The organism is Bacteroides hominis (assembly GCF_033042785.2).
Lineage (GTDB): Bacteria > Bacteroidota > Bacteroidia > Bacteroidales > Bacteroidaceae > Bacteroides > Bacteroides hominis.
This window is the reverse complement of record NZ_CP178829.1, coordinates 3,974,752-4,090,094: the sequence shown is the minus strand read 5'-3', so window position 1 is coordinate 4,090,094 and position 115,343 is coordinate 3,974,752. Positions and strand designations below refer to the sequence as shown.

The following is a 115,343-nucleotide window of genomic DNA, read 5'->3' as shown; positions in this document are numbered from 1 at the left end:
GAAGTGATACGCTCCGGTTCATAGGGTATACCCATTGTATAAAGCTGTCCGGTGATTTTTTCCGTGGCCAGTTCTTCGGCGAAGTTCTCCACACGTGCCACTTCATCCTCGCTGTATGGGCGGGTCAGTAAGCTATCCAGTCCCAGTTCACGGTGAATGCCCAGTTTTACGGTGAGTGCTTTCACGGCAAGCGACTGCTTCTCTTTCGATCCGGTGGTATTATTGTAAATCTTGATTTTCTCCATCAGGTCACGGTAGATACCCCGTACGCTACTTTCGAGGAAAGGAGGCGTGAGGTAAGATTGCAGGGTGGCATACGAACGGCGTTTGGCTATCATGCCTTCTCCCACGTTGCCGATGGAATAAATGTAAAGGTGCGGAAGAGTTCCCACAAGGCGGTCGGGCCAGTCGTTGCTGCACAGCGCCACCTGTTTCCGTGGAGTGAATTCAAGGCTTCCGTGCGTACCGAAGTGAATCATCGCATCTGCCTTGAACCCGTGTTGCATCCAGAGGTACGAAGCGATGTAAGTGTGGGGAGGTGCGGCATTGGTGCCATGCACCACCTGGAAGGCATTGTCTCCGCTGCCGGCTGCCACCTGCGGCATCAGTACTACATTGCCGAACTGCAACCGTGCGATGCCCAGACGTCCGTCGGACGTAGTCATGTATTGGCCGGGGAACTCACCGTTGGCAGCTACCACTTCAGCGTATTTCTCGGGACGGAGCGATGCTTTCACCCAGCTTTCGTATTGCTCTTTGGTCACCAGTTCGGGGTTACCGGTTTTCATAAATTCATCAAAAGCTCCCTCTGCATACATGCCGAATACGGCTCCCTGTGCCTGGATCATTTTCTCCAGGTCCTTGGCATTGGCAGGGAGGTTTTCCACCCGGTAACCTTCTTTCTTCATCCTCAACAGCAGGTTGTAGAGCGAGGGGCCTACTTCCATTCCGCTTGCTGTCAGCGCATTCTGTCCGGGACCTTTATAGTAGACGATGGCTATGTGCTTCTCGCTGTTGGGTTTTGTTTTCAGGGAGAGGTAGTTGTTCACTGTGCTTACGAACGTTTCCAACCGTTCGGGAACAGCAAATGAATGTTGCAATCCTTCGTCATCTTTGTATTGGGCAAAGAGGGCGAACGGGCGGATGGCACCGTCAATTTCCGGTGTCACTACGCTTTGCGAAAGAAACCCGCCGGACATACCCATCGGGTCGTTTTCCCAGTCTTCCACCAGACTGTTGATGGTGAGTGGGGCGAAGAGAGGAATGTTGTGCTCTTTCAGATATTCCACCATGGCGTCGCCCATGCGTCCATGTGCCATGTTGATAACGGCATCCGGTCCGATTTCACGGACGAACTCCATGAACCGGGTGAAAGAAGAAACCGGATACACGTTGTGTCCCGCCTCTTCGAGTGCTTTAATCAGTTCCGTGGCATCCGCCATCTGTCCGGTGATCACAATCTTGCGTGCCCCCTCTTTATAGAGTCCGTTTTCGCGGAGAAACTTTTCATAATCGGACACGTTTAGGAATTCCATTTCGTCATCCGGATTTTTCACTCCGGCGTGGTAGAGAAGATCGGTCGGTTTCTCTACCGGTGCTTCCGGTGCAGGTGCCGAGATCAGCTTGCCGTCAATCTCTTTGCGGACATACGAAAGCAGATTCCGGTAGTTTACCTTTCCGGCATGGGTAAGATATTGGCGTATCTGTTTCATCTGTACCGAATCGAGGTTGCAGATATTGTTTGCGGGGTTTGTTGCCATGGAGGTGTACACCGGTACGCCTTTGTCGGCTGCCCGTTGTATCAGTTGGCGCTGCTCTTCGACGATGCGCAATCCCATACCGTTGACGAACACCATATCGTAGTTCGTCAGTTCGTCCAGGTGATCCGTAGAGACTTCTCTTAGTTTGACAAACGAGTTGTCGTTCGCCTTTGAAATATTTCCCAGATTGATGGTCTGGAAATTGACAAAGGCAATCTTCGTGGCACTGAAACAGGTCCGCCAGACAAATACTCCGACGAGTATTGCCGCGGCCACGCAACAGGCTGTGATGATTTGTTTCTTTTTCATATTGCTTCTTGTTCTTTGGTTTATTTCGTTCTTACTAAATGCCGATCGTACGATTGGAAATACCGGCTGACTTAGCCTCTTCCGCTATTTTCTGAACATCTGATCGATGTCCAGCGATAACCCTACGGAAAAGTTGGTTCCCGTTGTATAGGGCGAATTGGCGTAATAATAATCGGGGCGATAGTTGAACAGGTTGTTGACAGCCATATTCACATTGATTCCCTTCCATACTCTTTGTGTGAGGATCAGGTTCCACATGGTATATCCCGGATAAGTTACTTTTTCCGTTCCTGCATTCGGATCGTTGGAGGTATACTGGTTTGTTTTCACTTGCGACAAAGCACGTCCGTCGAGTGACAGGTTGAAGTTATAGTGGTCCCACGTTTTGCCGTATTCCAGTCGTACTGTAGCCGAGTGGGGGCGGGTAGAAGTGGTCTTTGCCTGTCCCTCGCGCATGAACTCATGGATGTACGTGTACGAGATGCGTGCGCCTATGCCGCAGGGATATTTGGCAGAAACATTGGCATCGATTCCGGCGATGTCCACCCGTGGAGTATTGGTATATATTTGAGCAATTGTTCCGTCGGTATCTCTGAAAGAGCTATAATCAATGCGGTCGTGCACCAGGTTATAATAACCCGTCAGCGTGAAGTTGTAACGATTCTTGGTGTATTCTCCCGAGAGTGAGAAGTTGTGGCTGGTTTCCGGGGCGAGATCCGGGTTACCGTAAATCATCATGGTGCTTGCCATGTAGAAGTCCATGTGCATCTCCTTCAGGGTGGGCGAACGGAATCCTTGCGCATATGATCCTCTCAGGGAGCAGTTTCCTATCTTGTACATCAATCCCAGATGGGGTGAGAAGTGGCGCACGTTCGATTCGGAGAAGTAATCGAACCGCAATCCGGCAATCACGTTGAAGTGTTCCGTCGGGTTCCAGTCGAATTGTCCGAAAGCGTCGGCAGAGTGCATCGTGTAATCACCGTTATCTTCAAATTGGTACGACATCAGGTAATCTCTCAAGTAATCCGCTCCGACGGTCAACGTGTTTTTATCGTCGAACGTGTAGTTGTAAAGGGCGCGTACGCTGTGTTGCACGTTGCTGTAGTCGCGGATGTCATTCTTGTACGATACCAGATAGTCACTCTTGTCGTACTGGTCGAATGTATAGGCAACTTCCAGGTTGCTTTGGGTATTTAAGTCATAGTTCCCTTTCAGTCCGCCGCTGAATCCGCGATAGCGGTTCTTGGTCTCCAGTGATGCATCCCGTTCACGGAAATAATAACCGGCACGTGCCGTCAGCCGTAGCTGTTCGTTCGGGGTGAACATCAGTCGTTCCTTCACATTCCAGGTCTTGTTGCCATTGATGGTTGTATAGTCTCCCTGTTTCACGTCGTAGGAGTCTATGTTGGTATATTGCACGTTGGTTTGGCTGTAGAACTTACCGGCATTGAACCCCACCGTACCGCCGTGTCGCTGGTCGTTGTGTACTCCAAAACGGGTATTGAGGTTCAGGTTCCACGGATCATCCGAAGCCTTGGTGATAATATTGATTACGCCGCCGATGGCATTCGAGCCATACAGCGTAGAAGCTGCCCCTTTCACGATCTCCACCCGCTCCACGTTGTCCAGGTTGAGGCGGTTATAATCTACATTGTTCAGTGTCTCTCCCGCCAGGCGTTCGCCGTCTACCAGGAAGAGGACGGCGTTACCGCCGAATCCTTGCATGTTGAGTTGCACCTGTTGGTCCATCGAGTAAGAGAATTCGATGCCTGGTAGTTCTACCTGAAGCAATTGTCCGATATTCGTGGCATCCACCTTTTTCAGATCGCCCGCTGTGATTACCCGGGTGATGATGGGAGCATCTTTCAGCAGTTTCGGGGTACGTGTTCCGGTGACGACTATTGTACCCAGATCCATCAGGTCTTCTTTCAGGACGAAATCGAGACGGCCTTGCCGAGCAGCCGTTGTTTTCTTTGAAGTCGTTACATAGCCGACGAATGAGACCTGAATGGTGTACTCCTTCTGGTCCGGAAGTGTCAGGGTGTAGTGCCCTTCCGTGTCGGTGGTGGTACCGACGGATGGCTTTTCTTTCAAAGTGATGGTAGCGCCGACCAGTGCTTCTTTGTCGGTATCGATCACTTTACCGGATATTTTATGTTGTGCGGCAGCTACACTTGTCAGCAAGAGGCTTGCGAAGAGGCAACATGCCTGTTTAAGTAGTCTTTGCATATTTATTTTATTTGTTTTTATCTTTATCAGAGGGTGATTACGGTTCGTATGGATACAGGTAATCAAAAGTCATGTACCCTTTGGCTCCTTTGGCGTTCATATAACTCGTCAGACGAATGGCAGCCATGGTGCCGTCCTCCATCCTAAGCAGATATACCTTATTGGACGGAGTGTAAATGGGAGGCATCTCTCGGGTGTCTACATCGAGCCATTTTGAGAGCTCCGGATTGTAGTCCGACGGGGCGTAGATCAGGTATCCGTCATCCTCCATCATGTGTGAGACGTCGATGGCAATTTTGTTCGTCGTCCATTCGTCTGCCACGAATGTTCCTTGCGGCATGCTGCCCGCATTCTTCAGTGCATTCAAGCTCTGGAAGTCGGTTTCAAGCACTTCACCGCCATTCGTCTTTACATCATACCGATGAATGGCGAGGTCCCATGCAGCCGGATCTTCTGCGCCTTCGGAGGTAATCTTGGCCGAGTCAATCCGCAGGGTGTGCAGGTTGATGTAGTTCCACTTTGTATATTGGGTTGCGTCCACCCGGACTGTACCGCTGTGATTGGCACGGTCTATTGCAATGAAACCGAAATCCTTTGCAGTTTCCGGTTCGTCATAGATGTTACTCAATATCCCATTACAAGCTGAGAACGATACGAGTATCGTTCCCAGCAGAGTAAAGTTCATTAACAGAGAATTTATTTTCATGTAAGTGAGATTGTTCTGTTATCAGGTCTATTCTGTTCTTAACTTATTTATTTGCCGGTACGTCACCTTTGGCGAAAGTGATAGTCAGTCCTCCCATCACGGCCGGCACAGATATTTCAAAAGAAGGAGCCGCTTTCGCCGCGTCGATGGTTCCTTTCAGGGTGCAATCATATGTTTTGGGATCTTTTCCTGCCATGGCCATTACGGTCTCTCCTTCTCCGCTAAGGGTGTACGCATTGCTTTCTGATTTTACGATCGCATTGTTGATGGTGAACTCACCGAAGGAGTCGGAAGTGTATGTCACGTTCACGGTCCCGTCTTCATTAGCAGTCACTTTGATCGTCTGGTCTGCCGCATATTCTCCGTTAGGGAAATATTGCGCTACGGCTTTGGTATAACCCGCGTAAGAGCCTGCAACCATTGCCGCCGCCGGAGCCTCTCCCTGAGTGAAAGTGATAGTCAGCCCGCCCATCACGGCCGGTACGGATATTTCAAAAGAAGGAGCCGCTTTCGCCGCGTCGATGGTTCCTTTCAAGGTGCAATCATACGTTTTGGGATCTTTTCCTGCCATGGCCATTACGGTCTCTCCTTTTCCGCTAAGGGTGTATGTATTGCTTTCTGATTTTACGGTCGCATTGTTGATGGTGAACTCACCGAAGGAGTCGGAAGTGTATGTCACGTTCACAGTCCCGTCTTCGTTAGCGGTCAGTGTGATGCTTTGCTTGTCGGCATATTGTCCGGCAGGGAAATATTGCGCTACAGCTTTGGTATATCCGTCGTATTTTCCGGCTACCACTTGGTTGAGGGGTGTTTCTTCATTCTTGTCGTCATTGCAGGCTGCGCAGGCGCACAACACAAACATCATAGTCAGTAAATTCTTAATTCTCATTTGTTTTCTTATTTTTAATGTTAGTATTCTGATAAATGTGTATGTCTTACTATTATATAAGTATTGAATTATTTTTGAATTCGGATGCAAAGGTAGGCTCAATAAAAAGGGCTTACAATACCTAAATAGTGTGAAAAAGAACTTGGCGGATACCCATAAATAAGTAAGCTCTTTTGAGGATATTATCCGTTTATCCTGCCGGATTTATAGTGTTTTTGTCGCGCTTATGGGAAGCAAAATGCTGAGAAACAGCCCCGTTACAGCACATTCATTTTTGTATTGTCGGATAATATCATTGGTCCGACTCCCTATATGTGATTACCGGTTGCCTGATAATTAGGCATTAATAGGTATTGTCTTCCCACAGTGCTCTGCGTACTTTTGTGCCATTACTAAAATTTCGAAGTTATGATGGAATTAATCAGCAAAACCCGTAATGGAATGATAACCTACTGTGCCCACTGTAAAGTGTATCATCTGGAATTTGGCAACCTCTTCTTTCGTCTGTCCGAGGCTGGTCTTGAATGTCTCCGCAATTATATTGTATCAATCAACGGATCTTATTGTGAGAAGGTAAACCGGAAAATGAATGCTAACCGGAAGATCTTTCTGAAGTTGCCGGCACAGAATGTTTATTTCTGTGTCTGCCAGGCTGAACTTGAAGAACTGAAGTCTCTGGTGTTACTACAGGCACCGGTCGGTGAAGAGGCAGACCACCTGATCTCTTTTATGTATGATATTTCATTGAACTAATTTGTCTGCCGGACTGTTTTAAAAGTAGATAAATATCTTATCGATAATGGTACATTCTCACGAACATCATCATGAGCACGTCCATGAGTTGACGTCGCTCAATAAGTCTTTTATAATTGGCATTACGCTGAACATTTTGTTTGTCCTCGTTGAGTTCGGCATCGGTTTCTATTATGATTCTTTGGGTTTACTCTCCGATGCCGGACACAATTTGGGCGATGTGGCAAGTCTTGTGTTGGCTATGCTTGCTTTCCGGTTGGCAAAAGTGCACCCTAACAGCCGTTATACGTATGGTTATAAAAAAAGTACGGTATTGGTATCTTTGCTCAATGCTGTCATCCTTCTGGTTGCTGTCGGTATTATCGTCACTGAAAGTGTGGAGAAATTATTTCATCCTGTTCCCGTTGAAGGTGCTGCCATTGCTTGGACAGCCGGGGTAGGGGTAGTCATCAACGCCATCACAGCCTGGCTCTTTATGAAGGACAAAGAAAAGGATCTTAATGTGAAGGGAGCTTATCTGCACATGGCTGCCGATACGTTGGTATCAGTGGGAGTAGTCATTTCGGGTATTGTCATCATGTACACCGGCTGGACGATTGTCGATCCGATTATCGGTCTGGTGATTGCTGTTATAATTGTTATATCAACCTGGGGCTTGCTGCATGACAGCCTTCGCCTCTCACTTGATGGAGTCCCTGTAGGCATCGATAGTGGGAGGATCGGACAGGTTATATTGGAACAATCTGGGGTAGAGGGATACCATCATCTACACATCTGGGCGTTGAGCACTACCGAGACAGCCTTGACTGCCCATATTGTGATAAACGATTTACGCCGCATGGAAGAGGTGAAGCACAAGATCAAGAACGAACTGGCACATGCCGGTGTCAGCCATGTCACTTTAGAGTTTGAGTATAAAGGGGCTTGTTGTGAAGGGGAAGATTGTATGTGTTGAGAAAATCAGTTCTTCTTGAAAAGCAATTTGTCAATCTGATATTTAAAACGTGTCAGAATCCCCTGTTTGGCTTCCTGTCCGGAGGCCTTGGAAAAAAACGCAGGGAAATCGCTTCACTCTTTTTTGTATTGGCAGATATTACATCCGTCCGGTTGCCATCCGATAGCAATTGGAATCCATTTTGGTAAATAAGGGTCTTCTTTTATATTTCTACTTTCTATTTGATCATTTGTCTATAACTTGGACAGTAGGTGAAATAGAAGGAAAAGATCTTTTCAATGTCTTTTCCTCACTTGGATAATACCTTCCACTCCGTATCATTATGGTATATTAGCCGGAGGGTTACGCCATCCCCGCCGGATGGCGTAACCCTTTTGTGTTTATCCTTACCCGTTTTTGCCCGGAAGTCCGTAAATTCACCCTGTTTATACTGCCCTGGGAAGGGGGGAATCCGTTCGCTTCTGCCGAATTTTCTTCTGTTTGCTCTCTTATTGCGGTTGTACGTGTTAGTGAATTCTTTTCTTTTGCATCTTTTTGTTAATGATCTACCCCATATGTCTATCTTTATGTTTATAAATACTTTGCAGACCTTGGAAATTACTTCTTCTTTTACTATAACCGAAAACAGTTTTTTACGTACCTTTGCACCACTAACAACTAAAATTAACCTTTTTATTTATGTTTACTGACTTATTGCACTCCTCTTATTTCTCGCTCTTCCTTATCGTAGCGTTAGGCTTCATGTTGGGAAGAATCAAGATCAAGGGGCTATCGCTCGATGTGTCGGCGGTCATCTTCATTGCCCTTCTTTTTGGGCATTTTGGTGTAATTATCCCAAAGGAACTGGGTAATTTCGGATTGGTACTTTTCATTTTTACGATCGGTATCCAGGCAGGTCCGGGATTTTTCGATTCTTTCCGTAGTAAAGGGAAGACGCTGATCATCATTACACTTCTTATCATTGCTTCGGCCTGCTTTACGGCTATCGGTTTGAAGTATGCTTTCGATATAGATACTCCCAGTGTGGTAGGTCTGGTTGCCGGAGCGCTGACCAGTACGCCGGGTCTGGCTGTTGCCATCGACAGCACCAATTCTCCATTGGCGTCTATCGCTTATGGTATTGCCTATCCGTTCGGTGTGATTGGCGTCATCCTGTTCGTGAAGCTGTTGCCTAAGATTATGCGTATTGATCTTGACAAGGAGGCCCGTCGCCTCGAGATAGAACGCCGGGGACAATTCCCGGAGTTGGGGACCTGTATCTACCGCATCACGAATCCGAGCGTATTTGGCCGCAGCCTGATGCAGATCAATGCACGTGCCATGACAGGAGCCGTTATTTCACGTCTGAAACATCAGGAACAGATATCCATCCCGACAGCCCATACAGTGCTTCGTGAAGGAGACTACATCCAGGCAGTGGGTAGCGAGGAAGCATTGACCCAACTGGCCGTACTGGTGGGTGAACGTGAAGAAGGTGAACTTCCATTGGAAAACACGCAGGAGATAGAATCGTTGCTGTTGACCAAAAAGGACATGATAAATAAACAGCTGGGCGACTTGAACCTGATGAAGAATTTCGGCTGTACCGTGACCCGTGTTCGCCGAAGCGGTATCGACCTTTCACCGTCACCCGATCTGGCACTGAAGTTTGGTGATAAACTGATGGTGGTGGGCGAGAAGGAAGGTATCAAAGGAGTAGCCCGTTTACTGGGAAACAATGCCAAGAAGCTGTCCGACACCGATTTCTTCCCTATTGCCATGGGTATTGTGCTGGGAGTTATTTTCGGTAAGCTTAATATCTCGTTCCCGGGAGGATTATCTTTCTCACCGGGATTGACTGGTGGTGTGCTGATGGTGGCTTTGCTGCTGAGCGCGGTGGGTAAAACAGGTCCTATCCTCTGGTCTATGTCAGGCCCTGCCAACCAGTTGCTCCGTCAGTTGGGATTGTTGCTTTTCCTGGCCGAAGTAGGCACATCGGCCGGTAAGAATCTGGTTGCTACTTTTCAGGAGAGCGGTTTATTGCTGTTCGGAGTAGGTGCGGCCATCACCCTCGTACCGATGTTGATCGCTGCGTTCGTTGGGCGTCTGGTGTTTAAAATCAGTCTGCTCGATTTGCTGGGTACCATAACCGGTGGCATGACCAGTACACCGGGGCTTGCCGCTGCCGATTCCATGGTAGACAGCAATATCCCGAGTGTAGCTTATGCAACGGTATACCCGATTGCAATGGTATTCCTGATCCTGTTTATACAGGTGATAGCAACGGTAGTATACTAAGTTATTCCACCGGAGAGTTCCGGGGGCATGTCAAATTTTACCACAGAGGACACAGAGTGACACAGAGATAATTCTAAGTTGTTGATTACTATAGTAAATACTCTGTGCTACTCCGTGGTGAAAAGACTTTCGACGCACCTCCATGACTTAAAAATCACTCTGTGTTACTCTGCGCCTTCTGTGGTGAGTTTTTCAGTGGAATCCGATTCCTTTTTCTTCCCTTTCCAAACCTTTTCTTGCGGATTTTGTTTCCATCCTTGTAACTCTAATCCCAAGAATTATGGACGCTGCAAATACATCGAATCCTTCTGATAAGAAAAAGTTTATCTGGCTGGTGATATTGCTTATCATCGCTTTTGTCGTTGCCATTGTATGGTGGTGGAACTATCGGAAATACGTCTCTACGATAGACGCAAATCTCGATGGCGTCCGTGTCAACGTTTCTGCCCGTGTGATGGCTCCGCTGTCTGCGGTCTTCAAACACGAAGGAGACAGCGTGAAGAGAGGTGAATTACTGGCCATGCTGGATAGTACGGCAACTGAGAATTACCGGATCGTTTCGCCGGTAGATGGCCTGATAGCCAAACAGTGGGTGGTTCCCGGCGATTTGTTGCAGCCGGGCGAAAACATCTTCATTCTGAACGAAGGTAAAGAACTCTGGGTGGCTGTCTATTTGCAGGAGACTAAATTTAACGAGATCCGTATGGGACAATCGGCCCTTTTCACCCTCGACGCCTATCCCGGACTGACGTTTTATGGAAAGATTTTCTACATCGGTGCCAACGCTGCATCCGAGTTTTCCCTGATTCCTCCCGATAATGCTTCCGGCAATTATACGAAGGTAGCCCAAAGGATTCCATTGAGAATCTCGATCGACCGGGTGGAAGGGAAAGAGAAATTGAAAGCAAATCTCCGCCTGCTTTCGGGGATGTCTGCTAACGTGAAGATTATCAAAGAATGAAAGAAGGTTCTTCTTATAAGTGGATCGTACTGGGCAACATTATGATAGGCACCTTTATGGCGGTGCTGGACTCTACTGTTGTCAACACCGGACTGCCTGTGATAATGGGTACGCTCGGTGCGGACATCAATGTGGCCGAATGGGTACTGACGGGATACATGCTTTCGATGGCAAGTATTCTGCCTGCCGCCGGATGGCTGTCCGAACGCTTCGGTTATAAAAAGATCTATTTCTTATCCTTGCTTGTCTTTACAGCCGGCTCCTTCATGTGTGGAAGTTCGTCCACTATCGAAGAACTTATTTTCTGGCGGGTGATCGAAGGTTTTGGATGTGGCATGCTCCTTCCCGTCGGTATGGCTATTGTGAGCGATGTATTTCCGCCCGAACAACGGGGGACGGCATTGGGATTCTGGTCTATCGCTTCCGCCGCTTCGGTCTCTTTTGGTCCTACCATTGGTGGATACCTGGTTGATTACATGGACTGGAACTATATCTTTTACGTCAATATCCCGATAGGGATTCTCGCTTTGATCGTAACTGCCATTGTACAGAAGGAACATGTGAAAGGAACCAAAGTTCCCTTCGATATTCCCGGTTTCATCACTTCTGCCATTTTCCTGCCTGTCTTTATGTATGGGCTTTCCGAAGTCAATTCGTCCACCAACTCCATGGGATGGAACAGCCCCGTAGTGCTCGGAGCTATGTGGATTGCGGTGGTCACCTTTATTTTGTTTCTCTACTTTGAGTTCACTGTCAGGACACCGCTTATCAATCTGCGCCTGTTTGTTGACAAGGACTTTGCGTTATCCAACCTGATCCTGTTTGTCTTTGGTATCGGTATGTTCGGCAGTACGTTCCTCATTCCTCTTTATTTGCAGGACAATCTGGGGTACTCTGCTTTGCAGGCCGGTATGTTTTTTATGCCTGTGGGCATTATCCAGGGAGTCGCTTCGCCTTTATCGGGTAAACTGATGCAGCGCATCAATCCCAAAGTCTTTATTGTGTCGGGCATTCTGTTGATGGCCGTCAGTTTCTATATGAACTATTACCTCTCTTTCCTGACCGAAAAGTGGTATATTATGCTGAGTCTCTATTTGCGTGGGTTGGGTATGGGCTTGCTTTTCACTCCGTTGCTGACTCTGTCGTTGGTGAATATCCGTAACAGCGATATGGCACAAGCCTCCAGTATCACCAATATTGTCCGGCAGATGGGAGGAAGTTTTGGGGTGGCCATCTTCAGCCATCTGCTGACGCAGCGTACGGCTTTTCATACACAGCGATACAGCGAAGCCCTGAACTATACAGGAAACGTATACCGCCAGACTATTCACTCTTTAAGCCGCTTCATAGAACATACGGGAGGCAACACACCCGATACCGCCAAGGAAGTGGCAGAAATGCTGGTACTGAAGCGTATCGATCTGGAGGGATATATCAGTGCCATCAACGACGATTTCTTCATTGCCTTTATTGTCACGTTGCTGTGCGTTGTTCCGGTACTGTTTCTCAGGACGAAAAAAAGATAATGTATGTAGTTTCGTACTTACATATAGGTATGAAGTGAATGATTTATCACTTCATTTTATTACTTTTGCCACTTATTCAATAACCGTATCTTAAAAACAACAAAAAACATGCGACAAACAATTGCTTCAAAAACTCCCCGTATCGAGGTTGTAGATGCCTTGCGCGGCTTTGCCGTAATGGCGATCCTGCTGGTTCACAACCTTGAACATTTTATCTTTCCTGTGTATCCCGATGTTGCTTCCCAGCCGGAGTGGCTCAATATTCTCAACGAAGGAGTGTTCAGTGTCACGTTTTCCCTGTTCGCAGGAAAAGCCTATGCCATCTTCGCTCTGCTCTTCGGATTAACGTTCTACATACAATATGCCAATCAACAGAAGAAAGGGAAAGATTTCGGTTACCGTTTTCTCTGGCGTCTGCTCCTGCTGGGTGGTTTTGCTACCTTGAATGCAGCGTTCTTTCCGGCGGGAGATGTCCTGCTGCTGTTTTGTGTGGTCGGTATCTTTCTGTTTATTGTCCGCAAATGGAGTGACCGGGCAGTATTTATCCTGGCTGTCTTCCTGCTGTTGCAGCCCGTGGAGTGGTACCACTACGTGATGAACCTTGTTAATCCGTCCCATTCCTTACCCGATTTAGGAGTAGGGCAGATGTATGCTGAAGTGGCGGACTATACTAAAGAGGGAGATTTCTGGAAGTTCATCTGGGGGAATGTGACCTTGGGGCAGAAGGCGAGCCTGTTTTGGGCGATAGGTGCAGGGCGTTTCCTGCAAACGGCCGGACTGTTTTTGCTGGGAATGCTGATCGGACGGAAACAATTATTTGTCACCTCGGAGAGTACGACCCGTTTTTGGGTAAAAGCACTGATCTGGTGTGCTGTGTTATTCGGTCCTCTCTATCAGTTGAAAGTACAATTGACGGATGCCGGTCAGCCGGACATGATACGCCAGACGGTGGGTGTGGTGATGGATATGTGGCAAAAGTTTGCTTTCACCATTGTGCTGGTTGCTTCGTTCGTATTGTTATACCAAACGGAAAAGTTCAAGAAGCTGACTGCCGACTTGCGCTTTTACGGTAAGATGAGTCTGACGAACTACATCTCCCAGTCCATTGCCGGAGCCATTATCTATTTCCCGTTTGCGCTCTATCTGGCGCCTTATTGCGGGTATGCCGTCAGTTTGCTGATCGGTTTTCTGTTCTTCCTCTTGCAGGTTCGCTTCTGCAAATGGTGGTTGAAAGGACATAAGCAGGGACCGTTGGAAAGCCTTTGGCACAAACTGACCTGGCTTCGTTCGGAATAAACAAAATTCACCACAGGGGACACAGAGGACACAGAACGAGATTCAAGCCGCTGATTATCAATATCAACAATCAGTGGCTATCTGTGTAGTCCTGTGGTGAAAAGGCTTTTAGCACAGCCCTTCTGTTGTATGACACCGTTCTACTTGCCATCCCATTGTTTCCCTTTGCATGGACCATACTTGCAATAGAGTCCTTTCCGTCCTTTTTTCTTTTTCATGTCCTATATCACATTTTCTTAATTAATAATGATGAAAATGTGTGAACAATCTACCTTGAAGCGGTGTTACACTTATTATCCCCATAAATAGGGATTGTTCCGTAAGGGAATACTTCTTATCTTTGCCACAAAACTAAACGGATGAAACAATGCTGTCAGATCATAATGCGATGGTTTTTGCCTGTACTCTTTATATCGTACATGGCAGGTATCACGCTCTTCACCCACTCACATGTAGTGAACGGGGTGACCATTGTCCATTCGCACCCGTTTAAGAAAGATTCTCCCCATAGTCACACCACAGTCGAATTTCAATTGATTCATTTGCTGAACCATGTGGTGACTACCGGAGCCGGTCTCTTCTTTCTATCCCTTCAGTTTATTGCTTGTCTGCTCTATACGCTTTCGTGGCGTCCGGAGAGGGCAGGATACCATTCGTCTGTTACAGGCGTGGTATCGTTGAGAGCGCCGCCTTCAGCCGTATAAAGCATCTCTCTCACTCTTACTGCTTTATTTAGAGAAACTTATTTAGTAATTTTACTATCCAGAAACGAAAATGAAGAAATACATATTTTTCCTCGTTAGCCTGTGCTGTGCCTTGTTGCCGGCTATGGCCGACCAACCGGAACACCCGGAACTGAAAGCTTCCGATGCGAATATCATCGGACATGTACTCGATAAAAAAACGGGTGAACACCTCTCTTATATAACGATTGCTCTGAAAGGAACCACGATTGGCACCGTGACGGATGCCACCGGACACTATTTCCTTAAAAACCTTCCCGAAGGGGATTTCGTCCTCGAAGCCAGTTCGGTTGGTTATAAAACCATCAGCCGCAACGTCACGCTTAAAAAGGGGAAGACGCTTGAAGAAAACTTCGAACTGGAAGAGGATGCCGTAGCCCTCGACGGAGTGGTGGTGTCTGCCAATCGAAGTGTGACCAAACGGAGGTTGGCACCTACGCTGGTCAATGTGGTGGATATGAAGATGTTCGAGAATACGAACTCGCCTACACTCTCGCAAGGACTGAACTTTCAGCCCGGTGTGCGTGTGGAGACGAATTGCCAGAACTGCGGGTTCCAGCAGGTGCGCATCAATGGTCTGGACGGCCCCTATACGCAGATTCTTATCGATTCGCGTCCCATCTTCAGTGCCCTTTCCGGTGTTTATGGTTTGGAGCAGATTCCTGCCAACATGATTGAGCGGGTAGAGGTGATGCGTGGTGGAGGTTCTGCGCTGTTTGGTTCGTCTGCCATTGCCGGAACCATCAATATCATCACTAAAGAGCCGTTACGCAATTCGGGGCAGTTGGCACACACCATTACTTCTATTGGCGGCAGCTCGTCTTTCGACAATAATACCTCGCTGAATGCTTCGCTGGTGACCGACGATCACCGGGCAGGACTCTATGTGTTCGGTCAGAACCGACATCGCGATGCGTATGATCACGACGGGGACGGTTATTCCGAAATGCCTAAACTCAAAAACCAGACAGTAGGTTTCCGTTCGTTCCTGAAAACAAGTACATACTCCAAACTAACGTTTGAGTATCATCACTTGCAGGAGTTCCGCCGTGGCGGCAACATGCTGAACCGTCCGCCTCACGAAGCCGATATTGCCGAGCAGATTCAGCATTCCATCAATGGTGGGGGATTGAAGTTCGACTATTTTGCTCCGAACGAAAAGCACCGCCTGACACTGTATACATCGGCACAGCATACGGACCGCGACAGCTATTACGGTAGTAAAAAGGACCTGAATGCCTATGGAAAGACGACGGACCTGACCTTTATCGGCGGTTCCCAGTATGTGTACAGTTTCGATAAATGCCTCTTTATGCCTGCCGATCTGACTGCCGGGCTGGAATATAACCGGGACAATCTGAAGGATGATATGTGGGGATACAATCGCTATACCAGGCAGACGGTGAATATCGGTAGCGCTTTCTTCCAGAACGAATGGAAAAATGAAAAGTGGAGTATCTTGCTGGGCGGACGTCTGGACAAGCATAATCTGATCAACCATGTCATCTTCAGTCCCCGTGCCAATTTGCGTTTCAATCCTACACAAGACGTCAACCTCCGTCTGAGCTATTCTTCCGGATTCCGTGCCCCCCAGGCTTTTGATGAAGACCTGCATATTGAGAATGTGGGCGGAACGGTGTCTATGATTGAGCGCGCCAAGAATCTCAAAGAAGAGAAGTCGCAGAGTTTCAGTGCTTCGGCGGATATGTATCACCGCTTCGGTGCTTTTCAGGTGAACTTCCTGGTAGAAGGTTTCTATACCAAGCTGTCGGATGTGTTTGTTCTCGAGAACATCGGAGTGCGGGACGGGATTCTGATTAAAGAACGTCGCAATGGTTCGGGAGCGAAAGTGCTGGGACTGTCGATGGAAGGAAAAATGGCTTACCTCTCTTTGTTCCAGTTGCAGGCGGGAGTCACCTTGCAGCAAAGCCGCTATGACGAACCCGAAAAATGGAGTGAAACGGCACCGGCTCAGAAGAAGATTTTCCGTACTCCGAATACCTATGGATATTTCACGGCAACCTATACCCCTGTCAAACCGCTCTCCGTTTCCTTGTCGGGAACCTATACCGGTTCGATGCTGGTGCAGCATATGGCAGGTTATATCAAGAATGACATAGCGGTCAATACGCGCGATTTCTTCGATATGGGAGTTAAGTTGGCCTATGATTTCAAACTTTATAAGACGATAGACCTCCAGTTGAGCGCCGGTGTACAAAATGTGTTCAACGCTTATCAGAACGACTTTGACCAGGGAGTGGAACGTGACTCCGGATATATCTATGGGCCGGCTGCTCCGCGAAGCTATTTTGCCGGAGTAAAGATCAGCTATTAAGCCCGTTGCAATTAGTCTGGAAACCGAGCCTCTGCTTGGTTGAAACGAAGGCTCTGTCCCGGTCGGACGGAGCCTTTGTTCTGTCCGGACAGAGCCTCTGTTTTACTTCGGCAGAGGCTCCGATTGAAAAAAGTATCTCTCTGAACACAAATATCTGATTTATTGTTTTTATATTTGTCGGCAGATTGGTTCGCCAAAGCTTTCCTGCTTCTGGCGATTAAAAGGGAACCGGGTGTGACTCCCGGACAGTCCCGCTGCTGTGAGGCTTTAATACAAACATTCCGATCGGATACTCTTTTGCCACTGGCTCGTGTAAGCCGGGAAGGCGTTCGGAATGGAAGCTAAGTCAGAAGACCTGCCACTCTCGCTGATAAGTCTTGGTTCCTCGTGGGTTAGGAGCAAAGCACAATAGTAACAATCAATATTAAAAACGTAGAGCGTATGGAAAAAGTAGTTCCTCCGTTCAAAGTAGACGTTGCCGGTACTTTTCTTCTGCCTCCTGCATTGAGAGAAGCCCGTGAGCAATATCGAAACGAACAAATCAGCCTGCTTACTTTGCGTGCTGTCGAAGATGCCGAAATACGGAATCTGGTGGACAGACTGAAGGCAGAAGGGCTGAAGGTGGTCACCGACGGCCGTTTCCGCAGTGATGCGTGGCCGCTCGACTTTATGTGCGGATTGGATGGCATCCGATTCCGGGATGACAGAAAGACTTCTGTCGAACTGACCGGCAAGATCGATGTGCATCGTCATCCGGTGCTCGATGATTTTGTTTTTCTTACCGGGGTAACCGGCGGAGATGTAATAGCTAAGCAGGTGCTTCCGGCGCCTTCGCGCCTGCTGGCCGAATTGATGAAGGACGCAAACCGGACGCAACTGGATCTGATTTATCCCGAACTCGAGACATTGCTGGTGGATATTGCACAGGTGTATCAGAAGCTGATTATGGAATTGTATAAATCGGGATGCCGTTATCTGCAACTCGATGACGCAACGCGCACGGTGACAGATAATGCTATTCGTGTCAACAACATGGCTTTGGAAAATCTGCCTGCCGACCTTTACATCGCTTTTCACTCGCCTACCGAAATGCTTTTCTCACTACAGGGCATCAATGCTTTTTTCCTCGACTATGATTCGGAATGTTGTGGCAAAAACCGTTTGCTGTGGTTCATACGGGAAAAGCAATCGGTTTTTGGTTTCGTCCTTTCCCATTATCCCGTAGAGGAAGAGTTGGAAGAACTAAGGGCTAAGATCGACCAGATTGTACGTTATATTCCCTCGCACCGCTTCTCACTCTGCATTCCCAATGCTGAGGTACTACCTTCGGAATCTTATGAAGAGGCTGAGGAGAAGCAATGGCATACGCTGAGAATGGCTGAAATGGTTGCGGGAGAACTTTGGCCCGAAGAGGAATAGAACTTCTTTATAACTATAGTATATTTTCGTGGAACAGATTCGTAAGAGCCTGTTTAGAGGGGCCCGGGCGATGTGATTTCGACCGGGCTTTTTTATACCTTTTTCAGAAAATGATGTATCTTTGAACCCTGAAACAACTATATCCCTGTTTTTACAACTATGATGACACATAAACTACTATTAGCCGCACTGATGGGTTCTGTCTGCATCTCGTGCGGACATCCGCCTCACAAAGGCGGAAGCGAAAAAGAAGCGTTGGGTAAACTCCTCTTCCATGATACTTCGCTCTCTGAACCATCCGGACAGTCGTGCGCCACTTGCCATGCCGTCTCCCGGGGATTTGCCGATGAACAGTCGCGTGCCATATCCGAAGGCGCAGTGCAGGGACTCTTTTCTCAGCGCAATTCCATGTCGGTATGTTATGCCGCTTTTGTGCCTGAGTTACATTATGATGATGAAGATGAAAGCTATGTGGGAGGTCTGTTTTGGGACGGCCGTTCTCCTTCTTTGCGGGATCAGGCGGGTGTTCCTTTGCTGAATCCGGTGGAAATGGGGAATAAGGACAAACAAATGGTGGCCGAAAAGGTGAGACGTACTCCGTATTATGACCGTTTGATACGGATATATGGCGAAACGGGTAATGCCGATTCGCTGTTTGCTTACGTTACGGACGCACTGGCGGCTTATCAGTCATCCAAAGAAATCAATCCTTTTACATCCAAGTACGATGCCTATAAAAAAGGAAATTATCAGCTGACCGCACAGGAAGCGCGTGGAAAGGAGCTTTTCAAGGAGAAAGGGCAATGTGCCGAATGCCATGTCCTGGATCGTGACAAGCGGGCACACCGCACGTTGTTTACCGATCATACTTATGATAATCTGGGTATACCGAAGTTGCCGGATCATCCGCATTATAAGGTGCCGGCAGAATATTTCCTGCTAACTGCCGATTCGGTGGATTTGGGGGCTATTGTCAATGCTGAAAGTGAGAATGGCAAGTATCGTGTGCCTACGTTGCGCAATGTGGAACTCACGGCTCCATATGGACATAACGGTTATTTTAAGACACTTGAGGAGATTGTGCATTTCTATAATGTGCGGGACGTGAGTGATGAATTTCCACCTGCCGAGTATCCTGCTACCGTGAACAAGGATGAATTGGGAAATCTCGGACTGACACAGGAAGAAGAAGCTGACATCGTGGCCTTTATGAAAACGTTGACCGATGGCTACATGAAAGTTCATAGATCAGAAAAACGATAAATCCCCAAAAACGGCCTCAGTACCGGTTTGCCGGGTGAGGCCGCATCATCGTTTATGGTTTCAACAGAACTTTATCGATATACCCTTTTAGTTGCTCTTTGGATAAAGCCCCCATGCTTACTTGGGGCTCTCCCTTCATCGGTACAAACCAGAGGGTGGGAATACTCTGTATGCCGAAAGCCTTTGCCAGTTCCGGTTCTTTGTCTACATCTACTTTATAGATATAAATCTTTCCGGCATACTCTTTGGATAATTCTTCAAGGATCGGAGCGACCATTTTGCAGGGACCGCACCAGTCGGCATAAAAGTCTACGATAGCCGGTTTGTCACCCAGGTATTTCCATTCCTTCGAATGGTTTTCATAGTCGGCCACCTTCTTTAGAAACTCTGCACGGGTCAGGTGGATGGTTCCCGGTTGCGGTTTTTCCGTTTGTACCGTATCTGCGCCGGCAGTTGTCTTGTTCTCGGATGTCCCTTTGCAAGATGCAAAGGCCAGCAATCCTATAAATAGGAAGGGGATAAGAATGCTCTTTTTCATTTTTCTGCTTTTTAATGGTTATTAATGGACGATCTCTTTTTTCCAGGTGATGCCACTGATATCGGTCAGTACCAATTCGTATTTTCCTTTGGGCAAAGTTCCCATAGCCGGATCATTGACTGTAAGGGTTGCTTTGCTTCCGAGCGGAATCACCAGGCTATGCTTACCCGGAGCTACCCGGGCAATGTATTTGTTATCGATATTTCCGATTGGGAAGTCAGCCAGTTCTTCTCCTTTCTTTTCTAACACAACGTGTCCGTTGGCGTCTTTCAGGCTGATACCGATCAGGAAAGAGCCGTATACATCGGCACCTTCAACACGATAAACACTGAATGACAAAGAGTTGTTCTCTATTTGTGCGTCGGATATTTCAATCTTCGGTTTGACGGACTTATTGTGCAGTGGTCCCCAGACACCGTTGTGAAACTCTTGGTTGGTGTACAGGGTCAGTACGAAGATGACGATGGCACCTGCCACACTGATATTGGCAAAGCGTTTGGTCTTTAAAGGTAATTCTCCGGAGGTCAGCCATACCAGCCAGCCTGCTTTCTTCCGTAAGGCGAATTTTCGCTCTGTCAGATAATCGACCGAGTATCTTCCACCACCGGAAAGGAAGATAGTGAATCCGGCAGCTACTCCCAGAATACCGATCTGCCATTCGTCCAGGCAGGTTGTTCCTAACCATCCGGATCCTAAGAGGATACCGGTGGCCAGACTGAATACACCGATACTCATCAGGCGGGTGAAGAACCCTAACATATAGAGTAACCCGACTACCCCTTCGACAAGGGTGAAGATCACCATTGCCCACCACAACATATCGGGGGTGGATACCAGATATTCGATTACCGGACGGATACCTATCGAGTTCGGAAGGAAATGGTTGAACTTTTCTCCGATGTATCCGGCACTGTCCGGTATCAGTTTATTTTCGAGTACAAGGCGTCGCCAGAAGGCTGAAAAGTAAGTCCATCCCACTACGAGGCGCAGTGAAAGCGTAAACATGCCTGCAAGTAAGTAGGCTCTTGATTGTTCTTGTTCGTTTGCGGTTGCCATAAGATGTGGGGATTAGTCGGTTCTTTTCGGGGTACTGCCTGTCTTAAACAGGTTCAGAAGTAATCCGCCCATCACAGCTCCCCAAAGGGTGCTGTTGACCGGCGAGGAGGTAATGGGACAAGTGCCGCCGGTGCAGCCTACGTATTTCCAATACAGGAATCCTCCTACAGCTCCTATTGCCAGTCCGACAAATGTGAGCAGGTTCTTTTTGAAGAATGCTTTAATCATCTTGTTTTCGGGTATTTTTAATTAATTGTTTTCTTATAAAACAAATTTCCTGCGGAAAGTACTACGGGGATAACATTCTTTATGAAATAGAGGTAAGCGAAACCGGCACGGTTTATCAGGCGACTGTGTGGTTGTATGGGGGGGCAAGTGGGCTCGCTACAATGTGACACAGAGTTCCGCAGGGCTGGCTGTTATTTTCCCTCTGCGAAACTCTGTGTCATCCTGTTGGTTCATTCCGGCGTGGCTGTATCCTTCTGCCGGATGAACCGTGTCCTTGTACTGAAAACAATCTGAAACTTAGCCGGCAATCTTTATATTTTCTTTTTTACTGCAATATCGTTTACATTGTTGGCAGATATCGTATCCGAGCATAGCGCCTAATATGAAATCTTCTTCCGGAGTGAGATGGTTCAAAGGCCGAATAATGATATGCCGTATGGCTTCCATACATTCGGCCTTACCAAAGAACAGATTTATCTTATTGGTGTTTACTTCTTGTATCAGGTAACTGATATTCTGTTTTTCCAGACGTTGTATGGCAAACGCTTCGTGCTCCTTATTCATGGTGTAGAGCACCATGTTGCGTATCCCTTTCTTGAATTCGTATACATGGTTCAGGAAAATTCGTATTTCACCCGGAACCTTTCGTTCGATAGCCATAACGTTCGTCGGAATTTTAAATTAGTTGATACATTCTTTTTTTAAAGATTCAGTCCATTGGGCAATACGCTTGTCGGTCTTGTTGTCTTCGTTAACTTCATCCAAAGGAAGTCCCACGAATTTGCCGTTGACTACTGCGACAGAAGAGTCGAATGTGTAGTCGGACGGGTCGGTTGCTCCGCAGAAGGTGCAATGGGTGTCTTTCAGCTCTTCGTACAGGATACCGATGCCGTCGCAGAAGGTATCGCCGTATGAATCTGAGTCTCCGCAACCGAAGAGCGCTACAAATTTGTGAGACAGGTCGGCCTTCTTCAGCACTTTAATGCCATCATACCAATCATCCTGAAGTTCGCCTGCTCCCCATGTAGAGGTGCCCAGCACTAATACATCATACTCTTTCACTAACTCGTCGTTCAGTTTTGAGGCATCGTGGATGTCACCTTTAGGAACGTTCAGTTTTTCTGCAATCCGGCGGGCTACATCTTCGGTAGTTCCCGTTGTGGAACCGTAAAATACTCCAATTTTATTCATTTTCTGATCTTGTTTTTAAATGATGTGGCAAAGATAAGAGGTTCGGAAGAAACAGAAAATCCCCATTTATAGTGGAAATAACAGGGTAGTTATCACTATAAATGGGGAGTAAAGGGGGCGATTGTTATTAATGATGGAATAGCCGGATGCCCGTAAAGGCCATCGCTATGTCGTATTTGTCACAGGTATCTATCACATGGTCGTCACGAACCGAGCCACCGGGCTGGGCAATGTAGCTCACGCCGCTTTTGTGCGCACGTTCAATGTTGTCTCCAAAAGGAAAGAAGGCATCCGAGCCTAAAGCTACGCCCGATTGCGTATCGAGCCATGCACGCTTTTCTTCACGGGTCAGCACTTCCGGTTTCCGGGTGAAGAACTGTTCCCATACGCCGTCGGCCAGCACATCCATATAGTCGTCCGAGATATATACGTCGATCGTGTTGTCACGGTCGGCACGGCGTATCTTTTCTTTCCAAGGCAGGTTCATCACTTTCGGATGTTGGCGCAAATACCAGATGTCGGCTTTGTTTCCGGCCAGGCGGGTACAATGGATGCGTGATTGCTGTCCTGCACCAATGCCGATGGCTTGCCCGTCTTTGGCATAGCATACGGAGTTGGACTGTGTATACTTCAAAGTGATCAGGGCGATAATCAAGTCACGTTTGGCATCAGCCGGAATGTTCCGGTTCCGGGTAGGCATTTCTTTTAGCAGGCTTTCGTCAATCTTCAGTTCATTGCGTCCCTGCTCAAATGTAATGCCGAATACGTCTTTATGTTCGATGGGGGCCGGACGGTATGCCGGATCTATCCTGATTACATTATAAGTACCTTTCCGTTTGTTTCTCAGAATCTCGAGTGCCTCCGGAGTGTAGCCGGGAGCAATGACTCCATCCGACACTTCACGGTTGATGATGCGGGCTGTCGGTTCGTCACAAACATCAGAAAGGGCGATGAAATCTCCGTAAGATGACATCCGGTCGGCACCCCGGGCACGGGCGTACGCAGTTGCCATCGGAGAAAGTTCCATGTCATCTACGAAATAAATCTTCTTCAATGTTTCGCTCATTTCCACTGCTACCGCGGCACCTGCCGGACTTACGTGCTTGAATGAAGCGGCAGCCGGAAGTCCGGTTGCTTCTTTCAGTTCTTTCACTAACTGCCAACTGTTCAAGGCGTCCAGCAGATTGATATATCCGGGTCTGCCGTTCAGGACCTCGATGGGCAGTTCGCCTTCCTTAATAAAGATACGCGCGGGTTTTTGGTTGGGGTTACAACCATATTTCAGCTCCAGTTCGTTTGTCATATTGTTATGTTTTAGTTGATTGATGCAAAGGTAAAAAATAGTGGTGAACGATGAAGGATAATCCATGATTTTGTTGTTTACATGCCGTTCTGTTTCGTCATTTCTTGTGTTTTTTTAGTTTATTTATCGTGAAAATACCTATTTATAGTGATTGCGTACCATCTAAATATTGTGTTTCTTTGCACCCGTAATATAATTAAGGTGTTGATGGATAAACTACAAAAATATAAACCAACCGATAAAATGATCGACCTTATCGGTGATAATTATTCTCTTTTACAAGTTATGAGCCGCTTTGGGCTTTCATTAGGGTTTGGTGACAAGACAGTGAAAGAGGTCTGTGAGATGAACAATGTAGATTGCCATACATTTTTGGTTGTTGTGAATTTCATGGCTGAAGGGTTCTCACGTATGGACGGCAGTGCCGACGATATTTCCATACCGGCTTTGGTCGATTATCTGAGACAAGCGCATATCTATTTTCTCGATTACTGTCTGCCGGCCATTCGGAGGAAGTTGATTGAAGCCATTGACTGTTCGCAGGACGATGTTTCATTCCTTATTCTGAAGTTCTTCGACGGATATATGCGGGAGGTACGCAAACATATGGAGTATGAAGAAAAAACAGTGTTTAAGTATGTGGATACGCTGATTCATGGCAATGCGCCTAAGAATTATCAGATCAGCACTTTCTCAAAACATCACGAGCAGGTAGGAGAGCGGCTTACGGAGCTGAAAAACATTATTATTAAATATTGTCCGGCCAAGGCAAATACCAATGTGCTGAATGCAGCCTTGTTTGATATTTATGCTTGTGAGGAAGGGCTTGAATCACACTGTAAAGTAGAAGACTATTTGTTTGTTCCTGCCATTCTGAAACTGGAAAGGAGGATGCGAGAAAATGAAAAATAACGAATCAATCCGTATAGCTGTAGCCGAGACGTCGGTGATTATTCGCAGTGGCCTGACGCTGGCTTTGAAACGTTTACCCAATCTGAAAATTCAACCGGTAGAACTGCTGTCGGTAGAGGCACTCAACGATTGCCTGCGTACACAGTTCCCCGATATATTGGTGGTCAACCCTACATTTGGCGACTTTTTCGATGTGGCACGTTTCCGTGAAGAGACTGCCGGCAAGGGAATCAGGGTAGTGGCATTGGTCAGTTCGTTTATCGATGCTTCGCTGCTCAGTAAGTACGATGCGTCCATTTCTATTTTCGATGACTTGGAGGCGTTGGCCAATAAAATCAATCTCTTGCAGAATATAGAACCCGAAGAAGAGGAGGATAGCCAGGAGGCTCTGAGTCAACGTGAGAAAGAGATCGTGATTTGTGTGGTGAAGGGAATGACCAATAAGGAAATTGCCGAAAAACTCTTTCTTTCTATCCATACGGTGATCACACATCGCAGAAATATCAGCAAGAAGCTGCAAATACACAGTGCGGCCGGTCTGACCATCTATGCTATTGTAAATAAGCTGGTTGAGCTAAGTGACGTAAAGGATTTATAGCTCTAAAAGAATGTTATAAAACATAAAACCGCTTGTCGGGTTAGAAAAAAGCCGTATCTTTGCAGTGCAGTTGGGAAATTGCTTTTTAAGGTAAAATAGAATATTAGGTATTAGATAAAGATTTAAGGTATTAAAAGTTTCAAGTGATTTTCAATTAGGTAAAGATTTTTAAAGGTAAAAGAATAATAGGTATTGAGAGTTTTTAGGTAAAAAGAAGATTGTGTTTTTAGGAATTTTGAGGTATTAAAGAAAAGCCTTTATGGCTTTTCTGATGTGGGGCGGGTAATTCTACTGAAGAATTTACTCGTTTTTTTATGTCCGGATTTTACTGTTTTCTCTTCACTGTCTCATATCCGGTTGATCTGTCCGGTAACCATATAAATAACAAAATCCCGACGAAATCACTTCGGCGGGATTGTTCCTTTTACTCAAATGTGGCTACGTAATAAAATTATGACTAATTAATTAAATTCTGATACTGCAAAGATAGCGTGTTTTCACAGTTGCCACAATCCCCTTTTTAGGGTATATTACGTAAGATATCTCACTATATGTAGTTACTTTCGCCCATTCGGGCTTATTTTTTCCCAGATTTTGCTTTGCGGATTGAACTGCTTGATCACTTTGGCCGGACTGCCTGCACATACGGAGTAGGGGGGAACAGAACGGCTGACAACACTTCCTGCGGCTACCACCGAGTGCTTTCCCAGTGTCACGCCGGGCAAGATGACTGCATTGGCGCCTACCCACACGTCATCTTCAATCGTGACGGGCCGAGTGTTCACTCCTTGTTCATCTATACGTTTGTCTGCATCCTGATAGTTATGGTTAAGACCGGTCACCGTTACGTTCTGTGCCAGATTTACATGGTGACCGATGGTTGCAGGGCCGATAATTGTGTTTCCCAGTCCGATCCGGGTATAATCACCGATAATCAGGTCACCCACCGCATTGTTCAGACATGAAAAATCTTCTACTACCGAGTATTTTCCAAGAGAGAAAAGGTTGAACGGAGGGAGGTCGAGGCGTACGCTTCGGTATATCACGGAACCTTTTCCCCGCTTCAGGTAGAGAAAAGAGAATATGCGTATCCACCAGTTGGGACGTGTTTTCACCGGATGCATGATGAATCGGTGTACGGCTTGTTTAAGTGCAGGGTTCTGTTTGATTGTCTCTTTCAGTGCCATAGTCGGGGAGAGTTGGTTATTTCTTGGTTTTCTGTCCTACCAGATAATCCGGGATAGCCAGACATACGATGAATATCAGGACGTAAAGTAAGGCCCACCACTTTAAAGACAGAGTCCAGTTGTAGCAAAGCAACAGTATTGCGATGAAAAAAATGGCGGTTAAGCCTGTTCTCCAGGAAGGCAGAACCCATCTGAAAATCTTGTTGCAATAATCCCAGTGTGCCGTGAGCATTGCTTCCGGAAGTGCTGAGAGGGCCTTGGAGAATCTTACTTTATATTGTGGGATACGTATGTCATTGCTGTAGACTTTTACCGTTTCCAGATATTCGACGAAGATGCCCTGCCGGACTAATCTTCTTTCCAGATTGCTCTTACGGCTCTTTTGGTTCTTCTTCAGCCATGCCAGATCTAACACCATATCCGTACCGCATAAGGACGATGATACTCCCAGGCGGATGGCGCCTTTCCGGAAGAAAGAATGATTGATTTCTTCGTTCAATGCCTGAAAGTATTGCTTCCGGGTAGAACGGTTCTCTGTGATAGGATGAAGTTGGATAGCTCTGGCTCCTCCATCGAATGCTTTATTTATTTCATTCAGAAACGCAGGTTCAATCCAAGTTGTTTTCCCGAGGATGATTACGGCATCAAAATCCTTTTCATCCAGCGTACCTACGGTTTCTGTCAGGTCTTCGTAAGTGAATACTTTATACAGCTCTTCCGGATAGTCGGGCGAAAAAGAGAAAGGAGTATCCGTAGGGAACAGAATGGCAAATCTATGTTTCTTTCCTGTCTTCGGGTATCGCGTGGCATTCTTTAAAGAAGCTGCCACTGCCGGTATTCCCAGATAGATGGTAAACAGGCTGAAGCACAGAAACAGAATAAAATCTGTTATTTGAATAAAAGTATCCATAGTTTCATATGTACGGTTATACGTTCTCTTTTTGTATAAACGCCGTGAAAGTTCTCAGGATAATTTTCATATCCAGTTGGAAGGAGAACGTTTTGGCATATTTTATATCCAGTTGCTTACGTTCATCAGCGGACATCTTCCCACTGCTTCCGCGTTTTTCTACCTGCCAAAGTCCGGTTAGTCCGGCTGGTCCCATGAAGCGGTCGATATATTCATCGCTTGTCAGCAGTTCGGCTTCGTAAAGCGGGAGAGGGCGGTTGCCCACGATGGACATATCTCCTTTCAGGATATTGATAAGTTGCGGCAGTTCGTCGATGCTGTACTTACGGATGATGCGTCCCACTTTGGTGATGCGGGGATCATTCTCCAGTTTAACGAACGCATTTTTCTTTTCTACGGACTTTTTATTTGTATAGCTTTGTTCGGATATGACGAAATCATCTGAAATAAGCATGATTTCTTCCTCATTCAGCTCCATATCATCGCTGATCAGCAGTTCTTCTTCCGCCGGGTTCTGTTCCTCCTCCTCGGCCTGATATTGGTTAAGCTGGTTGAAGTCTCTCAGATGTTTGTCCGCATCGGTATACATGGAACGGAATTTCAGGAAATCGAATATTTTGTAGTTGCTTCCTACCCGTTTGGATTTATACACTACGGCACCCTTACTCTCCATCCGGATGGCTAACGCTGTGATTAACAGTATCGGAGATAAGCAGAGTATGGCTGTCGACGAGAAAGCTATATCAAATAATCTTTTCCATAAAGGCAGTCTGAAAGCCTGTAAATTCGATCCTTTTTCGTTGATATCGTTAATTTTTTGCTGTTTCCGTCGCATCATAAACTCCGACATGTTTTTAAATGCTTCGGAGGTAGAATCGAACGACATTGAATTATTGATACCGGCTTTCAGATAGACGGGTCTGTCTTCTTTATTGATTCCTTCTGTGACAAGGACGATGTATACACCCGGGAATTTTTTTCTCAGATACTGGATCTCAGGAATATCTTTTGATAGATCCCGTTGTTCGAAAAGGATCGCTATATCATACTTTTCACGAATTTTATCGATAAATTCGCTCGCCTTCTTGCTGTTTTGAATGGCATAAAACGCACCTTCAGCTATCTTAGAGAAATGTTCGATAGTAGCAGTATGTCTCCCGATATAAATGAGATGTGGCATTTAGTCTATGATTTTTCTGACACGGATTTTTAGCTCCATGGGGTTGAAAGGTTTCAGGATATAGTCTTCGGCTCCTTCTTCCAATAATCTGATTCTTTCAGTTGTACTTTCTTCACTGGAGAGCATAATGACGGGAATGTCTTTGAACAACTCATTGTGCTTCAGGTAATACAGGAATTCATCTCCTCTCATCTCCGGCATTCGTATGTCTGATATGATCAGATCCGGTAGATCACCTTCGTGTAACCATTCAATTGCTTTTATCGGATTTTCTATATACTGGCAATCGTAATCTTTACCTAAATAGATTGACGCTACTTTGCCAATCGTCGCTTTATCGTCAACAAGTAATATTTTCTTTTTCATAATGTAATATCGTTATGATGTTTGCTTTGTTGTTTGTTTAAGTGTAAGATAGAGTATATTTACTCAGTACTGCAAATATATATAATATTTCTGTAACAATGTTCTCTAAAAGAAGTGTTTTTATCTGAAGGCTCTCTTTTGAACACGAAAGGAGGCTGTGGCGAAACTATTTTCACCACGAAGTAACACAGAGTAGCACAGAGCTTTTGCTAATAATCAACAACTTTAGATTGCCTCTGTGTTACTCTGTCTCCTCCTGTGGTGAGTTTTGATACAGCCTTCTGTTCAATAGTCTGTTCTAATTTTTATTGGTCTGGAACACTTTGGTATGATCAAAATCGTTCCACCACTTTGTGTTATTCACTCCACCGCTGGTTACCCATCCGGCAAACTGTTTATATGCATTTTGAATCTTTGTATATTCTAACGGCCATTTAAATTGGGTAGGAACTATGATGCCCCATGCCAGATTATCTTTGCTGATATAATATTTCTTTCCGTTTACGGAAGATGCATCATTGTTGCCTCCGAATAGTTCAGTATTTGCCAGTTTGGTTGGCTGGTATCCGGCTACGTGGATCTCTTTTCGTTTGCTGCCTCTATCGGTAATGATGAAGATATTCAGTTTGTTGATATTGAGCGCATCACTGCTTGGTGCTGATGACGGATCAAACTTAAGGGTAAAGTTGATCGTTTTGGAGTCCTTTTGGTTATTGTCACTACCGGAAACTGTATTGACGAACGAACCTGCCGGGCGCTCCATCAGTGCGTGTGCATTATCAAACAGGGGAACTACTGCATAGTCCTGGCCTTTCTCTATATTCTTATCAGTGAGGTCGAATGACACCGGACGATAGTTGTTTGCGTAAGTGACAGGCTGCGTGACGGCAGATGCCGGAATTTCATCGAACATGATGGCTGCCGCAATCGCTTTCTGGGCACCGACAGCGGTTAACTCTATCGAGAGTTCCAGTTCCGTGATTTTATTTTTTTCGTTCATGCTCATTTTTCTTTTTCTGATTTCCAGAACGATATCATTCATGTCGTAGTCTCCATACAGAGGCCACTGGTCTTCGAACAGGTACGTATAATTATGATGATTGTCCTCCACAATAATCGGGAAGTTCGGATCAGAAGGTTCCGGAGCTGGATCCGGCAGTTCCGTTTTGCCATTACAATCACCGATAATGACATCTGGCTTTTCTGTACAAATAGCCCCGTCTTCAAGATTATAATTTCCGCTATTGACTCTGATATTCTCTGCGGAAATAGTAAGATTTCCGGTAAATGTCAGTGGGGCGCCAGCATTTATTTCCAACGTTTTTGATTTTAATAAAGAGGTATTGGTATTGGGCATTCCTTTTACTATCAAGTCAGTGCCTGTCTTAATAGTTTTTCCTTTTATCATAGAGCCGTTAGTCAGGATTACCTCTGCATTATTGTAGAATTTTATTTCGTCAGTTTCATCAAAGCTATCGTCATCCTCTTTTTCTTCGGCAATCACTCCATGGTCCATGTAAATGTATCCACCTATTGCAACTTTATCATCAACAAAAAGCGAGCAGTAGTTATACAATTTAGCGCCTCCGGCATTTCCATTATCATAATTTTCGAGTTCCATGGTTCCATAATTTACGTTGGTGCTTCCGGCAGCTACGTAATCTTCGCCCTCAAGCAACCCTCCTTCTCCGTTATATAAGATGGAACTTGTATTCATTGATATATTTCCTTCTATATCGACTTTTCCAAAATTGAATAGGCTTCCTCCAGTACTTGCGTTAAATTTTTGCGCATCTATTCTTTTCCCTTTAGCATTGTAAACGGTAGCTCCAGAGTTGATCGAAAATTCGTTATTAACTTTTATGTAACCCTCATTGTTTATTTTGACATTTGTGTTACAACTGAACTTATCCGCTTCTATCTGAGCGTTTTCTCCGTTGAAAAGCGTACAGTCTGAATTTAAGTTTAAAGCTTCGTAATTCGTTGTTTTAATATTAAATGTTCCGAAGTTTACAATCGTGATACCGGTTGAACTACCCCATGTACCTTGTCCAGTAACACTGGCACCGGATTGAATCGTTAAATCCATCCCTGTATTCATGGTAAAATTTTTAGCTGTAATCCGGCCTTCTTTTAAAACAATGACATGCACTAATCCTTGACTCGACCAGTCATCAGGGATCCATGTGCCTGCAACGTATACAATGGCTTGTTCGCCGTTTTTCAGATAATTTGTATTTAGTGAACCGTTGTACGAGCCATTGATGATATACTCCTGTTTGTCGGCCAATATGTTATTGCTGGAAGTTATTGGAGTAGCTTTCGCCGTATTGTAAGTCTGTTCTGTAAAGACAGGCAACTTCGGCACGGTTATTCCGTCTACACTTCTGGTTATCATACTTCTGGTGCTTATACTTGTCCGTTTGAAGTTACAGTTGATAACGCTGGGGGCTTGGCTCAAATCTGCCTGTTGGATTCTATCTCTGCCACGGGGGTCTGTCTGGCGGATATAGAGTGAGTTTATCCCTTTGGTATAGTTTATGGTAGTTGTATAGAGCTCGCCTTGTTTGGCTACTCCAGCGGCTAATACCTTATAGGGAGTTGGTGCTTCTGTTTCAAGTGGATTGCCATCCAATATTTCTATTTTATAGTAATACTGTCCATCGAACTCGTCGTTTACTTCAACGTTTACTTTCACTGTATTGGTCAGGGACCAGTCGAATCCCGCCGGAGCACTGATATCCTCCATGGGATTGGGAGTTTGATAAGAGGGGTCATAGAGATCTTTGTTATCATCAACGCAAGCTGTAATGCACGCCGTCGATAGGATCATTGACGATGCAAAAAATAGTTTGTTAATTGTTGTTTTCATACTTGTTTGTTTTGTTCAGTATTTGCAAATATACAACACAAATATACAACTATTAATCGACCTGCATTGCTTGAAATATAACTTATTATAACGTCATTAATGTTTTTTAGGAATAATACGGTCCGGTGATAACGAAGATGCCGGAGAGGCCTGGTGCATGGAATGTTTATTCGGTCCTTTTGGTTATTTCGCCGATCAGGCAAGAATTCATTTTATACCTGATCTCTTTATTGTCGAGTCCATGCCCTAAGAGGAACATTAATTTGGTGACCGCACATTCCGGTGTGCTGTCGTATCCGCTGATGACTCCTGCCTGAAGCAGCTGGATGCCGGTGCCATAGCGTTCCATTTCGACGGCACCGGAGGCACATTGAGTGATATTGACGATAATGATGCCCCGGTCCGTAGCGTCTTTCAGTTCCCTGATAAACCACTCTTTCTGGGGTGCATTGCCTGAACCGAATGTTTTTAATACTACTGCCTTTAGTTCCGGCACATGGAGCAGTGCAGATACGATCCCCTCCTGAATCCCGGGGAAGAGTGTCAGAATGACTACGTTCGTATCGAACAGATAGTGAGGTTTCAGAGGCTTGGTCAGATCCGGTTTGCGGATCAGGTTAGGTTCATATTTAATATGGATGCCTACTCGTGCCAATGGGGGATAGTTGAACGAGCGGAAAGCGTTGAAGTTTTCAGCGTTGATTTTAGTCGTGCGGTTGCCACGCATCAGATGGTTTTCAAAAAAGATGCAGACCTCGGGAACGATTGCGGTGCCATCCGGATTTTTGGCTGCTGCAATTTCAATAGCTGTAATCAGGTTTTCTTTGCCGTCTGTGCGTAGTGTACCGATCGGGAGTTGAGAGCCGGTCAGGATGACAGGTTTACTCAGGTTCTCGAGCATGAAGCTGAGGGCAGAAGCTGTATACGCCATTGTATCGGTGCCGTGAAGGATGACAAACCCATCAAAAGAGTCATAGTTATAGTTTATAATCTTAACCAGTTTGGCCCAGAATGCCGGTTCCATGTCCGAAGAGTCAATAGGGGGATCAAACTGATAGGAAGAGATGCGGTAATTGAATCTTTTCAGTTCGGGTACGTGCTTTAGTAGATGGTCGAAATTAAAATTTTCCAGAGCACCGGTTTCCGGGTTTTCTATCATTCCGATAGTTCCACCAGTATAAATGAGTAATACGGAGGGGTAATCTGCTTTCATATCTGTATCTTTTTTGCTGTTTTGCCGACAAAGATACAAAAAAGAACTATAAACTATAAACTATAAACGATAAAAGAGACTGTGTCGAGATTCTTTTCACCACGAAGTTGCACAGAGTATCACAGAGCTCTTTACTAACAAACAACGACTTAAAATCGTCTCTGTGTTGCTCTGTGTCCTCTGTGGTGAGTTTTGTTCTTATTTTATTCCGTCAATTAATCGGAGAATGGCCTTTTCCGGATCCTTTTCTTCATTGAGCAGAGTAACAAAACGGCTGCCGATAATGGCTCCCGAGGCATTATCGCAGGCAGCACGGAAAGTGGCCCGGTTGCTGATGCCGAAACCTACCATGCGTGGATTGCGCAGATTCATCTTTTCAATCTTTTTAAAGTACGCACGTTTTTGTTCGTCAAAGTCCTGTTGTGCCCCTGTGGTGGCAGCCGACGAAACCATATAGATAAAACCGTCCGTATGTTCGTCAATCTCGTGTACACGCTCTTCACTCGTTTCGGGAGTGATAAGCATAATCACTTTGATGTCATATTGCTCCGCAATGTTGCGGAAGTGCTCCTGATAGTCTTTGAAGGGAAGGTCGGGAATGATGACACCGTCGATTCCACATTCGGCACACTGCCGGCAGAAGTTATCGAAGCCGAACTGCATAATCGGGTTGAGGTATCCCATTAATATCAATGGGATTTTTACATCCCGGCGGATATTATGCAGTTGTTCAAACAGAAGTTTGAGCGACATCCCGTTGCGTAGGGCTTGTGTGGCTGCATTCTGGATTACAATGCCGTCTGCCATCGGATCACTGAAAGGGATACCGATTTCGATCATGTTTACTCCATGTTTCTCGAGGGCACGGATCACTTCGGCTGTTCCCTCCAGTGTAGGAGTGCCGGCACAAAAATAGATGGATAGCAAATCCTTGGGATTGCTACTGAAAAGTTGGTTTATTCTGTTCATACACTTTTATTTTTAATTCATTACTTTTTTATATTCAGGGTTGGTGGAGCTTTATTTCCCCAGTTGCTCTAAAAAGAACTTGAGTCTTTCTACCTCTTTCAGTCCCGGTTTGGCTTCGAAACGACTGTTCAGGTCAAAACCCGCCAATTGGGGATGACGCAATTCTTTCAGGGTCGGAGCACTGTATGGATTGATTCCGCCGCTAAGTAAGAAAGGCTTTTTCCCTTTGTAGCTGTTCAGCATCGTCCAGTCGAATTGATTGCCCGAGCCGCCATGTTGTTCACATTTGGTGTCGAACAGGAAATAGTCACAAGATTTTTCGTATGCTTCGGTGTTCTCAAAATCCTTTCTCCGGGCGATGGAAAACGCTTTGATCAGCCTTAACCCGGTTGACCGGAGTGAATGACAGTATTCCGGTGATTCATTGCCATGCAGCTGGATATAATCCAGACTGAAGCGGTCGGCAAGTATCTCGATTTCTTTTTTGTCTTCGTTGACAAAGACACCCACACGCTTTGCCGCACCCGGCATGTAAGCCGGAAGCTCGCATAGGCAGCGGGGAGACTTCGGGTAGAAGATAAAGCCTATCATGTCGACCTTTAGTTGTTCTACATCGCGGATATTGTCGGCTTCGCGCATTCCGCAGACTTTTATCAGTTTGTCGTTTATCATTCTTGTTCTTAATTGAATGGTTTTGATTTCGATTCACCACGGAGGACACAGAGGACACAGAGTTTTAATTTTCAAGTCCACAGAAATATCTTAAATTTTCCCTCTGTGTCCTCTGTGCTACTCTGTGGTGAATTTGTCATGGGAATGGGTTACTGGGTTCGATTCGTTTATAAATTCTTCCAGTTTCTTGCCCGGTTGCCCGGTTTTCATAAACGTTTCTCCGATCAGGAATCCTCTGAATCCGGCATTACGCAAGCGCTTCACGGTTTGCGGATCGGATATGCCGCTTTCCGACACCAATACTGTGTTCCGGGGCAGTTGTCCGGCCAATCGGAACGAGTTCTCCACATCCGTAAAGAAAGTGCCGAGATTGCGGTTATTGATCCCCACCATATCGATCTCCTTATTTATAAATGGTAACTCTTCGGCGGTATGGATTTCCAGTAAGACTTCCAATCCCAGTTCATGAGCTTTTTCAGCAAGGGCATGGCACTTCTCTGTATCCAGTGCGGCAGCAATCAGCAGTACGGCATCGGCTCCGACTATTTTGGCCTGATACAGTTGATATTCGTCGATTATGAAATCTTTGCGCAGAATCGGAATATTTACCAGCGGGCGTGCCGTACGGATATCCTTCAGGCTTCCTCCGAAGAACTTTTCGTCTGTGAGGATAGAAAGCGCCGAAGCACCTGAGGCTGCATATTCCGGCACTACCTGTTCGGGGCGTGCGTCTTCATAAATCCATCCTTTGGATGGAGAGCGGCGTTTGAATTCTGCAATAATACCGGTAGACGAGGAAGTTAGTGCCTGCTTCATGGAGTATCCGGGCCGTATTTCGTCAGATAGTTTCTCCTGAAGCTGTTCCGATGGGATGGCCTGTTTCTGCAAGTCTATTTCGAAACGCTTGTTGGCGATGATTTCGGATAATATATCTTTCATGCTTTGGGGTGGGCGATAGTTTTCCTATCTGTTTAGTTCAACAAATTTCTTTAAGGTCTCTTTTGCCTTGCCGCTGTCCAGTGATTCACGGGCGAGGGCGATGCATTCTTCTATCGGTTTATCCGGACAGATCACCTGGATGGAGAAGGCAGCATTGACAACCACTACGTTCTTTTGTGCTTCCGTAGCCGTTCCTTCCATAACAGCATCAAATATTTTTGCTGCGTCCTCCGGAGTATTTCCGCCGTCGAGGTCGGCTTCTCCGTAACGGTTGAAGCCGAGACTTTCCGGAGTATAGATTTTTTCGTTGCCGCAGGTAGCCACTTTAAATTCGTCGGTCAGGGAGATTTCATCATACCCGTCCAGACTATGTACAACGGCAAAGCGGGTGGCGCTCTCCTGATAGGTATATGTGTACAGACGGAGCAACGGGAGGTTGTAGACTCCAAGTAACTGATATTGCGGTATGACAGGGTTTACCAACGGACCGAGCATATTGAAAAAGGTACGTACGGCCAACGCTTTCCGTATCGGTGCCACTGCTTTCAGGGCAGGGTTGAACAAAGGGGCATGCAGATAGGCGATGTTGCACTTTTCCATAGAACGGCGGAGCCGGTCTGCATCGCCGGTGAATTTTACTCCATGCTGTTCCATTACGTTGCTGGCTCCGCTGACGGAAGTGGCACCGTAATTGCCATGTTTTACTACCGGAAATCCGGCTCCTGCCACAGTGAAACAGGCTGCGGTAGAGATGTTGAATGTATTTTTGCCGTCACCTCCGGTTCCTACGATATCGATAGGCGCAAATTCACTTAGATCCACCGGTACGCGCATTTCGAGCAACGCATCACGGAATCCGCAAAGTTCCTCTACCGATATGTTGCGCATCAGGAAGACGGTTATCAGTGAAGCCACTTGTGCGTCGTTGTATTTGCCTTGTGCAATGTTCTGCAATATGGTACGGGCTTCGTCCCGTCCCAGGTATTGATGTTCGAATAATTTATATAGAATCTGTTTCATGGGGTTTATTGGTTTAAGAAGTTTTTAATGATTTCTTTTCCTTGCGGAGTCAGCACCGATTCGGGATGGAACTGGATGCCATGTACGTTGTACGTGCGGTGCCGCAATGCCATGATTTGTCCTTCACGGCTTTCGGCGGTGATCTCGAGGCATTCGGGGAAGTCCTCGCGGCTTACTACCCACGAATGATAGCGGCCTACGGGTATTTCGTGTCCCAAACCTTTAAAAAGAACATCTTCCTTCAGGATATTGACCGGAGTCTGTACGCCATGGTATACTTCTGTCAGGTTCTCGAGTGCTGCCCCGAAGGCTTCACCGATGGCTTGATGTCCCAGGCAAACTCCTAAGATGCTTTTGGTCGGTGCATATTTCCGGATAATGGGTAGCAGCAGTCCGGCTTCTTCCGGTATGCCCGGTCCCGGCGAAAGGATAATTTTATCAAAACGTTCCACTTCTTCCAGTGAAATTTCGTCGTTGCGGAACACTTCAATGTTAGTGGCTCCCAACTCTTTTACCACGTGCAGCAGGTTGTAAGTGAAAGAGTCATAGTTGTCCAGGAGCAGAATCGCTTCTTCCCGTCTGTTAAGGGGATCTATCTTGTTATTCATTGTTTTTTTTTATTTGTTTTAGAGTTTGGGTTCACCACAGAGGACACAGGCTGCACAGAGTTTTTTTTTAGACATAAGAACAAAAGAACAGATAATTCTTTATGGGTTCTTAGGTTCTTTTATCTGAAAACAGATGGAGCGCAGCTAATTAATCTCTGTGTCCTCTGTGTCCTCTGTGGTGAATGCCTTTTAGTTTTTTAGTTTTACGGCCAGATCTATTGCTTTCTTCAGTGCTCCCAGTTTGTTGTTGACCTCTTGCAGTTCGTATTCGTCCTGACTGCGTGCCACGATGCCTCCTCCGGCCTGGAACCACAATTCATTGTTGCGGCTTACAAAAGTACGGATCGTAATGGCCTGGTTCAGTTCCCCGTCCAGTCCGATGAAACCGATGCAGCCTCCGTAAGCTCCGCGGTTGTGCGGCTCTATCTCACTGATAAGCTGCATGGCACGTACTTTCGGTGCGCCGCTCAACGTCCCGGCCGGGAAAGTGTCGATGAAAGTCTTGAGCGGATTCGCCCCTTTGTTCAGTGCTCCGCTGACGCGGCTTACCAAATGGATGACATGGCTGTAATATTGCGGCTCTTTGTAAAACAGCACCCGCACGTCGTGGCAATTGCGGCTGAGGTCGTTGCGTGCCAGATCTACCAGCATCACATGCTCTGCGTTCTCTTTCGGGTCGGCCAGAAGTGCTTCCGTCAGTTCTTTGTCCTTTATGGTGTCTCCCGTACGCCGTGTGGTTCCGGCAATCGGATCGATATAGGCTTGTCCGTCTTCCACTTTGCAGTGTGTTTCCGGTGACGAACCGAAGATGCGGTATCCGCCGAAGTCAAAATAGAACAGGTAAGGGGAGGGGTTGATGCTGCGTAGCGCGCGGTATACCTTGAAGTCGTCACCGGCATAAGGCTGGATGAACCGTCTGGACAGTACAATCTGGAAGACGTCTCCCCGGAGGCAGTGGGCGATACCTTTGCGTACATTCGCTTTGTGCTCTTCGTCGGTGATGGTACTGGTGACGGGACCGGTCACTGAGAAGTTATACGAGGCATAGTTGCGGTTCTCGATGGCCGATTCCAGTTGTGACAGACTGCTTTCTTCTCCTTCCGCCAGCATCTCCACCAGAGTCAGCTCGTTCTTGAAGTGATTGAAGACGATGATGTACTTATATAATATGTATAGCAGGTCCGGAGCGTCGTTTTGCTCGTCGTGGCTTTCTTTCACGGGGATGTGCTCAAAGTACTTCACTGCGTTGAAAGTGGTATAGCCATACAGTCCGCAGAATTTCTTATCGGCTCCCACTACATGGAACTGGTTGATGAAGCGGTTGAACGCATTCTCTACGTGGAACGTCTTGCTGAGTGGTTCTTCCCCGCGGCTGTTGTCGGGATACGTAGTGGTCACTATTCCACTGTTTATGCCGATGCTTGCCAATGGGCAGAGTGCGATGAACGAGAGGGAATTTTCTCCGGCATGATAATCCGAGCTTTCCATTAATGCCGATTGCGGATACATATCGCGCACTTTGAGGTAGATGCTTACCGGAGTGTGCAGGTCGCCCAAGACCTGCTTGCTATGGGTGGTATAATGAAAGGTATTCATAATTTTTTTCTTTTTAATTTGATTTTGAATTCACCACAGATTACACAGATTTTCGCAGATTGACGATCTGTTTTGTGGGTAATTAGATTAAAAAATCTGTGTTAATCCGTGTAATCTGTGGTGAAATGATTTATCCCAAATAAGTTTCTATATCTTTATCTCCCCGTCCCGATACGGTCAGCACGACTACATCTTCCGGTTTGAAGGTCATTTTATCCAAGGCTCCCAGTGCATGTGCCGATTCCAGTGCAGGAATGATTCCTTCCAGCCGGGTCAGTTCGTAAGCGGCACGGATGGCTTCATCGTCGTTGACGGCCAACACCAATGCCCGTTTTTTGTCGGCGAGGTTGGCATGCATCGGTCCGATACCGGGATAGTCCAGTCCGGCGGAGATAGAGTAAGGCTCTTCAATCTGCCCGTCTTCGTTTTGGATCACGAACGTGCGTGCACCATGGATGATTCCCATTTTACCCAATTGAATGGTAGCTGCCGTCATTCCGGTTTCTATCCCCTTGCCACCGGCTTCGGCCAAGACGATCTGAACCCGTTCGTCATCGATGTAGTGGTAGATGGTTCCGGCAGCGTTGCTTCCTCCGCCCACACAGGCAATCAGGTAGTCCGGATAGTCACGCCCCTCTTTTTCTTGAAGTTGCTTTTTTATCTCTTCGCTGATGACCGACTGCAAGCGTGCCACCATATCCGGATACGGGTGTGGTCCTACGGTGGAACCGATGATGTAATACGTATCCGAAGGATGGCAGCACCAGTCGCGGATGGCTTCGTTCGTAGCATCTTTCAGTGTCATGTTACCCGATGTTACCGGGATGACTGTGGCTCCCAGCATCTTCATCTTCTCTACATTGATATGCTGGCGTTCTACATCCGTTTTTCCCATATACACGATGCACTCCATGTCCATCAGGGCGCAAACGGTGGCCGTTGCCACTCCGTGCTGTCCGGCACCGGTCTCGGCGATGATCCGCTTTTTGCCCATGCGGCGTGCCAGCAGAATTTGTCCGATGGTGTTGTTTATCTTGTGGGCTCCTGTATGGTTCAGGTCTTCCCGTTTCAGATACATCCTGCAACCATACTTTTCCGAAAGGCGGCGAGCCGGGTAGAGGGGAGAAGGACGTCCTACATAATCCCGCAGCAATTGGTCGAATTCCTTTTTAAAATCCTCGCTTTCGATCACTTTGAGATACGTGTTTTTCAACTCTTCTACGCAATTGTGGAGTATTTCCGGTACATAAGCACCCCCGAATTCTCCGTAATAGCCATCCTGATCAACTAAGAAACTTTTCATAATCCTATTTTTTATTCGTTATTTGTATTTTCGGTCAAAAAAGAAAGAGCCCCGTCGCAGGTTGCGACAGGGCTCTTTCTGAATTTCTGTTATATCTTTAATGAGGTATATACATACGAGCGCTGCTCCCTTACGACTGTCGGAGTTGTAACGGGCGCCACCACCAATATGTATTTACTTGCATTTTCATCATTGCTAATTGTTATTTAACGGGGGCAAATATAGATACTTTGTTTGGAATAACAAATAAAATCTTTCTTTTTTTTATTTCCCTCCTTTTTATTTTTTGTTTTGGCGGGAATCTATTTATGATTTCTCAAATACTTGCTGTACATATTTTTAATTGTCGGATGCTCGCAGGGAGTGGTTCCTGATTCTGCTGGGCCTGTATTGCTTTGTTTCTGTTGTTTTAATATTAACTTTTTTATTATCAGAAGATTATGAATTTGCTTAACTTTAAATTAGGGTCCAAAGGTCCAAGGTCCATTCTATGGGATGCCCATCCTGTGGGAAAAGGTTGTGTTTGTTGTTAAAAAGTACTTTCTAAAAATCTTTTGCTCTTTAGCGCATTTTGGAGATAATGTAAAATATATTATATTGTATATGTGTGTTATTTATGTATGTTTTAGAGTTGTGCATTGTCTCCTTTTGTGTCCACTACTATTAAAGGCGATTATTCGTAATTGTTTGATTTTTAATATTATATATGGAAATTTCTTTTTGTTTTTCAATGGTGGCATCCCATAGAATGGACCTTGGACCTTTGGACCTAACCGATGTATATTATATATACATTGAGTGTAAGAAAGAATTGGTGAATGCTCGAAATAGAAGTCCTTTTTAAACATTTTGTTATTTATATTGTTTCTTCAGATATAAATTATTTAAAAACAGAAACCAAACATTATGAAACAAAGAAAAGTTTTAATTGCGATTGCCGTTGTCATATTCATCCTGTTGCTGCTTTACTGGCTTTTTGTAGCCGAGGACATCAACGCTTGGCTGCCTGTAAACTAAAGACTTGTATTTTTCGTCCTAAACACTTAAGTCTTTTCAGCGAAACGCTTAGACGTTTTCCGAAAACGTTTAAGTCTTTTGCCGGAAACACTTAAGTCTTTCCTGAGAAACACTTAAGTGTTTTTTTCCGCATGATTCCCCTGCAAATCTTTTTGTTTTCCGGAAAGAAGCGATTATTTTTGTATCTGATTGAATATCGTATAAATGATGATATAAACTGATAACCTATGGATAATTTTATTTTTCAGAATCCCGTGAAGCTGATCATGGGACACGGGATGATTGCCCGGTTGAGTAAAGAGATACCGGCAGACAAGCGGGTGATGATTACCTTCGGTGGCGGTAGCGTGAAAAAAAACGGTGTATACGACCAAGTGAAAGAAGCCCTGAAGAATCATTTCACTGTAGAGTTCTGGGGCATTGAGCCTAATCCTTCCATTGAGACTTTACGTAAAGCCATTGCCCTTGGAAAAGAGGAGAAGGTGGACTATCTGCTGGCTGTGGGAGGCGGATCGGTCATCGATGGCACGAAGCTGATTTCTGCCGGACTGTTGTACGACGGGGATGCGTGGGATCTGGTGCTTGCCGGACGTCTGGTGACAAATACCGTTCCTCTTGCTACTGTCCTCACTCTGCCTGCCACGGGATCGGAAATGAACAGCGGAGCCGTGATTTCGCGTCATGAAACCAAAGAGAAATATCCTTTCTATTCCAATTATCCCTTGTTCTCCATTCTCGATCCGGAAGTGACGTTTACACTGCCGCCCCATCAGGTGGCCTGCGGTATTGCTGATACGTTTGTACATGTGATGGAGCAATACATGACAACTCCGGGACAGAGTAGGGTGATGGACCGCTGGGCGGAAGGCATCCTGCAAACTTTGATGGAGATAGCTCCGAAGATCCGTGAGAATCAGCACGATTATCAGCTGATGGCCGATTTTATGCTGTCGGCAACGATGGCACTGAACGGCTTTATCGCTATGGGAGTATCTCAGGACTGGGCTACGCACATGATCGGGCACGAACTGACCGCACTTCATGGACTGACACACGGACATACACTGGTCATCGTATTCCCCGCTACTCTGCGTGTGCTTCGCAAGGTGAAAGGTGATAAGATTCTGCAATATGGCGAGAGGGTACTCGGCATTACTTCCGGGACCCGTGACGAACGTATCGATGAAACGATCCGCCGCACAGAGGAGTTTTTCCGTTCATTAGGGCTGACTACCCGCCTGAGTGAGGAGGGCATCGGCATGGAGACGATTGATGAAATAGAACGCCGTTTCAATGAACGGGGTGTGAAATATGGCGAGAACGAAAATGTGACCGGAGCTGTTGCGAAGGAAATCCTGAAGAGCGCACTTTAGTCTTGTATTCACCACAGAGTACACAGAGGGCACAGATATGCTAAGTACGGATGATCCATCTCTATAATCTTTTCTCTGTGTACTCTGTGTACTCTGTGTACTCTGTGTCCTCTGTGGTGAGTCTCCGTTCATCGTTCATCGTTTTCCGTCCGCATGTTTTTGGTATAAAGGCTGTCGATGATACCGTCTGATAGCCCGATGGTCGGGACTGTGATACCGGTTGCGTTCACCTGTTTTGCCACTTCCAGAAAGATTTCCGCTGCCGGGACAATTACATCTGCCCGGTCAGGCTTCAGTTTGAACCGTTTGATCCGTTCTTCTTTAGAGAGGGGCTTCAGGGTTTCGCAGATTTCCTGTAACGACTCGACGGGAAGGAAAGATTGTTTTTTGTCCTTTTTGTCCGCCAGGCGGAAAAGTTTATTGATATTGCCTCCCGATCCGATGATCTGGATGGAGGAATATTCGGCAGCCAGTGCCTGAAGGTCGGAGCGCATCTGTTCTTTTTCTTCGTTCTTTACCATGCCGCTGAGCATACGCACGGTACCGATATTATAGGAACGTGAGCTTTTGAGTTCTGCGTCGCAGATCAGGTTGATTTCCGTGCTACCACCACCGACGTCAACGTACAGGTAGTTCTGTCCCGAAGCAAAAAGCTGTTCGATGTGGTTATCGTATACGATATGCGCCTCTTCCTGCCCGTCGATGATTTCGACGCGGATACCGGTTTTCTTTTCTATTCTGCGTGTGATTGCTTTCCCGTTGCGGGCATCACGCATGGCCGAGGTGGCACAGGCGCGGTAATCTGACACTTCGAATATCTTCATCAGTTGCTTGTAGGCTTTCATCAGCCGGATCAGTTTCCCGGCTTTTTCTTCTGATATTTCTCCGGTGGTAAAAGCGTCTTCACCTAACCTGAGGGGGATACGTATCAGTTGAACTTTGCTCAATAATCCTTCGGGCGATCCTTCCTCGTTTACACTCTTTATCAATAACCGCACGGCATTGGAACCAATGTCGATGGCGGCATAGTTTACTTTCTTCATTCTGATTCTTTATAGTATTTGTATAATTCTTCCTGAGAGCGGAAAGGGACACCGCTTTCCTCCCATGTCTTGTTTTCGCCACTGCCGTTTACGATGCGTCCTTTGGCCGTATCGCGGAGTCCGTAGCAGACCACTTTTTTCAGTTCATCCTGTATCGCTTTATTGTATACGGGTGTGAGCACTTCGATGCGGTTGTCCAGGTTGCGGGGCATCCAGTCCGCCGATCCTATATAATATTTCTCTTCTCCTCCGTTGGCAAAGATAAAGATGCGCGGATGTTCCAGGTAACGGTCAATGATACCGTTGATCCGGATGTTGTCGCTGATTCGGGGCACACCGGTCACCAGTGAACAGTTGCCCCGGACCACCAGGTCTATCTGTACGCCGGCTGTTGAAGCCTCGTAGAGTTTCTGTACCAGCGCCCGGTCGGTGATGTGGTTCACTTTGGCAAGGATGTAGGCCTCTTTTCCTTGTTGCTTGTTTTTGATTTCCTTGTTGATCAGTGCTATCAGCCGTTTGCGCATATCGTTGGGTGACACGAGCAGTTCTTTGAAGTTGGCGGGAAGATACGGCTTCTCGATAAAATCGAATACCGAGTTGACCTCGCGTACGATGGACCGGTGTGCGGTCATGATAGTGAAATCGGTGTACATCCGTGCGTTTCCTTCGTGAAAGTTTCCGGTGCTGATACAAGCCAGGTCACCGAACCGTGTTCCGATATGTATCAGTTTGGAGTGAATCTTCAGTCCTTCCACTCCGAAGATCACTTTGATTCCGGCATCCTGCATACGTTTGCTCCAATTGATGTTGGAGGCTTCGTCGAAGCGGGCAAGCAACTCGATGATGACGGTCACCTTTTTCCCGTTTTGTGCCGCACAGATCAAGGCTTTCACTACCTTCGAATCTTTGGCCAGGCGATAGAGGGTCATCTTGATGCTTCTCACCTCTTTGCTGATGGCCGCTTCACGCAGTACGCGTATCACCGTGTCGAACGATTGATAGGGGTAATGCAGCGAGCGGTCTTGCTTCCGGATCAGTTTCAGGATACTTTCCTCACCGTTCAGCTCCTGCTTGAAGACGGGAGGCCAGGCAGGGTATTTCAGGTCAGTGCGCCCGCAGTCGGGGAACTTCATCAGGTCTTTGAAGTTATGATAACGTCCGCCGGCTACACGGGTGTCGTTTTTGTCTACGTTGAGGCGGTCGGTCAGCTTTCGCAGCAGGTCTTTCGGCATCTGTTGGTCATAGACGAAACGGATCGGTTCACCACGCTTCCGGCTTTTCACCCCTTTTGATATCTTTTGAAGTACACCCGTACGCAAGTCGCTGTCTATCTCCATTTCGGCATCTTTGGTGAATTTGAAGGTATAGGCTTCATAATCCGTATAGTTCATACCTATGAAGATCATCGGCAGGCAGTAGCGGATGACGTCATCCAGGAACATCAGATACGTTTTACCGTCCGAATCCGGCAGACGGATGAAACGTCCGAACTCGTTGGTGGGAAGTTCGATGACGGCATAATCTCTTACTTTCACTTTTCCCTCGCCGTCTTTGCGTTGCAGGCGGATGGCCAGGTAGATGTCTTCGTCGGTCTGGTCGTCCGGTTGGCGGGAGGTTTTATTGAGAAAGAGCGGGTTGGTAGAACCGTTCAACCGGTTCCGGTAGAGTGAAGTGATGAAGAGCTCTTGTTCCGGTGTGAGTTCGGTGTCTTTGATGACATGGATGTTTTCTTGTTTTAACTTTTCCATGATCGAAGCGAACGTTTCTTCAAATTGCCGGTAGTACTGATTGTGCAGCTTGCCGATCTGCTTCAGTGTGCGTGCGGCCGTATCACGTTCTTCGCGGATATTTTTGTCGCCATACTCCACAATACGGTTCAATGTAGCCACACGAACACGGAAAAACTCGTCTAAGTTGTTTGAGTAAATGCCCAGGAAAGTAAGTTGCTCCAGTAAGGGAACTTCCGGGCGGGCAGCTTCAAGCAAAATGCGTTGATTAAAGTACATCCAACTGATGTCCCGTTCTACATAAAGCTTTTTACGTCTCGCTTCGTCTGATTTCATTCGGATAAGAGTTTACTTATTTTTTTGCAAAAGTATGCTTCTGCGATGTAATAGATATTACATTCTTGCTATGAACTTATTACAAAAATCATTTGTTCTTTTTATATGTAGACAGAAACACGTATATTCGCAGAAAGTATGCGGGATACCCCGTTAAAAAAATGTAAGATATGAAATCAATGAATTATTCTCTTATCCGCACTATTTGTGCGCTTGTCATCGGCCTGGTGTTGGTGCTCTGGCCGGACGCGGCAATTAATTATATTGTCATAACCATTGGCATATTGTTCCTGATTCCGGGATTTATTGTGCTGATTGGTTATTTCGGTACCAAACCCGAACCGGGTGTGTCCCGCCGTTTCCCTATCGAGGGGGTTGGAAGTCTGCTCTTCGGACTCTGGCTGGTTACGATGCCGGGCTTCTTTGCCGATGTACTGATGTTCCTGCTGGGCTTTATCCTGATTATGGGAGGCGTACAACAGATTGCATCCCTTTCGATGGCACGTCGCTGGATGCCTGTGCCGGGCGGCTTTTATGTGATACCGGCCCTGATCCTGATAGCGGGTGTCGTAGCCCTGTTCAATCCTACCGGAGCACGCAACACGGCTTTCATGATTATCGGTATCAGCAGCTTGGTTTATGCCATTTCCGAACTGATCAACTGGTTCAAGTTTGCCCGTCGCCGTCCTAAAACTCCGGTGAAAGGAGAGATAGAGGACGCGGAGATCATTGAATAAAAGAAGAGAGGGTTGCCTCACGGCAATCCTCCCCCTGCAAACTTAAAACAACCAACAAAAGAAATAGGTTTCTGAAAGGGGATGTGCCAAAAACTTTTCACCACAGATTACACCGATTCTCACAGATTATCAACATTGATAATCAATGGTTTAAAATTTACTCTATGTTACTCTGCGTCCTCTGTGGTGAGTTTCAACACACTCTCTTAAGACTGTTTATCTTATAAATAACAACTCTCTGTATTTAGGCAGTGTCCACATCTGGTTGTCGACAATCAGTTCCAGTTTGTCGATGTGGTAACGAATCTCTTCCAGAGCCGGCACGATGGTGTCGTGGTAAGCAATGGCTTTTTCGCGTTCACTTTCTATCTTATTTGCCACTTTGCGGGCTTCGATCATTGCGTCTACATGTTCCTTGATGAAAGCGGTACGGTCGGCAATCTCTTCAATCAGTTCCAGGTTCTTGGCAGAAAGTCGGGCTGCTTTCTCTTCCGGAAAGAGGGATTTCATTTTATATACATTATCTATCAGGTCTGTCTGGTACTGTGTAGCAACAGGGATGATATGGTTCATGGCCAGATCACCCAATACGCGGGCTTCAATCTGGATTTTCTTGGTATAAGTTTCCCATTTCACTTCGTTGCGGGCCTTCAGTTCTTTCCGGTTCATCACGCCCACAGCTTCGAACATGGCTATCGTTTCGGGGCGCAGATAGTTGTCGAAGATGACAGGAACGCTTGTTTCACAATCCAGACCGCGACGGGCGGCTTCTTTTTTCCATTCGTCGCTGTATCCGTTGCCGTCGAAATGAATGGCTTTGCATTCCTTGATATATTTCCGGATCACGTCGAGAATGGCCGAAATCTTGGGCTCTCCCTTCTCAATCTGCTTGTCTACATCTTTCTTAAACCGTTTCAACTGGTCGGCGACAGCCGCGTTCAGGGCTATCATTGCGCTGGCACAGTTGGCTTCGGACCCTACGGCACGGAATTCGAAACGGTTTCCGGTGAATGCGAAAGGTGAAGTACGGTTCCGGTCCGTATTGTCAATCAGCAATTCGGGTATCTGTGGGATGTCCAGCTTCATGCCCTGTTTGCCGCTCAGGCTGATCAGGTCATCTTTCGTACTTTCTTCAATGTGTTCCAACACTTGTGAAAGCTGCTTGCCCAGGAAAGAGGAGATGATGGCGGGAGGCGCTTCGTTGGCTCCCAGCCGGTGTGCATTGGTGGCACTGGAGATGGATGCTTTCAGAAGTCCGTTATGGTGATAAACAGCCATCAGTGTATTGACGACGAATGTTACGAAACGCAGGTTATCTTCCGGAGTCTTGCCCGGAGCCATCAGCAGGATGCCGGTGTCCGTGCCCAGCGACCAGTTGTTGTGTTTGCCCGATCCGTTGACACCTTTGAACGGTTTTTCGTGGAGCAGTACACGGAAGCCGTGGCGGCGGCTAACTTTGCGCATCAGGGACATGATCAGCAGGTTGTGGTCATTGGCCAGGTTGCACTCTTCGAAGATAGGGGCCAGCTCAAACTGATTGGGCGCTACTTCGTTGTGGCGTGTTTTTACGGGGATGCCCAGTTTCAATGCTTCCACTTCCAGATCTTTCATGAAAGCGGCTACGCGGGTGGGGATGGCACCAAAGTAATGGTCTTCGAGCTGTTGGTTCTTGGCGCTGTCATGCCCCATCAGGGTACGTCCGGTCAGCAGCAGGTCCGGACGGGCGGCGTATAAGCCTTCGTCTACCAGGAAGTACTCTTGTTCCCATCCCAGGTAGGCATATACTTTTTTTACATCCGGATTGAAGTAACGGCAAACGGCTACAGCAGCTTTGTCTACTGCCCTCAGCGCTTTCAGTAACGGTGCTTTGTAATCGAGCGATTCACCTGTATAGGCGATGAAGATAGTCGGTATGCACAGCGTATCGTCTACAATGAAAGCAGGTGAGGAGGGATCCCATGCACTGTAACCACGAGCTTCGAAAGTGTTGCGGATACCTCCGTTCGGGAAAGACGAGGCATCCGGTTCCTGTTGAACCAGCAGTTTTCCGGTGAATTCTTCCATCATCCCCCCTTTTCCATCATGTTCTACAAAAGCGTCGTGCTTTTCGGCAGTGCCTTCGGTCAGTGGAGCAAACCAATGGGTATAGTGTGTGGCCCCCATCTCGATGGCCCATTTCTTCATACCGGCTGCAACCTCGTCGGCGATACTGCGATCCAGTTGTGCACCGTTGTCAATCACATCGGTGAGTTTGCTGAACACATGGCTTGGCAGGTACTTAAACATCTTTTCCTTGTTGAAAACGTACATCCCGAAGTATTCCGACGGGCGTTCGGTGGGAGTTGCCACTTCTACGGCTTTTTTCTTAAAGGCCGTTTCTACGACTCTGAATCTGAGTTTTGACATAATGATTGAATTATTTATAAACTGTTTGGGTTTTGATTCACCACAGATTACACGGATTTCCACAGATTTTTAAATCTTAATCATCAACGGAATAATTCTTTAATCCGCGTCAATCTGTGGTGAAACCGTATTCATCTCTGCTTTGTATTCATGTTACCCGTATCACATGAAAGCTTTACAGCCAGTTCTTGATGCGCCGCATTGCCTCGATGCAATCGTTTCGTTCGCCGAATGCCGTCAGGCGGATGTAACCTTCTCCGCTGGGGCCGAAACCGACTCCCGGAGTTCCCACTACATTGGCTTCGTACAACATCTGGTCGAAGAAACGCCACGAACTGGTTCCATTGGGAGTCTTTACCCACAAATAAGGTGCGTTTACTCCTCCGTATACTTTCAGTCCGGTGGATTCCAGTCCTTCTTTCATGATGCGGGCGTTTGTCATATAATAATTGATCGTTTCCTGTATCTGTTCTTTCCCTTCGGGGCTATAAACCGCCTCTGCGGCACGTTGGGTGATATAAGACGTTCCGTTGAACTTGGTGCATTGGCGGCGGTTCCACATCCGGTTCAGGGGGATACGTTCTCCCTCGAGTGTGGCTGCCGTCAGCTCTTTCGGCACAACGGTATATCCGCAGCGTATTCCGGTGAAACCTGCTGTTTTCGAGAAGCTGCGGAATTCGATGGCGCATTTCTTGGCTCCTTTGATTTCGTAGATGGAGTGGGGGATATCCGGTTCCCGAATGTAGGCCTCGTAAGCTGCGTCAAACAGGATCAGGGTATCATTAGCCAGTGCGTAATCCACCCATTTCTTCAGTTCGGCTTTTGTCAGCGTTGTACCGGTGGGATTATTGGGATAACAGAGGTAGACGATGTCGATGCGTTTCTCCGGAATGGCCGGGATGAAATGATTTTCGGCGGTGCAAGGCATATAAGTGACGTTGCTCCATTTGCCACTTTCGGTATCCAGCACTCCGGCACGTCCGCACATCACATTGCTGTCGATATAAACCGGATAAATGGGATCTGTGACCCCTACGCTGTTGTCATGACGGAGAATGTCTCCGATATTACCCGTATCACTTTTGGCGCCGTCGTTGATAAATACTTCCGTAGGCGAAAGATGGATACCCCGTGGAGCATAATCGTTCTTGATGATGGCTTCGATCAGGAAATCGTATCCTTGTTCGGGACCGTATCCGCGAAAGGTTTCGGTAGACGTCATCTCTTCGACTGCCTTGTGCATGGCCTCGATGCAGGCATTCGGAAGGGGACGGGTCACATCGCCGATCCCCAGCCGGATGATGTCCTGCTTCGGGTGTGTTATTTTAAAAGTATTGACTTTCTTCGCTATGTCCGAGAACAAGTAGCTTCCCGGTAATTTCAAAAAATGTTCGTTTACTAATGCCATATTGTTCTTGTTTTAAGTTTGAAATGTTATTCCTGAAAACTAAATCTTTATACCTTATCAAATGGACTGATACCTGAAATCCATTAACTATTCTCTTAGTTCTATTGTTCCGTCGAATACTTTAACTGCCGGTCCGGTCATGTATACATGGTTTGTTGCTTCGTCCCACTCTATGGTCAGTGTGCCTCCGTCCATCACGATATCTACGGTTCGTCCCGTCCGTCCGGTGAGATGGGCCGCTACGGCTGTTGCACAGGCGCCTGTCCCGCAGGCCTGTGTAATGCCCGATCCCCTTTCCCACACCCGCATACGGATCTTGTTTTCTCCTGTTATCTGTGCAAACTCCACGTTCGTACGGTCGGGGAAAAGCGGATGTCTTTCCAGCTTCGGGCCGATCTCCGGAAGGTCTATACTCCGGATATCGTCCACGAAGGTGACGAGGTGCGGATTCCCCATCGATACTTGCGTGGAGACGAATGGAAATTTGTTGTCGAAATCTATTGTTCCGGTTTCCAGTGGTACACCCATATCAACCGTTACGGCTTTTACCGTTTGGGCTTCAAGGTGCAGTTTCAGCACTTTGATACCCGAGAGGGTTTCCAAGGTGATGATGTTTTTTGAGGTCAGTCCGTATTCATAAAGATACTTGCCGATGCACCGGCTTGCGTTACCGCACATCATTGCTTCCGAACCGTCGGCATTGAATATGCGCATGCTGAAATCTGCTTTGTCCGAATGACCGATCAAAACGAGCCCGTCACTGCCGATCCCCGTATGGCAGGCACTCCATTCGATGGCTGTTTTACCGGGATTGCGGATAGGAAACCTGAGGGTATTTACATAGATGTAATCGTTTCCTGCCCCATGCATTTTGGTGAATTGAATCGTTCTTGTCATTTTGATCTGTATTAATCGATTGGTGTATCCTTTTGTTTTATTACTATGCAAAGATATGACTTTTTGTTTTGTATTTCTATTAAAAGCATGTCTTATATCTATTTATTTTAAGAAATCTTTCACTTTTTGATATTTCTGCCTGTTTTTACTTCTGAATTGAAATAAGAATGCTGCGTATTTTTAATAAACTGTAATGAAGCGATTTTGTTCTGTGTCTCTTTTAGGATTTTGGGATAGGATGGATGAATTGATTTAGATCAATTGGGCATCTTTATAAAAGAGGAAAGAGGCTCCATCCTGACAGAATGAAACCTCTTTCTTCTTAAATGCTTTCTTTTTGTGTGCGGCTAACCGGACTGTATCAGAATATGTATTTGAGTCCGAAGTTGGATACAGTTAAATCTCTGTATCAATGATGGAGGAGATAAAACAATTTCAAATGTCTAAGATATGTAATGCTTTTAGTAGTTTAACCAAAGTTTCAACTGAGGTATTTTATCACGGCTGACGATTATCTTATCTTTAAAAGGAGGTTTTACATGTAAAATGGCTTTTCCCAGAAAATACGATTCAATCCGCTCAATAGCGTTAATACTGATCACTGTCTGCCGGCTACTTCGGAAAAAGATATCCGGATTGAGTTGTTCCATCAGCCTGTCCAGAGAGAGATCGATAATATGTTCCCTGTTTTGCTTGGTAACGGCAAAAGTTATTTTGTTTTCAGAATAGAAATAGGCGATATCTTCAACTTGCAGGGTAAAAAGTTTATCTTCGCCTGATATAAGAAAACGGGTGCGATACTTTTTGCACGGATTGGCTATGTTTTGTAAAATGTCTATTAGATCGGTTGTCTTTTGCTCCTGTACCAGATATTTGGTGGTAAGATGTTCGAACTTGGCAATAGCTTCTTCCAGCCGGACACTGTCTATCGGTTTAAGTAAATAGTCAATGCTATTGACGGCAAAAGCCCTAATAGCATATTCATCGTATGCAGTGGTAAAGATGATAGTGCTCTCCGGACGTGCTTGTTCGATAAATGTGAATGAAATGCCGTCTGTCAGTTGTATGTCAAGAAAAACAATATCCGGATGTGGATTCTTATTAAACCATTCTACACTTTTTTCTACACTGCCGGGCAATATCGTGACTTGCCATTCGGGACGTATTTCATTTATGATCTTATTCAATCGGCGGGCCGCCGGAATTTCGTCTTCAATAATAACAGCTGTAATTTTATTCATTTAATAGGGGAACTTTAACGGTGAAATAATTAGTATTACTTTCTATGAGGATATTCTTATCGCATATCAGACGATAGCGGATTGAAAGATTCTTTAGCCCCATTCCCGTAGTAGCTACATTGGGCTTTACTCTAATTTCATTGGTTACCGCCAACATACCACTTTGTTGTTCGTAATCAATCAGTATCTTCATCGGATAATCCATATTAATAATGTTGTGTTTAATGACGTTTTCTACTAATAACTGTAGGGCCAGCGAAGGTAACTTCAAATCGTAATTGTGTAACTCTACCTTGTTATCGATTCGGATACAATCTCCTAAACGAACTTTATGAAGAAAGATGTAGGAATCAATGAAAGACAATTCCGATTTTAAAGTAACCAAGCGCTGTTGCTGGCTTTGTAATATATACCGGTATACGTCGGACAAGCGCTGGGTGAATAGAACGGCGTTTCGGGGAGAATATTCTATTTCGGAGATAAGCGTATTGAGGCTGTTGAAAAGAAAATGCGGATTCAGTTGATTCTGTAAGGCTACGTATTGGGCTTTTATGGAAGCTTCTTCAAATTGCTCTGCCTTTTCGTGCAAAAGAACCAATTGCCTGTAGAAGTTGATAGTCAAAGTTAGATTGGTTATCACCATTTCTACTAACCAGACCAGGGCTATTATTCTTAATCCTCGGCCTTTTAGGATAAAAGGTTCGGGAACCTCAAATATGGCTTTTACTATTGACCAGACCAGATAATTCATCAAAAACAGTATGATCGCAGTAAGGATGCAGTCAATAATTAATCGATCTTTGCGTTTGACCAGGAACTGGAAACTGCGCTTCTGCCAGTTGTGAATCATCAATACTCCGAAACCAACCAGATTAAAAGCGGCAAGTATCAATATGAACGACTTAAAAGAAATCAATACTTCCAAATGCTTCGGAGCCAAGTCGGAGTACAGCACGAGAAACAGATATGAAAAAGATGCTAACCCTGAGAATAGCAAGCCATTGAACAAATGATTGTATTTTTGTCGCATATTGATTGTAGACTTTATGTGTATATTACAAATTTAGTAAAAAAAACAAGAGGAGGCACAAAATATCACAATGGTTCCGGGCAACCTCTTGTTTCTCGGAAAATAGTATAAACAAATGCCTATGCGGAAACTGGCGTTATTCTCTTATTCCGTAATTCCGTCCGGTAATTCACTTTTATAGATAATGTAATTATTACTTTAATACTTGATTATGGCCTGAAAACAATCTTTTTACCTTAAAGTGATGTACCTTTGAAAACGTTAGCTTTAGTCAAAGGAAGTAAACTTCCGGTCAGTGTGAAACGATTTGAATTGAAGTTCGGACTTATATCTACCGACGCATTATTACTTCCCTTGTCCAAGCGAATGTTTACTTGTGCGGATATTCCGGTTCCCATTACGCTCATTGATACGAATATATTTCCTTTTTTGTCGGTAGTCTGTTTGTAGTTGGAGGTACTACCTTCGACGGTGATACCACCCAAACCGTTAGGACCGCTAACGGGTATGTTGAAAGCTACCTGAACCACGGCCTTGTCATCTTTTACTGCTACAAAATTTGTATTCGAAGAAACGAAGGCCGATGTACCGTACTTAAATATCACATGGTCGGCCTCTAAAATGAAATTTTTCATGGTAATTGCCTGTTTGGCTTCATCAAATAATGCTTGATCCAGTAATTCCTGTTCAGCTTTCTTTTGTTTACGTGTCATTTCTTTTGCTGTTTGTGCCTGTACATTTCCCAGACAAACGAATAACAGCAACACCGGTAATACTGATAACTTTTTCATGATTCTAATTTTTTAAAGTTATATATTTTCTTTTGCTCAAAGATAGAACGTTTGCTTTATTTTTTTTCAAGTTTATTTTCTGAATTGTAAACGGTAGTTGCTAAATTGTAAATATGGTATGCTGAATCGTAAAAGTAACATTTTAAATAGATACGGAATGGTTTTTGTAGCTATGAGACACGAAGTCGGGATTGAAAAAACTCCCTTGAGTGGGCGTGTACTCACTCAAGGGAGAATTAAAAAAATGATTGGATACGGAGATTTATTTTTTCAACAGATTTTGCAGTTGTACCGGTTCATTGGTGGTGATGAAATCTACTTTACGATCGATCAGCCATTTCATGTCATCCGTCTTGTTCACAGTCCAGGCATTCACTTTCATGCCCAAATCATGGCATTCCCGGATCCATTCGGGATGTTTGCGGAATACTGTGTAATGATAGTCCGGCCCGGCACATCCTAATTCTTTCAGCTCCTTGGGAGACAAATTACCGTCCAGATAATAAACCGGGGTTCCTGCCGGAGCCAGGCGGATGAATTCTTTCGTGGCATGCAGGGAGAAGGTGATGTATTCCATCCGGTTTTCCAGTCCCATATCTTTTACCAGTGCAACGATTTTTTCGATGGCTTTTGTTTCGCGTTGGGGAGTGGTGTGTGCTTTCAGCTCAAGAATCAACCGGGTGTGTAGCGGTTGTGCCGCTTTCAAGTATTTGGCAAGGGTAGGCAGGCTCTCCCCGTTATCCAGTTTGATGGCTGTCAGTGCGGTGGAAGGTGAGTTTTCCATCCTTTTCCCTTTGAATGTGGGATCATGGTTGACCACTAACTGGTCATCGGCTGCCAGCCATACATCAAACTCCGAACCATAGCATCCGATGGAGTCGGCTTTTAGCAAGGCGGCGATACTGTTTTGCGCAGAACCCTCGGTTTTCCAGAATCCGCGATGGGCAATAACCTGGGTTTGTGCAGAGACATTATATGCCGAGAAAAGTAAGGCAGAGGCAAGCAGAAGTTTTTTTATTTTCATATATTTCAGTTTTTGGTTCGCCTTCAAAGATATAAAAAGTAACGCAAATGAGCTGTGGAAGGATGCTAATCTGCGTTAAACAAAGCTATAATTTTCTTAGGGTGTAGCCATCCATACGGTAGGGCTACACCCTGATGCCCGGATGGCTACACCCTGATGCCCGGATGGCTACACCCTTTACCTGCCGGGGCTACACCCTGTTTTCAGTATGCTTCTTTATGGACGCCTTTCACGGCACGTCCGCTGGGATCGTTCAGGTTCTTGAATGCGGTATCCCATGCCAGAGCTTCGGCACTGGAACATGCTACGCTGGGAACACTGGGGACACTGCGGGCGGCACTTTCGCTGGGGAAGTGCTCTTCGAAGATGCTGCGATAGTAATATTCTTCCTTGTTCATCGGGGGATGAACCGGAAAGCGTTCGGCCGCATGAGCCATTTGTTCGTCACTGACGGCTGCTGCGGTGACCTCTTTCAGCGTGTCTATCCAGCTGTATCCCACACCGTCACTGAACTGCTCTTTCTGACGCCATGCCACACTGGCGGGGAGGAGGGATTCAAAGGCTTCACGCACCACTTTCTTTTCGATCACTTTTCCCGGAGCCATTTTTACTTTGGGATCAAGCCGCATTGCCACATCGAGAAACTCTTTGTCGAGGAAAGGGACACGTCCTTCCACTCCCCACGCTGCCAGGCTCTTATTGGCGCGAAGACAATCGTATAGATGCAGTTTAGACAGTTTGCGTACGGTCTCTTCGTGAAAGGTACGGGCATCGGGTGCTTTGTGGAAATAGAGGTAACCGCCGAAGATTTCGTCGGCACCTTCACCGCTTAGTACCATCTTGATGCCCATCGACTTGATGACACGTGCCAATAGATACATCGGTGTGGAAGCCCGGACGGTAGTGACATCGTATGTCTCGATGAAATAAATGACATCCCGGATTGCATCGAGCCCTTCCTGAAGGGTGTAGTTTATTTCGTGATGAACAGTACCGATGTATTCGGCCACTTCACGTGCCTTGACTAAGTCCGGTGCACCCTTCAGCCCGACAGCAAAGGAGTGGAGCTGCGGCCACCAGGCATCGCTTGCACCATCCGTTTCAATACGTTTGGCTGCATACTTCTTGGCAATGGCAGAGATAACAGAGCTGTCCAGTCCGCCCGAAAGAAGTACTCCGTAAGGTACGTCGGACATCAGCTGGCGGTGTACTGCTTCTTCAAGAGCGTCATGAATCTGCCGGCAGGGAGAGGTGCCGTTTTCTTTCGCCACTTTTTCATAATCCATCCAGTCGCGGGTATACCAGCGTTTCATTTTTCCTTCTTTACTGTGATAGTAGTGTCCGGGAAGGAAGGGCTCGTACTCGTCGCAGAATCCTTCGAGTGCCTTGAGCTCGCTGCCAAAGTAGATGTGTCCTTCGGAATCTTTTCCTATATATAAAGGTATTACTCCGATGGGGTCACGGGCGATCAGGTATTCATCTTTCTCTTCATCATAAAGGGCGAAAGCAAAAATACCGTTGAGATCCTCAAGGAAACGGATGCCTTTGTCGCGGTAAAGTGCAAGGATCACTTCACAGTCACTTCCGGTCTGGAACTCGTAACGGCCGGCATACCGGGCACGGATGTCACGGTGATTATAAATTTCGCCATTGACGGCCAGTACCAGTTTCCGGTCGGGCGAGTAAAGGGGCTGTCCTCCGCTTTGAGGGTCGACGATAGAAAGGCGCTCGTGTGCCAGGATGGCACTTCCACCACAATAAATTCCACTCCAGTCGGGTCCCCGATGCCGGATTTTCCGTGCCATCTGTAAGGCTTTGCTTCTGAGTTCTCTGCTCTGAATTTTTATATTAAAAATTCCTGCTATTCCACACATAATCGTAATTGTTTTAAAGGGTTAATGTCTGATGATGAATAAACTACGTGCTGTTCACCGCTTGGCGTTTAAATATTTTTCTATCTCTGTCGCTGCTGTACGTCCGCTTGCCATGGCACGCACCACAAGGCTTGCGCCTGTTGCCGCGTCTCCGGCGATGAATACGTTTTCGGCAAATACTGGCTGTTCGGGTTTGAGGAATCCCATCGCTAATAAAACCATATCTGCTTCGATTATTTCCTTTTTTCCGGTCGGCTTCATAATAGAGCGTTCGTTGACGGGGTCCGGTAACCATTCCACTTCTTCCACTTCCACTCCGGTGACTTTACCGTTCTTTCCGAGGAACCGGTTGGAAGTCAGGCTCCAGCGACGGATACAGCCTTCTTCGTGGCTGGAGGTGGTTTTCAGTACAGCCGGCCATTGTGGCCACGGAGTGGCAGGATTATGGGCAACAGGGGGCTTGGGCATGATTTCGATTTGTGTCACGCAGGCCGCCCCTTGACGAACGCTCGTGCCGATACAATCGGAGCCTGTGTCTCCGCCACCGATGACCAGCACTTTTCGGCCTTTCGCATTTACTTGCCCGTCTTTGGAAAAAGTCTCTCCTTCAATGATTCGGTTTTGTCCGCTCAACAGCTCAAGAGCGAAATGGATTCCTTTCAACTCGCGTCCCGGAATGGGCAGATCCCGGGGTGTTTCCGCTCCGGTACAGATGCAATAGGCATCGAAATCGGAAGTGCGACTCTCCGGAGTGAGTTTATGCGTGTCGATCTCGGTTCCCATTCTGAATTCAATGCCTTCCGCTTCCAGGAGCTTCATCCGGCGGTCGATAATGACTTTATTCAGTTTGAAATTGGGGATTCCGTAGCGAAGTAATCCACCCGGAGCTGCTGCTTTATCGAAAACAGTGACGGCATACCCCGAGCGGTTCAAGCGGTTGGCAACCGTCAGTCCGGCAGGGCCGGAACCGATGACGGCTACCCGTTTTCCATTTCGTTTGGGAATTGCCGGCATGATATAACCTTCTCGGAAAGCTGCTTCCACGATGGCTGCTTCATTTTCACGGATGGTGACAGGGGCGTCACACGATAGCTTCAGTACGCACGACTTCTCACAGAGTGCCGGGCAGATGCGTCCGGTAAACTCCGGGAAGTCGCACGTGGCAGACAATATCTGGTAGGCCTCACGCCATTTTCCCTTGTAGAGTGCGTCTTGCCATTCGGGTTGCTTGTTGCCCAACGGACAAGCCCAATGGCAGAAGGGGACACCGCAATCCATGCAGCGTGAAGCCTGAAGTTTGCGGTCACTTGTGTTGAGGGTCTGTTCCACCTCACTGAAATCAGTGATGCGCTCGTGTACGGGGCGGTATCCGGCCTCGTGACGGGGAATATTTAAGAATGCTTTTGGATCTCCCATTTTGATTTACGATTTTATAGTTTACGATTGAGATTGGTATCTGATATACAGGTTCGGCGGCTTATTTAATAGTCTCTCTGCATATCTGCTATTTTCTGTTGCAGTTTCCGCATCTGTTCTTCCTGCAACACCTTTTTATATTCGATCGGTACCACCTGGATGAATTCGTCCACGCAGTGATTCCAATTGTCGAGCATGGTGCGTGCCAGTTTTGAGCCTGTATAGAGATAATGTTGGCGGATCAGTTCATGAAGTTCTTTGCGATAGCCGGCTTCTTCGATCAGTGAAAGTTCCACCATCTCCATGTTGCAGAAATAGTCGAAGTTTCCTTCTTTGTTCCATACATAGGCTACGCCGCCCGACATGCCGGCTGCAAAGTTGCGTCCGGTCTGTCCCAACACGACCACCCGTCCGCCGGTCATGTATTCGCAACAATGGTCACCCACACCTTCGACAACAGCGACGGCTCCGGAGTTTCTCACCGCAAAACGTTCGCCCGCACGTCCATTGATGTATACTTCACCACTGGTGGCTCCGTATAGCAGGGTGTTTCCGGCAATGGTGTTTTCTTCCGCTTCGAAATTGCTTCGTACCGGTGGAAGTACGGCGATACGTCCGCCACTCAATCCTTTTCCCAAATAGTCGTTGGCTTCGCCCTCCAGCTTGAAGTTGACTCCCGGTACAAGGAAGGCACCGAATGACTGTCCGGCGGAACCTTTGAATTTGACGTTCAGCGTATGTTCCGGCAGACCTTTTTCTCCATACCGGGTAGCGATGGCACCTGAGAGCATGGCACCGCACGCGCGGTCAGTGTTGGCAATGGTATATTCCAGAGAGACTTCCCGTTGGCGTTCGATGGCTTCGCGGGCGGCATGGATTATTTCCACATCTTTCACCGCCGAGATACCGTGGTCCTGATTGGTGGTATGCAGAATGGCAGCCCGGTTGTCAACCCGTACCAGCAACCTGCTGAAGTCAATCAGGCTGTGCTTGGGGAGCATATCTTGGGGGGTGCGTTCGATCAGGTCCGTCCGTCCGATAATGTCGTCCAGCTTTTCGACACCTATTTCCGCAAGATACTCGCGTACCTCCTGTGCCAGGAAAGTGAAGAAGTTCACCAGGTATTCGCTGCGTCCGTGGAAGCGTCTACGTAATTCTTCATTTTGTGTGGCCACGCCTACCGGGCAAGTATTCTGATGACACTTGCGCATCATGACACATCCCAGAACAATCAGGGCAGAGGTGGCAAATCCAAACTCTTCGGCCCCCAACATTGCCATCAGGATGATGTCCCGTCCGGTTTTCAGCTGTCCGTCCACCTGGAGCATGACTTGACCTCTCAGTCCGTTCAGCACCAGGGTTTGCTGGGTTTCACTCAATCCTAATTCGGGTGGGATGCCGGCGTAACGGATGGAAGAGGCGGGTGAAGCTCCTGTTCCGCCTTCGGCACCGGAGATGACGATCAGGTCGGCTTTGGCCTTGGCTACACCTGCGGCAATGGTGCCGACTCCGCTTTCGGCTACCAGTTTGACACTGATTCTCGCCCGGGGATTTACGTTTTTCAAGTCGAAGATAAGTTGTGCCAGATCTTCGATTGAATAAATATCATGGTGAGGAGGAGGGGAAATCAGCGAGATGCCCGGTATGGAGTGACGGGTACGGGCTATCACTTCGTCCACCTTATAGCCGGGCAACTGTCCGCCTTCGCCCGGCTTGGCGCCTTGTGCAATCTTGATCTGTATTTCATCCGCGTTTACCAGGTATTCGGCAGTCACGCCAAAACGTCCCGAAGCTACCTGTTTGATGGCACTTCTCAGGTTTGTTCCGTCCGGACGCGGGGTGAATCGCTTGGCATCTTCACCTCCTTCACCGGTATTGCTCCGTCCGTGAATGGCATTCATGGCGATGGCCATTGTCTCGTGTGCTTCCCGGCTGATCGAACCGTAACTCATGGCACCGGTAACAAAACGTTTCATGATGTTTTCAACGGGCTCTACCTTGTCGATAGAGATAGGCGACCGTTTGAATCCCAGGAAATCGCGCAGAAAGATGGGCATTTCTTTTTCATCTGCCATTTGTGTAAACTCTTTGAATTTCTTGTAGCTGCCCAGGCGGGTTGCCAGTTGCAGGGCACTGATTGTTTCCGGATTCCAGGCATGTTTTTCCCCGTCTTTTCGGAAAGAGTATAAGCCTTTGTTGGGCAGAATGTCATCACTGTTTTCCGCTGCGAATCCTTCATTGTGGAAAGCGATGGCATCTTTGGCTATCTCTTCAAGCCGGATGCCGCCGATGGTAGAGGGCAGGCCGCCGAAACAAGCCTTGCTCAGTTCTTCGCTTAATCCTATAGCTTCGAATATTTTTGCTCCCCGGTATGAACGGATGGTACTGATCCCCATTTTACTCATGATTTTGAAGAGCCCTTTGCAGATGGCTTTGATGTAGTTCTTTTCTGCTGTGGCATAATCGAGTTGGATATCTTTACCGGTAACGAGCTTGTCGAGAATGCCAAAGGCCATGTAGGGGTTCAATGCGCTGGCTCCAAAGCCAAGCAGCAGGGCTGCATGCATCACTTCGCGTATCTCGCCGCTTTCTACTACCAGAGCAGTCTGGACACGTTTGCCCACTGAGATCAGATAATGATGCACTGCACTGACGGCCAGTAAGGATGGAATGGCAGCATGTGTGGCATCGACCTCTCTGTCGGTCAGTACGATGTAGTTGACTCCCTCTACGACGGAGGCTTCTGCCTGCTTGCACAGGGCGGTCAGTGCCTCTTGAAGTCCGGCTTTTCCTTTATCAGCCTCAAACAGTATGGGCAGCTTTACTGTTTTGAATCCTTTATACCGGATATTGCATAAGATATCCAGTTGGGCATTGTTCAGTACAGGGTGGTTGAGGCGCACCATTTTGCAATGACTCTCGCTGGGGGTGAGAATGTTCATGCCCACAGCACCGATATATTCCGTCAGCGACATCACCAATTCCTCGCGGATGGGATCGATGGGAGGGTTTGTCACCTGTGCAAATTGTTGCCGGAAGTAATTGTACAAGAGTTGTGGTTTATCCGAGAGTACGGCCAGGGGGGTGTCGTTGCCCATCGAATTGATCGGTTCGGCCCCTCCGGTCGCCATCGGGGTGATGATCTTTTCGATGTCTTCTTTTGAATAGCCGAAGGTACGTAGCATGCGGCCGTAGTTCTCTACACTGTGTGATACTTTGCGTCCACTTTTCAGTTCATTCAGTTCAATCCGGTTGTTGGCGAGCCAGGTACGGTAAGGCTTGGCCTCCGCCAACTGTTTTTTCAGTTCACCGTCGTAGTAGATCTCACCTTTTTCGGTGTCTACCAGCAATATCTTGCCCGGTTGCAGGCGTCCTTTCTCTTTGATATCTCCGGGTTCGAAGTCCATTACGCCGACTTCGGAGGCCACTACCATCATGTTGTTGTGAGTAATCAGATAGCGGGCGGGGCGTAGTCCGTTACGGTCGAGCATACCTCCCGCATAGCGACCGTCGCTGAACAGCAGGGCAGCCGGTCCGTCCCATGGTTCCATCAGGATGGAGTGATATTCGTAGAATGCTTTCAGGTCTTCGCTGATCGGATTCTTTTCGTTGAATGACTCCGGTACCAGCATAGCCATGGCATGTGGCAAGCTGAGGCCGGACATTACCAGGAACTCGAGTACGTTATCTAAAGAGGCGCTGTCACTTCCACCCGGCTGGATGATGGGGCGGAGCTCCCTGATATCACCCAAGGTAGGTGAGGAGAGTACGCTTTCCCTTGCTTCCATCCATCCCCGGTTACCGCGAATGGTATTTATTTCACCGTTGTGTGCCAGTAGACGGAAGGGTTGCGCCAGTCCCCATGTGGGAAATGTGTTGGTGCTGAAACGTGAGTGTACCAATGCAAGTCCGCTGGTGAAATAGTTGTTTGTCAGATCGGGGAAATAACTACGCAACTGTAAGGATGACAACATACCTTTATATATGATGCTTTTGGTAGACAGCGATACAATGTAAAAGTCGTCTTTTGCCGGGACAGATGATTTGCGTATCCGGTTTTCAATCCTTTTTCTTATCACATAGAGTTTGCGGTCGGCTGTCTCCGTTTCCGTAAATCCGGTGATGAATATCTGTTTGATGTCCGGTTCGGCTGTTCGTGCCGATTCACCCAATATGTCCGGGCAAGTGGGTACATTGCGCAGGTGCATCAGTGTTAATCCTTCTTTTTCAATCTCCTCGATAATAATACTCAGAATGGTTGCCCGGTCTTCTTCGTTTTTGGGGAGGAAAATCAAACCTGTTCCGTATTTCCCTTTTTCGGGGACAGGTATGCCTTGCAACAAGATAAATTCATGAGGAATCTGGAGCATGATGCCTGCGCCGTCTCCTGTTTTGTTATCCGCTCCTTCGGCACCACGGTGACGCATGTTTTCCAGTACTTTTAGTGCGGACTCCACAATGTCGTGCGATTTTCCCCCGTCAATGTTCACCAACATACCCACTCCGCAGGCATCATGTTCGTTCATTGCATGATAGAGACCCAACTGTTCGGGCAGTCGTTGACAGGGCAACTCTTTTGTTTCGTTGTTAAAAAGTTCTTGTTCCTTCATTCTGTTTAGCTTTATTATACGATAATACCTGTTTGTTGTATCAAAATGTTCGGCAAAAATAGGAATTTAATTTCATTATGATATGTATGGCACGCCTTTGTGTGACACTAATTCTCTTTTTAGTTTTTTAATATTTCAGATCGTAAGTAAATTAACTACTTTTTGTTTCAAACTGTAACTTGCTTCCATTATATCATTAAACGATTGTAATCTCTTTCTTTTTGAGACTGAAATAATAGATAAATTAACGTTTTGATATTAAAACAACTTTTTTGTACGTTTATGTCAAATATTTATAGGAAAACTAATCTTTATGTTATTTAGATTATGTATCTTTGCACGCGAAAACAAAAAAGGATAATATGTGTGGAATGGTAGGCTATATTGATATGTATCAGCCGAAAGGCGAAGCATCTGTTTTTATTGCTAACGGCAATCTTGAAATTTCCACCGTTATCCTCCAAGAATTTCTATCCCAAAGTTATACTTCCTGTAACAGTACTTGTACAGAGATCCCCGTTCATTTCGTTTCATGTTTCCTGCAGAGTTACCGGTTTTGTAAGACCGATAATCTATGTATCGGAAGTCCGGAAACATTAAAGTGCTTTAAACCGTTGATAATTAGTGTACCTTTGCCCGTGATGTATCGTTATGGGTCGGGAAGGCACGACAGACCGACCGGGATAGGAGGAAAAGAGTGTGATTATGGTGTGAGTTCAATAACCGATTGTAATATAGTTAAATCGAAAATAGATGGAACAACTGAAACATGAATGTGGCGTTGCCATGATTCGTTTGCTTAAACCGCTGGAGTATTACGAAAAGAAGTACGGGACATGGATGTATGGGCTCAATAAGCTCTACCTGCTGATGGAAAAACAGCATAACCGTGGGCAGGAAGGTGCCGGACTGGCATGTGTGAAACTGGAAGCAAATCCGGGTGAAGAGTATATGTTCCGTGAACGGGCGTTGGGTTCCGGTGCCATCACTGAAATTTTTGAAACGGTGCAGGCCAACTTCAAGGATCTGACCGGGGAGCAATTGCACGATGCTGGGTTTGCCAAGCGTACACTGCCCTTTGCGGGGGAAGTATACATGGGACATCTGCGTTATTCGACCACCGGAAAATCCGGCATATCCTATGTCCATCCATTTCTCAGAAGGAACAACTGGCGGGCGAAGAACCTTGCCCTTTGCGGTAACTTCAACATGACAAATGTGGACGAAGTGTTTGCCCGTATCACTGCCATCGGACAACATCCGCGTAAGTATGCCGATACCTATATCATGCTCGAACAGGTGGGGCACAGACTCGACCGGGAAGTGGAACGACTGTTCAATCAGGCCGAGGCCGAAGGACTGACCGGTATGGGCGTGACGCATTATATTGAGGATCATATGGATCTTGCCAACGTGTTGCGTACATCGAGCAAGGAATGGGATGGAGGATACGTGATGTGCGGACTGACCGGAAGCGGAGAGAGCTTTGCGTTGCGCGACCCGTGGGGGATCCGCCCGGCATTCTGGTATCAGGATGAAGAAATTGCGGTGCTTGCCAGTGAACGTCCGGTGATTCAGACTGCACTCAATGTTCCGATAGGAGAAATAAAGGAATTGCAACCGGGGCAGGCACTTCTTATCAGCAAAGAGGGAAAACTGCGTACGGCACAGATCAACAAAGCGCGGGAAAAGAAAGCCTGTTCGTTTGAGCGGATTTACTTCTCACGGGGTAGTGACGCGGACATCTATAAGGAGAGAAAACAACTGGGTGAAAAGCTGGTGCCGAACATCCTGAAGGCAATTGATAATGATCTCGACCATACCGTATTCTCGTTCATACCGAATACGGCGGAGGTGGCATTTTACGGTATGCTTCAAGGGCTGGACGATTACTTGAATGAAGAAAAGGTACGACAGATTGCCAATCTGGGACATAATCCGGACCACGATGAACTGGAAGTGATTCTGTCTCGCCGTATCCGTTCGGAAAAGGTAGCGATCAAGGACATCAAACTACGTACTTTCATTGCCGAAGGTAATAGCCGGAACGATCTGGCGGCACACGTGTATGACATAACATACGGCAGCCTCCGGGCAGGTATCGACAATCTGGTGATTATCGATGACAGCATCGTCCGTGGCACCACATTGAAGCAAAGCATTATCGGTATCCTCGACCGTTTGGGACCGAAAAAGATAGTTATCGTTTCTTCCTCCCCGCAAGTTCGCTATCCGGACTATTACGGCATCGATATGGCGAAAATGTCTGAGTTCATCGCTTTCAAGGCGGCAATCGAACTATTGAAGGACCGGGATATGAAAGACGTGATCGCAGCAGCTTACCGGAAATCGAAAGATCAGGTAGGATTGCCGAAGGAACAGATGGTAAACTACGTGAAGGAGATTTATGCTCCTTTCACCGACGAGGAAATCTCTGCTAAAATGGTGGAACTGCTGACGCCGAAGGGTACGAAGGCCAAGGTACAGATTGTTTACCAACCCCTTGAAGGATTGCACGAGGCATGTCCCAACCATACGGGAGACTGGTATTTCAGCGGTAATTATCCAACGCCGGGCGGAGTGAAACTGCTGAACGAAGCATTTATTAATTATATTGAACAGGTATATCAATTTTAAGAAAATCAGGATTTTACTACAGAGGATGCAGCGTACACAGTGGACCGGTTTATTTTAGATGTACTTTAAAATAAAAGATGAAACCTCTGCGAGCTTTGTATCCTTTGTGGTGGATTAAAACGAAGATAAGAATGAAGAATGTAACTTTGATCCTTGACGACGGGAGCCGTTTCCACGGCAAGTCGTTTGGCTACGAAAAGCCTGTGGCAGGTGAAGTCGTGTTTAATACCGCCATGACCGGTTATCCGGAGAGTCTGACCGACCCTTCGTATGCAGGGCAGCTGATGACACTGACTTATCCGCTGGTAGGCAACTATGGTGTGCCTCCTTTCAGTATGGAACCCAACGGGCTGGCTACATTCATGGAGAGCGAACGCATCCATGCCGAAGCCATCATCGTGAGCGATTACTCACAGGAATACAGCCATTGGAACGCAGTGGAAAGTCTGGCGGACTGGCTGAAACGGGAGCAAGTGCCGGGCATTACGGGCATCGATACCCGTGAGTTGACCAAAGTGCTGCGTGAACACGGAGTGATGATGGGACGGATTGTGTTTGACGATGAACCGGAAAATGCTCCGGAAGCTGTTTACAGCGGGGTGAACTACGTAGACAAGGTTTCCTGTAAAGAGGTGATCCGTTACAATGAAGGCGCGGGTAAGAAAAAAGTCGTACTGGTGGATTGCGGTGTAAAGACGAACATTATCCGCTGCTTGCTTCGTCGGGATGTGGAAGTGATTCGCGTGCCTTGGGATTATGATTTCAATCATCTGGAATTCGACGGACTCTTCATCTCCAACGGACCGGGTGACCCGGATACATGTGATGCTGCGGTGCAGAACATCCGCCGTGCCATGCAGAACCCGAAACTTCCTATTTTTGGTATCTGCATGGGTAACCAGTTGCTGAGCAAAGCCGGAGGAGCCAAAATATACAAACTGAAATACGGTCATCGCAGTCATAATCAGCCGGTACGGATGGCAGGCACTGAACGTTGTTTCATCACTTCACAAAATCATGGTTACGCGGTAGATAACAACACACTCGGCACCGATTGGGAACCGTTGTTCATCAATATGAATGATGGCTCCAACGAAGGAATCCGCCATAAAACAAACCCGTGGTTCTCCGCACAGTTCCATCCGGAAGCGGCAAGCGGACCGACCGATACGGAATTCCTTTTCGACGAGTTCGTGAAACTGCTCTGAAGTATATTCTGCATAAATGATCAGAAACGAATACGATTCACCACAGAGGACACAGAGAATATATTTCTCTTAAATATCCTAATAAACAAGAGATTAAAACTCTGTGTTCTCTGTGTCCTCTGTGGTGGATTAACCTCAAAAACAAACTAATAATGAAAGAAAACAATATAAAGAAAGTACTGCTCCTTGGTTCCGGAGCCTTGAAAATCGGTGAAGCCGGTGAGTTCGACTACTCCGGTTCCCAAGCGCTCAAAGCCTTGAAAGAAGAAGGAATCGAAACCATCCTGATCAACCCCAATATTGCCACCGTACAGACATCGGAAGGTGTGGCAGATCAGATTTATTTCCTTCCCGTAACTCCTTATTTCGTCGAGAAGGTGATTCAGAAGGAACGTCCTGAGGGTATCATGCTTGCCTTTGGCGGACAGACGGCACTGAACTGCGGCGTGGCCCTTTACCGCGAAGGCATTCTCGAAAAATACGGAGTACGTGTATTGGGAACTCCCGTACAAGCCATTATCGATACCGAAGACCGTGAGCTTTTCGTGGAGAAGCTGAACGAGATTGACGTGAAAACCATCAAGAGCGAAGCTGTTGAGAACGCCGAAGATGCTCGTCGTGCAGCCCGGGAATTAGGTTATCCGGTCATTGTCCGTGCGGCTTACGCATTGGGTGGATTAGGTTCCGGCTTCTGTGACAACGAAGCAGAACTGGACGTACTTGTTGAGAAAGCGTTCGCTTTTTCTCCGCAGGTGCTGGTTGAGAAGAGCTTGCGGGGATGGAAAGAGGTGGAATACGAAGTAGTGCGCGACCGCTTTGACAACTGTATCACGGTCTGCAACATGGAGAATTTCGACCCACTGGGCATCCATACCGGAGAATCCATTGTGATTGCTCCTTCGCAAACCTTGACCAATAAAGAATATCATAAATTGCGTGAGCTTGCCATCCGCATCATCCGCCACATCGGTATCGTGGGCGAATGTAACGTGCAGTATGCTTTCGATCCCGAATCGGAAGATTACCGGGTGATCGAGGTGAATGCCCGTCTGAGCCGTTCGTCTGCTTTGGCGTCGAAGGCTACCGGTTATCCGCTTGCTTTCGTGGCTGCCAAACTCGGACTCGGGTACGGGCTGTTCGATTTGAAAAACTCCGTGACGAAGACTACCAGTGCGTTCTTTGAACCGGCGCTGGACTACGTAGTCTGCAAAATCCCCCGTTGGGATCTCGGTAAGTTCCACGGAGTGGATAAAGAACTCGGTTCTTCTATGAAGTCTGTCGGTGAGGTGATGGCCATCGGGCGTACCTTTGAAGAAGCGATTCAGAAAGGACTTCGTATGATAGGACAGGGTATGCACGGTTTTGTGGAAAACAAAGAACTCGTCATCTCCGACATCGACAAAGCGCTGCATGAACCGACCGACAAACGTATCTTCGTCATATCGAAGGCCTTCCGTGCGGGATATACCATCGACCAGGTGCACGACCTGACCAAGATTGACAAATGGTTCCTGCAAAAGCTGATGAACATCATGAATACTTCGGAGGAGCTTCATCAGTGGGGGAATAATCACAAGCAGATAGCCGACTTGCCTGCCGACCTGCTTAAGCAAGCCAAGCGACAGGGATTCTCTGACTTCCAGATAGCACGTGCCATCGGTTACGAAGGTGATATGGAAGACGGGAGCCTTTATGTCCGCAATTACCGCAAGAGCCTGGGCATCGTTCCCGTGGTGAAGCAGATCGATACGCTTGCTGCCGAGTATCCGGCACAGACCAATTACCTTTATTTGACCTACAGCGGCACAGCCAACGATGTAACCTACCTGGGCGACCACCGTTCCATCGTGGTGCTTGGTTCGGGTGCTTATCGCATCGGTTCTTCGGTAGAGTTTGACTGGTGCGGGGTGCAGGCACTCAATACCATCCGTAAGGAAGGCTGGCGTTCGGTGATGATCAATTATAATCCCGAAACCGTATCGACCGATTACGATATGTGCGATCGCCTCTACTTTGACGAATTGACTTTCGAACGTGTGATGGATATTCTTGAACTGGAGAATCCGCATGGTGTCATCGTCTCCACCGGAGGGCAGATACCGAACAATCTTGCTCTGCGCCTCGATGCCCAGAATATTCATATTCTCGGTACTTCCGCCAAGAGTATCGATAATGCCGAGGACCGTGATAAATTCTCCGCCATGCTTGACCGCATCGGCGTGGATCAGCCGGAATGGCGTGCGCTTACTTCGCTCGAAGATATCAACTCCTTCGTAGACAAGGTCGGTTTCCCTGTGCTCGTGCGTCCGTCGTATGTGCTTAGTGGGGCGGCCATGAATGTTTGCTCCAATCAGGAAGAACTGGAACGCTTCCTGCAACTGGCAGCCAATGTTTCGAAGAAGCACCCGGTTGTGGTCAGCCAGTTCATTGAACATGCCAAAGAGGTGGAGATGGATGCCGTAGCACAAAACGGGGAGATCGTTGCGTATGCCATTTCCGAACACATCGAATTTGCCGGCGTACACTCCGGTGATGCCACCATCCAGTTCCCGCCGCAGAAGTTGTATGTGGAGACGGTGCGTCGCATTAAGCGTATCAGTCGTGAAATAGCCAAGGCACTCAATATCTCCGGTCCGTTCAACATCCAGTATCTGGCTAAAGACAACGACATCAAAGTGATCGAGTGTAATCTCCGTGCCAGCCGTTCGTTCCCCTTTGTCAGCAAAGTGCTGAAGATCAACTTTATCGAACTTGCTACGAAAGTCATGCTCGGTCTGCCTGTTGAGAAGCCGAACAAGAACCTTTTTGAACTCGATTATGTCGGTATCAAGGCCAGTCAGTTCTCTTTCAATCGTCTTCAGAAAGCTGATCCTGTGCTGGGTGTCGACATGGCATCGACCGGTGAGGTAGGTTGTATCGGCAGCGATACTTCCTGTGCCGTACTAAAAGCAATGCTTTCCGTGGGCTATCGCATTCCGAAGAAGAACATCCTGCTCTCTACCGGAACGCCGAAACAGAAAGTGGATATGCTCGAAGCGGCCCGTATGTTACAGAAGAAGGGATATAATATCTTCGCAACGGGAGGTTCCAGCAAATTTCTTACCGAGAATGGCGTAGAGAACACCCGCGTCTACTGGCCCAGTGAGGAAGGACATCCCCAGGCACTCGAGATGTTGCACAAGAAAGAGATCGACATGGTAGTCAATATTCCCAAGAATCTGACTGCCGGTGAGCTGGATAACGGTTACAAAATCCGTCGTGCCGCCATCGACCTCAACATCCCGCTGATTACCAATGCCCGATTGGCGAGTGCGTTTATCAATGCGTTCTGTACGATGGATATTGACGATATAGCAATCAAGTCATGGGAAGAATATAAATAAGAAGTTCCGTCTTCTTCTCCTCTTTTGCTTAACAATCCTGAAATCCGGAACTTTTTCTGTTGACTGTTGTTGAAAGTACATATAAATCAATAAAGCGTGTAACAATGAGTATAGCAGAGCAATTGGATGCCGCATCCGGAACGAATCGTCTGGTGTTGGTAGAATTTTATGCAGACTGGTCTCCCCATTATGAATGGCTGGAACCTGTAGTACGGACTTACGAGAAACAAGTCTCCGAGGTGGTTAAAGTGAATATAGTGGGAGATAAGGCAGTCGCGGATTCATTCAATATCGAGACGGCTCCGGCTTTCATCCTTCTGCAGCGTGGACACGAATTGTGGAGGCAAGTGGGAGAACTGACCATCGATGAACTTAAACTGGTGTTGGAAGAGTTCAAATAGCAAAGTGCCAATCATGTCATTTTGTATTTTCTACCCGGTGTAGCATGCGCTATATCGGGTAGTTTGTTTATTGGTTAATAAATGAACAGCTTTTCTTTCTTTAAGATATTTTTTACTTCCGATAAATTATTATCTTTGCATTTATTGTACCTTAAAAATATCATAATGAAATCAGCAATAAGAGTGATCCTGTGGATAGCAGGTCTGTTTTTGTTTACAAATCATATTGCTTATGCACAGAATTGGACTCTTCCGACACCATCCCAAGAGGCCTGTCATCCTGCCATAATACCGCAGCCTAAATTTATTGCTTCAACTCGCAAAACCATAGATTTTACAGAATTATCGATCTTGTTTTCTGGTTCTGTCGATTGTTCTACTCAACAAAAAGTGAAGAGAGAGGTGATAGATATTTCTAATTCACTAAAATTCACTTCGGTGAGAAAAAAAACATGCGAAATTAGATTTACAACTCCTTCAAGGAAGCTCAAAACGGATGAAGCATATACATTACAAGTTAACAAACAGGGTATTATTATTGAGGCAAATGCATTTGGTGGGTATTTTAACGCTTTACAAACGCTTCGTCAAATGATTACCGAATCACCTCACGGCATGTTACGTTTACATTATTGTAACGTTGATGATCTCCCTGAATTTAGCGTTCGTTCGGTGATGATTGATGTAGGACGTAATTTTTTGGAGATCTCTTTTTTGCGTGAAGTGATCCGCAAATTGTCTATGTACAAAATAAATATGCTCCACCTTCATTTAACTGATGATCCCGGGTGGAGAATTGAGGTTAAGAGTCATCCTGAACTGACATCCTATAATTCTTACTGGAAAACACGACAGCCGGGAAAATTTTACACACAAAAAGAAATAAAAGAGTTTGTTGCCTATTGTGATTCTCTTAACGTAAGGGTACTCCCCGAGGTTGATATGCCTGGTCATAGTGCGTATTTTAAAAAGGCAACAGGATATGATATGCAAACCTCCAAAGGAATTGCTATACTAAAAGAGGCATTGGATGAGGTAATTCCATTATTCAAGGATTCTTTATTTCATATCGGATCCGATGAAGTTAGGTTTGCAATGCCTGAGTTTATGCCTGAGATGATTAAGTATATTCGAGATAAAGGCAAGCGGATTGTTATTTGGAGTCCCGGCTACCAGCAAGATAACGATTGTATTCGTATGTTTTGGGGTAAATGTGAATCAGGACATCAGATCAAAACAGATATACCTTATATTGATGGTAATGGATTTTATATGGATTATATGGATTCTCAGTCCGGCGTACAACAAGTATTCTTTCAGCAACCATGCGAAGTTGCTTCTGAAAACACAAATGCATTGGGGGGAGTGATGTGTGTATGGACAGACGGTGGACTTGGGGAATATCCCGAAAAGCAAATTTTAACTCAATATCCATTTTATCCTACTCTATTAACATATGCCGAAAGAATATGGAGAGGTGCTAAAGAATCAGCCAATCAGTTTGTTGCTAATATGCCTAAAAAAGGGAGTAGTGCATGGATCGCATTTGATGAGTTTGAAAATCGTTTAGTAGCTCACAGGGATAAATATTTTCAAGGAATTCCTTTTGCTTATGTCAAGCAATCTGAGCTTAAGTGGAGAATCATAGGTCCTTTTGATCATAAGGGAATCAATGATACCTCTTTTGAGCCTGAACGGATTATAAAAAGTGAATATATCGATAATAATAAGATTTTAAAATGGAAAGATGAGGCAGCTTACGGAGGAGTAGTACAAATTCGTTCTTTGTACGCAATGTTTAATATGCATAACAATAGATATCAGCCTAACTTATGGCCTACATTAATGTCTGATGATGTGGGAATTGGCAATGGGACATGTTATGCATTGACATATATTAAAAGCCCCAGGGAGCAAGACGTTTTTTTAATGTGCGGATTTAATGGTATGTGGGGACATTCGGGCGGGTATCGTTCCGAAAGAGCACCGCAACAAGGCAGTTGGGATTGGAGTGGAGGAGATATATGGCTCAATGAAAATAGGATTGAGCCTCCTGTTTGGGATTTTGAAAGTTTACCGTGGTCAGGATGGGGACAGGGGAGAATTGAAATACCGCTTACAGGGCAAGGATATTTTTATCGGGCACCAATTAAGATTAGTCTCAAGAAGGGGCTAAATAAGGTTTTAGTTCGTGTACCTTTCGGCCACTGGAATGGGGATGAAGGACAACGCAGGTGGCAATTTTGCTTTATGCCTGTAAAGTGGGATGGCATTCATTATTCAGAGGTGGAAGGATTGGAATATGAAACTGATATTAAATAATATTGTAATACTGTGTACTTCATTAGAATTCAATGTTTTGTGACCTTTGATGTTTTTCTATTTAAATCTAAAATATGCTATCAAAGTGAATTTATCTTTTTTGATACTCCTGTGGTGTCATGCCCGTCATTCGTTTAAAGAACTTGCAGAAGAAGGAGGGATTCGGAAAATGCAGTTCATCCGAAATCTGGTATACAAGCAGGTCACTGTGTTTCAGTAATACTTTTGCTTCGAGAATAACAGACTGATTGATCCACTCCATCACTGTCTGGTGACTGACCTGCCGGATCAGCGTGTTCAGGTAACGGGGAGTCAGGCATAGCTTGTCGGCATAGAATCCTACGGTACGTTCGTTTTTGCTGGATTCGTTCACCAGTGTGATGAATCGCCAGAATATCTCTTCCTGATGTGAAAACCTGTGAGAAGCGTCATTGGCTTCTTCCGTCCGTATATACTTTATATTATGCAGTAGAGCTGCAAGCAGATGTTGTACTACCTCCCGGCGGAAGGGTTTTTCCTGAACAGTTTCCCAAATCAGCGTGAAATAAGCATCCGACAACTTCCATTCGGTATCTGTCACCCGGGTGACAAGGTTCTGCCGTACGTGTGATTCAAAGAGCTGGTCACGTCGTAGGAGCGGCAGGAAGTCTTTGTCCACTGCGATCATCTGAAAATCGTAATCGGGTGTGAATTCTAAAAGTTCGACAATGGAGCCGGGGATGAAAGTGACAATGGTTTGTGGATAGACGGTATATTCAATCAGGTTGATAATGATCCGTGCCTTTCCGCGTAGTCCGCGGATGATTCTTCCTTCCTTCAGCCGGTAGGGTTGTCCCAAACGGAACAGGTGGCTTTCCATATTGGCGAAGCTGATGACAATGCCAAAATCCGGGGTGACGAAGCGATATTCGTTGTTGCATACCACGTTGCTGTGCTTCAGCAGGTCGAGTGCCAGTTCCAGAGGTTTGTTCTTTTCCATAAATCAGTTGTTATCACACGGCAAACTTAGATAAAATATGCGATTTATAAGCGAGCCAAGTAAAAGAATAGCATATTTTATCCAAAACACAATGAGATAGTGTGCGTGTATCCCGGTCCGGACCTTAACATACATGAGGCTGATGGGCATGGAGGATAATATAATAGGGGTATGGGCAGTAGGGTGAAGCTTGTCCTGAAAAAGTTAATATAGTTTAATCCGGAGCAAATATGTTTATACGGACAGTCTGTAATTACGAACTATTCGTATATTTGTTGATGACGAATAACTTAAATACAATTCTGCATGAAAACCACTTATTTACTTTTATCCTCCGCTTTGTTGCTGGGATGTGTATCCGCTTGCAACACCTCCGGCCAAAAATCCAAAGAAATGAAAACAGACGATGGGAGCATCACTACTGTCGAAACTGCCGGAAGCAAACTGACTATATGTGACTTATCACTCGTAAAAGACACCATAGAAGTGCCACTCAGCGAGTTTGTCGAAGATTGTCGCATTGTTCGTTTTGAAACCTCCGAAGAGGCATACTTCAAAGCCTGGTTTATTAATGCTACCGACAATTACATCGGTATCCGCCAAGGGGATCGGGGTGTGTTTAAGCTGTTTGACAGGAATGGTAAATTCCTATATAATGTCGGTTCCGTAGGAAGCGGTCCCGGTGAATATGACACCACCCTTTACGATGAATGCATTGATGAAAAGAATGGTCATATATTCTTCACGCCTTTTGTGGGGAAAAGAATCATGATGTATGATATAAACGGGCAATGGATTAAGGATATCCACCTTCCCATACAAGTCAATAAACCGAAAATATGGGTGAATGAAGATGGAAGCTTATCTATTATACACATGCCTTTCAATGAGGGAGAGCCTCTTGCTTTCCAAATGGATACGGACGGAAATATACTGAAGCAAATCCCTGCGACAGCCGCAACGAAGGTGATGAATTTCGACGGAGAAATTTTCTCATACAGAAATTGCAACGATTTCGATTTCTTCCATACCAGTATAGATACTCTTTTTACTTATGATTCCACTAACAATAAGTTGTTACCAAAATTCACCATGACCTTCCCGAATATGAATGAGAAACCGATACATTTATATTACAGACTACCTCATCATTTCATGGTCACCTATTGGGGGAAAAAGGGAACAGGAGGTGGAGATGTCTTGGTAGACACTAAGAAGAATGCTTCTTCTTATTTCCGCCTTGTTAATGACTTTTACGGTAATCTTCCTATTTCGGCTCCGGGTCACAGTTTCTATCGCGGGTACTTTATCCAAAGTATGGAACCGGGCCAGTTGATTGAAAAGATAGAAAAACATCTTGCTTCCGGCAAATGCTCCGGTCCGGATGAAAAGAAACTTAAGGAACTGGCAGCTACTTTGAATGAGAATGATAATAATGTTCTGTTTATCGGAAAGGTGAAAGAATGAAGAATCCATATGGAGATATGGCAATGTTGATTTAGAAAGAAGTATTTCTAAATATGGAACCCCGGGAGAGTCATCTTCCGGGGTTTGTTTTTTCGGTCATCGCTTTTCGCGGACTCTAATAAGGTATGGATTTATAAATGGCTTCAATAAAAGGATAGCGTATCTTAAATCCTGAATAAATCCACAGTCGGCATTTGATTCATATGATTTATTCTAAAGAATCGAACTAATAGAACATTATTGCAAACAATTGGAACCTGGTTGCGTGTTCTTATTCTCTATCTTTGCAGGAAAGAAGAATTAATTAGGAATAGAATATGAAACGATTTATTTTTTCTTTGTCTTTTTCTCTGTTTGCCCTGCTGATATATGGGCAGATCACCCTTGAAGAGTGCCAACGGAAAACCCGGGAAAACTATCCGTTGGTGAGGCAGTATGGGTTGATAGAGAAGACTAAAGAATATAATCTGGCAAATGCGTCGAAAGCTAATCTGCCTCAGTTCACCCTTTCGGGCAAAGCTACCTGGCAGAGTGAGGTAACAGAGCTGCCCGTGCAGATTCCCGGGGTAGATATCAAGGGCTTGTCCAAGGATCAATATCAGGTGATGCTGGAACTGAAACAGAACATTTGGGACGGTGGTGAAATCCGTTCAAGGAAAGAGCAGGTAAAGGCGATGTCGGACGTAGACCGGGAAAAGCTGAATGTGGATATGTATGCACTTACCGAGCGGGTGAATCAGGTATATTTCGGGATTCTGTTACTGGACGAACAATTGAGCCAGAATCAGCTCTTCCTGGAAGAACTGGAACGTACCCACAGGCAGATTTCTTCGTACATTGAAAATGGCATTGCCAGTCAGGCCGATCTCGATGCCGTCAGTGTGGAGCAATTGAACACCCGGCAAAAGCGGATAGAGTTAACGACTTCACGCCAGGCCTATCTGTCAATGCTTTCGCTGCTGACAGGCGAAGAAGTACCTGCCAGTGCGTCTTTACAGAAGCCGGTCGCCGAGTCGGACATACAGGTGATGGCGAATAATCGTCCGGAATTGCTATGGTTCGATGCACAGAACGGACGCTTACAAGTACAGGAAGAAGCTTTGAAAACCGGACTGATGCCTCGTCTCGGGCTCTTCGTACAGGGGGCGTATGGCAATCCGGGACTGAATATGCTGAAAAATGAGTTCACCCCTTATTATGTGGCAGGAGTCCGTTTGTCGTGGAACTTCGGCAGCCTGTATACGTTGCGTAACGATAGGCGGGTGATAGATACCAGTCGTCGACAGTTGGACAGTAACCGGGATGTGTTTCTGTTTAACACCCGCATTCAGGCTACACAGCAGGAGAGTGCCGTGGAGAGCGTGCGCCGTCAGATGGTGGATGATGATGAAATTATCCGTTTGCGGACTAATATCCGTAAAGCTTCGGAGGCGAAAGTGGCTAATGGCACCATGACCGTTACCGATATGCTTCGGGATATGACTTCCGAGAATCTGGCTCGACAGACCAAGGCTTTGCATGAAGTCCAGCTCCTGATGAATATTTATCAATTGAAATATACTACGAATAACTAATATAATAGCAGTTATGAAATCAAATAAACTTATAGGATGTCTATTCTTACTGTCTTTACTTTCCGCTTGCGGAGGCAGAACTACCGACTATGATGCTACGGGAACTTTCGAAGCGACTGAAGTTCTGGTTTCGGCCGAGGCTTCGGGAAGGCTTCTGTGCTTTGATGTTGAAGAAGGTACACGGTTGGCATCCGGTGAAGAAGTGGGATTGATCGATACCGTGCAACTTTACCTGAAGAAACTGCAATTGCAAGCCAGTATGAAGTCGGTTGAAAGCCAACGTCCGGATGTCAACAAGCAGATTGCCGCTACCCGCCAGCAAATCGCTACCGCCCAACGGGAGAAGAAACGTGTAGAAAACCTTCTGAAAGCCGGGGCCGCTAATCAGAAGCAACTGGATGATTGGGATGCGCAGGTCGCTTTGCTCGAGCGTCAGCTTGCGGCACAGATGTCGTCTTTACAAAACAGTACGAACAGTCTTACGGAACAAGGCTCGTCAGTAGCCATTCAGGTGGCACAGGTGGAAGACCAGTTGGCGAAGTGCCATATTGTTTCGCCTATCAGCGGTACTGTATTGGCGAAATATGCCGAAGCAGGAGAACTGGCTGCCGTGGGCAAGCCACTCTTCAAGGTGGCAGATGTCGATCATATGTATCTTCGCGCTTATATCACATCCGAACAGCTCTCGCAGGTTAAAATCGGTAACCGGGTGACAGTTTTCTCCGACTATGGAGGAAACGAACGTAAAGAGTATCCGGGAGTCGTAAGCTGGATTTCAGATCGTTCTGAATTTACTCCTAAAACGATTCTGACGAAAGAAGAGCGTGCCAACCTGGTGTATGCCGTCAAGATAACCGTGGAGAACGACGGACTGCTCAAAATAGGTATGTATGGTGGAGTGAAGTTTTAAATGATGCCTGATGATGAAACCAGCTGTATCTGTCAGTGACGTGACTAAATGTTACGGTGAAGTAGAAGCCTTGAAGAAGGTTTCCTTTTCCGTGAATTCCGGTGAGTTGTTCGGCATCATCGGACCGGATGGAGCCGGTAAGAGTACGCTCTTCCGCATCCTGACCACACTGTTGCTTGCCGACAGTGGGGCGGCTACGGTGAACGGGCTCGATGTTGTGAAGGATTACAAACAAATCCGGCAACAGGTGGGATACATGCCCGGACGTTTTTCGCTTTATCAGGACCTGACGGTGGAAGAGAACCTCGACTTTTTTGCTACTGTATTTCATACGACTATCCGCGAAAACTATGATTTGGTGAAAGATATCTATCAGCAGATAGAACCTTTTTGTAAACGCAGAGCGGGGGCTTTGTCGGGAGGTATGAAACAAAAGCTGGCCTTAAGTTGTGCGTTGATTCACAAACCCGGCATTCTGTTCCTGGACGAGCCGACTACCGGTGTGGATCCGGTTTCACGCAAGGAGTTTTGGGAAATGTTGAGGCATCTCAAGGAGCAGGGAATCACTATTCTCGTTTCTACTCCGATTATGGATGAAGCCCGGCAATGCGACCGTATCGCTTTTATCAACGAAGGAGAGATACAGGGGATCGATGTGCCGGAACGAATCCTGAAACAGTTCAGTCACATTCTTTGTCCACCCGGTCTGGAACGTGCGGAAGTACATGCCGAAAATGATTTTGCCATTGAGGTAGACCGGCTTACCAAATGTTTTGGGCATTTCACGGCTGTCGACCACATCTCCTTTCAGGTGAACCGGGGAGAGATCTTCGGATTTCTCGGGGCGAACGGTGCGGGAAAAACCACTGCGATGCGTATGCTTTGCGGATTGAGCAAACCTACCTCCGGCATAGCACGGGTAGCCGGCTTTGATGTTGCCGTCCATCCTGAAGAAGTGAAGAAGAATATTGGATACATGAGCCAGAAGTTCTCTCTATACGAAGATCTTAAAGTATGGGAAAACATTCGTCTTTTTGCCGGCATTTATGGAATGCAGGACCGCGAGATAGCCGAAAAGACAGATGCTCTTCTCGATCGTCTGGGGTTCAGCGACGAGCGTGACACACTTGTGAAGAGCCTTCCTTTAGGCTGGAAACAAAAGCTGGCCTTTTCAGTTTCGATTTTCCATGATCCGCGGATTGTGTTTCTTGACGAACCTACGGGAGGAGTCGATCCTGCTACCCGCCGGCAATTCTGGGAATTGATTTATCAAGCGGCAGATCGGGGGATAACGGTCTTTGTAACCACCCATTACATGGACGAGGCCGAGTATTGTAACCGTGTGTCTATCATGGTAGACGGACGTATCGAGGCACTTGACACCCCTCGCGGACTAAAGGCACGTTTTCATGCCGATACCATGGACGATGTATTCCAGCAACTGGCCCGTAAGGCAGTGCGTAAAGCCGATTAACCTATGAAACAGTTTATAGCATTTGTAAAAAAGGAGTTCTTCCACATTTTCCGCGACCGACGGACTATGTTGATTCTGTTAGGGATGCCTGTTGTTCAGATCATTCTCTTTGGTTTTGCCATTACTACCGAAGTGAAAAATGTACGTGTGGGTGTACTCGACCCTTCGAATGACATGGTTACCCGCAAGATCATCGACCGTTTGGATGCCAGCGAATACTTTTCCGTGAAGTGCCTGTTGCATTCTCCACAGGAGATGGAAAGGGCGTTTCAGGAAAATGAAATCGACATGGCACTTGTATTCAGCGAACAATTTGCCAATCATCTGTATACAGGCGATGCCCGTGTGCAACTGGTTTCCGATGCAACCGATCCGAATATGGCTACCACACAAGCCGGTTACGCCACTAATGTCATAGCTTCCGTCCGACAGGAAATGCTTCCTCCCGGAATGTCCGCATCTTCTGTTGTGCCCGATGTGAAACTGCTCTATAATCCACAGATGAAGAGTGCCTACAATTTTGTGCCCGGTGTGATGGGACTTATCCTGATGCTGATCTGTGCCATGATGACTTCCATATCCATTGTCCGCGAGAAGGAGACAGGTACGATGGAGATATTGCTGGTTTCTCCGGTGAAACCTTTGTTCGTTATTCTGGCTAAGGCCGTTCCTTATTTTGTGCTGTCGTTTGTCAATCTTACGACGATTCTGCTGCTTTCAGTTTATGTACTTGATGTACCCGTGGCAGGCAGCCTGTTCTGGTTGATAATGGTATCATTGCTTTTTATCTTTGTGTCGTTGGCGTTGGGATTGCTTATTTCCACGGTGACACGGACGCAAGTGGCCGCCATGCTCGCTTCGGGGTTGATCTTGATGATGCCTACAATGTTACTTTCCGGCATGATATTTCCGATAGAGAGCATGCCTCTGGTATTGCAATTGATTTCCGATATTCTGCCCGCCCGCTGGTATATTCAGGCCGTACGTAAATTGATGATTGAGGGAGTAGATATTTCTTTTGTGCTGTCTGAGGTCAGTATTCTGGCTCTTATGGCAGTCGTGTTGATAACAATTAGCTTCAAGAAATTCAAAAACAGGTTATGATTAAATATCTTATAGAGAAAGAATTCAAGCAGTTGCTCCGCAACTCTTTCCTGCCGAGGTTGATTTTTATCTTCCCTTGCATGATTATGCTTCTTATGCCCTGGGCTGCTAATCTTGAAATAAAAAATATCCGGATGAATATTATAGATAATGATCATTCGGCTCTTTCACGCAGGCTGGTCGATAAGATAACGGCTTCAACTTACTTCCGGACCACTGCTTTGCCGGACTCCTATAAAGAAGGGTTGGAAGCGATTGAAGCGGGGACAGCCGATGTGCTGCTTGAAATTCCCGGAGATTTCGAGAAGGACTGGGTGAATGGCGAGGCTGCCCACGTACTTGTGGCCGCCAATGCCGTAAATGGGACCAAGGGCGGTTTGGGCAGTTCATATCTGTCTGCCATCATCAACGATTATGGTACGGAATTGCAGGCGGAGAGTGGAAACATTCCGGCTGCTGCCAACGGGAATCTGCCCCGGATTGATATTCTTACTCAGAATCTTTTCAACCCTAATCTGGATTATAAACTGTTTATGATTCCGGCCCTGATGGTGATGCTGCTTACCATGCTTTGCGGCTTCTTGCCTGCGTTGAATATAGTAGGGGAGAAGGAGGCCGGTACGATTGAGCAGATCAATGTGACTCCTGTCGGAAAGTTCACTTTTATCCTTGCCAAACTGATTCCTTATTGGTTGATAGGCTTTGTGGTTCTGACACTTTGTTTTATTCTGGCATGGGCACTTTACGGAATTTTTCCTGCAGGCCATTTTCTGGTGATCTATTTCTTTGCCATCATCTTTGTTTTGGCTGTATCCGGTCTTGGATTGGTTATTTCCAATCATTCGGCTACCATGCAACAAGCCATGTTTGTCATGTGGTTCTGTATGCTGATTCTAATCTTAATGAGCGGATTGTTTACTCCTGTCCGCAGTATGCCCGAGTGGGCACAATGGATCACTATGCTCAATCCACTGAAATATTTTATGCAGGTGATGCGTATGGTATATCTCAAGGGGAGCGGGTTTATCGATTTATTGCCGCAGCTGGGAGCTTTGCTGGCCTTTGCGCTGTTTTTCAATATTTGGGCGGTGAAGAGCTATCGGAAGAGTGGCTAATTAGGCAGTGGAGAGCTTCAAAAAGCATTCGAAAAGTGGTTAACAGACTGGAAAATTTAGGATAAACCTGTGTTTGCTTGCAACTTATGTGTATTTTTGTAGAAAGAAAACAGATATACTAAGAATATTACGTAATGAGCAAACAAACATCAAGCCCTTCTCAAACCCATAGACTTCAGCAAACTATATATGAAAATCTTCCCGTAGGGATGGAATTGTATGATTGTGAAGGCCGCCTGATAGAGATAAACAGTGTAGGACTGAAAATGATGGGGGTGAAGGATAAACAAGATATGTTGGGTATCAACATTTTTGAAAACCCGAATGTTCCCGATGAAATGAAGAGCCGCTTGCGTGCGGGAGAGAATATTCGTTTTACAGTCAAGTATGATTTTGAATTAGCCAAATTCTATTATCCGACAACTTTATCAGGGATACGTTATTTTGAAATTACGGTATCGGTAGTCCGGGATGATGAGAATAAGGAGATCGATAAGTTCCTTTTTATAGCACAGGATGTGACCGAAACGGTACGTACCGAAGAGATATTACGTCAAAGCAAGCAAAAAACTGCATTGGCCATGCAGGCCGCCGATGTGGTTTTATGGGAATTTGATGTTCGCACCCATTTGTTCTATGCGGAGAATGAACCACTTAATAACTGCGATCCTACCCAGCCCCTCACTATTGAAGATTATAAAAAACATATTCATCCGGAGGATTGGAAAGAAGCGGCGGAACCCATTTTGCTTGATATGCTTAATGGCTGTGATTGTCTGTATGAAATGGATATCCGGATTAGACTGTCCGATACATCAGAGTGGCAATATTGTAAATTGAATTGTTCTCCGTATGAGAGAGGAGTCGATGGAAAAGTTGTCAAGTACGTAGGGTTTCGCAAAAACAATACAGAGCTACAAAGACGGAAGTTATTGCAAGAGAACATTTTGAATAGCATACCGTTGCCTATACACATAAAAGATGTGGAAGATGATTTTCGTTATGTTTTCTGTAATGAAGAAAGTATGCGGATGTTTGGCACCTATGAAGGTGAAACAGTAAGTGACATTCTGGATCGTGAACAGGCGGAGCGCATGCAAAAAACAGATTTGGAAGTTTTTACTACCGGCAAGCCTTATTTTGGGGTAGAAAGAATTATTTTGAAGGATGGTCGCAGCTATGATACCATTGTACGCAAGAATATCATTTATGATGGTAGCAAGCGTCTGTTGCTCAATATTCGTTGGGATCAGAAATTGCAGAATGACCTTGAACGCCGTGCCAAGGTTCTTTCCATATCCATGGAGGTGATGAATGCTTATACTTGGTTTTACGAGCCGTCGAAGCAAAGAGTCAGTTTTGGTGAGGGATTTGATAAGATAGGGCGGAATGCTTTGGACATCAATACTTTTGAAAAGTTTGCAGAATGTGTACATCCTGACGACCGGAGGCAGTTCATCGGTACGATGGATGCAGTGCTGAAGCAGGATAGTGGTGAATGGGACATAGAATATCGTGCGGACTTGCGGGGAAACGGGAATTACGAATGGTGGCAAACCCGTGGAGTGCTTGAGACCTCTATTCTTAATGATACTCCTTATCAGTATGTCTCCGGCATGACAATCAGCATTGAATCTTATAAACAGACAGAATTGACTTTGCTGAAGAATAAGGAGAAACTGAAGAGGCTGATCCGACAGAATGAATTGGTACTGAATAATACTAATTCCGGATTGGCTTATATCACTAAAGATTATGTTGTGCAATGGGAAAATGTATCGGTCTGTTCGTCCAGCCTCTCTTTTGAGGCATATAAGCGGGGAGAGTGCTGTTATAAGAGTGCCCATAACCGGACTTCTCCCTGTGAAAATTGTGTGTTAGGCAAAGTATTGGCATCAAGGCAGATGGAAAAGATAAAGTTTCATTCGGAAAACAACCGGATTGTAGAGGTATTGGCTACTCCCGTATTTGGTGAAGGTGAAGAGATAGATGGCATCGTGATTCGTGTGGATGATATTACTGATAGAGAGAGAATGATCGAAGAACTGAGGCAGGCGAAGCTGCTGGCCGAACAATCGGATAAACTTAAGTCAGCTTTTCTTGCCAATATGAGTCATGAAATCCGTACACCGCTAAATGCGATTGTCGGCTTCTCTGATTTACTGATGAACTCGGAAGAGCAGGCTGATAGAGAAGAGTATATGCAGATTATCAATACCAATAACGAACTGTTGCTGAAACTTATTAATGATATCCTGGACCTGTCGAAATTGGAGTCCGGTTCGGTGGAACTAAAATATGAAGATTTTGATCTGGCCGAATATTTTAATGGCATGGCATCTTCTATGAAGCAACGGATGGTTAATCCGGAAGTCCGGTTGGTGACGATTAATCCTTATGATGTGTGTCTGGTGAAACTTGACAGAAACCGTGTGGCACAAGTGATGACTAATTATGTCACAAATGCCATTAAATATACTCCGAAAGGATCTATAGAAATGGGGTATGAAGTAATGGATACAGGAATCCGTCTGTATGTAAAAGACACAGGTATCGGCATACCGGAGGAGAAAAAGAATAAAGTTTTCCATCGGTTCGAGAAACTCGATGAGTTTGCTCAAGGCACAGGGCTCGGCCTTTCTATCTGTAAGGCAATTACCGAATCGATGGGAGGAAGTGTCGGTTTTGAATCTAAATACCATGAAGGCTCTCTGTTCTGGGCCATTATTCCTTGCAATCCGGAAGTGAAAACCGGGCGGGAGCCCGAAAGGCATATCGGGCCAAGCATAGATGAAGAGAATATGACATATGGCCGGAATCTGAATGCGGCTTTGGATAGAAAGACGATTCTGATAGCAGAAGATATCTCAAGTAATTATCTGTTATTATCGGCCATGCTGTGTAAGCATTATAATTTGCTTCATGCCATGAATGGACAGCAAGCTGTAGAGATGGCGAAGAACTACAGGATTGATCTTTTGCTGATGGATATGAAAATGCCTGTAATGGACGGACTGACGGCAACAGTCGAGATTCGGAAGTTCAATAAGGAATTACCCATTGTAGCGCTTACGGCACATGCTTTCGACTCCGATAAGGCAGCTGCATTAGAAGCCGGTTGCAATGATTATCTTGCCAAGCCGGTAGATAAGGCAAGACTGATGTCTGTATTACGTAAATACTGCTATTCTCCGGATATTGCTTTATGATGGTTTACTAAATAATCGCTGATTATCAAAATGTTATATTTACCATGGTTTTACATTGCTATGTAAAACCATTTACCTCGGTATGTAACGTCTTTTACCTCCGTGCGTAAATCCTTTTACCCCGGTATGTAAATGCCTTTACCCCGGTATGTAAACGGAATATTCCTTTGGGGCCGGAGGAGTTAGGCCCTATTGTTAAAAGGTAGATCCGGTAATATGAAGTGATCCTTTAATCGGTTTCATTATGCCATTTGTACTCTTCTATATAATTATCAAAGTATTCTTCTTGATGAACGCCCAGCTTTTGGGCAAGTGAGATGACTTGTAGTTGTTCGGCGGGAGAGAGTAAAGTTTCCCCTTTTCGCTTCTGGTAATATCGTCTGATTCCCCAAGTGGCAATTAGCTTGTAGCGGAATGTACTCGCTGCATTTACCGTCAGGATTCCCGTAGTGCGTACAAATCCTTTAGCATAACGTACTTTTTCGTTTGAACAGTAATGTTGACATCTTTTTCTTGTCGCTTCTTTATTTGCTTTCGGATTCAGTATAGACAGAAAAGTTATACTTGCCGGAACATGATCGTACGCAATGCGACGCAGGCAAGTATCGGCATTTGGACAATCTTGTTCTGTACATAAACTAAAATTATTGGGAACCATTGAGTAGTCGAACGTTTCTTTTTCCATTGTATATATAATAGGTTAATAATAGTTTTACAAAGGTACAACATATATTACCAAATTTCCTAATTAAAGCAATCTAATTGATGAAGTGCCGGTTGAATATTCAAAAAAAGATGGATGACAGACTTGATGTTATTGAAGGAATAATGATATAATGTTTGTTTTATTCCATCTTGGCGTGGGCTAATTGTGTTGCACTTTATAAAAAAATACACCGGAACTTCATCTCCTTAGGGAGAATAATTCCGGTGTAGCCCTTAGTCCTCTTTGTGTTAGGGGACCTTTCCTTATTCAATGAGCTTATTTAACTTCAATGGTTCTGTCCGGTTTCTTCACTTCTTCTTCACTTAATTTGGGCAATTCAATATTCAAAACTCCATTTTCTACTTGTGCGGAAATGTGATCTTTGTCTACATTTTCAGGCAGAATCATTGTCTGCTGGAATTTTGAGTACGAAAACTCACGGCGCAGATAACGACCGTCTTTTTTCTCTTCTTTGTTTTCAGTTTTCTTTTCCATTGAAATTACCAGGTTGTTTTCTTCGTCAATACGCACGTTGAAATCTTCCTTGGTCATTCCCGGTGCAGCCAGCTCTACTTTGTAGGCTTTTTCAGTTTCAATTACGTTGATAGCAGGTGCAGTAGCATTTGCTTTTACCATCCATTCGTTATCAAAGAAATCATTAAAGATACTTGGTAACCAATTCTGAGATCTTCTAACAGGCATCATAATTTAGTCTCCTATCTTTTTAGTTAAACATTCAGGTTAATTTTTGAACTCCGGCTCTTTCTTTTGAACCGTTGTTCACTAAAGAAGATACAAAACCTGTGCCAGTGCCATATTCTTTCTTTGTTTGACTAAATGTCAGAGATGTAATGCCAATCTTGCTGTCTTGCTGTCAAATTGTTCTCCTATTTATACTTTGATAAGATATTTGTTAAAAATCCCTCGGTCGTTCGATACCATTACATGCCTATTTTATCAGTTTGAATCTAAGGCGTAATTTTCCGTCGGCATAGTCGTAGCTGATAATTTTAAAGATGCCTATTTCCGATGTGTTTTCTACGTGTTGCCCGATGCAGGCGCAGGCATCGTAATCTCCTATTCTAACAATACGCAACATTTCGCTTGCATTTTCCGGAAGCTTACTCAGGTCTACGATGCTTTTGGCTTTTTCGTGTGTCATGAACTCACAGGTTACAGGTAAATGGCGATTGATGGCTTCGTTTACTTTTTCTTCAATGGCATGAATCTGCTCCTCGGTTGGGCAAACCGGAAGTTCGTAATCACATTTGCTCTTTTTCTTTTCGATATGTGCATTACGTGAACGTGGACATCCGAATGTTTTTACCATAGTAGCATTGAGCAAATGCTCTGCTGTATGCATAGGTGCGATTGACACATCCTGAAACTTTGGGGCTGCTTGGTTTATTTCCATAATAGACAAATTTTTATTGTTTTTAGACATAAGAACAAAAGAACATATTTTTTCTTATGGGTGATTATAAATGTTTATATTCTCTGAATTTTCTTTTTATTTCAATGCGTTCACCGCCAAAGTTTATTAATAAGCCGTGATCTATATTGGTAGCGGTTAAGTAATTTACTAATTGAGTTTCGTGTATGGGAAGAAGATGCTGTACAGCTTTAAGCTCAATGATTATTTTTCCTTTTACGATTATGTCCGCTCTAAATTCTCCCACAATTTCATTTTTGTAATATACATTTATAGGCATTTCTGTATCTGCATGAATACCTTTTTCCTTTAATCCAATCATTAATGCTTTCTGATAAACACTTTCAAGAAAACCCGCAGCAAGATGTGTTCTTACATTATAAGCACACTGAATAATAGTTTTTATTAAACTTTCTATTTCCATATTCCTTCTTTTGTTCTTATGTTCTTTTGTCTAAAAAACAAAATAATATGTCTCTTTCGTATGCATAGAGGGATATTCTTGTTTGTTGTGGTTGTTGAGTTGAAGTTGTTGTTCCATAATTATCTGAATGTTATTCACCTTTCTATATTTTTGATATGTATTTATTCTTTTACTATTTCTATAGATTTAGGTACTAAATCCATGAAAGAGTTCAGTCCGCAGTCTGCATAATCTTTTCCGGCAAAGAGTCGGATTATAGTTGTCGGTAGCCAGCTTTTTCCAGATTGCGGGTCTACTGCCATCCATCCGTATTGTTTAAGGTAACATTCGGCCCAGGCATGACATCCATAGAATTTTTGTTCAGGTATAAAAATAAAGCCGGCAACAAAACGGCAAGGAATTCCTTTCTTTCTCATAAGTGCCGTGAACAAATTGGTGTATTCGCTACAAGTACCTTTCTTTCTTTGGAGGATATGATTTACATCCAATGTTTTACAATCACCTTTTGAAATAGCCATGGCTAAAGAATCGTCAAAACTTATATAATGGGATACAAACTCTAAGCCTTTTTTAATAATTATCATTGTACTGTCTTCACCTTTGAATAAAGAGTCTGTTATGAGTTCGATAGTAGGAGAAGAATAGTCGATAAGTTTGGTTGGGTTCAGATAAGGAGCAACCTCTTCGTCATAGATGTCATTGGGGATATAAAGGGCCTTTTCTGCTACTTTTCTTTTTAAGGTATCGTCATAAGCTTTGGATACTTTTACGGTGAAATGGTAGACACTGTCTGCCTTTTTAAAATCAGAAACCTTTTGTGGATAAGAATCTGTGACCGGAGAGTAATTTCTTGTCACCATTCGATAAGTCGTCTGAGCATGACACAGGAAAGAAAATGGCATCAGCGACAATAAAAAAAGAAATAGCAACTTTTGCATGTTTTTCATGATAACTGAGTTATTAGGGAAATATTAAAATTATTATTCCGGTATCTCTATCTTTTCCCCAAGATGTTTGGGAGCTTTATCGGTAATGATATCCATAAAGACTTTTACTCTTGCCAGTAATTCTCGAAGGTTGGTTTTAAAGCCGGCATATGCACTCACGTCCTGAGCATTATATCCAATAACCTGAAGATGGTTTTGCTGAGCCAGAAAAATAGCCCGTTCATTGTGAAATTCTTGTGAAATCAGAGTGAAACGCTCCAGACCAAAAATTAAATGCGCTCTTATAACAGAGTCCAATGTTCTCAGACCGGCATAGTCTAATATGATTTGCTGTTCGGGAATACCTGTGGCAATTAATGCCTGCTTCATTTCTTCGGGTTCATTATAATCATTTCTCCGATTGTCACCGCTCACCAATATATATTTGATTTTTCCTGCGTTATATAATTCTGTGGCAGCTTTAATCCGATAGTCGAAATACAGATTGTTTTTCCCGTTTTTCAATTTGGGCGAGGTGCCCAATAACAGACCTACTTTATTATAGGGAATATCGGATACTGTTGAATAAAGATATGCTTCACTGTTTTTCTGAATAGTCCGATTACATACATAGATGGTAATTACAAGAACTGTCAGCAATAAAGGTGCTCCTATAAAGATAATCTTTTTCATTTATTATATTCAGAGTTCTTTGCAAAGATAGGGATTTGGGTTGAAAGTTGACTTGAAAGCATAAAAAAAGGAGCAACGCCTTGCTCCAACCTTTGTTAACCTTAAATCTAATACTATGAAAAACACATTGCAAAGATACAGCTTTTTCAAGTATTGGCAAGCGTTTTATTAGAAACGCCTGATTTTATAACATTTATTTTATTTCTTAATTGAATTTGTTAGGATAATTAAGAAAAAGATGGTTTCTCCGATATATTCTAACTACTTGTTATTCTATCAAAACCAAGGTGCTTTTTATCCTGGCCACTTCTCTTTCATTAAGTCTTCCATCTTGAGCAATTCGTCCCTGTATTGGGCAGCTTCAATGAATTCCAGCTTCTTAGCTGCTTCTTGCATCAGTTTACGGGTGCGTTCCATACTTTTCTCCAGCTGAGCTTTACTCATATACTGTACGACCGGGTCTGCGGCAATATTGGGTGAAGAGGGTTCCACGTATGCACGGGTTGCTTTTTGCGTTTCCTCCATTTCGTTACCATTGCCGAATACAGCCAGGTTGCGTGCTTTCTTAATCTGCTGTGGAGTGATTCCATGCTCTTCATTGTATGCGAGTTGTTTTTCGCGGCGGCGGTTAGTTTCGTCAATGGTCAGTCGCATGCTGTCCGTGATCTTGTCGGCATACATGATTACCATTCCGTTTACGTTTCGGGCAGCTCGTCCGGCTGTTTGGGTTAATGAGCGGTGTGAACGGAGAAAACCTTCTTTATCTGCGTCGAGGATGGCCACCAGTGATACTTCCGGAAGATCAAGTCCTTCACGTAATAAATTTACCCCGATCAATACGTCATATACACCTTGGCGAAGATCATCCATGATCTTGACGCGCTCTAAGGTATCCACATCGCTGTGGATATAGTTACAACGTACATTATTATTTAATAGATATTCCGTTAATTCTTCAGCCATACGTTTAGTCAGAGTAGTTACGAGTACGCGCTCTTCCCGTTCGATACGGAGTTGGATCTCTTCCATCAAATCGTCTATTTGGTTTAGACTGGGGCGTACTTCGATAATAGGATCCAATAGACCAGTAGGGCGGATCACTTGCTCAACGACGATGCCTTCTGATTGCACCAGTTCGTAATCGGCGGGGGTAGCACTTACATAGATAACCTGTTTAGCCATTGATTCGAACTCTTCGAACTTTAACGGGCGATTGTCCATTGCGGCAGGCAGTCGGAAGCCATATTCCACCAAGTTAATTTTGCGGGCCCGGTCTCCTCCGTACATAGCACGTATTTGCGGAACACTTACATGACTTTCATCTATTACAATCAAGAAATCATCCGGAAAAAAATCTAACAGACAGTAAGGGCGTGTACCTGCTGCACGACCGTCAAAGTATCGTGAATAGTTTTCGATGCCGGAACAATGACCCAGTTCCCGTATCATTTCCATATCATATGTTACTCGCTCATAAAGGCGTTTCGCTTCATATTCTTTGCCGATAGATTCGAAATAGGCAACCTGTTTGGTGAGATCATCCTCTATTTCATGGATGGCGCGTAAGGTTGCTTCTTTGGTAGTCATAAACAGGTTGGCGGGATATATTTTATAAGCCTCAAAAGGTGCGATGGTTACTCCGGAAACCGGATCTACTTCTTCGATGCCGTCAATTTCATCCCCCCAAAAGGTAACCCGAAGTAAATTGTCCGAGTAGGCCAGATAAATGTCTACCGTGTCTCCTTTTACCCGGAAATTTCCACGATTGAGTTCGATGTCGTTACGCATATACAGACTATCTACCAATCGTCGGAGAAACACATTGCGGTTGATGGTTCGCCCTCTCTCTATTTCAATAACATTATTATAGAAATCCGACGGATTTCCCATACCATAGATGCAAGATACGGAAGATACCACCACCACATCTTTTCTTCCGGAAAGGAGAGCTGAAGTTGCAGCCAATCTGAGCTTGTCAATTTCATCATTGATAGCGAGGTCCTTTTCTATATATGTATCCGAACTCGGAAGGTAGGCTTCCGGCTGGTAATAATCGTAATAAGAGACGTAATATTCGACAGCGTTATTGGGGAAAAATCCTTTAAACTCACCATATAGCTGAGCTGCCAGCGTTTTGTTATGGCTCAGAATCAACGTAGGTTTATTGATATTGGCAATAACATTGGCAATGGTAAATGTCTTTCCGGAACCGGTTACACCCAGTAACGTTTGTGCCGGTATACCTTCAAGAACTCCTTCGGTCAGTTGTGCGATTGCTTCCGGCTGATCTCCGGTTGGCTTGTATGCGGATGTTAATTCAAAATTCATGTTTCTTTTTTCTTTCAGAAGACAATATTCGGCAAAATAGTTGAGATAAACAAATAGATTTTTAAAATAAATCCTTTACTTTGCACAACATAACTAACAAAATACAACGAAAGACATGATTTGGAATGAGAGCATCGAATGCATGGAACGCGATAATTTGTGTAAAATCCAGAGCATTAGACTAAAGAAAATAGTAGAATACGTTTATCACAATACGCCGTTCTATCGTAGGAAAATGCAAGAATTAGGTATCACTCCTGATGATATCAACGGAATAGAAGACATCTCCAAACTACCATTTACCACTAAATTAGATTTACGCGACAATTATCCATTCGGACTGTGTGCCGTGCCTATGAGTCAGATTGTACGTATCCATGCATCATCGGGTACTACCGGCAAACCGACTGTAGTAGGGTATACCCGTAAAGACTTATCGTCCTGGGCAGAGTGTTTGTCCCGAGCCTTTACGGCCTATGGAGCAAGCCGTTCGGATATATTTCAGGTGTCATATGGCTACGGTCTGTTTACAGGTGGGCTGGGAGCACATGCCGGTGCCGAAAATATCGGGGCTTCAGTTATTCCCATGTCGAGTGGTAATACGGAGAAACAGATTACTTTGATGCATGATTTCGGATCAACCGTCCTATGTTGTACACCGTCTTATGCCCTTTATCTGGCTGATGCGATTAATGATTCCGGTTTCCCGCGTGAAGAGTTTAAGCTGAAAGCAGGCGCCTTCGGTGCGGAACCCTGGACAGAAAGCATGCGTAAAGACATCGAGGCAAAATTAGGGATTAAGGCTTATGATATATATGGATTAAGTGAAATTGCAGGTCCCGGCGTCGGATATGAATGTGAGTGTCAAAACGGTACCCACTTGAATGAAGATCATTTCTTCCCTGAAATAATAGATCCGCATACATTACAGCCTGTAGAGCCCGGGCAAACCGGTGAATTGGTTTTCACCCATCTGACTAAAGAGGGTATGCCTCTATTGCGTTACAGGACGAAAGATCTGACCGCATTGCATTATGAAAAATGCTCTTGTGGACGTACTTTGGTACGTATGGATCGTATTCTGGGACGCAGCGATGATATGCTTATTATCCGTGGAGTCAACGTATTCCCCACACAGATTGAATCTGTTATTTTGGAAATGGTAGAGTTTGAGCCGCATTACCTGCTGACTATCGACCGTAAGAATAATACGGATACTATGGAACTGAAAGTTGAAGTTCGTCCGGACTATTATTCGGATGAAATAAATAAGATGCTGGCTTTAAAGAAAAAGCTGACAGCACGTTTGCAGAGTGTGTTAGGTTTGGGAGTAGATGTGAAGTTGGTGGAACCTCGCAGCATCGAGCGTAGTGTGGGTAAAGCGAAGCGTGTGATTGATAATAGAAAACTATAACGAATATAAATATAAAGTCATTTATTATGGTAGCAAAACAACTTTCCATTTTTTTGGAAAATAAATCAGGCCGACTGACAGAGGTGACTGAAGTATTGGCAAAGGAAGGTATTAATCTTTCGGCTCTTTGCATTGCTGAGAACGCCGATTTTGGTATTCTCCGCGGAATTGTATCCGATCCGGATAAGGCTTACAAAGCTTTAAAAGATAACCATTTCGCAGTCAATGTGACGGAGGTGGTAGGTATTAACTGCCCTAACGTGCCCGGTGCGTTGGCTAAAGTATTACAATATCTTTCCAATGAAGGGGTTTTCATTGAATATATGTATTCATTTGCCAATAATAATTCTGCAAATGTGATTATCCGTCCCAACGATATGGAAAATTGTATCCGGGTGTTAACAGAGAAGAAAGTTGACTTGCTGGCGGCAAGCGACCTGTATAAACTGTAAAACCTGTGAGTAGTGATGGGTGGTTAGTGAATGACTGTTGCATTGTTTATAAATTAACCATCCATCATCGCTTATTCACTATTCGTAACTAAACTCTATTCTTCCATTCTTTTTTATCTTAAAAAACATTGATTAATTGGTTTATTCAGCGCGAATCTTTAACTTTGCGCATTATTTAAATATAGAATGAAGAAGAACATCATTATAACGCTGCTTGCAGCTACTGTTTTATCCTCGTGTGGAGAGTACAATAAGTTGCTAAAAAGCACCGATTACGAATACAAGTATGAGGCCGCTAAGAACTACTTCGCTAAAGGTCAGTATAATCGATCGGCTACATTGCTGAACGAGTTGATAACTATCCTGAAAGGTACGGATAAAGCAGAAGAATCATTATACATGCTGGCTATGAGTTATTATAATCAGAAAGATTATTCTACTGCGGCCCAGTCATTTATCACTTACTTCAATACATATCCGCGCGGTCAGTTCTCAGAGTTGGCCCGCTTCCATGCCGGTAAAGCTCTGTATTTGGATACTCCCGAACCCCGTTTGGATCAATCAAGTACTTATCAGGCTATCCAGCAGTTGCAGATGTTTCTGGAATATTATCCCCAGAGCAGCAGAAAACAGGAGGCACAAAATATGATTTTTGCTTTGCAGGACAAGTTGGTTTTGAAAGAACTTCTGTCTGCCAGATTATATTATAATCTTGGTAATTATCTGGGCAATAACTTCATGTCTTGTGTGATCACTGCCCAGAATGCTTTAAAGGACTATCCTTATACTGATTATCGTGAAGAACTGTCTATATTGATTCTCCGGGCCAAGTATGAAATGGCGGTGAATAGTGTGGAAGACAAGAAGATGGATCGTTACCGTGAAACGGTAGACGAATATTATGCTTTCAAGAATGAATTTCCGGAAAGTAAATATCTGAAGGAAGCCGAAAGGATATTCAAAGATTCTCAAAAAGTAATTAAAGACTAAATTATAAATAGATTTATGGATTACAAGAAAACAAATGCTCCGACGAATACCATTACCCGTGATATGATGGACTTATGTGCCGATACCGGTAATGTTTATGAAACAGTAGCTATCATTGGTAAGCGTGCCAATCAGATCAGTGTGGAAATAAAGAACGACCTTTCCAAGAAACTTGCGGAGTTTGCTTCCTACAACGATAATTTGGAGGAAGTATTTGAAAATAGAGAGCAGATCGAAATTTCACGTTACTACGAGAAATTGCCGAAACCCGATTTGATTGCTGCGCAAGAGTATGTAGAAGGAAAGATCTATTATAGAAACCCGGCAAAGGAAAAAGAAAAATTACAGTAATTTTCTTCGCCGGTTGAAGAGTTAACAGTCAAGTAGTAAGTAGGAGTCTATTCTTCTATCTCTTATTGCTTGACTTTTTTATTCCGGATTAAACACAACTTTAAAAACTATGATTCAACGAATTCAAACGATTTATCTTTTGCTTGTTACTGCATTACTGATAACAAGTATGTGTCTGCCTGTCGGCAGTTTTATAGGTGCTGATGCTGCCATGTATACTTTCAAACCATTGGGGGTGGAACAGAACGGAATGTTTTATTCTACTTGGGGAGTATTTGGTATATTGTTGCTTAGTGCAATCATCGCATTTGCCACAATCTTTCTTTTCAAGAACCGTATGTTGCAGATTCGCATGTCGATATTCAATAGCATTTTGTTGATTGGTTATTATCTTACCTTTCTTGCTTTTATGTTTGTCCTGAAGAAAGATCTGAATGCTGCTTTTCAGATTTCATGGGCGTTGTGCCTGCCGTTGATTTCGATTATTCTCAACTATTTGGCTATTCGTGCGATAGGACGGGATGAAGTGATGGTAAAGGCTGCCGACCGTCTCCGATAAAAAAGACTCACCACAAAGGATATGGTGTCCATAGAGACATCCTATATCCTTTGTGGTGAATTCATTTATATGCTTTTACTTCTTTATGTCAAATAAATAAGTGATTTTTGCTGTAATGGTACTATTGGCCGAACGTGCAAAATAGTCTTTTTTGGTACTGTTATAAAAATCGGCCAGTCCAAAATAATATCTTCCTTCTAAAAGAAAATTTCCGGCCTTAGTCCTGACTTCGATTCCGCCGCCACCTGCAATTCCATAGTCGAATTTATTTTCTATCCGTTTTCCATATTGTTCGTTGGGTGCCCGATTGGCTGTTTTCCAACTACCTTCTCTTTTTTCGTTTTCGCTTAACAAGAAACCTATTTGCGGTCCCAGGTTGATGAAGAACTGTGCTCCTCTGTCTTTGCCGAAAGCCAAATGGGCAAGAAAAGGTATTTCAAGGTAGTTCAGGGTACGGACATAAGAGTCTTCTGAAGAAAAGCCTTGCTCGGGGTCGAATTTTTCGTCCCATCCCCGTTGCGAGAAGTTAAGTTCCAATTGTGCTCCACAAATCATAGCGAAGTATTTTTCGGAAATATAACGTGCTGTTACTCCTCCGGTAATTCCTAATAATCCGTTTTGCTTAATGGTAGGTTGGAAAGAAACGGTACTGTAATTTGCACCTCCATTAATTCCGATGGCAAAATTATGTCGTTGTTCGCCTATCTGGGCATTTGCCGGCAGTACAATTCCTGCCAGCAAAGCAGTTCCCAGTAGGATTGATTTCAGTTGATTCTTTTTCATTCGAAGTCAAGTTTAATCAATTCAAAGTTCTTTGTGAAATGGACAAAGAATACTTTCTTGTTTACAAATCCTCCCCAGTTATTGACACGTTGGAATTTAAATCCGGTTTGGATAGGAGTTAAATCCATCAGAGGGAGATTTTTTTCCAGTTCGGAACCGTATTTGGACAGTCCTTTGAGGAAGAAGTATCCTGTGTCAAAACCCAGCATACCGTATTTCGGGTACCGTTCTTCCATCTCTTTGCTGTACCATTTGCGATAAGCATGAGTGAAGTTGATTGCAGCAGGTAGCAGATTATTCGTGTAGAATGACGAATAGAAATAGGTGTCCAGCTCAAAGAAACTTTCCAGATGATCCTTTGTATAAGTTTGCCATTCAGGATAACCGAATAGATGAATACGCGCTTCCGGGTTATCTCTTACAAGTAATGTCAATTGGGGAATGATTTTCAAAAGCGTCAAATCGTTACCGGAGGTGGGGATGAAGAAGTTCTCTTTGTCGTTACGCAAAGTTGCTTTCAGCGTTTCCACCGGGGCGTTTTCCTTTAATGTTTTCACCGGAATCCCTTTGCTTCCCAGTTCCTGTTTTAAGCCTTTGATAAATTCAACTTTATCTTTATCCACAACCGAAGATTCCAAAAGAATCACGTTAGCATTCGGGAATTGACGTGTGAAGTGCTCGTAGACTTCGGAGTACAGATAAGACTGTGGAGTATTGATTTGATAAATAAACGGGTTGCTGAATACTTCGCCTTCTTTTGAAGAGAAAGGGACAACCAGGCGAATATCATTTTTCTTCGCGAAAGCTGCTAACGGTTTAATATGCTGTTGCTGTGCCGGACCAAAAATGACATTCATATTCTTCATCTCACTTTTTGCCAGAATGTTGTTCAATGATGAACTTTCTTTATTGCAATCGTAGACGTATAGATCGATTGAAGTGCCGGTACGTTTCAGACTGTCGACTGCCATCAGGAAGCCTTCATAATATTCTACCATTCTTTTGTCGTCAAAGGGTAACAAGAGAGCCGCTTTGATGGTAGAAATGCTTTTGGGTGTTTCTTTGTTTTCACGGAACAATTCGCTGTTGCTTGGCGGTGTGATATTGGTGTCTGTCTGTGGAGTAGTGACTGCCGATTTCTCTGACGGGTAGGGAATACAAAGGAATTGTCCCTTCTTCATACCGTTCTTCAACTCCGGATTGGCTGCAATCAGTTCCTGTTCAGAAATGCCATATTCACGGCTGACGCTGAAAATAGTCTCTCTGCGTTTCACCTTGTGCATGTCTCTGCAACGGGGCTTTACAGCCGGTTGGATAATGGGTTGTTCGGGAGTTGTGACTACTGCTTCTACTGTAGAGTCGATGGCTTCTGCAGCGGAAGGGATACGGATAACCTGTCCGATACGGAAGTTCTCTGCACTTAATCCCGGATTGGCGTCACAAATGGCTTTTGCAGAAACTTTATAGGTGGTTGTCAACCGATAAAGGGTTTCTCCCGGTTGAATGGTATGGAACATTTCACTTTTCTGGGCGGTTTTGTTCTGTGGGATTTTGATGGCTTGTCCTGCATAGATTTTGTCCTCACAACCGGGGTTCAGGCGAATAATATCTGCTTTGCTGACTCCATACATACTTGAGATGGAATATAAGCTTTGCCCCTTTTCAATAGTGTGAAGGAAGTAGGATTGGTTCTCTTGTGCCAATGTGCTTAAATAGGAAACACTGATAAAAGACAGGAGAAAGAAGATTCGTTTGATTGATTTCATCAATTTATTAATCTTAATTTGTAATTTTTACTATTCAATTCTCAATTGATTACGGCAAAGGTACGAATAATGTCATAGATTCACATAATATATTGAGTTAAGAAAATAATATTGTGTTTTTTAAAACTATATTTCGGGCGGAAACATTAATTTTGCAACTCAATAAAAGTTAGAGTATGCAGGAAACAGAATATATAAATGTGTACGGTGCGCGCGTACACAATCTGAAAGACATTGATGCGGAAATACCACGTGACAGCCTGACTGTGATTACCGGACTGAGTGGAAGCGGGAAATCATCTCTTGCTTTCGATACAATATTTGCAGAGGGCCAGCGCCGCTATATTGAAACCTTTTCGGCTTATGCCCGCAACTTTCTGGGCAATCTGGAGCGTCCGGATGTAGATAAGATTACAGGGTTGAGTCCGGTTATTTCCATAGAACAAAAGACTACGAATAAAAATCCCCGTTCCACGGTCGGCACTACTACAGAGATTTACGATTATCTCCGTCTGCTTTATGCCCGTGCCGGAATAGCCTATTCTTATCTCTCGGGAGAAAAGATGGTGAAATACACTGAGGAACAGATACTGGAACTGATCCTGAAAGATTATAAAGGAAAGAAAATTTATATGCTGGCACCTTTGGTGCGTTCACGTAAGGGACATTACAAAGAACTCTTCGAGCAGATTCGCAAAAAGGGATATTTGTATGTCCGTATAGATGGAGAAGTACGCGAAATCACCCACGGACTGAAACTGGATCGTTATAAAAACCACGACATCGAAGTCGTTGTGGATAAGCTTATCGTGGAAGATAAGGATGACAAGCGGTTGAAACAGAGTGTCGCTACTGCTATGCGGCAGGGCGACGGATTATTGATGATTCTTGATGCACAGACAGAGAGTATCCGTCACTACAGTAAACGCCTGATGTGCCCTGTCACGGGACTGTCGTATCGTGAACCGGCTCCGCACAACTTTTCGTTCAATTCTCCGCAGGGAGCTTGTCCGCGTTGTAAGGGATTGGGGGTAGTCAGTCAGATTGATGTAGATAAGGTGATTCCTGATAAAGAGTTGTCTATATATGAAGGGGCGATAGCTCCTTTAGGTAAATATAAGAATGCAATGATTTTCTGGCAGATCGGTGCTTTGCTGGAGAAATATGATGCGTCATTGAAGACTCCCGTAAAAGATTTGCCAAATGATGCAATCGACGAGATTCTGTATGGCTCGGACGAACGTATCAAGATAAAAAGCTCTTTGATAGGTACTTCTTCCGATTATTTTGTGACGTATGAAGGTGTTGTCAAGTATATCCAGATGTTGCAGGAGAAAGATGCTTCCGCCACTGCACAGAAATGGGCGGAACAATTTGCCAAAACCACAGTTTGCCCTGAATGTAAGGGAGCGAAACTGAATAAGGAAGCACTCCACTTCCGTATCCATGATAAAAACATCAATGAACTTTCAAATATGGACATCAATGAGTTGTATGACTGGTTGATGAAAGTGGACGAATTTCTGACGGATAAGCAGAAAATGATTGCCGCAGAGATTTTGAAGGAGATACGTACCCGCTTAAAATTCCTGTTGGATGTAGGATTGGATTATCTGTCTTTAAACCGCAGTTCCGTTAGTCTGTCGGGTGGGGAGAGTCAGCGTATCCGTCTGGCCACACAAATTGGTTCTCAACTGGTCAATGTGCTTTATATTCTTGACGAGCCGAGCATCGGGCTGCACCAACGTGATAACCTGCGGTTAATCAACTCCTTGAAAGAACTGCGTGATATGGGTAACTCTGTGATCGTGGTAGAGCATGATAAAGATATGATGCTGGCTGCCGACTATGTGATTGACATGGGGCCTAAAGCCGGACGACTGGGGGGAGAAGTTGTTTTTGCCGGAACTCCGCAAAAGATGTTGAAGACCAGTACGCTTACTTCACAGTATCTCAACGGACAAACTGCCATCGAAGTGCCTTCCAAGCGGCGTCCCGGTAATGGAAAATCTTTATGGTTGCGTGGCGCTAAAGGGAATAATCTGAAGAATGTAGATGTCGAATTTCCGTTAGGCAAACTGATTTGTGTTACGGGAGTATCCGGTAGTGGTAAGTCTACGTTGATAAATGAAACTTTGCAACCGATACTTTCGCAGAAGTTCTATCGTTCTTTGCAGGATCCTTTGGAATACGATTCTATTGAAGGATTGGAGAACATAGATAAGGTTGTCAATGTGGACCAGTCTCCGTTGGGGCGTACTCCGCGTTCCAATCCTGCCACTTATACCGGTGTCTTTTCAGATATCCGCAGTCTTTTTGTCGGATTGCCGGAAGCTAAGATTCGTGGTTATAAACCCGGACGTTTTTCTTTTAATGTCTCCGGCGGACGTTGTGAGGCATGTTCCGGGAATGGCTACAAGACAATCGAAATGAATTTCCTGCCCGATGTATATGTTCCATGTGAAGTTTGTCATGGCAAACGTTATAACCGCGAAACTCTGGAAGTGCGTTTCAAGGGAAAATCCATTGCCGATGTGCTCGATATGACCATTAACCGTGCGGTAGAGTTCTTTGAAAATGTTCCTCAGATTCTGAACAAAATTAAGACTATCCAGGATGTTGGATTGGGATACATTAAATTAGGGCAATCATCAACCACCCTTTCGGGAGGTGAAAGCCAGCGCGTAAAATTGGCAACGGAGCTTTCGAAACGAGATACGGGAAAGACTTTGTATATTCTTGATGAACCGACTACCGGTCTGCATTTTGAAGATATCCGTGTGCTGATGGGAGTATTAAATAAATTGGTGGATAAAGGTAATACTGTGATCGTCATTGAGCATAATCTGGATGTGATAAAGATGGCGGATTACATTATCGACATGGGCCCCGAAGGCGGTAAAGGGGGAGGGGAACTTCTCAGTTTCGGGACACCGGAAGAGGTTGCGAAGAGTACAAAAGGATATACCCCGAAGTTTCTTCGCGAAGAACTGAGAATCGATTGATAATTTATATATACGATATTAACTTGTTAGATAATAAAGAGTTAATATCGTATTTGTACAAAGTTAACTTCCTGCAACTACGAAGTTAACTTTGTAGAGTTACGTTATTAACTTACTAATAGCAGCTTTTTTCTATGGCTGCTCCAATATACATATATCTATGAAAATCAATAAGACCAATGCTGCCCGTCTGTTGGATAAGGCCAAAATCTCCTATGAACTTATCCCTTACGAGGTAGACGAAAATGATTTGAGTGCTGTGCATGTAGCGGCCAGTTTGGGAGAGAATATTGATCAGGTTTTTAAAACTCTTGTGCTTCATGGCGATAAAACGGGATACTTCGTTTGCGTGATTCCCGGAGACAAAGAGGTAAATCTGAAGCTTGCCGCAAAGGTGTCCGGTAATAAGAGTTGTGATATGATTCCTATGAAAGAGCTTCTTTCCGTCACCGGATATATCCGCGGTGCCTGTTCGCCTGTCGGAATGAAAAAACATTTTCCCACCTATATCCATGAAACCTGTCTGGAGTTTCCGTATATTTATGTAAGTGCGGGGCAACGCGGATTACAGATAAAAATTGATCCTAAAGAGCTAATAAACGAGGTTCGGGCGGAAGTTTGTGTATTATATACTGTTTAATTTCAGTAAAAAGTATATATTTGCAGAAAATATCTATTTAATAATCTAATATTCTAATTTTATGTTTGAAGGACAACCTAAGGGTTTGTATGCTCTGGCACTTGCCAACACAGGCGAGCGATTCGGTTACTATACCATGCTTGCGATTTTTACTTTGTTTCTACAAGCAAAGTTTGGTTACACTGCTGCTGAAACTTCTACCATTTTCGGATGCTTTTTGGCTGCTGTTTATTTTATTCCGTTCTTTGGTGGTATTCTTGCCGATAAGTTTGGTTATGGCAAAATGGTGACAATGGGTATTGTAGTCATGTTTATCGGCTACGCACTGCTTGCCATCCCGACTTCCAACGATTCCGGCAAAGTAATGATGTTTGGTGCACTGGCTCTGATTGCTTGCGGTACCGGACTTTTTAAAGGTAATTTGCAGGTAATGGTGGGTAATTTGTATGATGCCCCTGAATATAGCTCCAAACGTGACACGGCGTTCAGTATATTCTATATGGCTATCAATATCGGTGCGATGTACGCTCCGACAGCTGCTACAAAGGTAACCAACTATATGTTGGGCAAGGCAGGGCTTTCGTATGTTCCTCAGATTCCTTCATTGGCACATCAATATCTTGACGGTACAATCACTCCTGCTAACCAGGCTACTTTGGAATCATTGCAGGCTGCACAGAACTTTACCGGCGACATTGCCACATTCTGTACTACTTATATCGATAAGCTTTCTGAAGCATATAACTATGGATTTGGTGTGGCATGTGTATCATTGATTATTTCGATGTTGATTTACGTCGCTTTCCGCTCTACATTTAAACATGCCGACTACAACTCTAAACAAGCTAAACCGGCTAACGTAGTTGAGGAGAAGTTGACTCCGGAACAAACCAAACAGCGCATCGTGGCTTTGTTGCTTGTATTTGCCGTAGTTATTTTCTTCTGGATGGCTTTCCACCAGAACGGACTGACACTGACATTCTTTGCACGTGATTATACCGCACAAGAGGTGACCGGACTCGACCGTTTGGGCTTCAATATCGTGAACCTCACCTTCTTGTTGATTGTTATTTACGGATTTTTTTCACTGTTCCAGGGAAAGACCGGTAAATCAAAAATGATTGCCGGTATAGTAGTTGCTGCCGCACTTCTCTGTCTGGGATGGAGCTATAGCTCTATGGATCCTACTGTTAATATTCTGCCTCAGATCTTCCAGCAATTCAATCCGTTCTTCGTGATTGCCTTGACTCCGGTTTCATTGGCGGTATTTGGATATCTTGCCAGAAAAGGGAAAGAACCTTCTGCTCCGCGTAAAATCGGTATCGGTATGATGATTGCCGTATGCGGTTTCTTGATAATGGCCATTGGGTCTATCGGGTTGCCTACTCCGGATGCTCTGGCAGCCAGTGGCATCGAGAAAGACGCACTGGTTTCTCCAAACTGGTTGATCTCTACTTATCTGGTGCTTACTTTCGCCGAGTTGTTCCTCTCTCCGATGGGTATTTCGTTTGTTTCGAAAGTAGCTCCTCCTAAATACAAAGGTATGATGATGGGTGGATGGTTTGCCGCAACTGCCATTGGTAACTACCTCGTTGCCATCATTGGTTATCTGTGGGGTGGCATGCAGTTGTGGATGGTATGGAGTGTACTTATCGTATGCTGTCTGCTGGCCGCTCTGTTCATCTTCTCTATCATGAAGAAACTTGAAAAAGTAGCATAACCTTTGGGTTGTATCTATACACCAAACGCCCCGTTACATTATTTGTTATTACGATAACAATATATGTAACGGGGCGTTTCTTATATTGGCATTTTCTTTACATGCGCATCAGAGTTCCAATCCCATGATATAGTCATTCATATAATATCCGTTTCCGATGTGAAAATCACCTTCACGTAGTTTTTTCATCCCTTTATGTTCATAAAAGTGCAATGCCTTGTTATTCCGGTTGACATTTAATTCCATCAGACAGGGAGACGGATGAATCTCTTTGATGTATTGTACTGCGTGGTCAAATAGTTTGCTTCCCAGGTGTGCTCCCTGAAAAGAGGGAAGGACATATATTTTCTGGAGATGAAACACATCATCTCCTTGAGGCTGTACTGATACATAGCCGCAAGGTTCATCTTCCTGGTAAGCGATGAAGTATACGTGTCCTTCTTCTTCCATTTGTTTGCGGATATTCAGGGGCGCGTACATCCATTCCATCATGTAGTCAAGTTGATCGGGCGAAAGTATTTCTTTGTAGGTAGCCGGAAATACCTGTTTCGCCAGTTTGTTAATCAGTATGCAATCATCTGAAGTGGCTTTTCGGATAGTAAACATGTTTGTTGTATTTTTCGGTTTATGTCGCAAATATAGTGATAATTTGCTTTTATAATAAGGTGGAGGTATCTTAATAAGTTAATTAGTATGAATTTAAAGTACTTTGCATTGCATAGTACTAAAGTTATGCATATATTTGTCGCATCAAAAAGGTAAAGCTTATGAATGTAGATAATGTAAAGTCGCAAATGCGAAAAGGCATGCTGGAATATTGCATCATGCTGCTGTTGCATAAAGAGCCGGCTTACGCTTCGGATATCATCCAGAAGTTGAAAGAGGCAAAGCTGATTGTGGTGGAGGGCACATTGTATCCATTGTTGACCCGATTGAAAAACGATGATTTACTTAGTTACGAATGGGTGGAATCTACACAGGGACCGCCACGGAAGTATTATAAGCTGACAGAGAAAGGCGAGTTGTTCCTTGGCGAACTGGAACTTTCGTGGAGGGAGCTGAACGAAACTGTGAATCATATTGCTAATAGAGAATCCATTTAAAAAGAAATAAAGATGAAAAAAACATTAACCGTAAATTTAGGTGGAACCGTTTTTCATATCGACGAGGATGCCTACCGGTTGCTCGATAATTATTTGTGCAACCTAAAACTTCACTTCCGCAAACAAGAAGGAGCAGAGGAGATTGTGAACGATATAGAGAATCGCATCTCCGAACTATTTGCCGAGAAGTTGGCTGCCGGATCGCAAGTGATTACGATTGCCGACGTAGAAGAAGTGATTGCCCGGATGGGAAAACCTGAAGATTTTGGTGAGGAGAGTGAGGAAGACGAACCTCAAAAGACAGCCGGACATACAGGGGCACAATCCGGCACAACCATTCATCGCCGTTTTTACCGTAATCCGGATGATAAAATATTGGGAGGGGTGATTAGCGGGCTGGCTGCATATCTGAATTGGGATGTAACGCTGTTGCGACTGATTATGTTCGTTGTGCTGATCTGTGGATATGGAGTGTTGATTCCTATATACATCATCTGTTGGCTGATTATTCCCGAGGCCCGTACGGCAGCCGAGAAGTTGAGTATGCGCGGTGAGGATATCACCATAGAGAATATCGGTAAGACGGTGACTGATGGGTTTGAAAGGGTAGCCAACGGGGTGAACAATTATGTAAATTCAGGTAAGCCCCGCAGTTTTCTGCAGAAGGTGGGCGATGCGTTGGTATCGATAGCGGGTTTCTTTCTGAAAGCCTGTCTGGTGGTGCTCGCCATTATATGCAGTCCGGTGCTTTTTGTGCTTGCCATTGTTTTTGTTGCTCTGGTGATTGCTGCCATTGCAGTAGCCATTGGTGGTGGAGCTGCTCTCTATCATATGCTGCCAGCAGTCGATTGGTCACCGCTGATCTCCACTTCGCCGATGATGACCATTGTAGGAAGTATTGCAGGAGTAGCATTGGTGGGCATACCTTTGGCGGGGATCATTTATGCTATTCTCCGACAGATATTTGATTGGCCGGCTATGGCGTCCGGACTGAAATGGTCTTTATTGATACTGTGGGTGCTGGCAGCCGTAATCTTTGTTATTAACCTGTCTTATTTGGGATGGCCTTATCCTTTCCTTTTGGTCGGATGACCTGTCCATGAATAGATTGACATGTGTAGAAATACCTTCCGTTGTGTGTCCGGAAGGTATTTTTTTTGTAGATAATATGCGTTTTATTTCAAAATCGGGGATTCGGGTATGAATATCCGTAAATCATATACAACCGCTCCTTTTTATTCCGGTAATTTTGCAATTAAATATATCGGCTATCGGATTGGTATCGCGGCATAGGATGTAGCCAAAGATGTATGAGTAAAATTATAACGACAATAATATGACTATCGAAAGTTTTAAAGAGTATGTAAAGTCACGTAAGCCTCTCAACACAGAAGAAATCCACTGTTTTATGGATGATATGAGTAACGAGGCAAGGCGTTTTACATTCAGGCTGAATGCTTCTTACCATACGCCGGCCGAAGTGCGAAATTTATTATCCGAGCTTTTTGGAAGTCCGGTTCCGCCTACACTTCGCGTATTTCCTCCGTTCTATACTGATTTTGGGAAGAATATAGTGATAGGTGATGATGTATTCATAAATGCCTGTTGCCACTTTCAGGATCACGGTGGCATAACCATTGGCGACAGTTGCCAAATCGGACATAATGTAGTGTTTGCCACTCTTAATCACGGGCTTGCTCCTGAAGACCGCGGAACAACGTATCCTGCTCCGATTGTTTTAGGAAAAAATGTCTGGGTAGGGGCAAATGCCACAATTCTTCCGGGTGTGATGATTGGTGACAATGCCGTTATTGCGGCGGGAGCGGTGGTCACAAAAGATGTGCCGCCGAATGTCATTGTCGGAGGAGTTCCGGCGAAATTCATCAAATCGATAGTCCCTGAATAGAGCTGAAGATGGAGAGTTGCTAAATTCCGGGTATAACTGCCGTATATTTGACAGCACTCCTGTATGGTTTGAGCTTTAGCAAAGGATGGTGGCAGGCAACGATCGACGGCTTGCATTGCAGCAATCGTAAACGTATGAGAAAAGTAATAAAATAACTTATTAAAATATTGAATAATATGAGAACAAAATCTGTTTTACTAACGCTTTTAGCAATCTTATTTATGAATTTACACGCAGCGGCACAAAATCCCATAAAGCAGGGGCACAATGGTAAACGAATTTTAGTTGCCTACTTTTCGGCAACCGGTACTACGGCGGAAGCTGCAAAGAAACTGGCTCAGGTTACGGGTGGTGAACTGTATGCCATCACTCCTGTAAAACCTTATACGAATGCCGATCTTGACTGGCATAACAAACAATCGCGCAGCTCGGTGGAGATGAACGATCTGAAATCACGTCCGGTCCTTAAGAATAAAAAAGAAAACATAGCCGATTATGAAGTGATCTTTATCGGCTATCCCATCTGGTGGAATCTTGCACCTCGGGTTGTGAACACTTTCATTGAAAGTCATGATCTTAAAAATAAGATCATCATACCTTTTGCCACTTCGGGAGGAAGCAGTATTACAGGTAGTGTGACAGCATTGAAAAAAGACTATCATAATTTGAAATGGAAAGAGGGAAGATTACTTAATCGTGCCAATGAAAAATCCATTCGTGAGTGGGTCGATAAGTTAGGGTACTGACTGTCTGGAACCAAAAACAATGATAACGTATTTATTTATCGGTAACATTGGCTTGTACAGAGCGATGCTGGTCGTACTCGCCATACTGCATACGGATGACGCTTGCGAAGATTACCCCTCACGTTACAATCCTGTTTGACGTGAGGGTGATCTTTTTAAGTTAAAAAAATGTCTTATTCTGCGACTATACACAAATCTTTTGTTATTTTTGTTTGTTACACAACGAAAAAAGTATATAAGTGTATGGGCGAGCATATATGTTTCAGAAGAAATGAAAGACTGGCAACGGTAAACCCGCATTGGCGGGGTAATCCTGTGGTGAGAGGAAAGTTTGTCAATCGCCAGCATCGTTTTCGTCCCGGGATGGGAAGTGTCTTGAAATGGCGCCTTTCTCCCAATCCGCAGCGGAAAGAGAAGAAGAGTGTGAAGTGGAATCCCCGGATGAGTTATCTGCGTTCATTGGAAGGGGTGGTCGGTAATTCGCTGATATGGCTGGGGCATAACTCCTTCTTCCTTCAATTGGCAGGAAAACGTGTCATGTTCGATCCTGTTTTTGGAGATATCCCTTTTGTCAAACGTCAGAGTGATTTTCCGGCAAACCCCGATATTTTTACCGATATAGATTACTTGCTTATCAGTCACGACCATTTCGACCATTTGGATAAGCAAAGTGTAGCCCGGCTGGTGAAGAACAATCCCCGGATGAAACTTTTCTGTGGGTTGGGTACCGGTGAATTGATAAAGAGTTGGTTTCCGGAGCTTGAGGTAACGGAGGCCGGATGGTACCAACAGATAGAAGATGACAGGTTGAAGATTACTTTTCTTCCTGCCCAGCATTGGAGCAAGCGTTCGGTGCGTGACGGAGGACGAAGGCTGTGGGGAGCGTTTATGGTACAGGGTGACGGCATCTCCATCTATTACAGTGGCGATACCGGATATTCCAGGCATTTCCGTGAGATACCCGAGCTATTCGGGACACCCGATTATGCTTTGGTGGGTATCGGTGCTTATAAGCCGCGTTGGTTTATGCAGCCCAATCACATTTCACCTTACGATGCACTGACAGCGTCCACCGATATGAAAGCAGCTCTTACCATCCCGATGCATTATGGTACGTTCGACTTGTCGGACGAACCTCTGCATGACCCTCCGCAGGTTTTTACTGCCGAAGCAAAGAAACGTAGGATAGACGTGTATATTCCGGTACTTGGAGAGATTGTCAAGTTGAAGCGGATGTAAGCTTTCCGAAGGAGTAAACGGACACTCTGTTCTGCTAAAATAAAGGCTCTGTTCCGTCGGAACAGAGCCTTTATTTTAGCAGAACAGAGCCTTTATTTGGAATCTGTAGTGTTTGGTTTCAACCATTTGTCCAGCCATTCGAAGAAAGTGCGTTGCCACAACACACCGTTTTGCGGTTTCAATACCCAGTGGTTCTCGTCCGGATAAATAAGCAGTTCAGCTGGTACGCCACGCATTACGGCAGCGTCGAACGCAGCCATGGCCTGATTGGCAAGGATACGGTAATCCTTCTCACCGTGGATGCAAAGAATCGGGGTATCCCATTTTTCGACGAACAAGTGCGGAGAGTTCGCAAAAGTGCGCTGGGCAACCGGATTCTGCTTTTCCCAGTATGCGCCTCCCATATCCCAATTGGCAAACCATTTCTCTTCTGTCTCCAGGTATTGCATCTCCATGTTGAAGATACCATCGTGGGCAATGAAGGCTTTGAAGCGTTTGTTGTGATGTCCTGCCAGCCAGTAGACGGAGAATCCTCCGAAGCTGGCACCCACACAGCCCAGGTGGTCTTTGTCAACGAAAGGTTCTTTTGCCATTTCGTCGATTGCCGTGAAATAATCCTTCATGCATTGGCCACCGTAATCTCCGCTGATAGCTTCGTTCCATTCCACTCCGAAACCGGGAAGTCCGCGGCGGTTCGGTGCTACAACGATATAGCCGTTGGCAGCCATAATCTGCATGTTCCAGCGATAACTCCAGAATTGGCTTACCGGGCTCTGTGGACCGCCTTCGCAGAAGAGCAGTGTCGGATATTTCTTATTCGGATCGAACTGGGGCGGATAGATGACCCATGTCAGCATTTCTTTGCCATCTGTCGTTTTCATCCAGCGTCCTTCAACTTTGCCCATCTCTATCTGATCGTAGATCTGCTTGTTCTCTTGAGTCAGTTGTGTCGTCTGCCCATCCAGGGAAACGGCATAAATTTCATCTCCCATGCTCATAGAGTGACGTTTGGCAATCAGTTTATCACCGAAGAGGGCAACGCCTTCATAGTCGTACATACCCGAAGTGACAGGACGTACAGAATCATTGGCCAGATCGAGTGAGTAGATTTGAGTTTCACCGTGCCATACACCGGTGAAATAGATCGTCTTGGCATCCTGGCTCCATACGAATGCATCTACATTCGAATCGAACGCTTTGCTGGCAAAACGTTTTTCTCCGGTTTCCAGATTCATGATGAAGAGACGGTTCTGGTCTGCTTCGTAACCATCACGCTCCATACTTTGCCAGGCGATGCTCTTTCCATCCGGAGAATATTGCGGATTAGTATCATAACCCATCATACCTTCGGTGATATTTATTGTTTTCTTGGTATTGAGGTCGTATACATAGATATCCGAGTTGGTAGAAATGGCATAAGCCAGTCCCGTTTTCTTTCGACAGGTATAAGCCACTTTATCCGAGGTCGTGTTCCATGCCAGTTGTTCGATACCTCCCCATGGTTTCATCGGACTTTCGTAAGGCTCACCTTCCAGCACGTCTACGATGTTGGTTACCGACTTGCCATCGAAATCGGCGATAAAGGGGTGGGGGGCAGTTGTCACCCATTCATCCCAATGTTTGTACATCAGGTCGGTGATGATGATGCCGGTTGCTTTGTCCAGGTCAGGATATTTGTCAGCCGTGCTTTTAACAGTCTTTACTTGGGCGATGAACAGTATCTTCTTGCCGTCCGGCGAGATGGAATATCCTTCGATATCCCCGTCATAATTGGAAATCTGTTTGCGTCCGCTACCGTCGGGGTTCATTTCGTACAGTTGGCTGCTGCCGTTGTCGTTGCTCAGGAAAAGCAGTTTGCTTCCGTCCGTTGCCCAAGTCACTTCATTTTCCTGAAAAGGAGTGTGAGTGATTTGCCGGTTGTCGGTTCCGTCTGCGTTCATCACAAAAACTTCCCGGTTGCTTTTGTTTTCGGGTACACTGTAGTAAGCCACTGTATAGGCTATCTGCTTTCCATCGGGCGATACAGAGAGTCCGCCGATACGTCCCATTGCCCAGAGTGCTTCGGGAGTCATCCGCTTCCCCTCGATTTTGATATCGGATTTTCCGATCAGCGCCTGGTCCGTTTTGCCTGCATCCTTGGTTCCGCCACAGGATGCTAACATCATTGTTGCCGACATAATAAATAGGTTTACTTGTCTCATAAGTTTTTAATAATTGATTATTTGAGTTGCGAAGATAAGCAAAAATCAGGTCAAATCTGCTTTTTTTGCCAGTTTCCTTTCTTTATATAGATGTACGACAGAGTCAGGATACAGATTCCGTATAAATGCTCTGTAGTCCAGCAGAAGGCTACGTCTACTCTCAAATAGAGGATGACATACGTGATATAAGCCAGATAGACAGCCAGCACGCAGAGTTCTAATCCCAGTGCCGTACGTGTATTGCCCGTTCCGGATACCGCCTGGAAATAAACATTGGCCGGGACCAATATCAGATAGGCGGAACATAATACCCATAACGAGGGGATGGAAGCCTCTTTCAGATCCGGTATATCTGTATAGATACTTAACACCAGATCGGGGAAGAGGGCGAAGAACAGTACCAGAGGTAATACAAAAACATAGCCGATGCGTACATGCTGCCGGATAGTTCCGGGTACGCTTTTAATCTCTCCTGCGCCTATCAGGTTGCTCACCAGTGAACCGCATGTGGTGGCAAATGCCATCGCAACCATAAACGGAATACCCGATACGTTGCGGATAATGTTCGTAATGGCCAGTGCGCGTTCGCCCAGATGTTCCACAAAAAGGAAGAACATGAACCAGGTGGATAGTGAGAAGAAATTTTGGATCATAGTCCAAAAAGATACGTTTAATATTCGTTTTAATGTTTCCGGTTGGAAACTGGGAAGCTGGTTCAGTGCATACTTCTTACAGTCTATCCGCTTCCAGGTATAGACGATGAAAAAGATGACCGATACCATTTCGGCCAGTGACGACCCGATAGCAGCTCCGGCAATACCTAATGCGGGGAAGCCGAACTTACCGAATATCAGGATATAGTTGAATACTATGTTGGACAATACCATTACGATTGAATTCAATGTCAGGGTCTTGGTCTGTGTGGTACCTACAAAAAATGCCCGGAACATCACGCCGACGAAAGAGAAAAAGAAACCAAAAACTCTCCAGTTGATGTAGCTGATGGACGCGTCATAAATGTGCTGCGAACTGATAACCAGTTTCAGCAAATGAGGAGAGAAGCATAAAGAAAGGGTAAATGCCACTATTGCCAATGCCAGCAAAAAATAGACCCCCTGATAGAATATCGGTCCGATGGTGCGGTATTGTTGCTCGCCGTTTCGCCGGGCTATCAGGATTTGTGCTCCGATGCTGAATCCGAACGCCATCATGAAAATGGCCAGATAATATACGCCTGCGATGGCCGAGGCCCCCAGTTCTATTTCGCCTACCCGTCCCAGGAAGGCAGTGTCTGTCATACCTATTAATTGTTCCATGATCAGGCTGATCAGGATAGGGTAGGCTATGAGCCATATCTCTTTGTATGTGTATTTGGTAGTCATGTTTTTATATATTCTATAAAGGGGAAAAAAAGCCGGACAAACATATACTGCTTGCCCGGCTCTTCGGTCTTTAAGCTAATTTTTATTTCTTATCGCTTATTCTGCTTATTAGCCCGTTCTTTTGCCATCTGTTCCTGCTGTTTCTGCATGGCTTCCAGACGTGCGGCAAATCCGGTCTTCTTCATTTGCTTCGGATCTTTTTTCTTTGCTTCCAGATCGGCGAGCAACTTGTCTTCGTCAGTTGTCCGGCGTAGTATGATCATGGTTACCACACTGATCAAAGTCGAAATGAAGTAGTAATAGTTCAATCCCGAAGGATAGTCGTTCAAAACGAAGAGGAACATAATCGGCATCAGATACATCATCCACTTCATTGCTGCCATTTGCGGCTGGGCACCTGTATCCTGCTGCTGCATCGTGTACTTCGTGTTCAGGATATTGGTAATGGTCATCAGCAGGCAGAACAAGCTGAGGTGATTACCCAAGAACGGAATATGGAACGGGAAAGTGATGAATGCGTCGTAGGTCGATAAGTCGTCCGCCCAAAGGAAACTCTGCTGGCGGAGTTCGATAGCGCTCGGCACAAACATGAACAATGCCATCAGGATAGGGAATTGAACAAGCATCGGCAAACAGCCGCCCATCGGGCTTACACCGTATTGACTGTATAGTCCCATTACCTCTTGCTGTTTCTTCATCGCATCTTCCTGCTTGGGATATTTCTTATTGATCTCGTCAATTTTTGGTTTCAGTACACGCATCTTGGCCGATGACATATAAGTCTTCCAGGTTGCCGGAAAAACCACAACTTTCACCATAATTGTCAATAGCAACAGTACGACACCCATGCCTAATCCCCAACCTGACAACCAGTCGAACACGTTGATGGTGATCCATTTGTTGATCCATCGAATCAACGGCCAACCCAGATATACCAGGTTGTTGAGTTCCCATTTCTCTTCACGTCCCTTGTCCAATGCGGTCAGTGTTTTATAGTGGTTCGGGCCGAAGTAGAAATACATGTCGGTCGGTTGCTTACCGGTAGGATCGAAGAACGTACTCATTTCAGCCGAGTAGTCTTTGATGTAGCCACTTCCCTGTTTCTCCATTTTCGATTTGACCGTAGTCTTTTCGAAATCCTGTTCTGCAATGAATACAGAAGAGAAGAACTGGTTTTTGAAAGCAATCCAGTCCAGACGCTCCGGTACTGACTTTTCATCGTCTTTACTTGCCGAAAGGTTGTCCACATCATCACCTGTATATTTGTAGGTGAGGTCTGCCAAACGGTTCTCGTAAGTATATCCTTTCTCGATCTGGCGGGCACGTTGTGACCACGAGATGTCCACATAGTTTGTAGTAGCAGCCAATTTGCCTTCCATACCTGTTGCTTTAATCACAAAGCTCATCAGATAATTATCCGGTTTCAGTGTATAAATAAAGTCGATATAGCTGGCACTGTCGGCGGCCAGACGCATCGTAACACTGCTGTCTGTTTTATTGACTGCTTCGAAATAGAAGTCTTTTGTCTGGAGGGCACCCTTCTTATTGTAGAAGTTGAAGTTCATGGAAGCATCGCTGCCGTTGAACAACACAACCGGTTTCTTATCTTGTCCCATGTAGTTTTTCAACAGGGCAGAGTAAACGCGGCCGCCTTTGTTATCCAGAGTGATTTCTACCAAATTGTTCTGGATAGTAGTAAACGCCTCTTTACCTTGGGTGGCATTGAAGAAGAGAGATGCCGAATCGGCGGCTGTTTCCTCTTTTTCGTTAGCCAGTGCAGCTTCGGTTTTGGCTTTCAGTGCTTCTTCTTGCTGCTGTACCACGGCTATAGAGTCATAATACCGCTTCTGGGCGGCTATTTGCTCCTCGCTGGGACGGCTCAGAAAACTGAATCCTACCAGTAATATACCTATTAAAACGAGGCCTGTGATGGTGTTTTTATCCATTCTCTTGTTTTAGTGATTAATGATTAATAATCTATACGATAGTGATTTTACTTATCGATTGCAGCCTTAATGAACGATACGAACAACGGATGCGGGTGTAGCACCGTACTGCTGTATTCCGGATGGAACTGCGTTCCGATGTACCATTTCAATGTAGGGATCTCTACAATCTCTACCAGGTCCGATTCCGGATTGATACCTACACATTTCATGCCGGCCTCTTCGAATTGCTTGCGATAGTCGTTGTTGAATTCGTAACGGTGGCGATGACGCTCCTGAATATGTTCTTGTTTATAAGCTTTGTATACTTTAGAGTCTTTTTTCAAGACGCATTCGTAAGCACCCAGACGCATTGTACCTCCCATATTGGTGATGGCCTTCTGCTCTTCCATGATGTCGATAACGTTATGTTTGGTCTTTTCGTCCATTTCAATAGAATTGGCATCGGCATAACCCAGTACGTTGCGGGCAAATTCGATGGCCATGCATTGCATACCCAGACAGATACCAAAAGTCGGAATGTTATGTTCGCGGGTGTACTTGGCAGCTACGAACTTACCTTCGATACCACGTGAACCGAATCCCGGACAGATAACTACTCCGTCTACATGTCCCAGCTGTTCGTCCACATTGTCCGGAGTGAGGTGTTCGGATGATACATATTCTATTTTAACTTTACGGTCATTATAAGTGGCAGCCTGTGACAGTGATTCCAGGATAGACTTATACGCATCCTGCAGTTCAACGTATTTACCTACCATTGCAATAGTCACCGTTTCGGTAGCATTGGCACGACGGTTCAAGAAGTCTTTCCAAGGTCCCAACGGCGGACGTTCGCCCACAGGTAAGCCCATTTTCTGAAGTATGGTTTCGTCCAAGCCTTGTTCCTGCATCAACAGGGGTACTTCATATATAGTTGAAGCATCGATTGACTGAACGACCGCATTCTCGGCAACATTACAGAACAATGCCACTTTCTTACGCAGGTTGGCGTTCAGGTCATGTTCGGTACGAAGCACCAGAATATCCGGTTGCACTCCGAGTGACTGCAATTCTTTTACAGAGTGTTGGGTCGGTTTGGTTTTCAGTTCTTGAGCGGCAGACAGGAAAGGTACATAAGTTAAATGCACGCACAACGCATTCTGTCCCAACTCCCATTTCAACTGACGGATACTTTCCAGATAAGGCAAGGACTCGATGTCACCTACCGTGCCTCCGATTTCTGTAATTACAAAGTCGAACTTATACTTGTTGCCCAGCAACTTGACGTTACGCTTGATTTCATCCGTGATGTGGGGAATGACTTGAATGGTTTTTCCCAGATAGTCTCCACGGCGTTCTTTATCAATGACACTCTTATAGATACGGCCTGTAGTGATATTGTTGGCCTTTGTAGTCTGGATGCCCAGGAAACGTTCGTAGTGTCCTAAGTCAAGGTCGGCTTCATGGCCGTCTACAGTCACGTAGCATTCTCCGTGTTCATAAGGGTTCAATGTTCCCGGGTCAATGTTGATGTACGGGTCAAACTTTTGGATAGTTACTTTATAACCTCTTGCTTGCAGCAATTTACCGATGGAAGATGAAATGATACCTTTTCCTAAAGAAGAGGCAACACCACCGGTTACGAAAATATACTTTGTTTCTCCCACAGCTATAACTGTTTTAATAATTTGTTTCTAAATCGTTTGATTTGAATCTTAAAAACCGCAAAATTACAAAAAAATGGGGAAGAACAGATGCTTTCTACAAAACAAATTTATTAAAAAAATGCAATTCCGGGTTCCGAAATGTTTGGACGACAAAAAGTTGTATGCCTCTAACGGATGAATGGGGCTT

At 45.2% G+C, this 115,343-nt stretch carries 89 protein-coding genes and 1 riboswitch (1 of these 90 running past the window's edge); of the genes, 39 read left to right on the top strand and 50 right to left on the bottom strand.

From position 1 onward, the window contains the following. The 4 genes from R3O62_RS17215 to R3O62_RS17200 all read right to left on the bottom strand — a co-directional run. Window positions 1-2,069 carry the 5' portion of a cobaltochelatase subunit CobN gene (locus R3O62_RS17215; RefSeq protein ID WP_317472777.1) on the bottom strand. It extends 2,197 nt beyond the left edge of the window, so 2,069 of the gene's 4,266 nt are visible here — the first part of the coding sequence; its start codon is at window positions 2,067-2,069; the stop codon falls past the left edge of the window. A gap of 84 nt (window positions 2,070-2,153) precedes the next feature. Beyond that, on the bottom strand, window positions 2,154-4,298 hold the full coding sequence (locus R3O62_RS17210) for a TonB-dependent receptor (RefSeq protein ID WP_217737500.1): 2,145 nt from the start codon (window positions 4,296-4,298) through the stop codon (window positions 2,154-2,156). Between the two features lie 37 nt (window positions 4,299-4,335). Continuing rightward, complete coding sequence (locus R3O62_RS17205) at window positions 4,336-5,004, bottom strand: HmuY family protein (protein WP_122143485.1); 669 nt, start codon at window positions 5,002-5,004, stop codon at window positions 4,336-4,338. Between the two features lie 43 nt (window positions 5,005-5,047). Further along, the gene (locus tag R3O62_RS17200) at window positions 5,048-5,893 is read right to left on the bottom strand and encodes a calycin-like domain-containing protein (RefSeq protein WP_032541472.1); all 846 of its coding nucleotides are present in this window, start codon (window positions 5,891-5,893) and stop codon (window positions 5,048-5,050) included. A gap of 408 nt (window positions 5,894-6,301) precedes the next feature. Between R3O62_RS17200 and R3O62_RS17195 the strand changes: the two genes are divergently transcribed. The 10 genes from R3O62_RS17195 to R3O62_RS17150 all read left to right on the top strand — a co-directional run bounded on the left by R3O62_RS17195 (window position 6,302) and on the right by R3O62_RS17150 (window position 19,421). Further along, window positions 6,302-6,646 (top strand): DUF6686 family protein, encoded by a 345-nt coding sequence (locus tag R3O62_RS17195; RefSeq protein ID WP_005778393.1) that lies wholly within the window; start codon window positions 6,302-6,304, stop codon window positions 6,644-6,646. A 46-nt stretch (window positions 6,647-6,692) separates the two neighbouring features. After that, complete coding sequence (locus tag R3O62_RS17190; RefSeq protein ID WP_005778390.1) at window positions 6,693-7,601, top strand: cation diffusion facilitator family transporter; 909 nt, start codon at window positions 6,693-6,695, stop codon at window positions 7,599-7,601. Window positions 7,602-8,279: 678 nt separating this feature from the next. Further along, complete coding sequence (locus tag R3O62_RS17185) at window positions 8,280-9,878, top strand: aspartate:alanine exchanger family transporter (RefSeq protein ID WP_005778385.1); 1,599 nt, start codon at window positions 8,280-8,282, stop codon at window positions 9,876-9,878. 280 nt (window positions 9,879-10,158) lie between these two features. Beyond that, window positions 10,159-10,839: an HlyD family secretion protein gene (locus R3O62_RS17180; protein ID WP_317472776.1), complete on the top strand. Its 681-nt coding sequence runs from the start codon at window positions 10,159-10,161 to the stop codon at window positions 10,837-10,839. Next, the gene (locus R3O62_RS17175; RefSeq protein WP_317472775.1) at window positions 10,836-12,365 is read left to right on the top strand and encodes a DHA2 family efflux MFS transporter permease subunit; all 1,530 of its coding nucleotides are present in this window, start codon (window positions 10,836-10,838) and stop codon (window positions 12,363-12,365) included. The genes R3O62_RS17180 and R3O62_RS17175 overlap by 4 nt, the downstream gene beginning before the upstream one ends. Before the next feature lie 108 nt (window positions 12,366-12,473). Further along, window positions 12,474-13,661 carry a DUF418 domain-containing protein gene (locus tag R3O62_RS17170; RefSeq protein WP_044300259.1) on the top strand — a complete coding sequence of 396 codons (1,188 nt, stop codon included), beginning with the start codon at window positions 12,474-12,476 and terminating at the stop codon, window positions 13,659-13,661. Window positions 13,662-14,044: 383 nt separating this feature from the next. After that, on the top strand, window positions 14,045-14,365 hold the full coding sequence (locus tag R3O62_RS17165) for a hypothetical protein (RefSeq protein ID WP_005820610.1): 321 nt from the start codon (window positions 14,045-14,047) through the stop codon (window positions 14,363-14,365). A gap of 70 nt (window positions 14,366-14,435) precedes the next feature. Next, window positions 14,436-16,739: a TonB-dependent receptor gene (locus tag R3O62_RS17160; RefSeq protein WP_005778375.1), complete on the top strand. Its 2,304-nt coding sequence runs from the start codon at window positions 14,436-14,438 to the stop codon at window positions 16,737-16,739. Window positions 16,740-16,908: 169 nt separating this feature from the next. After that, window positions 16,909-17,117: riboswitch (cobalamin riboswitch) on the top strand. Window positions 17,118-17,180: 63 nt separating this feature from the next. Then, complete coding sequence (locus tag R3O62_RS17155; protein ID WP_005806667.1) at window positions 17,181-18,158, top strand: methionine synthase; 978 nt, start codon at window positions 17,181-17,183, stop codon at window positions 18,156-18,158. Between the two features lie 159 nt (window positions 18,159-18,317). Further along, on the top strand, window positions 18,318-19,421 hold the full coding sequence (locus tag R3O62_RS17150; RefSeq protein WP_317472774.1) for a cytochrome-c peroxidase: 1,104 nt from the start codon (window positions 18,318-18,320) through the stop codon (window positions 19,419-19,421). Window positions 19,422-19,473: 52 nt separating this feature from the next. Here the strand turns inward: R3O62_RS17150 and trxA are convergent, their stop codons facing one another. The 6 genes from trxA to R3O62_RS17120 form a co-directional block, all read right to left on the bottom strand. Beyond that, on the bottom strand, window positions 19,474-19,959 hold the full coding sequence (gene trxA / locus R3O62_RS17145; protein ID WP_005778368.1) for a thioredoxin: 486 nt from the start codon (window positions 19,957-19,959) through the stop codon (window positions 19,474-19,476). 21 nt (window positions 19,960-19,980) lie between these two features. Then, window positions 19,981-21,015 (bottom strand): TQO small subunit DoxD, encoded by a 1,035-nt coding sequence (locus R3O62_RS17140; protein ID WP_005806662.1) that lies wholly within the window; start codon window positions 21,013-21,015, stop codon window positions 19,981-19,983. A gap of 12 nt (window positions 21,016-21,027) precedes the next feature. Beyond that, window positions 21,028-21,243 carry a DUF6132 family protein gene (locus R3O62_RS17135; protein ID WP_005778363.1) on the bottom strand — a complete coding sequence of 72 codons (216 nt, stop codon included), beginning with the start codon at window positions 21,241-21,243 and terminating at the stop codon, window positions 21,028-21,030. Between the two features lie 297 nt (window positions 21,244-21,540). Continuing rightward, the gene (locus R3O62_RS17130; protein WP_005778362.1) at window positions 21,541-21,903 is read right to left on the bottom strand and encodes a DUF2023 family protein; all 363 of its coding nucleotides are present in this window, start codon (window positions 21,901-21,903) and stop codon (window positions 21,541-21,543) included. A gap of 21 nt (window positions 21,904-21,924) precedes the next feature. Continuing rightward, window positions 21,925-22,434 carry a flavodoxin FldA gene (gene fldA, locus R3O62_RS17125; RefSeq protein ID WP_022012605.1) on the bottom strand — a complete coding sequence of 170 codons (510 nt, stop codon included), beginning with the start codon at window positions 22,432-22,434 and terminating at the stop codon, window positions 21,925-21,927. Between the two features lie 127 nt (window positions 22,435-22,561). Beyond that, window positions 22,562-23,737, bottom strand: a complete 1,176-nt coding sequence (locus tag R3O62_RS17120; protein ID WP_005806659.1) for a phosphoribosylaminoimidazolecarboxamide formyltransferase — start codon at window positions 23,735-23,737, stop codon at window positions 22,562-22,564. 207 nt (window positions 23,738-23,944) lie between these two features. Here R3O62_RS17120 and R3O62_RS17115 point away from each other — a divergent pair, with 207 nt between their 5' ends. Both R3O62_RS17115 and R3O62_RS17110 read left to right on the top strand, forming a co-directional pair. Further along, window positions 23,945-24,649 (top strand): hemerythrin domain-containing protein, encoded by a 705-nt coding sequence (locus R3O62_RS17115; RefSeq protein ID WP_005778355.1) that lies wholly within the window; start codon window positions 23,945-23,947, stop codon window positions 24,647-24,649. After that, on the top strand, window positions 24,639-25,247 hold the full coding sequence (locus R3O62_RS17110) for a response regulator transcription factor (RefSeq protein WP_005806654.1): 609 nt from the start codon (window positions 24,639-24,641) through the stop codon (window positions 25,245-25,247). Before R3O62_RS17115 ends, R3O62_RS17110 begins: the two co-directional genes overlap by 11 nt. 557 nt (window positions 25,248-25,804) lie before the next feature. Here R3O62_RS17110 and R3O62_RS17105 read toward each other — a convergent pair. The 13 genes from R3O62_RS17105 to trpB form a co-directional block, all read right to left on the bottom strand. Beyond that, entirely contained in the window at window positions 25,805-26,434 is a 630-nt protein-coding gene (locus R3O62_RS17105) for an acyltransferase (RefSeq protein WP_122330256.1), read from the bottom strand. 16 nt (window positions 26,435-26,450) lie between these two features. Beyond that, complete coding sequence (locus tag R3O62_RS17100; protein WP_032542558.1) at window positions 26,451-27,344, bottom strand: hypothetical protein; 894 nt, start codon at window positions 27,342-27,344, stop codon at window positions 26,451-26,453. A 16-nt stretch (window positions 27,345-27,360) separates the two neighbouring features. Next, window positions 27,361-28,524 carry a sugar transferase gene (locus R3O62_RS17095; RefSeq protein WP_217737490.1) on the bottom strand — a complete coding sequence of 388 codons (1,164 nt, stop codon included), beginning with the start codon at window positions 28,522-28,524 and terminating at the stop codon, window positions 27,361-27,363. Next, entirely contained in the window at window positions 28,525-28,890 is a 366-nt protein-coding gene (locus R3O62_RS17090; protein WP_217737488.1) for a response regulator, read from the bottom strand. 298 nt (window positions 28,891-29,188) lie between these two features. After that, window positions 29,189-31,762: an LruC domain-containing protein gene (locus tag R3O62_RS17085; RefSeq protein WP_217737486.1), complete on the bottom strand. Its 2,574-nt coding sequence runs from the start codon at window positions 31,760-31,762 to the stop codon at window positions 29,189-29,191. Window positions 31,763-31,928: 166 nt separating this feature from the next. After that, window positions 31,929-32,975: an asparaginase gene (locus R3O62_RS17080; RefSeq protein WP_005778344.1), complete on the bottom strand. Its 1,047-nt coding sequence runs from the start codon at window positions 32,973-32,975 to the stop codon at window positions 31,929-31,931. A 198-nt stretch (window positions 32,976-33,173) separates the two neighbouring features. Beyond that, window positions 33,174-33,944 (bottom strand): tryptophan synthase subunit alpha, encoded by a 771-nt coding sequence (gene trpA, locus R3O62_RS17075; protein ID WP_032530048.1) that lies wholly within the window; start codon window positions 33,942-33,944, stop codon window positions 33,174-33,176. Between the two features lie 51 nt (window positions 33,945-33,995). Continuing rightward, window positions 33,996-34,616, bottom strand: coding sequence for a phosphoribosylanthranilate isomerase (locus R3O62_RS17070; RefSeq protein ID WP_032537982.1), 621 nt, complete (start codon window positions 34,614-34,616; stop codon window positions 33,996-33,998). A gap of 117 nt (window positions 34,617-34,733) precedes the next feature. Continuing rightward, window positions 34,734-35,555, bottom strand: coding sequence for an indole-3-glycerol phosphate synthase TrpC (gene trpC / locus R3O62_RS17065; RefSeq protein ID WP_005806632.1), 822 nt, complete (start codon window positions 35,553-35,555; stop codon window positions 34,734-34,736). A gap of 24 nt (window positions 35,556-35,579) precedes the next feature. Continuing rightward, window positions 35,580-36,575 (bottom strand): anthranilate phosphoribosyltransferase, encoded by a 996-nt coding sequence (gene trpD, locus R3O62_RS17060; protein WP_186992677.1) that lies wholly within the window; start codon window positions 36,573-36,575, stop codon window positions 35,580-35,582. A 5-nt stretch (window positions 36,576-36,580) separates the two neighbouring features. Further along, window positions 36,581-37,183: an anthranilate synthase component II gene (locus tag R3O62_RS17055; RefSeq protein WP_005806627.1), complete on the bottom strand. Its 603-nt coding sequence runs from the start codon at window positions 37,181-37,183 to the stop codon at window positions 36,581-36,583. A 189-nt stretch (window positions 37,184-37,372) separates the two neighbouring features. After that, window positions 37,373-38,779: an anthranilate synthase component I family protein gene (locus tag R3O62_RS17050; RefSeq protein ID WP_022012614.1), complete on the bottom strand. Its 1,407-nt coding sequence runs from the start codon at window positions 38,777-38,779 to the stop codon at window positions 37,373-37,375. Window positions 38,780-38,909: 130 nt separating this feature from the next. Further along, window positions 38,910-40,082, bottom strand: a complete 1,173-nt coding sequence (gene trpB, locus R3O62_RS17045; protein ID WP_317472773.1) for a tryptophan synthase subunit beta — start codon at window positions 40,080-40,082, stop codon at window positions 38,910-38,912. Window positions 40,083-41,326: 1,244 nt separating this feature from the next. Between trpB and R3O62_RS17040 the strand changes: the two genes are divergently transcribed. Continuing rightward, complete coding sequence (locus R3O62_RS17040) at window positions 41,327-42,472, top strand: iron-containing alcohol dehydrogenase (RefSeq protein WP_186992676.1); 1,146 nt, start codon at window positions 41,327-41,329, stop codon at window positions 42,470-42,472. A gap of 128 nt (window positions 42,473-42,600) precedes the next feature. Here the strand turns inward: R3O62_RS17040 and R3O62_RS17035 are convergent, their stop codons facing one another. Together R3O62_RS17035 and R3O62_RS17030 are read right to left on the bottom strand one after the other, a co-directional pair. Continuing rightward, a complete protein-coding gene (locus R3O62_RS17035) occupies window positions 42,601-43,515 on the bottom strand; it encodes a Ppx/GppA family phosphatase (protein ID WP_122330253.1) in 915 nt (304 codons plus the stop codon). Continuing rightward, window positions 43,512-45,578: an RNA degradosome polyphosphate kinase gene (locus R3O62_RS17030; RefSeq protein WP_234072650.1), complete on the bottom strand. Its 2,067-nt coding sequence runs from the start codon at window positions 45,576-45,578 to the stop codon at window positions 43,512-43,514. Before R3O62_RS17030 ends, R3O62_RS17035 begins: the two co-directional genes overlap by 4 nt. Window positions 45,579-45,748: 170 nt before the next feature. On the opposite strand from R3O62_RS17030, the gene R3O62_RS17025 reads away from it, so the two are divergent. After that, window positions 45,749-46,315: an HdeD family acid-resistance protein gene (locus R3O62_RS17025; RefSeq protein ID WP_005778321.1), complete on the top strand. Its 567-nt coding sequence runs from the start codon at window positions 45,749-45,751 to the stop codon at window positions 46,313-46,315. 216 nt (window positions 46,316-46,531) lie between these two features. Here R3O62_RS17025 and R3O62_RS17020 read toward each other — a convergent pair whose 3' ends face one another. From R3O62_RS17020 to gltB, 10 genes are all read right to left on the bottom strand, one after another. Beyond that, window positions 46,532-48,721, bottom strand: a complete 2,190-nt coding sequence (locus tag R3O62_RS17020) for a glutamine synthetase III (protein WP_217737478.1) — start codon at window positions 48,719-48,721, stop codon at window positions 46,532-46,534. A 175-nt stretch (window positions 48,722-48,896) separates the two neighbouring features. Next, window positions 48,897-50,129, bottom strand: coding sequence for an LL-diaminopimelate aminotransferase (locus R3O62_RS17015; RefSeq protein ID WP_005778316.1), 1,233 nt, complete (start codon window positions 50,127-50,129; stop codon window positions 48,897-48,899). Between the two features lie 87 nt (window positions 50,130-50,216). Then, on the bottom strand, window positions 50,217-51,026 hold the full coding sequence (dapF, locus tag R3O62_RS17010) for a diaminopimelate epimerase (protein WP_005806608.1): 810 nt from the start codon (window positions 51,024-51,026) through the stop codon (window positions 50,217-50,219). 461 nt (window positions 51,027-51,487) lie between these two features. Next, entirely contained in the window at window positions 51,488-52,267 is a 780-nt protein-coding gene (locus R3O62_RS17005) for a LytR/AlgR family response regulator transcription factor (RefSeq protein ID WP_022012618.1), read from the bottom strand. After that, window positions 52,260-53,297 (bottom strand): sensor histidine kinase, encoded by a 1,038-nt coding sequence (locus R3O62_RS17000; RefSeq protein ID WP_005778311.1) that lies wholly within the window; start codon window positions 53,295-53,297, stop codon window positions 52,260-52,262. The genes R3O62_RS17005 and R3O62_RS17000 overlap by 8 nt, the downstream gene beginning before the upstream one ends. 236 nt (window positions 53,298-53,533) lie before the next feature. After that, on the bottom strand, window positions 53,534-54,088 hold the full coding sequence (locus tag R3O62_RS16995; protein WP_022012619.1) for a DUF4251 domain-containing protein: 555 nt from the start codon (window positions 54,086-54,088) through the stop codon (window positions 53,534-53,536). Between the two features lie 262 nt (window positions 54,089-54,350). Then, window positions 54,351-55,112, bottom strand: a complete 762-nt coding sequence (locus tag R3O62_RS16990; protein ID WP_065739726.1) for a glycerophosphodiester phosphodiesterase family protein — start codon at window positions 55,110-55,112, stop codon at window positions 54,351-54,353. 203 nt (window positions 55,113-55,315) lie between these two features. Continuing rightward, window positions 55,316-56,986, bottom strand: coding sequence for an asparagine synthase B (gene asnB, locus R3O62_RS16985; protein WP_317472772.1), 1,671 nt, complete (start codon window positions 56,984-56,986; stop codon window positions 55,316-55,318). 54 nt (window positions 56,987-57,040) lie between these two features. Next, complete coding sequence (locus R3O62_RS16980; protein ID WP_005806603.1) at window positions 57,041-58,402, bottom strand: glutamate synthase subunit beta; 1,362 nt, start codon at window positions 58,400-58,402, stop codon at window positions 57,041-57,043. Window positions 58,403-58,467: 65 nt separating this feature from the next. Beyond that, window positions 58,468-63,012, bottom strand: coding sequence for a glutamate synthase large subunit (gene gltB, locus R3O62_RS16975; protein ID WP_032540503.1), 4,545 nt, complete (start codon window positions 63,010-63,012; stop codon window positions 58,468-58,470). A 753-nt stretch (window positions 63,013-63,765) separates the two neighbouring features. Between gltB and R3O62_RS16970 the strand changes: the two genes are divergently transcribed. The 5 genes from R3O62_RS16970 to R3O62_RS16950 all read left to right on the top strand — a co-directional run bounded on the left by R3O62_RS16970 (window position 63,766) and on the right by R3O62_RS16950 (window position 72,963). Then, complete coding sequence (locus R3O62_RS16970) at window positions 63,766-65,649, top strand: amidophosphoribosyltransferase (protein WP_022012625.1); 1,884 nt, start codon at window positions 63,766-63,768, stop codon at window positions 65,647-65,649. A 131-nt stretch (window positions 65,650-65,780) separates the two neighbouring features. Then, window positions 65,781-66,857 (top strand): glutamine-hydrolyzing carbamoyl-phosphate synthase small subunit, encoded by a 1,077-nt coding sequence (carA, locus tag R3O62_RS16965; protein ID WP_032538057.1) that lies wholly within the window; start codon window positions 65,781-65,783, stop codon window positions 66,855-66,857. 152 nt (window positions 66,858-67,009) lie between these two features. Continuing rightward, complete coding sequence (carB, locus tag R3O62_RS16960; RefSeq protein WP_005778290.1) at window positions 67,010-70,240, top strand: carbamoyl-phosphate synthase (glutamine-hydrolyzing) large subunit; 3,231 nt, start codon at window positions 67,010-67,012, stop codon at window positions 70,238-70,240. Between the two features lie 104 nt (window positions 70,241-70,344). Then, window positions 70,345-70,641 (top strand): thioredoxin family protein, encoded by a 297-nt coding sequence (locus R3O62_RS16955; protein ID WP_005778289.1) that lies wholly within the window; start codon window positions 70,345-70,347, stop codon window positions 70,639-70,641. Between the two features lie 165 nt (window positions 70,642-70,806). Further along, the gene (locus R3O62_RS16950; protein ID WP_234070116.1) at window positions 70,807-72,963 is read left to right on the top strand and encodes a family 20 glycosylhydrolase; all 2,157 of its coding nucleotides are present in this window, start codon (window positions 70,807-70,809) and stop codon (window positions 72,961-72,963) included. A 91-nt stretch (window positions 72,964-73,054) separates the two neighbouring features. Here the strand turns inward: R3O62_RS16950 and R3O62_RS16945 are convergent, their stop codons facing one another. Further along, entirely contained in the window at window positions 73,055-73,942 is an 888-nt protein-coding gene (locus tag R3O62_RS16945) for an AraC family transcriptional regulator (protein ID WP_032542567.1), read from the bottom strand. A 306-nt stretch (window positions 73,943-74,248) separates the two neighbouring features. Between R3O62_RS16945 and R3O62_RS16940 the strand changes: the two genes are divergently transcribed. The 7 genes from R3O62_RS16940 to R3O62_RS16910 all read left to right on the top strand — a co-directional run bounded on the left by R3O62_RS16940 (window position 74,249) and on the right by R3O62_RS16910 (window position 84,795). Next, window positions 74,249-75,409 carry a 6-bladed beta-propeller gene (locus R3O62_RS16940; RefSeq protein ID WP_032542568.1) on the top strand — a complete coding sequence of 387 codons (1,161 nt, stop codon included), beginning with the start codon at window positions 74,249-74,251 and terminating at the stop codon, window positions 75,407-75,409. 317 nt (window positions 75,410-75,726) lie between these two features. Continuing rightward, window positions 75,727-76,983, top strand: a complete 1,257-nt coding sequence (locus R3O62_RS16935; RefSeq protein WP_032540506.1) for a TolC family protein — start codon at window positions 75,727-75,729, stop codon at window positions 76,981-76,983. A gap of 13 nt (window positions 76,984-76,996) precedes the next feature. Continuing rightward, window positions 76,997-77,893, top strand: a complete 897-nt coding sequence (locus R3O62_RS16930) for an HlyD family secretion protein (RefSeq protein WP_005778279.1) — start codon at window positions 76,997-76,999, stop codon at window positions 77,891-77,893. Window positions 77,894-77,906: 13 nt separating this feature from the next. Beyond that, window positions 77,907-79,367: an ATP-binding cassette domain-containing protein gene (locus R3O62_RS16925; protein WP_394854552.1), complete on the top strand. Its 1,461-nt coding sequence runs from the start codon at window positions 77,907-77,909 to the stop codon at window positions 79,365-79,367. A 3-nt stretch (window positions 79,368-79,370) separates the two neighbouring features. Then, complete coding sequence (locus R3O62_RS16920; protein WP_032540508.1) at window positions 79,371-80,471, top strand: ABC transporter permease; 1,101 nt, start codon at window positions 79,371-79,373, stop codon at window positions 80,469-80,471. Next, window positions 80,468-81,586, top strand: a complete 1,119-nt coding sequence (locus R3O62_RS16915; RefSeq protein ID WP_005806587.1) for an ABC transporter permease — start codon at window positions 80,468-80,470, stop codon at window positions 81,584-81,586. The genes R3O62_RS16920 and R3O62_RS16915 overlap by 4 nt, the downstream gene beginning before the upstream one ends. Before the next feature lie 134 nt (window positions 81,587-81,720). Continuing rightward, window positions 81,721-84,795: a response regulator gene (locus R3O62_RS16910; RefSeq protein WP_317472770.1), complete on the top strand. Its 3,075-nt coding sequence runs from the start codon at window positions 81,721-81,723 to the stop codon at window positions 84,793-84,795. Between the two features lie 229 nt (window positions 84,796-85,024). Here the strand turns inward: R3O62_RS16910 and R3O62_RS16905 are convergent, their stop codons facing one another. From R3O62_RS16905 to uvrB, 7 genes are all read right to left on the bottom strand, one after another. Continuing rightward, window positions 85,025-85,480: a DUF6078 family protein gene (locus R3O62_RS16905; protein ID WP_005806583.1), complete on the bottom strand. Its 456-nt coding sequence runs from the start codon at window positions 85,478-85,480 to the stop codon at window positions 85,025-85,027. A 297-nt stretch (window positions 85,481-85,777) separates the two neighbouring features. Beyond that, the gene (locus R3O62_RS16900) at window positions 85,778-86,206 is read right to left on the bottom strand and encodes an Hsp20/alpha crystallin family protein (RefSeq protein WP_005778266.1); all 429 of its coding nucleotides are present in this window, start codon (window positions 86,204-86,206) and stop codon (window positions 85,778-85,780) included. A 244-nt stretch (window positions 86,207-86,450) separates the two neighbouring features. Next, window positions 86,451-86,915, bottom strand: a complete 465-nt coding sequence (locus R3O62_RS16895) for a hypothetical protein (RefSeq protein ID WP_005820550.1) — start codon at window positions 86,913-86,915, stop codon at window positions 86,451-86,453. A 64-nt stretch (window positions 86,916-86,979) separates the two neighbouring features. Next, window positions 86,980-87,357, bottom strand: coding sequence for a GxxExxY protein (locus tag R3O62_RS16890; RefSeq protein ID WP_186992664.1), 378 nt, complete (start codon window positions 87,355-87,357; stop codon window positions 86,980-86,982). Between the two features lie 161 nt (window positions 87,358-87,518). Further along, window positions 87,519-88,295, bottom strand: a complete 777-nt coding sequence (locus tag R3O62_RS16885; RefSeq protein ID WP_165015282.1) for a transglutaminase-like domain-containing protein — start codon at window positions 88,293-88,295, stop codon at window positions 87,519-87,521. Between the two features lie 42 nt (window positions 88,296-88,337). Then, a complete protein-coding gene (locus R3O62_RS16880; protein WP_005806572.1) occupies window positions 88,338-88,976 on the bottom strand; it encodes a SanA/YdcF family protein in 639 nt (212 codons plus the stop codon). Window positions 88,977-89,270: 294 nt separating this feature from the next. Further along, window positions 89,271-91,304, bottom strand: coding sequence for an excinuclease ABC subunit UvrB (gene uvrB / locus R3O62_RS16875; protein WP_165015201.1), 2,034 nt, complete (start codon window positions 91,302-91,304; stop codon window positions 89,271-89,273). A gap of 115 nt (window positions 91,305-91,419) precedes the next feature. Between uvrB and R3O62_RS16870 the strand changes: the two genes are divergently transcribed. From R3O62_RS16870 to R3O62_RS16850, 5 genes are all read left to right on the top strand, one after another. After that, window positions 91,420-92,718: a phenylacetate--CoA ligase family protein gene (locus R3O62_RS16870; protein ID WP_269110356.1), complete on the top strand. Its 1,299-nt coding sequence runs from the start codon at window positions 91,420-91,422 to the stop codon at window positions 92,716-92,718. A 26-nt stretch (window positions 92,719-92,744) separates the two neighbouring features. Continuing rightward, entirely contained in the window at window positions 92,745-93,170 is a 426-nt protein-coding gene (locus R3O62_RS16865; protein WP_005778250.1) for a hypothetical protein, read from the top strand. Between the two features lie 186 nt (window positions 93,171-93,356). Beyond that, window positions 93,357-94,160: an outer membrane protein assembly factor BamD gene (locus R3O62_RS16860; RefSeq protein WP_005806568.1), complete on the top strand. Its 804-nt coding sequence runs from the start codon at window positions 93,357-93,359 to the stop codon at window positions 94,158-94,160. A gap of 15 nt (window positions 94,161-94,175) precedes the next feature. Further along, a complete protein-coding gene (locus R3O62_RS16855; protein ID WP_005778246.1) occupies window positions 94,176-94,511 on the top strand; it encodes a DNA-directed RNA polymerase subunit omega in 336 nt (111 codons plus the stop codon). A 109-nt stretch (window positions 94,512-94,620) separates the two neighbouring features. Continuing rightward, window positions 94,621-95,070, top strand: a complete 450-nt coding sequence (locus R3O62_RS16850) for a DUF4293 domain-containing protein (protein WP_005778244.1) — start codon at window positions 94,621-94,623, stop codon at window positions 95,068-95,070. A 75-nt stretch (window positions 95,071-95,145) separates the two neighbouring features. Here R3O62_RS16850 and R3O62_RS16845 read toward each other — a convergent pair whose 3' ends face one another. Together R3O62_RS16845 and R3O62_RS16840 are read right to left on the bottom strand one after the other, a co-directional pair. Then, complete coding sequence (locus R3O62_RS16845) at window positions 95,146-95,853, bottom strand: porin family protein (RefSeq protein ID WP_005806564.1); 708 nt, start codon at window positions 95,851-95,853, stop codon at window positions 95,146-95,148. Then, window positions 95,850-97,619 carry a muramidase family protein gene (locus tag R3O62_RS16840; RefSeq protein ID WP_032540520.1) on the bottom strand — a complete coding sequence of 590 codons (1,770 nt, stop codon included), beginning with the start codon at window positions 97,617-97,619 and terminating at the stop codon, window positions 95,850-95,852. The genes R3O62_RS16845 and R3O62_RS16840 overlap by 4 nt, the downstream gene beginning before the upstream one ends. 176 nt (window positions 97,620-97,795) lie before the next feature. Here R3O62_RS16840 and uvrA point away from each other — a divergent pair, with 176 nt between their 5' ends. From uvrA to R3O62_RS16825, 3 genes are all read left to right on the top strand, one after another. Then, window positions 97,796-100,624 carry an excinuclease ABC subunit UvrA gene (gene uvrA / locus R3O62_RS16835; protein ID WP_005778238.1) on the top strand — a complete coding sequence of 943 codons (2,829 nt, stop codon included), beginning with the start codon at window positions 97,796-97,798 and terminating at the stop codon, window positions 100,622-100,624. A gap of 160 nt (window positions 100,625-100,784) precedes the next feature. Beyond that, complete coding sequence (gene ybaK / locus R3O62_RS16830; RefSeq protein ID WP_005778236.1) at window positions 100,785-101,264, top strand: Cys-tRNA(Pro) deacylase; 480 nt, start codon at window positions 100,785-100,787, stop codon at window positions 101,262-101,264. A 61-nt stretch (window positions 101,265-101,325) separates the two neighbouring features. Continuing rightward, complete coding sequence (locus R3O62_RS16825; RefSeq protein ID WP_317472769.1) at window positions 101,326-102,984, top strand: peptide MFS transporter; 1,659 nt, start codon at window positions 101,326-101,328, stop codon at window positions 102,982-102,984. Between the two features lie 108 nt (window positions 102,985-103,092). Here the strand turns inward: R3O62_RS16825 and R3O62_RS16820 are convergent, their stop codons facing one another. Continuing rightward, the gene (locus R3O62_RS16820; protein ID WP_005806558.1) at window positions 103,093-103,590 is read right to left on the bottom strand and encodes a GNAT family N-acetyltransferase; all 498 of its coding nucleotides are present in this window, start codon (window positions 103,588-103,590) and stop codon (window positions 103,093-103,095) included. 161 nt (window positions 103,591-103,751) lie between these two features. On the opposite strand from R3O62_RS16820, the gene R3O62_RS16815 reads away from it, so the two are divergent. From R3O62_RS16815 to R3O62_RS16795, 5 genes are all read left to right on the top strand, one after another. Next, window positions 103,752-104,087 (top strand): PadR family transcriptional regulator, encoded by a 336-nt coding sequence (locus R3O62_RS16815; protein ID WP_005820533.1) that lies wholly within the window; start codon window positions 103,752-103,754, stop codon window positions 104,085-104,087. Between the two features lie 12 nt (window positions 104,088-104,099). Beyond that, window positions 104,100-105,179, top strand: coding sequence for a PspC domain-containing protein (locus R3O62_RS16810; protein ID WP_005778228.1), 1,080 nt, complete (start codon window positions 104,100-104,102; stop codon window positions 105,177-105,179). A 244-nt stretch (window positions 105,180-105,423) separates the two neighbouring features. Further along, window positions 105,424-105,993: a sugar O-acetyltransferase gene (locus R3O62_RS16805; protein ID WP_005806553.1), complete on the top strand. Its 570-nt coding sequence runs from the start codon at window positions 105,424-105,426 to the stop codon at window positions 105,991-105,993. Between the two features lie 176 nt (window positions 105,994-106,169). Continuing rightward, window positions 106,170-106,739, top strand: coding sequence for a flavodoxin (locus R3O62_RS16800; protein WP_394854551.1), 570 nt, complete (start codon window positions 106,170-106,172; stop codon window positions 106,737-106,739). Between the two features lie 243 nt (window positions 106,740-106,982). Further along, window positions 106,983-107,978, top strand: a complete 996-nt coding sequence (locus R3O62_RS16795) for an MBL fold metallo-hydrolase (protein ID WP_032540526.1) — start codon at window positions 106,983-106,985, stop codon at window positions 107,976-107,978. 92 nt (window positions 107,979-108,070) lie between these two features. Here R3O62_RS16795 and R3O62_RS16790 read toward each other — a convergent pair whose 3' ends face one another. From R3O62_RS16790 to R3O62_RS16775, 4 genes are all read right to left on the bottom strand, one after another. Then, window positions 108,071-110,179 (bottom strand): prolyl oligopeptidase family serine peptidase, encoded by a 2,109-nt coding sequence (locus R3O62_RS16790; protein WP_250746295.1) that lies wholly within the window; start codon window positions 110,177-110,179, stop codon window positions 108,071-108,073. Window positions 110,180-110,229: 50 nt separating this feature from the next. Beyond that, the gene (locus R3O62_RS16785; RefSeq protein WP_005820523.1) at window positions 110,230-111,561 is read right to left on the bottom strand and encodes an MATE family efflux transporter; all 1,332 of its coding nucleotides are present in this window, start codon (window positions 111,559-111,561) and stop codon (window positions 110,230-110,232) included. A gap of 89 nt (window positions 111,562-111,650) precedes the next feature. Continuing rightward, a complete protein-coding gene (yidC, locus tag R3O62_RS16780; protein ID WP_005806542.1) occupies window positions 111,651-113,507 on the bottom strand; it encodes a membrane protein insertase YidC in 1,857 nt (618 codons plus the stop codon). A 47-nt stretch (window positions 113,508-113,554) separates the two neighbouring features. Next, window positions 113,555-115,156 carry a CTP synthase gene (locus R3O62_RS16775; RefSeq protein WP_317472767.1) on the bottom strand — a complete coding sequence of 534 codons (1,602 nt, stop codon included), beginning with the start codon at window positions 115,154-115,156 and terminating at the stop codon, window positions 113,555-113,557. Window positions 115,157-115,343 lie beyond the last annotated feature (187 nt).

Coding starts and splice junctions, on each gene's coding strand:
- R3O62_RS17210 (WP_217737500.1), bottom strand. CDS start 4,298: ATGCAAAGACTACTTAAACAGGCATGTTGCCTCTTCGCAAGCCTCTTG.
- R3O62_RS17205 (WP_122143485.1), bottom strand. CDS start 5,004: ATGAAAATAAATTCTCTGTTAATGAACTTTACTCTGCTGGGAACGATA.
- R3O62_RS17200 (WP_032541472.1), bottom strand. CDS start 5,893: ATGAGAATTAAGAATTTACTGACTATGATGTTTGTGTTGTGCGCCTGC.
- R3O62_RS17195 (WP_005778393.1), top strand. CDS start 6,302: ATGATGGAATTAATCAGCAAAACCCGTAATGGAATGATAACCTACTGT.
- R3O62_RS17190 (WP_005778390.1), top strand. CDS start 6,693: ATGGTACATTCTCACGAACATCATCATGAGCACGTCCATGAGTTGACG.
- R3O62_RS17185 (WP_005778385.1), top strand. CDS start 8,280: ATGTTTACTGACTTATTGCACTCCTCTTATTTCTCGCTCTTCCTTATC.
- R3O62_RS17180 (WP_317472776.1), top strand. CDS start 10,159: ATGGACGCTGCAAATACATCGAATCCTTCTGATAAGAAAAAGTTTATC.
- R3O62_RS17175 (WP_317472775.1), top strand. CDS start 10,836: ATGAAAGAAGGTTCTTCTTATAAGTGGATCGTACTGGGCAACATTATG.
- R3O62_RS17170 (WP_044300259.1), top strand. CDS start 12,474: ATGCGACAAACAATTGCTTCAAAAACTCCCCGTATCGAGGTTGTAGAT.
- R3O62_RS17165 (WP_005820610.1), top strand. CDS start 14,045: ATGCGATGGTTTTTGCCTGTACTCTTTATATCGTACATGGCAGGTATC.
- R3O62_RS17160 (WP_005778375.1), top strand. CDS start 14,436: ATGAAGAAATACATATTTTTCCTCGTTAGCCTGTGCTGTGCCTTGTTG.
- R3O62_RS17155 (WP_005806667.1), top strand. CDS start 17,181: ATGGAAAAAGTAGTTCCTCCGTTCAAAGTAGACGTTGCCGGTACTTTT.
- R3O62_RS17150 (WP_317472774.1), top strand. CDS start 18,318: ATGATGACACATAAACTACTATTAGCCGCACTGATGGGTTCTGTCTGC.
- trxA (WP_005778368.1), bottom strand. CDS start 19,959: ATGAAAAAGAGCATTCTTATCCCCTTCCTATTTATAGGATTGCTGGCC.
- R3O62_RS17140 (WP_005806662.1), bottom strand. CDS start 21,015: ATGGCAACCGCAAACGAACAAGAACAATCAAGAGCCTACTTACTTGCA.
- R3O62_RS17135 (WP_005778363.1), bottom strand. CDS start 21,243: ATGATTAAAGCATTCTTCAAAAAGAACCTGCTCACATTTGTCGGACTG.
- R3O62_RS17130 (WP_005778362.1), bottom strand. CDS start 21,903: ATGGCTATCGAACGAAAGGTTCCGGGTGAAATACGAATTTTCCTGAAC.
- fldA (WP_022012605.1), bottom strand. CDS start 22,434: ATGAATAAAATTGGAGTATTTTACGGTTCCACAACGGGAACTACCGAA.
- R3O62_RS17120 (WP_005806659.1), bottom strand. CDS start 23,737: ATGACAAACGAACTGGAGCTGAAATATGGTTGTAACCCCAACCAAAAA.
- R3O62_RS17115 (WP_005778355.1), top strand. CDS start 23,945: ATGGATAAACTACAAAAATATAAACCAACCGATAAAATGATCGACCTT.
- R3O62_RS17110 (WP_005806654.1), top strand. CDS start 24,639: ATGAAAAATAACGAATCAATCCGTATAGCTGTAGCCGAGACGTCGGTG.
- R3O62_RS17105 (WP_122330256.1), bottom strand. CDS start 26,434: ATGGCACTGAAAGAGACAATCAAACAGAACCCTGCACTTAAACAAGCC.
- R3O62_RS17100 (WP_032542558.1), bottom strand. CDS start 27,344: ATGGATACTTTTATTCAAATAACAGATTTTATTCTGTTTCTGTGCTTC.
- R3O62_RS17095 (WP_217737490.1), bottom strand. CDS start 28,524: ATGCCACATCTCATTTATATCGGGAGACATACTGCTACTATCGAACAT.
- R3O62_RS17090 (WP_217737488.1), bottom strand. CDS start 28,890: ATGAAAAAGAAAATATTACTTGTTGACGATAAAGCGACGATTGGCAAA.
- R3O62_RS17085 (WP_217737486.1), bottom strand. CDS start 31,762: ATGAAAACAACAATTAACAAACTATTTTTTGCATCGTCAATGATCCTA.
- R3O62_RS17080 (WP_005778344.1), bottom strand. CDS start 32,975: ATGAAAGCAGATTACCCCTCCGTATTACTCATTTATACTGGTGGAACT.
- trpA (WP_032530048.1), bottom strand. CDS start 33,944: ATGAACAGAATAAACCAACTTTTCAGTAGCAATCCCAAGGATTTGCTA.
- R3O62_RS17070 (WP_032537982.1), bottom strand. CDS start 34,616: ATGATAAACGACAAACTGATAAAAGTCTGCGGAATGCGCGAAGCCGAC.
- trpC (WP_005806632.1), bottom strand. CDS start 35,555: ATGAAAGATATATTATCCGAAATCATCGCCAACAAGCGTTTCGAAATA.
- trpD (WP_186992677.1), bottom strand. CDS start 36,575: ATGAAACAGATTCTATATAAATTATTCGAACATCAATACCTGGGACGG.
- R3O62_RS17055 (WP_005806627.1), bottom strand. CDS start 37,183: ATGAATAACAAGATAGATCCCCTTAACAGACGGGAAGAAGCGATTCTG.
- R3O62_RS17050 (WP_022012614.1), bottom strand. CDS start 38,779: ATGAATACCTTTCATTATACCACCCATAGCAAGCAGGTCTTGGGCGAC.
- trpB (WP_317472773.1), bottom strand. CDS start 40,082: ATGAAAAGTTTCTTAGTTGATCAGGATGGCTATTACGGAGAATTCGGG.
- R3O62_RS17040 (WP_186992676.1), top strand. CDS start 41,327: ATGGATAATTTTATTTTTCAGAATCCCGTGAAGCTGATCATGGGACAC.
- R3O62_RS17035 (WP_122330253.1), bottom strand. CDS start 43,515: ATGAAGAAAGTAAACTATGCCGCCATCGACATTGGTTCCAATGCCGTG.
- R3O62_RS17030 (WP_234072650.1), bottom strand. CDS start 45,578: ATGAAATCAGACGAAGCGAGACGTAAAAAGCTTTATGTAGAACGGGAC.
- R3O62_RS17025 (WP_005778321.1), top strand. CDS start 45,749: ATGAAATCAATGAATTATTCTCTTATCCGCACTATTTGTGCGCTTGTC.
- R3O62_RS17020 (WP_217737478.1), bottom strand. CDS start 48,721: ATGTCAAAACTCAGATTCAGAGTCGTAGAAACGGCCTTTAAGAAAAAA.
- R3O62_RS17015 (WP_005778316.1), bottom strand. CDS start 50,129: ATGGCATTAGTAAACGAACATTTTTTGAAATTACCGGGAAGCTACTTG.
- dapF (WP_005806608.1), bottom strand. CDS start 51,026: ATGACAAGAACGATTCAATTCACCAAAATGCATGGGGCAGGAAACGAT.
- R3O62_RS17005 (WP_022012618.1), bottom strand. CDS start 52,267: ATGAATAAAATTACAGCTGTTATTATTGAAGACGAAATTCCGGCGGCC.
- R3O62_RS17000 (WP_005778311.1), bottom strand. CDS start 53,297: ATGCGACAAAAATACAATCATTTGTTCAATGGCTTGCTATTCTCAGGG.
- R3O62_RS16995 (WP_022012619.1), bottom strand. CDS start 54,088: ATGAAAAAGTTATCAGTATTACCGGTGTTGCTGTTATTCGTTTGTCTG.
- R3O62_RS16990 (WP_065739726.1), bottom strand. CDS start 55,112: ATGAAAATAAAAAAACTTCTGCTTGCCTCTGCCTTACTTTTCTCGGCA.
- asnB (WP_317472772.1), bottom strand. CDS start 56,986: ATGTGTGGAATAGCAGGAATTTTTAATATAAAAATTCAGAGCAGAGAA.
- R3O62_RS16980 (WP_005806603.1), bottom strand. CDS start 58,402: ATGGGAGATCCAAAAGCATTCTTAAATATTCCCCGTCACGAGGCCGGA.
- gltB (WP_032540503.1), bottom strand. CDS start 63,012: ATGAAGGAACAAGAACTTTTTAACAACGAAACAAAAGAGTTGCCCTGT.
- R3O62_RS16970 (WP_022012625.1), top strand. CDS start 63,766: ATGGAACAACTGAAACATGAATGTGGCGTTGCCATGATTCGTTTGCTT.
- carA (WP_032538057.1), top strand. CDS start 65,781: ATGAAGAATGTAACTTTGATCCTTGACGACGGGAGCCGTTTCCACGGC.
- carB (WP_005778290.1), top strand. CDS start 67,010: ATGAAAGAAAACAATATAAAGAAAGTACTGCTCCTTGGTTCCGGAGCC.
- R3O62_RS16955 (WP_005778289.1), top strand. CDS start 70,345: ATGAGTATAGCAGAGCAATTGGATGCCGCATCCGGAACGAATCGTCTG.
- R3O62_RS16950 (WP_234070116.1), top strand. CDS start 70,807: ATGAAATCAGCAATAAGAGTGATCCTGTGGATAGCAGGTCTGTTTTTG.
- R3O62_RS16945 (WP_032542567.1), bottom strand. CDS start 73,942: ATGGAAAAGAACAAACCTCTGGAACTGGCACTCGACCTGCTGAAGCAC.
- R3O62_RS16940 (WP_032542568.1), top strand. CDS start 74,249: ATGAAAACCACTTATTTACTTTTATCCTCCGCTTTGTTGCTGGGATGT.
- R3O62_RS16935 (WP_032540506.1), top strand. CDS start 75,727: ATGAAACGATTTATTTTTTCTTTGTCTTTTTCTCTGTTTGCCCTGCTG.
- R3O62_RS16930 (WP_005778279.1), top strand. CDS start 76,997: ATGAAATCAAATAAACTTATAGGATGTCTATTCTTACTGTCTTTACTT.
- R3O62_RS16925 (WP_394854552.1), top strand. CDS start 77,907: ATGAAACCAGCTGTATCTGTCAGTGACGTGACTAAATGTTACGGTGAA.
- R3O62_RS16920 (WP_032540508.1), top strand. CDS start 79,371: ATGAAACAGTTTATAGCATTTGTAAAAAAGGAGTTCTTCCACATTTTC.
- R3O62_RS16915 (WP_005806587.1), top strand. CDS start 80,468: ATGATTAAATATCTTATAGAGAAAGAATTCAAGCAGTTGCTCCGCAAC.
- R3O62_RS16910 (WP_317472770.1), top strand. CDS start 81,721: ATGAGCAAACAAACATCAAGCCCTTCTCAAACCCATAGACTTCAGCAA.
- R3O62_RS16905 (WP_005806583.1), bottom strand. CDS start 85,480: ATGGAAAAAGAAACGTTCGACTACTCAATGGTTCCCAATAATTTTAGT.
- R3O62_RS16900 (WP_005778266.1), bottom strand. CDS start 86,206: ATGATGCCTGTTAGAAGATCTCAGAATTGGTTACCAAGTATCTTTAAT.
- R3O62_RS16895 (WP_005820550.1), bottom strand. CDS start 86,915: ATGGAAATAAACCAAGCAGCCCCAAAGTTTCAGGATGTGTCAATCGCA.
- R3O62_RS16890 (WP_186992664.1), bottom strand. CDS start 87,357: ATGGAAATAGAAAGTTTAATAAAAACTATTATTCAGTGTGCTTATAAT.
- R3O62_RS16885 (WP_165015282.1), bottom strand. CDS start 88,295: ATGCAAAAGTTGCTATTTCTTTTTTTATTGTCGCTGATGCCATTTTCT.
- R3O62_RS16880 (WP_005806572.1), bottom strand. CDS start 88,976: ATGAAAAAGATTATCTTTATAGGAGCACCTTTATTGCTGACAGTTCTT.
- uvrB (WP_165015201.1), bottom strand. CDS start 91,304: ATGAATTTTGAATTAACATCCGCATACAAGCCAACCGGAGATCAGCCG.
- R3O62_RS16870 (WP_269110356.1), top strand. CDS start 91,420: ATGATTTGGAATGAGAGCATCGAATGCATGGAACGCGATAATTTGTGT.
- R3O62_RS16865 (WP_005778250.1), top strand. CDS start 92,745: ATGGTAGCAAAACAACTTTCCATTTTTTTGGAAAATAAATCAGGCCGA.
- R3O62_RS16860 (WP_005806568.1), top strand. CDS start 93,357: ATGAAGAAGAACATCATTATAACGCTGCTTGCAGCTACTGTTTTATCC.
- R3O62_RS16855 (WP_005778246.1), top strand. CDS start 94,176: ATGGATTACAAGAAAACAAATGCTCCGACGAATACCATTACCCGTGAT.
- R3O62_RS16850 (WP_005778244.1), top strand. CDS start 94,621: ATGATTCAACGAATTCAAACGATTTATCTTTTGCTTGTTACTGCATTA.
- R3O62_RS16845 (WP_005806564.1), bottom strand. CDS start 95,853: ATGAAAAAGAATCAACTGAAATCAATCCTACTGGGAACTGCTTTGCTG.
- R3O62_RS16840 (WP_032540520.1), bottom strand. CDS start 97,619: ATGAAATCAATCAAACGAATCTTCTTTCTCCTGTCTTTTATCAGTGTT.
- uvrA (WP_005778238.1), top strand. CDS start 97,796: ATGCAGGAAACAGAATATATAAATGTGTACGGTGCGCGCGTACACAAT.
- ybaK (WP_005778236.1), top strand. CDS start 100,785: ATGAAAATCAATAAGACCAATGCTGCCCGTCTGTTGGATAAGGCCAAA.
- R3O62_RS16825 (WP_317472769.1), top strand. CDS start 101,326: ATGTTTGAAGGACAACCTAAGGGTTTGTATGCTCTGGCACTTGCCAAC.
- R3O62_RS16820 (WP_005806558.1), bottom strand. CDS start 103,590: ATGTTTACTATCCGAAAAGCCACTTCAGATGATTGCATACTGATTAAC.
- R3O62_RS16815 (WP_005820533.1), top strand. CDS start 103,752: ATGAATGTAGATAATGTAAAGTCGCAAATGCGAAAAGGCATGCTGGAA.
- R3O62_RS16810 (WP_005778228.1), top strand. CDS start 104,100: ATGAAAAAAACATTAACCGTAAATTTAGGTGGAACCGTTTTTCATATC.
- R3O62_RS16805 (WP_005806553.1), top strand. CDS start 105,424: ATGACTATCGAAAGTTTTAAAGAGTATGTAAAGTCACGTAAGCCTCTC.
- R3O62_RS16800 (WP_394854551.1), top strand. CDS start 106,170: ATGAGAACAAAATCTGTTTTACTAACGCTTTTAGCAATCTTATTTATG.
- R3O62_RS16795 (WP_032540526.1), top strand. CDS start 106,983: ATGGGCGAGCATATATGTTTCAGAAGAAATGAAAGACTGGCAACGGTA.
- R3O62_RS16790 (WP_250746295.1), bottom strand. CDS start 110,179: ATGAGACAAGTAAACCTATTTATTATGTCGGCAACAATGATGTTAGCA.
- R3O62_RS16785 (WP_005820523.1), bottom strand. CDS start 111,561: ATGACTACCAAATACACATACAAAGAGATATGGCTCATAGCCTACCCT.
- yidC (WP_005806542.1), bottom strand. CDS start 113,507: ATGGATAAAAACACCATCACAGGCCTCGTTTTAATAGGTATATTACTG.